General features: G+C 58.1%; 107 protein-coding genes and 2 pseudogenes (1 of these 109 running past the window's edge). 52 read left to right on the top strand and 57 right to left on the bottom strand.

The features are described from left to right. A protein-coding gene (locus tag AC0B60_RS03650) for a PEP-CTERM sorting domain-containing protein (RefSeq protein ID WP_465084107.1) crosses the window boundary here: on the top strand, window positions 1–206 show its 3' end. It extends 400 nt beyond the left edge of the window; only the last 206 of its 606 coding nucleotides appear in the window; the start codon falls outside the window, past its left edge; it ends in the stop codon at window positions 204–206. 71 nt (window positions 207–277) lie between these two features. On the opposite strand, the gene AC0B60_RS03645 is transcribed toward AC0B60_RS03650, so the two are convergent. Beyond that, complete coding sequence (locus AC0B60_RS03645) at window positions 278–1,726, bottom strand: succinylglutamate desuccinylase/aspartoacylase family protein (protein ID WP_465084105.1); 1,449 nt, start codon at window positions 1,724–1,726, stop codon at window positions 278–280. 221 nt (window positions 1,727–1,947) lie between these two features. Between AC0B60_RS03645 and AC0B60_RS03640 the strand changes: the two genes are divergently transcribed. After that, complete coding sequence (locus tag AC0B60_RS03640) at window positions 1,948–2,106, top strand: YqaE/Pmp3 family membrane protein (protein ID WP_007155136.1); 159 nt, start codon at window positions 1,948–1,950, stop codon at window positions 2,104–2,106. 43 nt (window positions 2,107–2,149) lie between these two features. On the opposite strand, the gene AC0B60_RS03635 is transcribed toward AC0B60_RS03640, so the two are convergent. Then, entirely contained in the window at window positions 2,150–3,787 is a 1,638-nt protein-coding gene (locus AC0B60_RS03635) for an MBL fold metallo-hydrolase (RefSeq protein ID WP_465084102.1), read from the bottom strand. Between the two features lie 288 nt (window positions 3,788–4,075). Between AC0B60_RS03635 and AC0B60_RS03630 the strand changes: the two genes are divergently transcribed. Continuing rightward, a complete protein-coding gene (locus AC0B60_RS03630) occupies window positions 4,076–4,504 on the top strand; it encodes a thioesterase family protein (RefSeq protein ID WP_465084100.1) in 429 nt (142 codons plus the stop codon). 3 nt (window positions 4,505–4,507) lie between these two features. On the opposite strand, the gene AC0B60_RS03625 is transcribed toward AC0B60_RS03630, so the two are convergent. The 4 genes from AC0B60_RS03625 to AC0B60_RS03610 all read right to left on the bottom strand — a co-directional run bounded on the left by AC0B60_RS03625 (window position 4,508) and on the right by AC0B60_RS03610 (window position 8,991). After that, a complete protein-coding gene (locus AC0B60_RS03625; protein ID WP_465084684.1) occupies window positions 4,508–5,782 on the bottom strand; it encodes an MATE family efflux transporter in 1,275 nt (424 codons plus the stop codon). Between the two features lie 268 nt (window positions 5,783–6,050). Beyond that, on the bottom strand, window positions 6,051–6,548 hold the full coding sequence (tpx, locus tag AC0B60_RS03620; protein WP_465084098.1) for a thiol peroxidase: 498 nt from the start codon (window positions 6,546–6,548) through the stop codon (window positions 6,051–6,053). Window positions 6,549–6,650: 102 nt separating this feature from the next. After that, the gene (locus AC0B60_RS03615; RefSeq protein ID WP_465084096.1) at window positions 6,651–7,856 is read right to left on the bottom strand and encodes a multidrug effflux MFS transporter; all 1,206 of its coding nucleotides are present in this window, start codon (window positions 7,854–7,856) and stop codon (window positions 6,651–6,653) included. Between the two features lie 223 nt (window positions 7,857–8,079). Next, on the bottom strand, window positions 8,080–8,991 hold the full coding sequence (locus tag AC0B60_RS03610; RefSeq protein WP_465084094.1) for a LysR family transcriptional regulator: 912 nt from the start codon (window positions 8,989–8,991) through the stop codon (window positions 8,080–8,082). 138 nt (window positions 8,992–9,129) lie between these two features. Between AC0B60_RS03610 and AC0B60_RS03605 the strand changes: the two genes are divergently transcribed. After that, window positions 9,130–9,801, top strand: a complete 672-nt coding sequence (locus AC0B60_RS03605; RefSeq protein WP_465084092.1) for a haloacid dehalogenase type II — start codon at window positions 9,130–9,132, stop codon at window positions 9,799–9,801. 149 nt (window positions 9,802–9,950) lie between these two features. On the opposite strand, the gene AC0B60_RS03600 is transcribed toward AC0B60_RS03605, so the two are convergent. Beyond that, complete coding sequence (locus AC0B60_RS03600) at window positions 9,951–11,102, bottom strand: alpha/beta fold hydrolase (RefSeq protein ID WP_465084682.1); 1,152 nt, start codon at window positions 11,100–11,102, stop codon at window positions 9,951–9,953. A 198-nt stretch (window positions 11,103–11,300) separates the two neighbouring features. Between AC0B60_RS03600 and AC0B60_RS03595 the strand changes: the two genes are divergently transcribed. After that, on the top strand, window positions 11,301–12,212 hold the full coding sequence (locus tag AC0B60_RS03595; RefSeq protein ID WP_465084090.1) for an acyltransferase: 912 nt from the start codon (window positions 11,301–11,303) through the stop codon (window positions 12,210–12,212). Here the strand turns inward: AC0B60_RS03595 and AC0B60_RS03590 are convergent. The 19 genes and pseudogenes from AC0B60_RS03590 to folE all read right to left on the bottom strand — a co-directional run bounded on the left by AC0B60_RS03590 (window position 12,209) and on the right by folE (window position 30,458). After that, window positions 12,209–12,391, bottom strand: a complete 183-nt coding sequence (locus tag AC0B60_RS03590) for a hypothetical protein (RefSeq protein WP_465084088.1) — start codon at window positions 12,389–12,391, stop codon at window positions 12,209–12,211. The two genes, AC0B60_RS03595 and AC0B60_RS03590, sit on opposite strands and share 4 nt — an antisense overlap. A gap of 34 nt (window positions 12,392–12,425) precedes the next feature. Then, entirely contained in the window at window positions 12,426–13,238 is an 813-nt protein-coding gene (locus AC0B60_RS03585) for a hypothetical protein (RefSeq protein WP_465084086.1), read from the bottom strand. Then, window positions 13,238–13,693 carry a YcfL family putative periplasmic lipoprotein gene (locus AC0B60_RS03580; protein ID WP_465084084.1) on the bottom strand — a complete coding sequence of 152 codons (456 nt, stop codon included), beginning with the start codon at window positions 13,691–13,693 and terminating at the stop codon, window positions 13,238–13,240. The genes AC0B60_RS03585 and AC0B60_RS03580 overlap by 1 nt, the downstream gene beginning before the upstream one ends. After that, window positions 13,690–14,934, bottom strand: coding sequence for a COG3014 family protein (locus tag AC0B60_RS03575; RefSeq protein WP_465084082.1), 1,245 nt, complete (start codon window positions 14,932–14,934; stop codon window positions 13,690–13,692). The genes AC0B60_RS03580 and AC0B60_RS03575 overlap by 4 nt, the downstream gene beginning before the upstream one ends. Further along, a complete protein-coding gene (locus tag AC0B60_RS03570; RefSeq protein ID WP_465084080.1) occupies window positions 14,918–15,556 on the bottom strand; it encodes a penicillin-binding protein activator LpoB in 639 nt (212 codons plus the stop codon). Before AC0B60_RS03570 ends, AC0B60_RS03575 begins: the two co-directional genes overlap by 17 nt. Window positions 15,557–15,574: 18 nt before the next feature. Beyond that, entirely contained in the window at window positions 15,575–16,810 is a 1,236-nt protein-coding gene (locus AC0B60_RS03565) for a carboxyl-terminal protease-like protein (protein ID WP_465084079.1), read from the bottom strand. A gap of 555 nt (window positions 16,811–17,365) precedes the next feature. Then, a complete protein-coding gene (locus AC0B60_RS03560) occupies window positions 17,366–17,563 on the bottom strand; it encodes a hypothetical protein (protein WP_465084077.1) in 198 nt (65 codons plus the stop codon). Between the two features lie 67 nt (window positions 17,564–17,630). Continuing rightward, the gene (locus tag AC0B60_RS03555) at window positions 17,631–19,619 is read right to left on the bottom strand and encodes a ribonuclease R family protein (protein WP_465084076.1); all 1,989 of its coding nucleotides are present in this window, start codon (window positions 19,617–19,619) and stop codon (window positions 17,631–17,633) included. A 75-nt stretch (window positions 19,620–19,694) separates the two neighbouring features. Then, window positions 19,695–21,415 (bottom strand): annotated as a pseudogene (locus AC0B60_RS03550) (sensor domain-containing diguanylate cyclase). Window positions 21,416–21,489: 74 nt separating this feature from the next. Beyond that, window positions 21,490–21,939, bottom strand: a complete 450-nt coding sequence (locus AC0B60_RS03545) for a DUF411 domain-containing protein (RefSeq protein ID WP_465084074.1) — start codon at window positions 21,937–21,939, stop codon at window positions 21,490–21,492. A gap of 125 nt (window positions 21,940–22,064) precedes the next feature. Continuing rightward, the gene (locus AC0B60_RS03540) at window positions 22,065–24,329 is read right to left on the bottom strand and encodes a heavy metal translocating P-type ATPase (protein ID WP_465084072.1); all 2,265 of its coding nucleotides are present in this window, start codon (window positions 24,327–24,329) and stop codon (window positions 22,065–22,067) included. Between the two features lie 6 nt (window positions 24,330–24,335). Beyond that, on the bottom strand, window positions 24,336–24,767 hold the full coding sequence (locus AC0B60_RS03535; RefSeq protein WP_465084680.1) for a MerR family transcriptional regulator: 432 nt from the start codon (window positions 24,765–24,767) through the stop codon (window positions 24,336–24,338). Between the two features lie 228 nt (window positions 24,768–24,995). Beyond that, the gene (locus AC0B60_RS03530) at window positions 24,996–25,316 is read right to left on the bottom strand and encodes a hypothetical protein (RefSeq protein ID WP_465084070.1); all 321 of its coding nucleotides are present in this window, start codon (window positions 25,314–25,316) and stop codon (window positions 24,996–24,998) included. 58 nt (window positions 25,317–25,374) lie between these two features. Beyond that, on the bottom strand, window positions 25,375–27,636 hold the full coding sequence (locus tag AC0B60_RS03525) for a bifunctional diguanylate cyclase/phosphodiesterase (protein ID WP_465084068.1): 2,262 nt from the start codon (window positions 27,634–27,636) through the stop codon (window positions 25,375–25,377). Between the two features lie 54 nt (window positions 27,637–27,690). Then, window positions 27,691–28,752: an HD-GYP domain-containing protein gene (locus AC0B60_RS03520; RefSeq protein WP_465084066.1), complete on the bottom strand. Its 1,062-nt coding sequence runs from the start codon at window positions 28,750–28,752 to the stop codon at window positions 27,691–27,693. After that, window positions 28,753–28,998: a DUF3391 domain-containing protein gene (locus tag AC0B60_RS03515; protein WP_465084064.1), complete on the bottom strand. Its 246-nt coding sequence runs from the start codon at window positions 28,996–28,998 to the stop codon at window positions 28,753–28,755. Between the two features lie 58 nt (window positions 28,999–29,056). Then, entirely contained in the window at window positions 29,057–29,470 is a 414-nt protein-coding gene (locus AC0B60_RS03510; RefSeq protein WP_465084062.1) for a CoA-binding protein, read from the bottom strand. A 14-nt stretch (window positions 29,471–29,484) separates the two neighbouring features. Beyond that, a complete protein-coding gene (gene folX, locus AC0B60_RS03505; RefSeq protein WP_465084060.1) occupies window positions 29,485–29,865 on the bottom strand; it encodes a dihydroneopterin triphosphate 2'-epimerase in 381 nt (126 codons plus the stop codon). 26 nt (window positions 29,866–29,891) lie between these two features. Next, window positions 29,892–30,458, bottom strand: a complete 567-nt coding sequence (gene folE / locus AC0B60_RS03500; protein ID WP_036211417.1) for a GTP cyclohydrolase I FolE — start codon at window positions 30,456–30,458, stop codon at window positions 29,892–29,894. A 194-nt stretch (window positions 30,459–30,652) separates the two neighbouring features. Between folE and AC0B60_RS03495 the strand changes: the two genes are divergently transcribed. After that, window positions 30,653–31,567, top strand: a complete 915-nt coding sequence (locus AC0B60_RS03495) for an alpha/beta fold hydrolase (RefSeq protein WP_465084058.1) — start codon at window positions 30,653–30,655, stop codon at window positions 31,565–31,567. Window positions 31,568–31,579: 12 nt separating this feature from the next. Here AC0B60_RS03495 and AC0B60_RS03490 read toward each other — a convergent pair whose 3' ends face one another. Then, entirely contained in the window at window positions 31,580–32,650 is a 1,071-nt protein-coding gene (locus AC0B60_RS03490) for a GGDEF domain-containing protein (protein ID WP_465084057.1), read from the bottom strand. Between the two features lie 175 nt (window positions 32,651–32,825). Here AC0B60_RS03490 and AC0B60_RS03485 point away from each other — a divergent pair, with 175 nt between their 5' ends. Both AC0B60_RS03485 and AC0B60_RS03480 read left to right on the top strand, forming a co-directional pair. Continuing rightward, window positions 32,826–33,920 (top strand): patatin-like phospholipase family protein, encoded by a 1,095-nt coding sequence (locus tag AC0B60_RS03485; RefSeq protein WP_465084055.1) that lies wholly within the window; start codon window positions 32,826–32,828, stop codon window positions 33,918–33,920. 69 nt (window positions 33,921–33,989) lie between these two features. Then, window positions 33,990–34,247, top strand: a complete 258-nt coding sequence (locus AC0B60_RS03480; protein WP_465084053.1) for a CDGSH iron-sulfur domain-containing protein — start codon at window positions 33,990–33,992, stop codon at window positions 34,245–34,247. Here AC0B60_RS03480 and AC0B60_RS03475 read toward each other — a convergent pair. From AC0B60_RS03475 to pilG, 12 genes are all read right to left on the bottom strand, one after another. Further along, the gene (locus AC0B60_RS03475; RefSeq protein ID WP_465084052.1) at window positions 34,235–35,233 is read right to left on the bottom strand and encodes a PAS domain-containing protein; all 999 of its coding nucleotides are present in this window, start codon (window positions 35,231–35,233) and stop codon (window positions 34,235–34,237) included. The genes AC0B60_RS03480 and AC0B60_RS03475 overlap by 13 nt on opposite strands. Before the next feature lie 138 nt (window positions 35,234–35,371). After that, complete coding sequence (locus tag AC0B60_RS03470; RefSeq protein WP_465084050.1) at window positions 35,372–36,184, bottom strand: metal ABC transporter permease; 813 nt, start codon at window positions 36,182–36,184, stop codon at window positions 35,372–35,374. Continuing rightward, entirely contained in the window at window positions 36,171–36,947 is a 777-nt protein-coding gene (gene znuC / locus AC0B60_RS03465; RefSeq protein ID WP_465084049.1) for a zinc ABC transporter ATP-binding protein ZnuC, read from the bottom strand. The genes AC0B60_RS03470 and znuC overlap by 14 nt, the downstream gene beginning before the upstream one ends. After that, the gene (locus AC0B60_RS03460; RefSeq protein WP_465084047.1) at window positions 36,940–37,431 is read right to left on the bottom strand and encodes a Fur family transcriptional regulator; all 492 of its coding nucleotides are present in this window, start codon (window positions 37,429–37,431) and stop codon (window positions 36,940–36,942) included. Before AC0B60_RS03460 ends, znuC begins: the two co-directional genes overlap by 8 nt. Window positions 37,432–37,520: 89 nt before the next feature. After that, a complete protein-coding gene (locus AC0B60_RS03455) occupies window positions 37,521–37,982 on the bottom strand; it encodes a chemotaxis protein CheW (RefSeq protein WP_465084046.1) in 462 nt (153 codons plus the stop codon). 11 nt (window positions 37,983–37,993) lie between these two features. Then, window positions 37,994–39,046 (bottom strand): chemotaxis protein CheB, encoded by a 1,053-nt coding sequence (locus tag AC0B60_RS03450; protein ID WP_465084045.1) that lies wholly within the window; start codon window positions 39,044–39,046, stop codon window positions 37,994–37,996. Beyond that, window positions 39,046–46,548, bottom strand: a complete 7,503-nt coding sequence (locus tag AC0B60_RS03445; RefSeq protein ID WP_465084043.1) for an Hpt domain-containing protein — start codon at window positions 46,546–46,548, stop codon at window positions 39,046–39,048. Before AC0B60_RS03445 ends, AC0B60_RS03450 begins: the two co-directional genes overlap by 1 nt. A gap of 11 nt (window positions 46,549–46,559) precedes the next feature. Further along, window positions 46,560–47,459 (bottom strand): CheR family methyltransferase, encoded by a 900-nt coding sequence (locus AC0B60_RS03440; RefSeq protein WP_465084041.1) that lies wholly within the window; start codon window positions 47,457–47,459, stop codon window positions 46,560–46,562. Between the two features lie 27 nt (window positions 47,460–47,486). Further along, entirely contained in the window at window positions 47,487–49,562 is a 2,076-nt protein-coding gene (locus tag AC0B60_RS03435; protein ID WP_465084039.1) for a methyl-accepting chemotaxis protein, read from the bottom strand. Between the two features lie 91 nt (window positions 49,563–49,653). After that, complete coding sequence (locus AC0B60_RS03430; protein WP_465084038.1) at window positions 49,654–50,199, bottom strand: chemotaxis protein CheW; 546 nt, start codon at window positions 50,197–50,199, stop codon at window positions 49,654–49,656. Between the two features lie 20 nt (window positions 50,200–50,219). Next, entirely contained in the window at window positions 50,220–50,582 is a 363-nt protein-coding gene (gene pilH / locus AC0B60_RS03425; protein WP_007154227.1) for a twitching motility response regulator PilH, read from the bottom strand. Window positions 50,583–50,614: 32 nt separating this feature from the next. Beyond that, window positions 50,615–51,007: a twitching motility response regulator PilG gene (pilG, locus tag AC0B60_RS03420; protein WP_007154228.1), complete on the bottom strand. Its 393-nt coding sequence runs from the start codon at window positions 51,005–51,007 to the stop codon at window positions 50,615–50,617. Window positions 51,008–51,302: 295 nt separating this feature from the next. Between pilG and gshB the strand changes: the two genes are divergently transcribed. The 8 genes from gshB (at window position 51,303) to AC0B60_RS03380 (ending at window position 58,252) form a co-directional block, all read left to right on the top strand. Then, window positions 51,303–52,250 carry a glutathione synthase gene (gshB, locus tag AC0B60_RS03415; RefSeq protein ID WP_465084037.1) on the top strand — a complete coding sequence of 316 codons (948 nt, stop codon included), beginning with the start codon at window positions 51,303–51,305 and terminating at the stop codon, window positions 52,248–52,250. 39 nt (window positions 52,251–52,289) lie between these two features. Beyond that, window positions 52,290–53,156: an energy transducer TonB gene (locus tag AC0B60_RS03410; RefSeq protein ID WP_465084036.1), complete on the top strand. Its 867-nt coding sequence runs from the start codon at window positions 52,290–52,292 to the stop codon at window positions 53,154–53,156. Further along, complete coding sequence (locus AC0B60_RS03405) at window positions 53,153–53,719, top strand: YqgE/AlgH family protein (protein ID WP_465084035.1); 567 nt, start codon at window positions 53,153–53,155, stop codon at window positions 53,717–53,719. Before AC0B60_RS03410 ends, AC0B60_RS03405 begins: the two co-directional genes overlap by 4 nt. Beyond that, entirely contained in the window at window positions 53,712–54,152 is a 441-nt protein-coding gene (gene ruvX, locus AC0B60_RS03400; protein WP_465084033.1) for a Holliday junction resolvase RuvX, read from the top strand. Before AC0B60_RS03405 ends, ruvX begins: the two co-directional genes overlap by 8 nt. 32 nt (window positions 54,153–54,184) lie before the next feature. After that, a complete protein-coding gene (gene pyrR / locus AC0B60_RS03395) occupies window positions 54,185–54,694 on the top strand; it encodes a bifunctional pyr operon transcriptional regulator/uracil phosphoribosyltransferase PyrR (RefSeq protein WP_465084032.1) in 510 nt (169 codons plus the stop codon). Window positions 54,695–54,725: 31 nt separating this feature from the next. Continuing rightward, window positions 54,726–55,739 carry an aspartate carbamoyltransferase catalytic subunit gene (locus AC0B60_RS03390; protein ID WP_465084030.1) on the top strand — a complete coding sequence of 338 codons (1,014 nt, stop codon included), beginning with the start codon at window positions 54,726–54,728 and terminating at the stop codon, window positions 55,737–55,739. Continuing rightward, a complete protein-coding gene (locus tag AC0B60_RS03385) occupies window positions 55,736–57,007 on the top strand; it encodes a dihydroorotase (protein ID WP_465084028.1) in 1,272 nt (423 codons plus the stop codon). The genes AC0B60_RS03390 and AC0B60_RS03385 overlap by 4 nt, the downstream gene beginning before the upstream one ends. Window positions 57,008–57,328: 321 nt before the next feature. Next, on the top strand, window positions 57,329–58,252 hold the full coding sequence (locus AC0B60_RS03380) for a putative solute-binding protein (protein ID WP_465084678.1): 924 nt from the start codon (window positions 57,329–57,331) through the stop codon (window positions 58,250–58,252). Window positions 58,253–58,293: 41 nt separating this feature from the next. On the opposite strand, the gene AC0B60_RS03375 is transcribed toward AC0B60_RS03380, so the two are convergent. Next, window positions 58,294–58,566 (bottom strand): HU family DNA-binding protein, encoded by a 273-nt coding sequence (locus tag AC0B60_RS03375; RefSeq protein ID WP_465084026.1) that lies wholly within the window; start codon window positions 58,564–58,566, stop codon window positions 58,294–58,296. A gap of 290 nt (window positions 58,567–58,856) precedes the next feature. Here AC0B60_RS03375 and AC0B60_RS03370 point away from each other — a divergent pair, with 290 nt between their 5' ends. Both AC0B60_RS03370 and AC0B60_RS03365 read left to right on the top strand, forming a co-directional pair. Continuing rightward, on the top strand, window positions 58,857–59,921 hold the full coding sequence (locus tag AC0B60_RS03370; protein WP_465084024.1) for a hypothetical protein: 1,065 nt from the start codon (window positions 58,857–58,859) through the stop codon (window positions 59,919–59,921). Between the two features lie 25 nt (window positions 59,922–59,946). Further along, a complete protein-coding gene (locus AC0B60_RS03365) occupies window positions 59,947–62,007 on the top strand; it encodes a TRAP transporter large permease subunit (RefSeq protein ID WP_465084022.1) in 2,061 nt (686 codons plus the stop codon). Window positions 62,008–62,017: 10 nt separating this feature from the next. Here AC0B60_RS03365 and AC0B60_RS03360 read toward each other — a convergent pair whose 3' ends face one another. Then, the gene (locus AC0B60_RS03360) at window positions 62,018–62,977 is read right to left on the bottom strand and encodes an AraC family transcriptional regulator (protein WP_465084020.1); all 960 of its coding nucleotides are present in this window, start codon (window positions 62,975–62,977) and stop codon (window positions 62,018–62,020) included. Window positions 62,978–63,287: 310 nt separating this feature from the next. On the opposite strand from AC0B60_RS03360, the gene AC0B60_RS03355 reads away from it, so the two are divergent. Genes AC0B60_RS03355 through AC0B60_RS03345 form a run of 3 tightly spaced genes read left to right on the top strand, consistent with a single transcriptional unit; the run spans window position 63,288 to window position 69,170 of the window. Further along, window positions 63,288–64,583, top strand: a complete 1,296-nt coding sequence (locus tag AC0B60_RS03355; protein WP_465084018.1) for an efflux RND transporter periplasmic adaptor subunit — start codon at window positions 63,288–63,290, stop codon at window positions 64,581–64,583. Beyond that, window positions 64,580–67,783, top strand: a complete 3,204-nt coding sequence (locus tag AC0B60_RS03350; RefSeq protein ID WP_465084016.1) for an efflux RND transporter permease subunit — start codon at window positions 64,580–64,582, stop codon at window positions 67,781–67,783. Before AC0B60_RS03355 ends, AC0B60_RS03350 begins: the two co-directional genes overlap by 4 nt. Beyond that, on the top strand, window positions 67,776–69,170 hold the full coding sequence (locus AC0B60_RS03345) for an efflux transporter outer membrane subunit (protein ID WP_465084014.1): 1,395 nt from the start codon (window positions 67,776–67,778) through the stop codon (window positions 69,168–69,170). The genes AC0B60_RS03350 and AC0B60_RS03345 overlap by 8 nt, the downstream gene beginning before the upstream one ends. Window positions 69,171–69,188: 18 nt before the next feature. Here AC0B60_RS03345 and nfsA read toward each other — a convergent pair whose 3' ends face one another. Together nfsA and AC0B60_RS03335 are read right to left on the bottom strand one after the other, a co-directional pair. Next, on the bottom strand, window positions 69,189–69,926 hold the full coding sequence (gene nfsA, locus AC0B60_RS03340) for an oxygen-insensitive NADPH nitroreductase (protein ID WP_465084012.1): 738 nt from the start codon (window positions 69,924–69,926) through the stop codon (window positions 69,189–69,191). A gap of 96 nt (window positions 69,927–70,022) precedes the next feature. Beyond that, window positions 70,023–70,691 carry a DNA-3-methyladenine glycosylase I gene (locus AC0B60_RS03335; protein WP_465084010.1) on the bottom strand — a complete coding sequence of 223 codons (669 nt, stop codon included), beginning with the start codon at window positions 70,689–70,691 and terminating at the stop codon, window positions 70,023–70,025. Between the two features lie 83 nt (window positions 70,692–70,774). Here AC0B60_RS03335 and AC0B60_RS03330 point away from each other — a divergent pair, with 83 nt between their 5' ends. Continuing rightward, complete coding sequence (locus AC0B60_RS03330) at window positions 70,775–70,951, top strand: DUF2897 family protein (RefSeq protein WP_465084008.1); 177 nt, start codon at window positions 70,775–70,777, stop codon at window positions 70,949–70,951. Window positions 70,952–70,979: 28 nt separating this feature from the next. On the opposite strand, the gene AC0B60_RS03325 is transcribed toward AC0B60_RS03330, so the two are convergent. The 4 genes from AC0B60_RS03325 to AC0B60_RS03310 all read right to left on the bottom strand — a co-directional run bounded on the left by AC0B60_RS03325 (window position 70,980) and on the right by AC0B60_RS03310 (window position 72,845). Next, the gene (locus AC0B60_RS03325) at window positions 70,980–71,624 is read right to left on the bottom strand and encodes a lipase family protein (protein ID WP_465084006.1); all 645 of its coding nucleotides are present in this window, start codon (window positions 71,622–71,624) and stop codon (window positions 70,980–70,982) included. Window positions 71,625–71,639: 15 nt separating this feature from the next. Next, window positions 71,640–72,125, bottom strand: a complete 486-nt coding sequence (locus AC0B60_RS03320) for a hypothetical protein (RefSeq protein ID WP_465084005.1) — start codon at window positions 72,123–72,125, stop codon at window positions 71,640–71,642. 100 nt (window positions 72,126–72,225) lie between these two features. Further along, a complete protein-coding gene (locus AC0B60_RS03315; protein WP_465084003.1) occupies window positions 72,226–72,423 on the bottom strand; it encodes a hypothetical protein in 198 nt (65 codons plus the stop codon). Window positions 72,424–72,467: 44 nt separating this feature from the next. Next, window positions 72,468–72,845 carry a nuclear transport factor 2-like protein gene (locus AC0B60_RS03310; protein WP_041333026.1) on the bottom strand — a complete coding sequence of 126 codons (378 nt, stop codon included), beginning with the start codon at window positions 72,843–72,845 and terminating at the stop codon, window positions 72,468–72,470. A 557-nt stretch (window positions 72,846–73,402) separates the two neighbouring features. Between AC0B60_RS03310 and AC0B60_RS03305 the strand changes: the two genes are divergently transcribed. From AC0B60_RS03305 to AC0B60_RS03290, 4 genes are all read left to right on the top strand, one after another. Then, on the top strand, window positions 73,403–74,221 hold the full coding sequence (locus AC0B60_RS03305) for a transporter substrate-binding domain-containing protein (protein WP_465084001.1): 819 nt from the start codon (window positions 73,403–73,405) through the stop codon (window positions 74,219–74,221). A 159-nt stretch (window positions 74,222–74,380) separates the two neighbouring features. Continuing rightward, window positions 74,381–75,046 carry an amino acid ABC transporter permease gene (locus AC0B60_RS03300; RefSeq protein WP_465083999.1) on the top strand — a complete coding sequence of 222 codons (666 nt, stop codon included), beginning with the start codon at window positions 74,381–74,383 and terminating at the stop codon, window positions 75,044–75,046. Beyond that, window positions 75,046–75,699, top strand: a complete 654-nt coding sequence (locus AC0B60_RS03295; RefSeq protein WP_465083997.1) for an amino acid ABC transporter permease — start codon at window positions 75,046–75,048, stop codon at window positions 75,697–75,699. The genes AC0B60_RS03300 and AC0B60_RS03295 overlap by 1 nt, the downstream gene beginning before the upstream one ends. Continuing rightward, entirely contained in the window at window positions 75,696–76,418 is a 723-nt protein-coding gene (locus AC0B60_RS03290) for an amino acid ABC transporter ATP-binding protein (RefSeq protein ID WP_465083995.1), read from the top strand. Before AC0B60_RS03295 ends, AC0B60_RS03290 begins: the two co-directional genes overlap by 4 nt. An 83-nt stretch (window positions 76,419–76,501) precedes the next feature. Here the strand turns inward: AC0B60_RS03290 and AC0B60_RS03285 are convergent, their stop codons facing one another. The 6 genes from AC0B60_RS03285 to mutM form a co-directional block, all read right to left on the bottom strand. Then, window positions 76,502–78,034: a phosphoenolpyruvate carboxykinase gene (locus AC0B60_RS03285; RefSeq protein ID WP_465083994.1), complete on the bottom strand. Its 1,533-nt coding sequence runs from the start codon at window positions 78,032–78,034 to the stop codon at window positions 76,502–76,504. Between the two features lie 175 nt (window positions 78,035–78,209). After that, window positions 78,210–79,064, bottom strand: coding sequence for an Hsp33 family molecular chaperone HslO (gene hslO / locus AC0B60_RS03280; protein WP_465083992.1), 855 nt, complete (start codon window positions 79,062–79,064; stop codon window positions 78,210–78,212). A gap of 61 nt (window positions 79,065–79,125) precedes the next feature. After that, window positions 79,126–79,533 carry a ribosome-associated heat shock protein Hsp15 gene (gene hslR / locus AC0B60_RS03275; protein ID WP_465083990.1) on the bottom strand — a complete coding sequence of 136 codons (408 nt, stop codon included), beginning with the start codon at window positions 79,531–79,533 and terminating at the stop codon, window positions 79,126–79,128. Window positions 79,534–79,574: 41 nt separating this feature from the next. Further along, complete coding sequence (yrfG, locus tag AC0B60_RS03270; RefSeq protein WP_036211304.1) at window positions 79,575–80,264, bottom strand: GMP/IMP nucleotidase; 690 nt, start codon at window positions 80,262–80,264, stop codon at window positions 79,575–79,577. Between the two features lie 77 nt (window positions 80,265–80,341). After that, window positions 80,342–80,674 carry a hypothetical protein gene (locus tag AC0B60_RS03265; RefSeq protein ID WP_465083988.1) on the bottom strand — a complete coding sequence of 111 codons (333 nt, stop codon included), beginning with the start codon at window positions 80,672–80,674 and terminating at the stop codon, window positions 80,342–80,344. A 189-nt stretch (window positions 80,675–80,863) separates the two neighbouring features. Next, entirely contained in the window at window positions 80,864–81,688 is an 825-nt protein-coding gene (gene mutM, locus AC0B60_RS03260; RefSeq protein ID WP_465083986.1) for a bifunctional DNA-formamidopyrimidine glycosylase/DNA-(apurinic or apyrimidinic site) lyase, read from the bottom strand. Between the two features lie 156 nt (window positions 81,689–81,844). Between mutM and AC0B60_RS03255 the strand changes: the two genes are divergently transcribed. After that, window positions 81,845–83,023, top strand: coding sequence for a DesA family fatty acid desaturase (locus AC0B60_RS03255; protein ID WP_465083984.1), 1,179 nt, complete (start codon window positions 81,845–81,847; stop codon window positions 83,021–83,023). On the opposite strand, the gene rsmD is transcribed toward AC0B60_RS03255, so the two are convergent. After that, on the bottom strand, window positions 83,020–83,622 hold the full coding sequence (gene rsmD / locus AC0B60_RS03250) for a 16S rRNA (guanine(966)-N(2))-methyltransferase RsmD (protein ID WP_465083982.1): 603 nt from the start codon (window positions 83,620–83,622) through the stop codon (window positions 83,020–83,022). The genes AC0B60_RS03255 and rsmD overlap by 4 nt on opposite strands. 165 nt (window positions 83,623–83,787) lie before the next feature. On the opposite strand from rsmD, the gene ftsY reads away from it, so the two are divergent. The 7 genes from ftsY to AC0B60_RS03215 all read left to right on the top strand — a co-directional run bounded on the left by ftsY (window position 83,788) and on the right by AC0B60_RS03215 (window position 91,225). Further along, a complete protein-coding gene (gene ftsY / locus AC0B60_RS03245; protein ID WP_465084676.1) occupies window positions 83,788–84,996 on the top strand; it encodes a signal recognition particle-docking protein FtsY in 1,209 nt (402 codons plus the stop codon). 6 nt (window positions 84,997–85,002) lie between these two features. Then, window positions 85,003–85,686, top strand: coding sequence for a cell division ATP-binding protein FtsE (gene ftsE / locus AC0B60_RS03240; protein ID WP_465083981.1), 684 nt, complete (start codon window positions 85,003–85,005; stop codon window positions 85,684–85,686). Then, entirely contained in the window at window positions 85,679–86,677 is a 999-nt protein-coding gene (gene ftsX, locus AC0B60_RS03235; RefSeq protein WP_465083980.1) for a permease-like cell division protein FtsX, read from the top strand. The genes ftsE and ftsX overlap by 8 nt, the downstream gene beginning before the upstream one ends. Window positions 86,678–86,872: 195 nt before the next feature. Next, window positions 86,873–87,742: an RNA polymerase sigma factor RpoH gene (gene rpoH / locus AC0B60_RS03230; protein ID WP_465083978.1), complete on the top strand. Its 870-nt coding sequence runs from the start codon at window positions 86,873–86,875 to the stop codon at window positions 87,740–87,742. Between the two features lie 136 nt (window positions 87,743–87,878). After that, the gene (locus AC0B60_RS03225) at window positions 87,879–88,793 is read left to right on the top strand and encodes an NAD(P)-dependent oxidoreductase (RefSeq protein WP_465083977.1); all 915 of its coding nucleotides are present in this window, start codon (window positions 87,879–87,881) and stop codon (window positions 88,791–88,793) included. Window positions 88,794–89,082: 289 nt separating this feature from the next. Then, window positions 89,083–89,763 carry a winged helix-turn-helix domain-containing protein gene (locus AC0B60_RS03220; protein WP_007155393.1) on the top strand — a complete coding sequence of 227 codons (681 nt, stop codon included), beginning with the start codon at window positions 89,083–89,085 and terminating at the stop codon, window positions 89,761–89,763. Then, entirely contained in the window at window positions 89,750–91,225 is a 1,476-nt protein-coding gene (locus AC0B60_RS03215) for a sensor histidine kinase (protein ID WP_465083975.1), read from the top strand. Before AC0B60_RS03220 ends, AC0B60_RS03215 begins: the two co-directional genes overlap by 14 nt. Here AC0B60_RS03215 and AC0B60_RS03210 read toward each other — a convergent pair whose 3' ends face one another. After that, window positions 91,226–91,480, bottom strand: coding sequence for a hypothetical protein (locus AC0B60_RS03210; protein ID WP_465083973.1), 255 nt, complete (start codon window positions 91,478–91,480; stop codon window positions 91,226–91,228). 254 nt (window positions 91,481–91,734) lie between these two features. On the opposite strand from AC0B60_RS03210, the gene greB reads away from it, so the two are divergent. After that, window positions 91,735–92,226: a transcription elongation factor GreB gene (gene greB, locus AC0B60_RS03205; protein ID WP_465083972.1), complete on the top strand. Its 492-nt coding sequence runs from the start codon at window positions 91,735–91,737 to the stop codon at window positions 92,224–92,226. Window positions 92,227–92,358: 132 nt separating this feature from the next. After that, window positions 92,359–92,802: a hypothetical protein gene (locus AC0B60_RS03200; protein WP_465083971.1), complete on the top strand. Its 444-nt coding sequence runs from the start codon at window positions 92,359–92,361 to the stop codon at window positions 92,800–92,802. Between the two features lie 18 nt (window positions 92,803–92,820). Here the strand turns inward: AC0B60_RS03200 and AC0B60_RS03195 are convergent, their stop codons facing one another. Both AC0B60_RS03195 and AC0B60_RS03190 read right to left on the bottom strand, forming a co-directional pair. Further along, complete coding sequence (locus tag AC0B60_RS03195; RefSeq protein WP_199447469.1) at window positions 92,821–93,132, bottom strand: site-specific integrase; 312 nt, start codon at window positions 93,130–93,132, stop codon at window positions 92,821–92,823. A gap of 145 nt (window positions 93,133–93,277) precedes the next feature. Further along, window positions 93,278–93,538, bottom strand: coding sequence for an acyl-CoA-binding protein (locus tag AC0B60_RS03190; RefSeq protein WP_465083970.1), 261 nt, complete (start codon window positions 93,536–93,538; stop codon window positions 93,278–93,280). A gap of 150 nt (window positions 93,539–93,688) precedes the next feature. Here AC0B60_RS03190 and AC0B60_RS03185 point away from each other — a divergent pair, with 150 nt between their 5' ends. The 16 genes and pseudogenes from AC0B60_RS03185 to AC0B60_RS03110 all read left to right on the top strand — a co-directional run. Continuing rightward, window positions 93,689–94,180 carry a DUF4442 domain-containing protein gene (locus AC0B60_RS03185; RefSeq protein WP_465083969.1) on the top strand — a complete coding sequence of 164 codons (492 nt, stop codon included), beginning with the start codon at window positions 93,689–93,691 and terminating at the stop codon, window positions 94,178–94,180. Window positions 94,181–94,392: 212 nt separating this feature from the next. After that, complete coding sequence (tssB, locus tag AC0B60_RS03180; RefSeq protein WP_007155406.1) at window positions 94,393–94,893, top strand: type VI secretion system contractile sheath small subunit; 501 nt, start codon at window positions 94,393–94,395, stop codon at window positions 94,891–94,893. Between the two features lie 77 nt (window positions 94,894–94,970). Next, window positions 94,971–96,452, top strand: a complete 1,482-nt coding sequence (tssC, locus tag AC0B60_RS03175; protein WP_465083967.1) for a type VI secretion system contractile sheath large subunit — start codon at window positions 94,971–94,973, stop codon at window positions 96,450–96,452. A 3-nt stretch (window positions 96,453–96,455) separates the two neighbouring features. Next, the gene (gene tssE / locus AC0B60_RS03170) at window positions 96,456–96,896 is read left to right on the top strand and encodes a type VI secretion system baseplate subunit TssE (protein ID WP_465083966.1); all 441 of its coding nucleotides are present in this window, start codon (window positions 96,456–96,458) and stop codon (window positions 96,894–96,896) included. A 268-nt stretch (window positions 96,897–97,164) separates the two neighbouring features. Beyond that, a complete protein-coding gene (tssF, locus tag AC0B60_RS03165) occupies window positions 97,165–98,937 on the top strand; it encodes a type VI secretion system baseplate subunit TssF (protein WP_465083964.1) in 1,773 nt (590 codons plus the stop codon). Continuing rightward, window positions 98,901–99,917 carry a type VI secretion system baseplate subunit TssG gene (gene tssG / locus AC0B60_RS03160; protein WP_465083963.1) on the top strand — a complete coding sequence of 339 codons (1,017 nt, stop codon included), beginning with the start codon at window positions 98,901–98,903 and terminating at the stop codon, window positions 99,915–99,917. The genes tssF and tssG overlap by 37 nt, the downstream gene beginning before the upstream one ends. 44 nt (window positions 99,918–99,961) lie before the next feature. Continuing rightward, window positions 99,962–101,296 (top strand): type VI secretion system-associated FHA domain protein TagH, encoded by a 1,335-nt coding sequence (gene tagH, locus AC0B60_RS03155; RefSeq protein WP_465083962.1) that lies wholly within the window; start codon window positions 99,962–99,964, stop codon window positions 101,294–101,296. Further along, window positions 101,293–101,826: a type VI secretion system lipoprotein TssJ gene (gene tssJ / locus AC0B60_RS03150; RefSeq protein WP_275708248.1), complete on the top strand. Its 534-nt coding sequence runs from the start codon at window positions 101,293–101,295 to the stop codon at window positions 101,824–101,826. The genes tagH and tssJ overlap by 4 nt, the downstream gene beginning before the upstream one ends. Beyond that, window positions 101,826–103,160 carry a type VI secretion system baseplate subunit TssK gene (gene tssK, locus AC0B60_RS03145; RefSeq protein WP_075195790.1) on the top strand — a complete coding sequence of 445 codons (1,335 nt, stop codon included), beginning with the start codon at window positions 101,826–101,828 and terminating at the stop codon, window positions 103,158–103,160. Before tssJ ends, tssK begins: the two co-directional genes overlap by 1 nt. Before the next feature lie 3 nt (window positions 103,161–103,163). Beyond that, window positions 103,164–103,991, top strand: a complete 828-nt coding sequence (gene icmH / locus AC0B60_RS03140) for a type IVB secretion system protein IcmH/DotU (RefSeq protein ID WP_465083960.1) — start codon at window positions 103,164–103,166, stop codon at window positions 103,989–103,991. Between the two features lie 10 nt (window positions 103,992–104,001). Beyond that, a complete protein-coding gene (tssH, locus tag AC0B60_RS03135) occupies window positions 104,002–106,644 on the top strand; it encodes a type VI secretion system ATPase TssH (protein ID WP_465083959.1) in 2,643 nt (880 codons plus the stop codon). Window positions 106,645–106,813: 169 nt separating this feature from the next. After that, on the top strand, window positions 106,814–108,379 hold the full coding sequence (locus tag AC0B60_RS03130) for a sigma-54-dependent Fis family transcriptional regulator (protein ID WP_465084674.1): 1,566 nt from the start codon (window positions 106,814–106,816) through the stop codon (window positions 108,377–108,379). Further along, window positions 108,376–109,029, top strand: coding sequence for a type VI secretion system-associated protein VasI (gene vasI, locus AC0B60_RS03125; RefSeq protein ID WP_465083957.1), 654 nt, complete (start codon window positions 108,376–108,378; stop codon window positions 109,027–109,029). Before AC0B60_RS03130 ends, vasI begins: the two co-directional genes overlap by 4 nt. A 50-nt stretch (window positions 109,030–109,079) precedes the next feature. Next, window positions 109,080–110,516, top strand: a complete 1,437-nt coding sequence (gene tssA, locus AC0B60_RS03120) for a type VI secretion system protein TssA (RefSeq protein ID WP_465083955.1) — start codon at window positions 109,080–109,082, stop codon at window positions 110,514–110,516. 34 nt (window positions 110,517–110,550) lie between these two features. After that, window positions 110,551–114,135, top strand: coding sequence for a type VI secretion system membrane subunit TssM (gene tssM / locus AC0B60_RS03115; RefSeq protein WP_465083953.1), 3,585 nt, complete (start codon window positions 110,551–110,553; stop codon window positions 114,133–114,135). Between the two features lie 80 nt (window positions 114,136–114,215). After that, window positions 114,216–114,335, top strand: a pseudogene (locus AC0B60_RS03110) (contractile injection system protein, VgrG/Pvc8 family); the annotation flags it as partial.

Genomic DNA, 114,335 nt, shown 5'->3' with positions numbered 1-114,335 from the left:
TTGGCGACGGTCTTCTTGAAGTTAGCCTTTTTGACGCTGAATTCAATGAAGGCTCGTTTTGGGGACTGGGCAATCACGGTGCCAAGGTGAAAGCCAAGATTGAACTGATCTCTGAAGCCAGCGAAGTACCCGAACCAAGCACTCTGGCTCTGCTGGGCTTGGGTCTGCTTGGTATGGGAATGCGAGCCCGTCGTCGTTCAGCTTGAACGGTAGCGCTTCGTAGTATCCCGAAAGTTGAAGAATGAAACGGGGTCAGAGCTTGCTCTGACCCCGTTTTTTATTCCCCGGGTACTTCCGCCTCGGTACCGACGTGGTAAGCCGCAAAACCAGCCATGACCACCTGATCCACCGCCATGCCGATAATCCGGCCGTTGCTACGGGCGCGAATGGGGTGTTGTGCGTTGGTGATGGGATCTGACACATAGCCGAGAATTTCCCCTTCGCTCACCTTGGCACCCAGTTTAATGTCGCTGAACAGTATGCCCCCGTGTTCGGCTCTTACCCACTCGGAATCGTAGTAGACGGGCTCAGGGTCTCCCCAGACAAACATCCTCGAGATCATGCCCTCCTTGTCCATCAGGCTGGTCAGGCTGTTCACCCCGGCCTTGATCTGGTGCTCCTGGATACGCAGTGATTCGCCGGCCTCCATGGTGACGGACCGGATGCCCGCTTCGACGGCGGCGTGTCGAAGCATGCCGGTAGTGCCTGTACTGTGGACCACCGCCATGCGATCAAAACCCCGGGTCAGTTCTGCCACTTCAGGGTCGTTCATGTCCGCACGCAGTTGGGGCAGGTTGGTGCGTTTGAGAGACCCGGTGTGGATATCCACCAACATGTCGCAATGACGGATCACGTTCTCGAACAGGGAGTGGGCGATCCGGTCTGCCAGACTGCCATCGGTGCTTCCGGGAAAGTGGCGATTGAGGTCACGGCGGTCGGGAAGATAGCGGCTGCCCTGCTGGAAACCCGGCAGATTGACGATGGGGATGCCGATCACCCGGCCCGAGAGTTTGTCCGGTTCCAGGTCATACATGGTGCGGCGGATGATTTCGATGCCGTTGAGCTCATCACCGTGAACGGCACCGGTCAGGCACAGGTTGGGGCCGGGTTTGGACCCATTCACCACCAGTACCGGCGTTGGTTGCGACAGGCCGGCAATCTGGATAGCGGGGGACCAGGCCAGGCGTGTGGAGGTGCCAGGCAGAACTTCGGCCCCCAGCATTTTCAGGCTGGTGGCCTTTTCGGGTTCCGCCACCTCAGCAGGTTTCTCTACTACGCTCTCATCGGCCCCTGTTGCAGCATCGGCTTCCTGGGTAGCAGGTTTGGTCTGCTCAGCCGTGTCTTCTGGCTTCGAAGGTTCCGGTTCGGCAGGCTCGGCGGGCTTTGGAGGCGGTGCCACCTCCTTTAAATCAACGTTGGGTGCCACTTCTTCCACGGTCGGCTCGGTGGTGGAAGCCGGTGTTTTATCCTGGGAGGTTGGTTCCTCATTGGATTTCTTCGTGGTGTCTGTTTTACCGCTATCATTTTTCGGTTCAGACGCGCGCAAGGGTTCCGAATGCTCGACATCCTCAACACTCTCGTCCTCGGCAAGCTCCGCAACGAGCATCTCCGTGTTGTCGGAGTCATCGGACTTGTTTGCGTGGACGGCAGGGATTGAGACCAGGCTGCCAGTCAGGGTAAAAATCAGGCCAGCGCGAAACAGATGTGTCAGCCAGCGATACAGCATAATTCCTCTCGGGTTCTCAGCCAGTGTGGGGCTTGTTGTCCGGTCTATGAAAGCGGTACAAGGATAGAGCCCCTGTTGATTCATGAATACGGCTGTGACAAAGGTTTAATGCCACTTTCATGAACTCGTTGTGTATTTCCGCAAAATGATCTATTCAAAGAGGTTACAGGATGCGGATTGTCGTTCTGTACCCGTTATACGTTCGATGGAGGATAAACTGTATGGATCTTTTGCGAGTTCTGGTTGCGATTTTGTTACCGCCGTTGGGCGTCTTCTTACAGGTGGGGATTGGCAAGCACTTCTGGATCAACATCCTGTTGACGATTCTCGGCTATATACCGGGCATCGTTCACGCGGTCTGGATCATTGCCAAGAAATAACCGGCCCCTGAAGAAGGGGCCGGAGTGGCAAGGCTTGCTGGGCTCAGGTATGTGATGTGGCGTGCCAGGTTTCGCCCTCCCGACGAGCCCGCTTCTCCACCTCAAGCTTCTGAAGGTGTGCGAGTGCTGAACGAGCTGCCAAGCCATGAATGGCTGCTGGAACATCATCATAAGCCTTTGCGGTCAGATCCTTCAGGTTGGCTGAGGCGAGATTTTCCAGAGCCCTGGCAACTTTATGTTCACGGGCCAGACGATGCGTGATGAGATAGTCGATCACCGATTCGGGGCGCGCCATCAGGAAACCATGGGCTGGGGCGATATAACGAACGGATTCGGCCAGCAGGTCGTACAGCGACTCCAGATAGGCTTTCATATCGCCGTCTGGCGGATTGATGACCACGGTGGAGCCCTGCATGATGTGGTCTCCAGAAAACAGCAGACCCTGTTCCAGAAGCAGATAGCAAAGATGGTTGGAGGCATGCCCTGGGGTGTGAAGAACTTTTAGCGTGCCAGCCTCGGTGACAATCAAGTCACTATTCACCGGCTCTACATCCGGGGCAAACGTCTGGTCCTGAGCTGGGCCTGCCGGAGCCCGCTGACCGTAAACACGACAGCCGGTTCTTGCTTTCAGTGCCACTGTTGCCGGCGAGTGGTCCTGATGGGTATGAGTGACCACCACCTGATCAATCGCGCCACCAGTGAGTTCCAGAATCCGCTCAATATGTGTTGCGTCGTCCGGGCCGGGGTCCAGCACCGTGAATCGTTCGTGGCCAAGCACATAGGTATTGGTGCCTGGGCCAGTCATCATTCCCGGGTTTGGTGCGGTCAGGCGAACCACACCGGCAGCCACCTCCACTGGTTCCCCGGGAACAATATCCGCGTGTGTGGAGCCTGCCCCCTCCGGGTCCAGCTTTACGGCTTCATCATAAGCCGGCGCTCCCGGCTCCAGCATCGTGGTCTTGTCTTTCTTGACCGCCGGCCACGGCTTGCTGGGATAGGGTTCCGGTGGATTAGCGTGGACATAGCGCATCAGTGCTTCAGTGGTGTCAAACTCTGCCAGTATCCGCAGCGTCCCAATGGTTGGTAACCCCAAAAGTCGACGACCACTGCGGTAATCTTCCAGAGCTTCCTCCGGGCTCAGCCAGACGTGGTCAATGGTCTCCTCACCGTCATGACTTGCTCGTTGCCCTTCCGGTGCCACCGCGATGAAAAACCGGGTATCGAAGCGCCGGGGCGGCCCCGGCGGTGTCACCCAGTGCCCGAGGTAGCCCAGACGGTCCAGGGGAATGGTGAGGTTATAGCGATGGCACAGTTCCGCCAGGGTTAACTCACCTTTAAACAGAGCTTCGCGGTCGCTGTGAACGGGATGGTACTGAGTCAGCTCAGCACCTTTTTCATCAACGGCTAACAGAATGCCTGCTTCCTCAAAACACTCCCGGACAGCCGCAAGCATGTAGTCGGAGCCACCTTCATCCATGGCCATTGTCTGGCTGATTTCGGTATCAGCCCGCCCGATTGCGTGGGCCCGCCCATTATTTTCCTGATCGTCGACAGAACCACCGGGAAAGACAAAATAGCCCGGCATGAATACTGCGTCCCAGGTTCGTTGCAGCAACAGTATTTTCGGACCTTCGTCGGTGTCTTTGGTCAAAACCAGCGTAGCAGCAGGGCGAATATCCATGGAGTGTCCGTTGTTTTCACATAGTGGTGCGCGCCAGATTCCTGGGCGGGGATCGGGATGGCCTTTTCAAAACTGTGCGGAGCCATGGATGGCGGAGCCCAAGCGTCACATGGATGTGCTTGAGCGTGTTTTGAAAAGGCCATCCCTATCCCTGCCACTCTAAAGCCAGACGCGCCGAAAATAACTCCCAAGATAACCAATGTGCGGTCTGCTGTCTTGGGGTGTAGGCATGGTTACAACCAAGTATCATTGGGTTCACAGAAAATTCCCCCACACAGGAACTCCGACTTGGCCCGAATCAAGCTTTCTTTCCCAGATGATGTTTTCTATTTTGAAACCAATATGCCGGTTCGGATCACCGATATCAATGGTGCCAACCACCTGGGTAATGATGCGTTGATTTCCATGCTGTCCGAAGCCAGGGCCCAATTCCTGGTGAACTATGGTGTCCAGGAGGCAGACAAAGACGGTGTGGGTATCATCGTGACCGACTTGGCTACGATGTACCAATCGGAGTCTTTCTTCCCGGAAATGCTCAGGTTTGAAGTGGGGCTAATGGACTTCAACAAATATGGCGGGGATTTCGTATTTCGGGTAACGAAGGCGGAGAGCGGGCAGCCCGTAGCACTGGCTAAGTACGGCTTCGTGTTCTTCAACTACCAGCGTAAATCCGTTGTGCCCATGCCAGAGCGTTTCCGGGCCCGATTTGGCGACTAAGAATCAGCCCTCGACGGCCAGCTTTCGGATGCCCTGCCGGTAGAATAGGTAAGCCATGATGCCAGCCATCAGGTTGCCAACTAGCGCACCACTCATCAGGCCGTTGATGCCCCCGATCTGAGCGCCGAGCCAAAGTAGCGGTAAAAAGCATAGGAACAAGCGCAAAACTGACACCAGCAGTGCCCGCATGGCCAACCCCAGTGCATTGCACACAGACACCATCAGCATGCAGATGCCCAGGCCGGTGTAGCTCAGCGGTACCCGTATCAGGTAGCTACCCAGTACCTCGCTGACCGCCCGGTCGCTGGTGAACAGCTCTGACACCAGCCCCGACGCCAATAGCCAGACCAATCCAATGGCCAGTTGCCACACCACCACGAAACGGACAGCCAGGCGTACGAGAACGCGAATCCTTGCAAGCTCCCCGGCCCCGAGCATGCGGCCAATCATGGGCGGCATCGACATAGTCAGCGCCAGCACCACTACGATGGAGAAGAACTCCAGGCGGGTTCCCAAGCCCCAGGCAGCGACGGCGGCGGAGCCAAAGCCCGCCACCAAGGCGGTGGCGAACATGGCTGAGGCTGGCGGCATCAGCTGGCTGACCATGGCCGGTGCCATGATGCCGTTCAATTGTTTGAGTGCCTGGCCCAGGGCCAGCTGCTTGAGGTCGAAGCGTATCCAGCCTGAGCGTAGCAGTTTGGGGTAGATAAACAGGCAGCCAATGCCGAAGGCGGTCACCGTTGCCAAGGCAGCACCCTGCAGGCCCCAGCCAAAGACGAAGATATACAGAGGGTCCAGGGCGATGTTTGCCAGACTGGTCGCGACCATCATGTAGCCGGGGAGCTTGGTGTCACCGTGGGAGCGGCACACGCTATAGCCGAAATAGAGCATGGCGCCGGTCCAGGCGGATAGCAGCCAGGGTATCCAGTAACTACGGATTAGCGGCAGCAAATTCTGTTCGGCACCCAGTCCCACCATGATTTGGGTCTGCAGCAGCCAGAGGGCGATGCACAGAATGATCACCAGAGTGGCGCCAACGGTGACAACGAGGCCGCCCAGGCGTTCAGCCCGGAGTTGGTCGCCTGCGCCAAGGGTTCGGGAAATGATGGCGGTGGTGGCGATGCCCAGGCCCACTTGCAGGCCGATGATGAGCTGTTGCATGGGCAGTGTGAAGCCCAGTGCCGCCAATGGGTCGCGGCCCAGTTGGCCGATAAAGGCGCTGTCGACCAGTTGGAAGGTCATCAGTGACAGCACGCCAAAGAGCATGGGCCAGGTCATGGTGAACAACTGGCGCGGCAGGCTGGCTTGTGGGGCGGCGTTCGTCACGTTGGTGGCTTGGATTCCTGATGGTTTGTTTGGGGGGCGATCTTAGCAGTTTTCGATTTGTGATTGGGTGCAAAGGCCGGGGTCCCTTCCCCAGACACGCCGTGAACCCATCCATGGGGGCTCGGCATTGCCATCCCTGGCAATGCACGGTCTGGGGAAGGGACCCCGGCCTTCGCACATCTATTATGGAGTCGCTTTCAGTGAATAGGAGTACTGGAAATTAGAGTACCGAAAGAGCAGCCTCGTAATTCGGTTCTTCCTTGATTTCACCCACCAATTCACTGTGCAAAACCTTGTTGTTTTCATCCAGAACCACCACCGCACGGGAGGTCAGGCCCGCAAGTGGTCCGTCCTGAATGGCAACGCCGTAATCCTGTTGGAAGCTGTAGTTGCGAAAGCTGGAAAGGGTAATGACGTTTTCCAGGCCTTCGGCGCCGCAGAATCGAGCGGCGGCAAACGGCAGGTCACCAGAGATTACAAGCACCACGGTGTTGTCCAGGCTGCTGGCTTTCTCGTTGAACTTGCGGGTGGAGGTGGCGCAGGTCGGGGTGTCTACGCTGGGCACGATGTTCAGGACTTTGCGCTTGCCAGCCCAGTTGTCGAGGGTGACGTCTTCCAGCCCCTGGGTGGTGAGGGTGAAGTCGGGGGCGGTGTCGCCGTTTTGTGGAAGGGCGCCGCTTACAGTAATCGGGTTGCCGCCGAGTGTGACATTGCTCATGTGGAACTCCCTGCTTCTAACTCAATGGATTTGTGTTTAACAGCTTACTCTGTGTAGCCCATTTTGGATGCTTTTTCATCCGGGAGTCGAGTTAAGTCGGTTTCAGGCGGGTTCAAATCCGGGAGCCGGATGGCGCTGGACCAGCAGCAGGTAGCTGCCCAGGGCACCAATGCCACAGGTGGCAATGATACCTGCCATAACCAGTGACGTACCATCGTGGAAATGCCCCACCAGTGCACCCACGGCTGCAGCAACCACCATCTGGGTGAAGCCGAACAACGCCGATGCGGAGCCGGCCATGCTGGGGAAGTTGGCCAGGGCTCCGGCCATGGTCTGGGGTAGAACCATGCCCACACCTACCATCAGCAGCGATTGGGGGAGAATGACGGCCCAGACGTTATAAATCTGGGCCGTTGCCAGCGCGGCCATTAAAGAACCACCGGCCACTGCCACAATCAGGCCACGGACCAGAATTTGATCAGGCGTCAAAGAGCGGCCCAGGCGGATGGCCGTGAGGTTGCCGCCAATGTAACCGGCTACGATGCAGGCGAAAAACAGACCGAAGTGTTGGGGTTCCACGCCCAGGAAATCAATCAGCACGAACGATGAGCCTGACAGGAAAGCGAACAGGCCAGCGAACGTCAGGGAATTGGTCAGGGTGTACCCCAGGAAGCTTATGTCCGAGGCAATTGCCCGGTAATTATTCCACAGGCTGCTGATGCGAAGGGATTGGCGGTTTTCCGGGCTCATCGGTTCGGGAATGCCCACCGCAACCACTACGGCCATGATCAGCGCGTAGCCACCCAGTGCCAGGAATATTGATGGCCATCCCAGTCCGACAACCATGAACCCACCCAGCGTGGGCGCAACAGCCGGTGCCAGGGCCATGATGCTGGCGAGTATAGCCATGATTTTCGCCGCGTCCCTTGGTGAGTAGATATCCCGCACCGCCGCGCGGCCAAGTACCGGACCGGCGGAGCCGCCCAGCGCTTGAAGGAAGCGGCAGAGGATCAAGGTTTCGATGTTTGTGGCGAGGGCGCATACCACACTGGCAACTGCAAACAGCAGGAAGCCGCCAATCATGATGGGTTTACGTCCGAAACGGTCAGCCAATGGACCGCAGATCAACTGGGCAATGGCGAACCCTGCCATGTAAATGCTCAGCGTAAGCTGTACCTGTCCTGTATTGGCCGAAAGCGCCTCTCCCATGGCGGGTAAGGCAGGCAGATACATATCAATCGCCAGTGGCCCGAGGGCGACTGCGGCTGCCAATAGTATCGTTGTCCAAACACTGGTAAGTGCGAGCATTACTAATCCCGGAATTTTTGGAGTACCGCACTGGGAGAGAGCCGGCCTTCTGAAACCGTGCGGAGCCATGGATGGCGGAGCCGAGCGTACAGGGATGTATTTACAGCGTGTTTCAGAAGGCCGGCTCTCTCCCAGCGCTCAATCTGATAGGAGAAGTTTACGCTTGTACTGTCCTGGGATAACGACCAGCTATTTCATACAACGTATGAACAAATCAGATGGATTAGGTGCCGAGGCCGTTGCTGGTCGCTGCTACGCCGTTGACGTGGTTCCGAATCCAGCGGTGAGCGGGGTCGTTCTGGTTGCGTTTGTGCCACAGCATCAGCAACGTGAATGGCTTGTAGTCAAACGGTAGGGGAGCCCATGAAAACTGTTGCAGTAAGTCCTCACTCATGCGTTTTGGCGCGGTGGCAAGCAGGTCGGTGCCGCGCAGGAAGCCTGGCAGGCCAGAGAAGTTGGAGACCGTCACGGCGGTTCTCCGGGTCAACCCCTGAGCGGCCAATGAGCCCTCGAACGCCGTTTTTTCACCCGTGCCGAATAAGATGGCGATATGGTCCGCCTTCAGGTAATCCGCCAGGGATTCCGGGGGTTGTCGGATGGCGGGATCGTAAAAAACCACCATCTGATCCGCCATCAGGCCCCGCTGCATGATGTCGGTGGTTTCCGGTGCGTGAGGGGAAATAATCAAGTCACACAGGTCTTTGCGTAGCATGTCGGCGGTCGGAATACCCGAAGGGATAACCTGCAGGCGGATGCCCGGAGCTTCCTGTCGTATCACTGACAACAGGCCGGGCAATAGTAGGTCACGTTGGTAGTCGTTGGCGGCGATGGTGAAGGTGAACTCGGCGGTGGCTGGTGTGAAGGGCGGGCCGGATGACAGGGAATGCAGGTCGTCCAGTATCTGGCGAATGTGTGGGCCGGCCTGGAGGGCATGCCGCGTGGGGACGATGCCCCGTCCTGATTTGACGAACAGGGCGTCGCCCAGGGCCTGACGCAGACGGTCTAGGGTGTGGCTGACGGCTGACTGGCTCACGCCCAAGCGTACAGCGGCCCTTGAAACGCTACCCTCGTCCAGCACCGCAATGAAGGTGCTGAGGGAGCGAATGTCGAGGTTGAATGTATCAATGGGGTTCATGAATGGCAGTGTACTCCAGGGATTGGAAGTTGCCCATTCCGATGTGTATGGCGCTACTGATTTGAATAAGCATTCAAAAAATGATGCTGATAGGTTTACGATGTAGCGACGATGATTGAATAAAGAGAGGAGCTACTGATGAAACCAATCCTGGCCTTCGATGTATACGGAACCCTGGTAGACCCTATGGGGATGGCGGACCTGTTGGCGCCGGATGCCGGTGAGGCGGCGGAATCCGTGAGTGCCCAGTGGCGGGAAAAGCAGTTGGAGTTTTCCTTTCGAAAGGGACTGATGCGAATGTACGAGGATTTCGGGGCCTGTACCCGGCAGGCGCTGAGGTATGCGATGGCCAGCCATGGGTTGAGCCTGAGTGGAGAGCGGGAAGATGAGTTGATGGGGGCTTATCTCTCACTGCCAGCGTTTGACGACTCGTTGCCGGCACTCGAATCCCTGAAGGGCGAGTATCGGATGTTTGCCTTTTCAAATGGCACCTATCCGGCGTTGGAGAAGGTACTGGGGCATAACCATTTGCTGGATCTGTTTGAGGGGCTGGTGTCGGTGGATGATATCAAGAGCTTCAAGCCGGACCCTGCGGTGTATGCCTATGCGCGGCGGGCGACCGGAGCCATGGATAAGCCTATGTGTCTGGTGTCCAGCAACTCATGGGACGTCATTGGCGCTCGCGCGGCTGGGTTGACGGCGATTTGGGTGCAGCGAGGCGCTGGGAAGGTTTTTGAAGACTGGGGGATTGAGCCTAACGCGGTGGTCCGGAGTCTTTCCGAATTGCCTGCTACCTTGAATAACCTCTAGATCTGACGGAAGCGAAGTGCGTCTATGGCTTTCCAAAACACGCTGTGAATACACCCATGTACGCTTGGGCTCCGCCATCCCTGGCTCCGCACAGTTTTGGAAAGCCATAGACGCACTCCGCCCAGAGTTGTGAGTTAGCGTGCCTTGGGTCAGTCCGATCTTTCAGCCAGCCACTCCGCCATTTCCAGCCAGCTCTCCTTCGGCGCTTTGCTACCGGCCAGAATCCCCATGTGACCCCCGGGCGTAACCCGGAAGGTAACGTCTTTTGAGCTGACGTGGTCTTCGATGCGTTTGACCGCGTCGGGTGTGGCCAGGGTGTCGGTGTCGCCAGCGATGGCGAGTAAGTTGGCGTTTACATTGTCCATTCTGGCGACGTCTTCGCCGATCTGGATCTGGCCTTTGGAGAGTTCGTTGTCGATCCACAGGCGGACGACAGCGTCCTGAACGATGCCGCCGGGGTAGGCGACCATGCGATCGAGGAAGGCGGAGGTAGTGGCGTGGCTGGCGACGAAATCGCGGTCACCAAGGCGGACGATAAGTTCCCAGTAGCCCATCACGCTGCCGATGGGGTTGGTAAGTTTGAAGCCGATGGTGTTGGCCCAGCCCGGGGAATGGAACCAATGAGGTTTCACGTCGTGCAGGCGGAAGCCGGTGCGTTTGCGGACGAAGTCGGCGACATCGGACACTCGCTGGTACATCAATCCCATCAGCCCTGATGCATGACTGTCTATGGGGGAGCCCAATACGATGGCATTGCGGATGTGCTGGTCGCGGCTGAGGGCGGAGTAGAACAGCGTGAACATGCCCCCCAGGCTCCAGCCGTGCAGAGACAGCTCCTGCTCCCCGCTGTGCTCCCTTACCCGGTTCAGGTACGCTGGTAGTAGCTCCGCCACGTAGGTGTGGAGGTTGTAGTGACTGTGCTGGCGCGTGGGTACGCCCCAGTCGATCAGGTACACCTCAAACCCCTTGGCCCGCAGGAAACGCACCAGACTGCGTTGGGGAAACAGGTCGTAGATCAGCATGTTCACCGCCAGTGGCGGCACGATCACGATCGGCGTCTTGTGGGGCGTGCGCTCCACATCAACCATCTCGCCGTCCAGCTCGATAAAGTCTTCCGCAAGCGGCGGGTAGTAACGCAAGCTCACTAATCCGTCGGTATAGAGCGTCTCGAAGGGTGTTTGCCCGGCTTGTACCAGGCTAGCGGCCCGGAACACGCGGTCGAACGCATTACCGGCATAAAGTGTAGTCTGTCGGGCCAGCCCCGAGGTTTTTTCGACAGCGTATTTCACCGGATTGGGGATAGAGTTGTCCATAGAATATGTGTCGCTTTCATATTTGCGCAGCTACCGAGGCCCAACCAGACTAGACTATCCATACAGGCCAGAACTATGGCAAGAACGTCCACCACCAATGGCAAACAGGTCACTTCAGGCCACTGCCCAAACCTGCCAACCATTGGTATCATTCAGCCATCTTAAAAAACCAACAACAGGACAACCATGCTCAGCTTCCTGCCAGCTCCCGTTATCGGCGTCATCAGTTCCATCCTCCTGGGGCTGAATACCCTGTTTTGGTGCCTGCTTCTCTACATCCCGGCGATATTGAAGCTGATTATTCCCCACACCGGTTTCCGGGTACTGTGCACCAAAGTCATCATCTGGATCGCCGAAGCCTGGGTTGCTTGCAACACTGGCTGGATGAAGCTCACTCAGGGCACGGAGTGGACTGTCCAAGGCGATGAAAAACTTAAGCGGGAAAGCTGGTATCTGGTGCTCAGCAACCACCAGAGCTGGGTCGATATCTTCGCCATGCAGCGGGTGTTCAACCACCGGGCACCGTTCCTTAAGTTCTTTCTCAAGCAACAACTGATCTGGGTGCCGGTGATTGGGCTGGCCTGGTGGGGGCTGGATTTCCCCTTTATGAAGCGCTACACCCGTGAGTACCTGATCAAGCATCCGGAAAAGCGTGGGGAAGACCTGAAAGCCACAAGGCAGGCGTGTGAACGATTCCGCTACACCCCGGTGAGCGTTATGAATTTCGTGGAAGGTACTCGTTTTACCCAGGCCAAGCACGACAAACAGAAATCAAAATACACCCACCTGTTGACGCCTAAGGCTGGTGGCGTGGCTTTTGTGCTGGATGCCATGGGTGATTCTATCGACACCCTGGTCGATGTCACTATCGGTTATCCGGGCGGCGCTCCGACCTTCTGGGATTTCATGTGCGGAAGGGTCCGGGAAGTGAAGATGGATATCGACACGCTTACCATTCCGGGTGAGCTCAAAGGTCGGGATTATGCAACCGATGCCGAGCATCGTAAGAACGTAAAAAACTGGTTGGCGGACCTGTGGCGTGACAAAGATGAGCGGCTGACGCGTATGCACTCCAGCCGCTCCACTGACAATACTTAATAGGCCGAGGCCAGCGCCGTCGCGAACTCGGGGTATATCTGACTGGTCGCTTTCATGACCTCGCTGAAGTTTGGTTCTGAGCCGTATTCTGTTTCGTCAATCGTGGCGCCGATCAGGCCGTCGCCGGGTTTGTCTACCTCAGGAACAGGGTAGGCTTCAGTTGGAACCTCATGGAACAACAGTCCTTCTCAGTTCAAGGTCAGGTATTGAGCGTTAGCGGGCAACGCTTGCCAGGGTCTGGAGTGCGAGTTCACCACCGATTTCATCCAGCGTGACGGCGTGCTCGATTTTCTGGAAGCCGTGATCGGTTGCTTTCCACTGGCGAGCCTTGTCCCTCTTGGGAGGGACACCGTTGGAACTCAACATGGCGCGAATCGAACCGTTGTGAACGTCCAGTACTTCGATTTCGAAGCGGTCATTCGCCAGTCGGCGAAACACCAGTAGCATGTCGGCGTGTTCACCCAGCGCGCGCATTTCGAGGCGGCGCTGGTCCGGTGACAAACGTGAGAAATCGCCGGTTTCCAGGGCGTTATCGGTGATGCGCATGATGGCATTCCGGTCCACTACGGTGACGCCGGCTTCCGCCAGTTGGCTGACCAGGCCACTCTGTAACTCAAAGGCGGGGCCTGCCGGGCCGGACGTTCGGTTCGAGCGATACTCTGCCTGCGCAGCAGCCTGGCTTTGTCCCTGCAGGTCGACATTACCGTCTGGAACCTTACCTTTCAGCGAGCCCCGGGCGGATAGCACGCCCCGTGTGTTGCTGCTCCAGTCACTGACCTGATCGTCAAACGCCCGGTTCCAGAAAACAGCCACCCTGGGCATGTTGCCGTCAAAAGCTGCACGAAAGCGGTTGAGTATCGCGTTCACACTTTCCTGTCGTTGCGGCGCGGAACGTTCATTCTGCAGGTCGTTATCGGTTAATGGTTTCTGGGCCGGTGCCATCATTGGTGCCGCTTCATGGTTCTGGCTCGCGGCCAGGCTGAGGCCTGGCACGAGCGCACAGAATACAATGGCGAGACGTTTCATCAGTTCAGCTCCCGGACTTCCACGCGGTACTGCAAAGGCTGCGCGGTGGTAGACAGTTCCCGGTACGTGGAGAGGCTGTTGGCGGGTACCGTGGTTCGTTGCCAGGTGGGCCTTACATCGGTCGGCACGCCATCCTGATCGAAGAATTGGGTGCGAGCTTCGACTTGGTAATCGTAGTCGGTGTGGTTGCGCAGCACCGCGTATACCTCGGTGGTGCCGGTCGCGGTTGCGCGCTGACCATGCTGTACCACGGACAAACGATAGCGTTCGCCGTCGCCGAACAGGCCACCGACCCAAGTGCGTTTCAGGTTGTAGTCGCTGAACACCACGGAGTTCATAGTGACTGGAGCTGTGCGCTCAGTCAGTTTGGTGCTGTCTGACGGCAGGCTAGCGCAGCCTGCCAGCAGGCCCAGTCCCATGGCCGCTGCGGTCAGTGTTTTAACGAGATGTTTCATTGAGTGTCTCCTGAATTCGGGCGCCGGGAGGTGGCAAAGGCCAGGCCCGCCCCGCGATCATCAAAGGTGAATGCGGTTGAATCGGTGAGTCCGGGGATTGGCTGGTCGTACTGATCGAGGAAGCGAACGACGACTGGCTCTCCCTCGGCAGCGGTCACCGGTATGACATGAATGGTGTCTGGCAGTCCGGCCCAATAGCGTATGTCGGCACGGGTATTGGCGGAGGCCGACAGACCATCTGCGGCCACGCTGATCAGGCTCACAGCAGCGAAACCGGCACCCAGTGCACCACCGGCCGCAGCACTGGCACCTGCCAGTATGCTGTCCTGACTGACTGTGCTAAGGGTCGAGCCGACGGCGCGGGTATTTTCCTTGAACTGGATCTGACCTTCCACGATACGGTCGATGGCGCGTCCACCCCGGGTTGAGGCCTGGAAGAAGACATCTTCCATAGGGTAAACCGACGACCACTCTTCGCCATTCCTGACTTCGGCGCCAACATCCCGGAAGTTCTTGCCCCGTCGATACACCAACTGATAGTGACCAACGCCGTCACCAAGTTTGCGGGGCGATTTACCGGTTTCGACAATCAGCAGAGCATTGTCGTTGGCCCCAGGAATGGGGGCATCTGGTCGGTAAAGCTTGAGCTCTTCAAAATGCTCTGCGGCCAGTTGGTCGCTGCCCATTTGCTGTGCGGACCAGCCAGCAAGGTATAACAGCAGTGCGAAATCCGTGCTGTTCTGTTCTTCCTCGGCGAAGGCATCCTGCAGCAGGCCGGCCAGAAAACTGGCGCGGGCGTTGCCATAGTCGCCGTCTTCCAGGTAGATCAGGCCGAGGTAAAAATACACCATGGCCCGTTCGTAGGGTTCGCCCTTGAAGTCTTTTTCAGCTTCCTCGTACCAGATGCTTCGTGCCTTTCTGGCGGCCTCGGAATCGGCGTAGACGTTCTCGATCTCAAGCCGGGCCTGGGTCAGCGTGTTCTTCGCCTCGTCCCGATAGCCGGCCCGGTAGGCTTTGACCCCGATTTCCATCAGGTTCAGCACCTTGTTGCGAGGGCCTTCTTCAAACAGGTTCTGGAAGTCAGCCCTCAGAGCCGCAGGCTTGCTGTTGATGAGGCTTTGTTCCGCAGGTGCGAGCGCAGCCCGGTCATAGACCTTGGGGCCAGACGCGCAGCCAGCGATGGCGCCGGCCAGAATCGTGGCCAGCGCAGGTGTTAACAGTCGCTTATCGATAGACCACATTGTCCTTGGCCGCCTTTCTCATTTCATAGAGTCCGCTCCACACGATGGTGCCCAGTTCAAGATCGACCATTTCGAAGCTGATCTGGCTGTAGCGGGATTGGGTACCGGTGTCGCGGTCGATGGCGTCCAGTGACGTGATACGGCCACCCATGCGGAAATCGGCACCGGCCTGCGCGGCAGTCTGGCGGATCGTACCGCCGTCGACGGCGCCGTCACGCTTCAGGTCGCGCTCTTTCTGGACCATGTCGGAGAAGTGGCGACCCACAAAGACCATACGGCCGTTGGCGGCTCGATTCAGTTCGATGCGCAGGCGGTCGGTGAGCATGTTGGTGTTGACCACCGAGGTGCTCTCGTTTCTGATGTACTCGTTGTCGATGATAATGCGAGGCGGTGTAGAGCGACCGGTCAGCATCGGGTTGGCCAGCATGTCCCGCATCATCTGGTCGGTGACGGCGACAACGTCCTGGCTTTCGATACCCACGCCGCCAACTCGCCCTGTGCTCGAAGCATCTTCGTAGACTGTGGGTTTGCCCTTAACGTTTTCGATGTTGCCGGCACAGCCAGACAAAACCAGAGTTGCCGTCGCCAGGGCGCAAGCCGTTGTCAGTGCAGTTTTAAGCATTCCATTCTCCATTTGATGTTAGCGGACTTGCGCGAGGGTCTCGGCCAGTTCGGGGTAGATCTGTCGGGTGGCATCCATAGCGTCAACAAAGTTGCCGGTATGGCCGTACTTTGCCTTCAGATAGCGAGCCATGGACGATATATCGTCAAAGCTGCGGTCGGACGAGCCGCGAATGGCTTCCCAGCCGCCGGACGCGCTGATAGCGGTTTCCCGGCCAATGCTCTTGCCGACTTCGGCGCCAACAGCACCGCCCAGGAAACCCCCAACAAACGGCACCTGTTCAAGAGCTTTCTCACCCAGATACGCGCCGGCTGCTGCACCGACGCCGGTGCCAACGGTTGAGCCGATGTTGGCGTTAATGGCGGAGTTGACCCACTCGGCCAGCACGTCGTCGCTGGTGTAGGGGCTCATGTATTTGCCTTGATTGTCCTTGCGCACCAGTTGTTCGAGAAGCTCTTCCTGAGTTGGAATCCGGATGTTGCCGTTTTCGTCACGGAGTTTACCGGTATTCGCCGCAGCCAATAGCTGGGCCGGTGGGGCCTCATTGGTCATGCGATCCACCAACCCCTCGGGGAGACCGGCGTCCTTGAGTACTTGATGGTGAGCCCGGGTCATTCCCGTGTAGTAGCCGGATTGAATGGGCTGATTTGGGTAGGCGTTGAGCATCTGCACCAGCAGTTGATCTGCGTCGACGCCCTGCGCCAATCGGGTCTCCAGATCGATGCCACGGAGGCTATCAGGGCCGATCATCCACGCTTGATAGCGAACCGGCAGGAGATCGGTGTAACCGGGTATATTGCTGTTGGCAGCATGGTAGGCGAGGGTGTCGGTTTCAGGGGCTTGATCGATCAGTTGCAGGATGGCAGAAGGCCGGTAAACGGAGTTTGCGCCGGTGCCGGTTAGGTAGGCTGCAATTTCTTCGGTGGTTTGGGGATTAAACCGCTCGAATTCGGTGCGCTGTTGATCGATAGTGGCCAGAACGTTGTCCCTGTGATAGTCAGTAACGTAGGCCTCGGCGACGGATTTCTCTTCTTCCTGATCGCCCAGTGTACCCAGAAACATCATTGGAGTCGGGAAGTAAACAGAGAAATAACCGTCGATAGTGTAGTTGACACGGCTTTCCAGCAGCGTTTCTCCCTGCCAGGTCAGAGAGAAGACGTCTGCATAGGGTGTTTCGTCCTTGATGGGGACCAGCGTCAGCGTAAAGATGTAGCCAAGAAAGCTCAAACCATTTAAATCGGGTGCTCCAGCCATTTCAGTTGTGCGTGTTACGACAACCTCAGGGACATCAGCGGATTCCGGAACCAGCCAATCAGGACGTTCGTCTCCAACAACGGTGAAGGGGACGGTCCCGGTGTTATAGGACGACGAGGTGGGGGCGCTCACACTGTTGGGATCGAATCTGTAGGTTTGGCAGCCCGTAAGCAGGGTTGCCAGAGACAGGCCAAGGAGTGATACGCCTGCCCGTTTAATCGAAGATCGTTTTACCTTTGAGATGGAACGAGAAGGACGTAATGTCATCCCTGATATCCCTTATGTGTTGATTTAAAGTGGGTGTCGATAACAGCGACACTTTGCTATCAGGGATACTGTATAAACAATTTTTAATGACTGTGTTAGGCCAGGAAGGGCGCAAGGGGGGAGATTCGGGTAAAAATTGCTCGGGGACAGCGAAGAGTCAGAAGCGTAATTTATTAAAATATAAGCCTCTTTTCGGGAAAGAGACTTGGAATGTGTGGAAATGCAAAAAATTGCAAACTAATGTTTGCCAAGCTGAAGGAGGATGACCGGGGCCGCTTCTAATCACCCTCAATCATCATTCTCGATGTCGTCGGGATGCTCTTTCTTGTAACGCTCCCACTCCTCCCAGTCATGAGGTGTCCCGGCGTGAGGACGCCTCAGGTGTTTGGCGTGCTCCATCGCATTGTGGCGCAGGCTGTGGTCGCGCTCCTCTTCTTCCTCTTCGAAGCCGTACTTCTTGAGGAACTCGGTTGGGCTGATAGGCATCCGGATTTACCTCCGTAACGAATAAGTGCCTGTCTACTCGTAAAGATGGTGTTCCGGAGCCCGATTTTCAAGCATCGTCGGTGGTTGCGCACTCGCTGCCTTCAGCCGGCGCCGCCATCAGATCGAACAGGATCTGCTTTCGTTCATCATCCACGCCTGAAAAGGTCACGGTCACGGGTTGTTCCAACTGGAACGTACGACCGTTCTTGTTGTGAACCAAGCGTAGAGTGACTGGATCAAAGCTGAACTTGCCTTCCAGTGTCTTGCAGCTCACGAACCCTTCCAGCCCGTTGGTATCCAGTCGGACAAAGAAACCAGCAGGTGTCGTGCGGCTGATCATGCCAGCCATCGCATCCTTGCCCAGGGTTTTCGCAAAATCACTCTTGAGCCAGTTCTCAAGGCCGTTGGCCGCCTGACGAGCGCGGATCTGAGTCTGTTGCAGTTCGGCCAGTTGGTCTTCGTTGAGCTCGTTCAGCGACTCCTGCCACAGGGTGGCCTTGATCAGTCGATGCACGTGGAAATCGCTGAACTTGCGAAGCGGCGACGTGAATGTGGTGTAGGCGGCCAGCCCCATGCCCTGATGGGGAGCCGGCGTAAACGACAGCTCGGCGCGGGCAAGCTGGCGGGAAATAATGGCTTTGACGGGGACCTCTGCTTCCAGCCCGTCGGTCTGCTTCATCAGGTCGCGAAAGCCTGCGGCGCTGGTGGCGTCGATATCAGCGAGCTGAGGGGCATAGCCTTCCAGCAAGGCACGGATATTATCGGCACGGTCGTCGCGCAGGCCCGGATGCTGGATAAACAGCCCTTTGCTCTGTTGCCCCAGGAAGTCGGCCGCGCAGCGATTGGCCGCAATCATGCACTCTTCCACCAGGCGATGGGCTTCGTTCTGAACGGAGGGTTCGATCAGCCGTATGCGGCGATTCTCGTCCAGGCGCAGCCGGAATTCGGGGCGGTCGCCGTTTACCAATGCGTGCTCATTGCGCCACTTGCGAAGAGCGGTGGCGATCTGGTGGAGCTGGTCGAGGCTGTTGGAGACGGTATCCGGCAACGCCTTGATATCGTCGTCCTCCCGGCCTTCAATCAGGTTGGAGACCAGTTCGTAGCTGAGTTTACCGTGGGAACGAATTGCTGCCTGGTGAAATTGATAGTCGCCGAGGCTGCCATCGTTGTTCACCTGAAGGTCGCAGACCAGGGCCAGGCGTTTAACGTCGGGCATCAGGGAACATAGTCGGGTGCTGAGAGTGTCCGGCAGCATAGGCAGCGGTTCGCCGGGAAAGTAGATAGCGGTGGCACGGCGGAAGGCCTCCTGCTCGGCAGGACTGCCCGGCTCGATAACCGCCGTCGGGTCAGCAATGGCAATGGACAGTTTCCAGCCGGTAGCGTTCGGCTCTGCCAGAAGGGCGTCATCCATGTCCTGGGTGCCAGGGCTGTCGATGGTCACGTAGGGCTGGTCGGTGCGATCCTCCCGGCCTTCGCTTTTTGCGTCGATTGCGGATTCGTCCAGCGCACTGGCCTGTTTCTGAACGGCGTCGGGCCAGGCGTCCGGTAGATGGTAGGTGGCAACGGTGAGCGCGCGTTCGATACCGGTATCACCGGCTTTGCCAATGACTTTCAGGACCTTTGCCTGGCCTTTGCCATCCTTGATGGGATGCTTGTGAATCTGGCAGTAGATGTAATCGTCGGGCTCGGCAGCCTGGCGCTCTTTCGGCGGTATGAATATCCAGCGGTTGATGCCGGGGGTTTCCGGCACCACAAAGTGGCCTTTCCCTTTCACCAGATAGCGACCAACGAACGTGTCCAGGCTTGTGTTCAGTAGTTCGTCGATCATGCCCTGGGTCTTGCCTTTGTCACCCTCTTCTTCGGTGATCTTGACGCGGTCGCCGGGCAAGACTTTCTGCATTTCCTCCGGCGGCAGGAACACATCCCGCCCCTCATCCAGCGCAACAAAGCCGAAACGCCCATTGGTGGCTTTGACGGTACCCGGAAAGACAACCTTGTTTTCCTCGATATCGGTTTTCAGCTGGCGCAACTGGCTGAGGGCGTCGGCATTGAGCATGAACAGAACCTGGCTGGATAAAATTTGAGTGTTGCTGCGGAGTATACCGGTTATGGCGGTATGAGTCAGACCATGTTACGCGGGGTTAATTTCCTGGCCCGATCCATCCGTGATAAGCACTTTATTCCGCCCCTGCTGCTTCACACGGTAAAGCGCCTGGTCGGCCTGTCGCAGAATGGTATCGACGTCGTCACCGGGCTGGCAGAGGTACCCGCCCACGCTGACGGTTACGGGCGTGCCGGTGCGAATGCTGTCCCTTTCGATGGTTTCACGTATCCGCGCGGCAATCTGGCACAGGGTGTCCTCATCGCAGGGGGAGAGAACCACCACGAATTCGTCGCCGCCCCAGCGGCCGGGGTGGTCGTAGGGCCGTACGCCGGCTTTGAGCCACAGTGCGACGCGGCAGAGAATGTCGTCACCGGTCTGATGGCCCAGCTCGTCGTTGATGGCCTTGAAGTGGTCAATGTCCAGCCAGATCAGACCAAAGCCCGTGTTCTGTCGTTTTGCCCGCTGTATTTCTTCATCCAGAGCCTCATCCAGACCACGGCGGTTCTTCAGGCCGGTGAGGGCGTCAATACGCGCCAGCCTGTTCAGTTCATCAGTACGTTGCGCTACCTTCCGTTCCAGTTCGCGGGTTGAGTGCTCGAGCGTGTCGGTCATAGTTTCGAAATGACTGGCAAGTCGGCCGATCTCGTTATCCGGTTTTTCCAGGTGCGGGAGCGCGAAGCTGCCGCCCCGAACCTTCTCAACCGCACTTTCAAGGCTGATGAGGGGTTTGAGGATGCGGGAACGGATAATCAGATGGAACAGGACCAGGGTAATCAGCAAACTGGTCAGGAACACCGCAACCAAGGGCCAGAGGTAACTGCGGGGCAGAAGCGTTTCAAGATCCAGCAGGGTGATTTCGAACCAGCCGATGGCCGGCAGGAAGGCCACGCCCGCCAGGTGCTTTCGGCCGTCCACGGTCACGAAGCTGCTCTCCACGGCACCGGTTGCGCCACCCCGGTTTTTGAGGATCTGCAGCATGCCCAACACCTTTTGCTTGTCTTCGGAGTTATCGAACAGCAGGTCGACGGTGCTTTTCTGGCCTTCGGGTTTGATGATACTGGCAAAGTCGATGTAGTTGCGGTCGCGGTAGAGCTGTATCGCGCCATTGTAGTCCACGAACAGGGTGGTGATGCCTTCCTGGTCAATATCCACGATGTCCTGCAGGAACGCGTCCAGGTCCAGACCGGTACCCACCATGCCGACGATGCGATCGTCTTCGTCCCGCATCAGCACGTCGATCCAGAGTTTGGTAACCCCCAGTTCGTCGTCGGGGTTTACGTTCAGATGAAAGTTGCGGCCTTCTTCAATCAGTTGGAAGAACCAGGCATGTTCGGGTTTGTCGGGGTCCAGGATGTAGCGGAACTGATCACCCGCAAATTCGTTGTCGGCGTTGTTGTAGTAGTAGCGGCGGGAATCACGGAGGGCGACGAAATAACTGTTGTCGCGGAAATTGCTCCGGAAGCTTTCCATTTCGTGGATGGCGTCGCGTTGTAACGCCTTATCTTCCGGTGAGGTGTAGCCCAGTTGACCAGTGTGGAGGAGTCGGCCATCTGGCGGGCGAGCCCGATTTCCCGTTCCAGGGATTGCAGCAGGCGGGCGCTGTCATAGCGCACCTGTATTTCGGCAACCTGCTGCCCCCAGCGCTCGATGATATCCTCGGAAAGTTCCCGATACGCGAGCCAGGAGGCGACTGAGGCGATGATCATCAGAGCCGCTGCCAGGCCCAGTAGTCGGGTTTTCAGGCTCAAAAGCTTTCCTTATGCACAGTCTGGATCTATCTGGAAGGTATGATAGAGCAGGCACGGCAAAGTGTGTAGGAAAACTAGTTGTGTTCTGCGAAGACTTTGGTCTGGCCGCTGTCGTTGAACATCAACACCTGATAGTGGTCCTTGCGATCCCCCACTTCCATGCCGGGTGAGCCAGCCGGCATGCCTGGCACCGACAGACCCTTCGCTTTCGGGGCCTGGGCGATCAACCGGTGAATATCATTGGCAGGTACATGACCTTCAATCACATAGTCGCCGACAAACGCGGTGTGGCAACTGGCGAGTGACGGTGTCAGGCCGGCGTCGATCTTTATCGGGTTCAGGTTATTGGTTTCAGTGACTTCCACCTTGAAGCCGTTTTCCTTCAGGTGGTCCACCCAATCCGTACAGCAGCCGCAGGTCGGGGACTTGTAGACATGGATGTCTTTCAGCCCGTCTTCGGCCTGTAGCTGGCCATTCAGGCCGAAGGTTGCAACAAGGCCAAGGGCCAACACGTGTCTTTTCATGATGTTACCTCAATGATGATGGCTGTGATCGTGGTTTGATTCGCTGCCGTCAGAGGGTGACAGCCAGAACCACCAGACGATGGCGGCCATCAGGATCAGTCCTCCGGCATTGACCAGAAGTGTGTTCATTGGTTCCTCTCCCTGCCTGCGTTGCTGGTGGTTTTGAACAGTCGCAGCCGGTTGGCGTTGGTGACGACCGTGACCGAGGACAGCGACATTGCGGCGCCAGCCAGTATCGGGCTCATCAGAATTCCCCAAAGTGGATAAAGCAGCCCAGCCGCGACGGGTATGCCCAACGAGTTGTAGACAAAGGCGCCGAACAGGTTCTGGTGGATATTGCGTACCGTGGCCCGGGATATCTCGATGGCATCGGCAACGCCGTGAAGAGAACCCCGCATCAGTGTGATACCGGCACTTTCAATGGCCACGTCGGTGCCGGTGCCGATAGCAAAACCAACATCCGCAGCGGCAAGGGCCGGAGCATCATTGATGCCATCACCGACCATCGCAACGGTGAAGCCCTTGCCCCGCATCTCGCTGACGATGCTCGCTTTGTCTTCCGGCAGCACTTCGGCCCGGTAGTCATCAATTCCGGTTTTCTGGGCAATGGCCCTGGCGGTTCCGTCGACATCACCGGTGACCATCATCACCCGTATACCGGCATCGTGCAGCCGGCGAATGGCGGCTTCCGAATCCGGTTTAACCGCATCGGCAACGCCGATCACCCCCAGGGCCTGATTGCTCATGGCCAGGAACAGCGGGGTTCCGGCCTCGGAGGTGATGGCATCTGCCTCGTCCTGCAGTCCGGCCAGGTCAATATTCTCGCTCTCCAGCCAGCGACGGTTACCCAGGCGTACGGTCTGACCGTCCAGCTCGCCCTGCACGCCTTTGCCGTTGAGGGCTTCGAAGTTGGTGATAGTGTCGGGGGTGGCACCTTGCTCCTTCGCTTTGGCCATGATTGCTTCTGCCAAAGGGTGCTCCGAGTGTTGTTCCAGGCCAGCGGCCAGGGCCAGCAATCTGTCGGTATCGTCGTCAGCTGCATGGAAACGGGTGACCGCCGGGTGGCCTTCGGTAATGGTGCCGGTCTTGTCCAGAATCACCAGATCCAGCTTGCCGGCTGTCTGCAGGGCATCCCCCTGGCGAATCAGCGCACCGTATTCCGCCGCCTTGCCGACGCCCACCATCACCGACATAGGCGTGGCCAGGCCCAGGGCACAGGGACAGGCAATGATCAGCACCGTTGTAGCGGCAACCATCATGTGAACCACCGCCGGCTCCGGCCCGACGTTGTACCAGACCAGTGCCGATATCACGGCAATCAGCATCACACTGGGTACGAATACCGAGGAAATTCTGTCCGCGAGGCGGCCGATGGCGGGCTTGGACCCCTGGGCCTTTTTCACCAGACGGATGATTTGCGCGAGGGCGGTTTCGCTGCCTACGCGGGTGGCTTTGTAGATAATGGAGCCGTGGGCATTGATGGTGCCGGCGGACACTTCGTCGCCTTCGCCCTTGCTGACAGGCATGGGCTCGCCGGTGAGCATGCTCTCGTCTACGCGCGTGCTGCCTTCGGTAATTTCCCCGTCGACCGGCAGCTTCTCACCCGGACGAACGCGGATATGATCACCAGCTCGAACCTGTTCAACCGGCAGGTCCTGCTCCTCGCCATCCCGAATAACCCGGGCTGTTTTTGCGCGGAGGTCCAGCAACCTGCGCACGGCCTCCGACGTCTTGCCCTTGGCGCGTAGCTCCAGTGCCTGGCCCAGATTGATCAGCCCGATAATCATCGCTGACGCTTCAAAATACACATGCCGCGCCATTTCCGGCAGCGCATCCGGGATACTGGCTACCGTCATGGAATAGACCCAGGCGGTGCCGGTCCCCAGAGCAATCAGCGTATCCATGTTCGCATTGTGGTGCCGGAACGCTTTCCACGCTCCGGAGAAAAAGTGACCACCGGTGACAGCCATGACGCCCAGGGTGACAACGCCAAGGGTCAGCCAGATCAGTTGGTTCTCGTTGGTCACCATCATGGTGCCAAAACCCATGCCCCATATCATCAGGCCGAGACCAAGGCCCAGACTGACAGCCATCTTCACCAGCAGGGTCTTGTACTGCTTACGATCCTCCTCCTGCTTGCGGTCGTCCGCCGCGTCAGGGTCTTCGATTTGGCTGGCTCCATAGCCGGAGCTTTCCACCGCCCTGATGAGAGCCTGAGGGTCAGCATGCCCGGTCGCCGTGGCAGTTCGGTCGGCCAGGTTCATGTGAGCGCCAGTGATGCCGTCCACCGACTTCAGCGCGCTCTCAATCGTATTCACGCAGGAGGCACAGTTGGCGCCGGTAACGGCCAGTTGAATCTGGCCGTCGTTCAAATCGGTTTTCTCATTCATCGAGCCTTACTCCTTCCAACCGTCGTCCGGCAGGGATTCATCCCAGTGTTCAATCAGCCTGCAGATCGTGTGTCCGTCCGGCGTACCGTCTGGCATGTTCTGCCAAGCGGATAGCGCGGCGGTCATACGACTACGCAGTTGCTGTAACTCGGCAATCTCACGTTCCACCTCCACCAGCCGCTGCTGGAACACGTCCCGCACCATCGGGCAGGGCGAATGATGATCGTCCGCCTGCTCCAGAATCTGTCGGATTTCCGGCAGTGAAAACCCGAGCTGCCGGGCTTTGCGGGCAAACCGAAGCCTGCGCAAATCCTCAGAATCGTACTGTTGGTAATTGTTGTCCGGATTTCTTGTAGGTTTCAGCAACCCTTCACGGGTATAGAAACGGACGGTATCCGGATTCACGCCAGCGCCTACCGCGATTTCTTTGACTTTCATAGTTACGACGGCCATTCCAATGTTCATCAAGTGAATGGAAGGTATCCGATTCAGAAACTGTGCGGAGCCATGGATGGCGGAGCCCAAGCGTCACATGGATGTGCCGAAGGAGCGTGTTTCGGAATCGGATACCTTCCATTCACGGACGGCACCCAATCTCGGGTGCCACCGGGCATTGCATTAGGAATAGACTAAAACCTGTGAGCAACTCACAGGTCAAAGGTTTTTTCAGGAAGAGGCGCTTTTAGCACGAAGGAAGGTGCCACAGGCCTTGCATTGGTCCGGTGCCATCAGCTTGGCCTGCCAGCCAATCTTCTGCCCACAGGCGGGACATGCAAGACGCAATTGCAGAATTATAATAGGGGTAATTAACGCAGCAATCAGAAGCCCCAGCGGCCCCCAGCTGTCACCACTGGACAGTCCAAGCTGGCTACTGAAGACCAGAACGACGACCAGCGAGAAGAACGCAAAAATAAAGTAACGCTTGTTCCAGGCCTTCCACCGTCGCAGACGACCATCCTGTTCCGAAGTCAGATATCTTGAAGTCATGAAACCGCACCTTGAAAACGAATACGGCAATAGTGGTGAATTGCGGCACTCATTTCAATCAGCTACCAACCGGCGTGTCTACATCCAGCAAACCAGCACTCAGCGCCCGCTCCAATTCACCTGCCGGAATCGGGCGGCTGATCAGGTAACCCTGAATCAGATCGCAGCGGTGATTTTTGAGGAAGGTCAGTTGCTCATGAGTTTCCACGCCCTCCGCCACCACCTGAATGCCCAGGTTATGAGCCAGATTGATCACTGCGCGGGTAATCACCGCGTCATCGTGGCGCTCGGTAACGTCGGTAATGAAGGAACGGTCAATCTTCAGCAGATCCACCGGGAAATCCCGCAGGTAACCCAGCGAAGAGTAACCCACGCCGAAGTCGTCAATGGCCAGTTGCACGCCCAGCTTGTGAAGCTTGGTCAGCTGATTCAGGTTGTGCTCGATATTCTGGATAAAGATCTCTTCGGTCAGCTCTACTTCCAGGCGGCTTGCAGGAACACCGTTGCTTTCCAGAGCCTCCTGAATATGGTCGACAATGCTTTCGTCATCCAGTTCACGGCCCGAGAGGTTTACCGCGATGCGCAGATGGGAGTAGGGACCTTTCTGCCATTTCGCCAGTTGTCGGCAGGCGGCCATGACCACCCAGCGACCGATGTCGGTAATGCGGCCGCTTTCCTCCGCCAGGGGAATAAAATCCACCGGCGGCAACAAGCCACGGCGAGGATGCTGCCAGCGTATCAGAGCCTCTACGCTGTTGATGGACGAATCGTTGAGATCCAGTTGAGGTTGGAAATAGAGCACGAACTCGTCGTTGGCCAGCGCGTGGTTAAGATCCTTGTCCAATTCCAGGCGCATGACCTCGCGGTCCTGCATGCCTTCGGTATAGAACTGGTAGGTGTTGCGACCCTGTTCCTTGGCCCGGTAGAGCGCCACATCGGCATTGCGCAGCAGGGTATCGGCATCCAGGCCGCTTTGGGGATAGACGGCTACCCCCATGGTGGCGGTGATGCTATGTTCGTCACCCTGTACCGCAAACGGCTCTTCGAAGCACTGCTTGATCTGGCCCAGCAGATTGATCACGTCATCAATATTTTCAACATGCTGTTGGCAAACCATGAACTCGTCGCCGCCGGAATAGGCCACCATGACTTTTTCGTCGCTGAGGGCATTGAGGCGTTCGGAGACTTTGATCAGCAGTTCGTCGCCAAATTGATGGCCGAGGGAATCGTTGAGCATCTGGAAGCGGTCCAGGTCGATCATCACCAGTGCTACCTGGCGCATCTGACGGTCGGCGATACTCAGAGTGTGCGCCAGGTCTTCCATGAAGAAACGGCGGTTAGCCAGGCCGGTCAGGGCATCCGTGGTTTCCAGGCGAGCGAGATCCTTTTGCACAGCCTGGCGTTGGCTGATTTCCGCATCCAGCTCCCGGCGGGTTTTAAGCAGTGCCCGGTTGCGTTTGAGAGTCAGCTGTACCAGAAGTGTGGTAAGGCTGGTCAGCAGGCCCATGAAAAGCATGACGATGAAGGTCACAAATGGCCAGCGGCTGCGTTGTTCCTCAACCCACGAAGTGGAAGGAGTTACCGCCAGTGTCCAGTCGAGTGTTGGCAGGTCGATATCCAGAGAACGGGAGAAGTTGGGGTCGGTTTCCATTGAATCGTTAAGCTTGTAGGCGGGTTCGCCTTTTTCTCGGATTTCGATGTGGAAGTAGGTCAGGGCCCGGTTGGAAAGCATGTAGCTGGCCAGGGCCTCCATTCGGAACACGCCGGCAATAAAGCCGTTGTTGGCCTCGCCAGTGAAAACAGGCGCATAGATGACCATGCCCTTACCGCCCTGCTTCAGATCAACAACGCCCGAGATGTCCAGATCACCTGTGGTCTGTGCTTTTTGAAGCGACGCACGACGCGTCGGGGAGAAAGCCACATTGAAACCAATGGCATCTTCGTTCCCTTCGAGCGGTACCATCCAGCGGATGATATAGTCGCGGTCAATCCACTCGATCGCCTGGTAGACACCGAAATCCGACAGATATTGGCGGGCGTCTTGCTCCCAGAACGCTTTTGGCGTGTCCGGCAAGGCTTCAAAACGTTTCGCCATGCGGCTGATGGAGTTGGCGTGGACACGGAATTCCCGCTCCAGCCGCTTAGCCATGGTATTGGCTTCGCTGTCGAGGTTGGACTGGATTTGGGTGTGGTCCTGCTTTTCGATGCCGTGCTGCAAAACCAGGGCGATTCCCAGGAACACCAGAAAAATCAGTGCTGGAAATGCCGGATTCAGCAGTCCCCTCACGAACAGGGTTAGCGCAGATGCAGGTTTGTCCACAAAATGCTCCGGTTGATGAGGTGAGTGACTAACATATCGGCCGTATTCATCCGATTATGAGGGATAAACGCGATGATCTGTTACCAATTGCTGAACTCTGCCCTTCAGTGATATGCCGAAAGCGCCATCCGGCAACGGATGGTTAATCACCTGCTGCTCATCGGTTGTCGGGTTTGCCAGGTCAACGATTCGGGGAGTGACCGGGTTCTTGTTGGCATCCATCAGTATCTCAATCCTGGGTTTGAGTTTTTTGCCCGGGTGCACCGTCACGATCAGGGCCACTTCCCCGCTATTGAGCTCCACCAGTGTTCCGGGTGGGTAAATGCCCACCATGCGAATAAAGGCTTCTACCATGTCAGCATCAAACTGCCGGCCGCGATTACGGTACAGCACCCGGATGGCGTCAGACGCCGGGATCCCGTCGCGGTAGCAGCGGTCACTGGTCATGGCATCGAATGCGTCAACAATGGAGACCAGCCTGGCAAAGCGGCTGATCTGCCACTCTTCCAGTTGCTGCGGATAGCCGCGGCCATCCAGGCGTTCATGGTGGTGACGGGTCACGTCCCGGACAATCGGATCCAGCTTCGGATCAGAGCTCAGTAACTCATAGCCGAACGTTGTGTGTTGTTGCATGATCGCATATTCGTCGGGGCTCAGAGCGCCTGGTTTATTAAGAATCTTGTCAGGAACCTTAAGCTTGCCCAGATCGTGAAGCAGTCCGCACATGCCGGCAATTTCCAGGTCCTCGTCTGGCAGGCCCAGAAAGCGTGCGAAGGCTACGGTGAAAATAGCTACCCGCAGGCAGTGTTCGGCGGTATAGGCATCTCGCGACTTGATGCGGCTCACCCAGAACATCGCACTGGCGTTGGCCTTGATGCTTTCCACGCATTCCCGGATAACGGGGCGGGCGTCCTGCAGGTTCAGTTCATTGCCCTGTTCAATGGCGAGGATGATCTGTTCCACGAACGCCTGGGTCTTGCTCCAAACCTGGTTGGCGCGGGGGATCTCTTCCGCCAGGGAACGGGTTTCGGGAAGTGGGGTGGCGGTGCGCTGTTTGTGGCTGGTGACCCGCGCCAGCGCTTCTGCCAGTAGCTGCTCGTCGCCCTCAACCAGCACTCATTCACAGTATTGGCGCAATATGCGGGCCTGACGCTCGTCCTCAAGGGCAAATCCCTGGAACAGCACCGGCACTTCGGTCCAGGGGCGGTCCAGTTTAACGATGCGCATACCACGGACGAGTAAATCGACCGGCAGACGTACGCGCTCAACTCTGGTTTGGGCATCAGGATTGAGCAACCCTGCCTGGGGGCGGGCGATCGGTTTTCGTGAAGGGCGTGGGCTGGTTTTACGTCGGAACCACATGGGTCTGCCAGTCTTCTGCTTCTGATTGTCTGACGCGATTATGGCAGAAGTATTCTCTTCAGAACAGGCGGGGGATTTCCTGCTTGGGGCACCTGTCCATGACCACCGTCATACCGGCGCTCTCCGCTCTGCGAGCCCCGGCCTCGTTGATAACACCGAGCTGCATCCAGATAATTGGGATGCCCTGTTCTATGGCGGCATCGATAATAGGGTCGGTGTGGTTTGGGGCGAGGAACAGGTCGGCCATGTCGACCTGCCCGGGAACAGACGCAAGATCGGGGTACACGGTTTCACGCAGTACCGTCTTGCCAGCCAGTCTTGGGTTTACAGGGATCACCCGGTAGCCACACTCCTGAAGGTAGGCCATTACTTCATGGCTAGGGCGATGGGGCTTGTCACTGGCGCCCACGAGCGCAATCGTGTGGACGGTGTCCAGAATTTCGCGCAGTTGGTCAGGGCTGTTACGAGGCATACGATATCAACTCTTCAGAAGTTCCGGTGTGCCTCAAGGCGAACGGACACCGATTCGGCGTAGCGCAGCGCATGGGGTTTGTCGATTTCCACGGCCGCCCAGTGAACCGCTTTGTGCTCCATCACAATATTGAGCACCTCGTGGGTCAGTCGTTCCAGCAGGGCAAAACGGTTGCCGTCAACGTGGCCGATGATCTGCTTGGTGATGGTGCGGTAGTTCAGTGCTGCACGAATATCATTCTCGTTGATGGCTGCCGCGGCATCGTAGGTCAGGCAGACGTTGATCAGCACATCCTGCTGGTTGTTGATCTCTTCTTCCTTGATGCCGATATACGCGCGCAGCAGCAAATCCTTGATGCGTACGGTTGCCTGGTGATTTCCGGTCACTGCGGTCATCTGGTCTCCTGGTCAACAATGGATGTTCAGCGATCCCGAATCAGGGTCAGGAACTCAGTCCGCGTCGCTTGTGACCTGCGGAACTGGCCCAGCATCATCGAGGTTTTCATGCGGGAATTCTGCTTTTCAACGCCACGCATCATCATGCACATATGTTGGGCTTCAATCACCACGGCCACGCCCTTGGCGCCGGTCACCGTCTCGATAGCCTCGGCGATCTCGCGAGTCAGGTTTTCCTGGATCTGTAACCGGCGAGCGTACATGTCGACGATACGGGCAAATTTGGACAGGCCGAGCACCTTGCCATTGGGCAGGTAGGCAATGTGACATTTTCCGATGAACGGCAACATATGATGCTCGCACATGCTGTACAGCTCGATGTCCTGAACCACGACCATTTCGTCCATGGCGGACTCGAAAACCGCGTTGTTGACCAACGTATCCAGGCTTTGTTTGTAACCCTGCGTCAGGAACTGCATGGCCTTGGCCGCCCGTATGGGTGTGTCCTGAAGTCCCTCGCGATCAGGGTTTTCGCCCAGGCCTGCAATGATTTGCTGAAAATGGCTGGCCAGGTCGTCGAGCTTGTTGGTCATAGTCGCTTCCGGTTAAATGAGTCAGTTCAAGGCGAAAGCTTAAGGGAATTTGTCCGCGCCCTCCAGATTTACGACCGCACAGGGCGAAAAGACCACCCCGGAACGCTCTGGTTCGCAAATTGTCGGACCAGATCTGGCGGGGGCGGTTGGTTTGATTTAGAGTTTCAGTTTCAGGCTGGTTTCAGGAAACCGCAATGGAACAGGTAATACCGGGAGTTCGGGGTGCCGCCCCCGGCGCAGGGAATGCGACACTGGAATGGTGGCAGCAGGAGGGGAAGTGGTTTTCCTACGGCGGCCACGCTGTCTTCAGCAGAATGGCGGGCCAGGGCGATCCCGTGGTATTGCTGCATGGCTTTCCCACGGCCAGTTGGGATTGGAGCCGGCTGTGGCCTATGCTGTTGCAACATCACACCTTATTCACCCTCGACATGTTGGGCTTCGGCTTTTCCGATAAGCCGACACTGTACGACTACAGCATCGAAGACCAGGCCGACATGTTTGAAGGCTGGATAGCCGGCCTGGGACTAAAGAACGTCAGCCTGTTCGCCCATGATTATGGCTGCAGTGTGGCCCAGGAACTGCTGGCCCGTGACCAGGAAGGGCTTTTGCCTTTCTCCATCGCCCGGGTCGGCTTCCTCAACGGCGCCCTGTTCCCAGAAGTTCACAGCCCGCTGTTGATCCAGAAAGTCCTGGGTAGCCCTCTCGGTGGCCTGATCAGTCGCGGCCTCACCCGTCGTACCTTCGAGCGCAACTTCCGGCGTCTGTTCGGTCCGGAGAACCCGCCGTCGCGGAAAGATATGGATGATTTCTGGTACCTGTTGACCTACAACAATGGCCGGGGAATTCTGCACAATCTGATCCATTTCATGGAAGAGCGCCGTTGCCATCGTAATCGCTGGGTGGGTGCCCTGCAGAAAGCAGAACAACCAATGAGGCTGATCTCGGGAGTTGCAGACCCGGTGTCCGGTTCCGCCATGGCCAGACGTTATCGGGAGCTGGTGCCGAACGCCGATGTGGTGAGCCTTCGCAATGTCGGTCACTATCCTCATTTTGAAGTCGCCGGAGAGGTGTATCGGGCGTGGCGGGACTTCTGCAAACAGTCGGAGTGAGACCTTAAGGTGTTACAGGTCGTTGGCCAACGCCTTGTTTTCAGTATCCTCGGGTGGCCCTTCGTGCAGCCTCCGGGCAGCGCTGACCACTTGGTTACGGCCTCTCGCCTTGGCCTCGTAGAGCGCCTGATCCGCCCGGTTCAGCCAGACCGACCAGGTTTCACCCTTGCCGACTTCCGCCACACTCGCGCTGGCCGTGATCTGTATCCCTTCTACAAATGGGCGGGCACTGATGCTCGTCAGCAGTTCTCGCGCGACTTTGTCGGCGTCCTTCTGGCGGGTTTCCGGTAATACCAGCATGAATTCCTCTCCGCCAATACGGAACAGGCGGTCGCTCTCTCTCAGCCTCCTGCCGATCCGCTGTGTCAGCTCCTGCAAAACCTTGTCACCGGCCAGGTGGCCCCAACGATCGTTGATCATCTTGAAGTAATCCAGGTCCAGTAATATGAGACTGGACACTCGTTCATACCGCTCACGCATCTGGATCTGACCGTTGAGGATGTCCGCCAATTGCGAGCGATTGAGGCAACCGGTCAGGGGATCGGTGGTGGCCAGGCGCGTCAGTTCGACCTGCAGGCGGCCCACTAGCCAAGCGAAGATCATTGCGAACAGGCAGGTCAGGCCTAAGGAAAAGGTAATGCGCCAGAAATCCGCTTCCGGAAACGTAATAAACGACACTACGGACATGCTGACTACAAACACGATATTACTGGCGGTGGCTACTTTCAGTGGAAGCAAAAAAAACAGCGCAGCGGCGGCGGGGTAAGCCCAGTAGAGCCCGGCGTGGCCATTGATCAGGGTAGAATACACGGCGCAGACCACTGCCAATGCTGGGAACAGCCACCCCTGGAGAAAATAGACACCACGGAACCGAAGGAAAGCAATAACGGCCACCGCGTTCAAACAGAACAGAACCAGAAGTAATGCCAACAGAACATTACCCTTTTGCCATTGCACCATCACCAACGGAGCGACGGCAATAAAAGCCCAGAAATGCAGGTGATAAACGATCTGACGCTTGAAACCAAGCACTGCAAGGGTAGGGTTGGTGGCCAGGTTGTCTGTAGTGGCAAGAGGATTCACAGCACACTCCCGCTGTTTATGGTGGGCCCGCACTCCTTGACCCGGGCTTTTTTGAAGTCTAGCACGACCTTCGCGGGAAGGTCGTTGGTTTTGCACCTTTCACCACGCGCTGGTCGCGCTCTGGCTGCAGGGGGCCCAGTTCGCTAAACTGGCGGGCTCGGAACAAGGAGCCGTTATGAGCGCAGTACATACCCGTTCTCCCGCATTGACCATCCGCGCCGGCCGCCGTGCTTTTGAACGGTTGCGGCAACAACCGTTTACGGCGGGCGACGTGCATGTCATCCCGGGTGCGGCGGGTGGCCCCAAGGCGTTGGGCATTTCCGGCCTGGATAAAGCCATCTTTGGGGACTTTCTGCCCAGTGCGCCACAGGAACGCTCGCTGATTGGTTCTTCCATTGGCAGTTGGCGATTTGCAGCGGTGGCCTCGACGGATGACCCCAAGGCGCAGCTGGCCCGGCTGGCGGACCTCTATACATCCCAGCGCTTCGCCAAAGGCGTCAGCATGGCGGAAGTCAGTCGCAAGAGTGTGTTGTTTCTGGAAGAACTGCTGGCGGGCCACGAAGACCACATTCTCAATCATCCCTGGTACCGCCTGAACGTGGTTGTGGTTCGCAGCCGCGGTATGCTGGAACACGACACCAGGGGGCGCCTCAGCCTGGGTCTGATGAATGCCATCAGTGCCAATATGGTCAGCCGTCGACATTTGGGCCGGTTTATGGAGCGGGGTATTATCCATGATGCGCGAGTGAAAGCGCCCTTGGCCAAGCTGGTGGATTTCTCCAGCCATGAGGTGCCATTGAGTCGCGACAACCTGATGCCAGCGCTGCTTGCGTCTGCGTCCATACCCATGGTGATGTCCGGCGTCCGCAATATTCCCGGCGCCCCTGATGGGCTGTATCGGGACGGCGGCCTGCTGGATTACCATCTTGACCTGCCGTACGAACAGCCCGGGGTGATCCTCTATCCTCACTTCACCGATAAGGTGGTTCCAGGCTGGTTCGACAAAACCCTACCCTGGCGTCGGGGCGATGCCACCCGGCTGCAGGATGTGCTGTTGGTGTCACCCTCCCCGGAATACCTGGAATCCCTGCCCGACCGGAAACTGCCGGATCGGAAGGACTTCGAGCGTTACATCGGAGACGACGCTGGCCGCGAGCGCGCATGGCGAAAGGCGGTTGCCGAAAGTGACCGGTTGGGTGATGAGTTTATGGAACTGGTGGATTCCGGCCGCCTGAAGGATGTCATTCGACCTCTGGATGGGAAGCGCTGAGCGCAGGCAATAAGCTCCACTTTGACTATACTGCCCCTGAATACAGAAGAACAAAGTAGGGGCTAACCAATGACTGATGAGACGCCGACAATACCCAGAACCACGCCGTGTTCAGTACTGGTCGAGGGCGGCAAGAACTATTTCTGGTGTGCCTGTGGCCGCAGTAACAGTCAGCCATTCTGTGACGGCTCCCACAAGGGTTCGGGCTTTACACCGGTGAAATACATCGCCGAAAAGAAAGAATGGGTGTGGTTCTGTGGCTGTAAGCACACTGGCAACCCGCCATTGTGCGATGGCAGCCACAAAACCCTGGATCAGGGCGCCTGAATACCGGGCTGGAGGCTTAGCCGGTAACCGCTGAAACCGTGTAGCGTATCCTGCAGTGCCAGTACTCGTAGCGTAACCGGTACTTGGTGATCTTCGGCATCCAGCAGCTTCAGGTCGATACGCTGTATTTGCCGCTCCTGGCGGGATGCCTGCAGGGTCCTGAGGAAGTTTTCCAGGTAGGCGGGGTCGACCAATTGCTCGAATGGGGTTCTGGCCAGGTCCGCCGGTGCCTTCTTCAGAAGCTCCACGACCTGGGGTGAGATGTATCCGGTGAGTGCCTTTTCATCCAGCTCACAGATCGTTGCGCCGGAAAGGGCGACCAGGTCCCGGCTGCGTTGTTCGCTGTCGTTCAGTGCCTGCCGCAAGATCGATTTTTCAACCTGCATGTTGTTCAGTTGCTGTTCGTACCCGTGGGATACTTTTTCGGCGTTCCGGTAGTGGCTTTGCCACCGGCGGATGCGCAGGCATAGGAAAACCACCACCACCGTGGCCAGTACTGTGATCACCAACCCCGCAAGCCAGATAAAACGGAAGGAGTGGTGGGAGGGGTGCTCCAGGAATCCGGAATCCGGCAGTGTGGTTACCAGCCAGCGATGCTCTCCGATTGCGACTTCAGTGCGCAGGGACCGGGAGCGGTCCGGACTTTCTGCGTGAATGGCCTGGAACAGTGGGATTTTGGTATGCCGCTCCAGGGTGTCCACGCGCAAATTGAGCATGCCGGGTACTGCATCCTTGAACACAGTGGAGAGCCATAACTCAGCGGGCGCTACGTTATTGATGGTTCTGGCTGGTGCGACTCCGTCTGTATAGAGCGGCGGAAGCTCGTCATACCCACGTAAGCGGGCGACAAGCGCATTGTGCTGCTTGCGGTATACCTGCTCGGCGAGTGAGCGCGATTGCTCCTCAAGTGCCTGCGCGGTCAGGCCGGTAACAACAAGGCCGGCGAATAATACCAGCAGGGGCGCCCACAGGTGTGGCAGCGCCATAGAATGTCCTGTCCCTGTCAATCGGGGGCTTTCCATAGGTTGATCCATAACCGGTGGCGAAAGTCGGGGTACTTCCTGCTTCTATACTTTAGACTACCGTTCCCACCCTGGGAAACTTTGCTCCGGAATCCACCGCTGTCAGGTCTGGACCTGCCGGGCCGAACCGTACACCAGCAGGAATACGGCAAAACCCGTCACCACCACCGAGGGGCCGGCCGGTGTGTCCAGGTGCCAGGACATCGTCAGCCCGCCACTGACGGCGATAAATCCGAACAGGATGGCCAGCCCCACCATATGTTCGGGGTTGCCGGCTAATCTTCTGGCGGTGGCGGCTGGAATAATCAGTAATGCGGTAATCAGCAGCACCCCGACTATCTTCATGGCCACGGCGATCACGATGGAAAACATCAGCATCAGCACCAGCCGCAGGCGTTCGATCGGTACACCCTCAACCCGCGCCAGTTCCTCGTGAATGGTGCTCATCAGAAGGCCACGCCAGAGCACAGTCAATAACGCCAGAATCAGGAATGCACCGCCGTATATCCACAGCAGGTCGTTTCGGCTCATGGCCAGCAGGTCCCCGAACAGCAGGCCGGTCAGGTCCACTCGAATGTCGGGCATGAAGCTGAGTGTGACCAGGCCGATGGCCAGGGCACTATGAGCAAGGATGCCCAGCAGGGTATCGGTGGCCAGTGTCTTGCTGCGGGAGAACAGCACCAGTGCGATGGCCAGAACCACGCAGGTCACGATAACCCCCACGTTGAGAGGTACGCTGATGAGGAAGCTCAGGGCGATGCCTAGCAACGCCGAGTGGGCCAGGGTGTCGCCGAAGTAGGCCATCCGTCGCCACACCACGAAGCAACCCAGCGGCCCGGCCACCAGCGCCACACCGAGACCGCCAATCAGCGCCCGCCAGAAAAAGTCGCCGAGCACGGCATCAATGATGGGCATGGGAACACTCCTTGTGGTCGCCGTGGTCGGCGGACACCACATCGCCATGCAGGTCGTGACTGTGGTTATGGTGGTGATGGTATACCGCGAGGCTTTCCGCCACCGGACGGCCGAAGGTTTCGATAAAGGCGGGGTCGTGGGAAATATCCGCCGGATAGCCGCTGCAGCAAACGTGTTGGTTCAGGCAGATAACCTTGTCGGTGGCGGCCATGACCAGATGCAGATCATGGGAGATCATGATTACACCGCAGTTCAGTTCGTCCCGTAGGTTACGGATTAGCTCATAGAGCGCGGCCTGGCCATTGATATCCACGCCCTGGGCAGGCTCGTCCAGCACCAGAAGGTCTGGCCTGCGAGCCAGTGCCCTCGCGAGAAGCAATCGCTGCTTCTCGCCACCCGACAGTCGATGGACCGACGCGTTGAGCAAGTGTTCCACTCCGGTCTTAGTCAGCGCTTCCACGCATTCCTGACGTGAGCGCCCACTGAGCAGCATGAACCGCTTCACGCTGAGTGGCAGCGTGGTCTCCAGTGTCAGGTGCTGGGGTACGTAACCGATGGTGAGCCCGGGGGCGATGTTCAGGGCGCCGCCCGAGACCGGCTGGATGCCCAGTATAGCCTTGATCAGTGTGGTCTTTCCGGCGCCATTGGGGCCGATAATGGTGATGATATCCCCGCGTTCGACCCGCAGGTCGACACGGTCCACCACGGGGCGGTCCTCGAAGTTGACGGTCAATCGGTGCAGTTCTACCAATGCATCAGTCATGGGCAGTGTCCGATGTACATCCGGGGCAAGTACCGGAGACCTCGATGGTCATAGTATCCGGCTGGAAAGCCTCGTCCGCCGCGGCGTTCTTGACGGCATCGGACACGCCGGGCGCTGTCAGTTCCAGCACGTTTCCGCAACAACGGCAGATCAGGAACAAACCATGGTGGGTTTTACCCGTGTGAGTGCAGCCAACGAATGCGTTCAGTGACGCAATCCGGTGAACGAGTCCGTACTGTTGCAGAAAATCCAGTGCACGGTAGACAGTGGGGGGCGCGGCGTTGTGACCATCCGCAGCCAGCACGGCGAGCACGTCGTAGGCGCCAAGTGGCTTGTGGGATTGCCAGATTAGTTCCAGCACTCGCTCACGGGTGGGTGTCAGGCGGGCGTTGTGCTGCTGACAGATGGTCCGAGCCTCTGTCAGCGCCTGAGCGACACAGGCGTCATGATTGTGCGGTCGATAGGGAAGAGCGCTGGGTGACATGGGCACTGTCCTGTAGAATTTGCAACATTATAACATTAGCAAAAAACAGTGCCACGTATCGATGGGTGTGCTCATCGCCGACAGGCGTTCTAGCGGGTAGCCTCCAGTGCCAACGATTCAAGATAGCCGAGATCGGGAATAAAGGCGGTTTCGCCCTCTACTTCAACCACCATCAGGTCGGCGGGGCCGGTGTCGCCATCAACCTTCGTTAACTGATCCTCGGTCAGACGCGTCTGGCTGGGAATGCCCTGGGTGACCAGCGCCATAAAGGGGACCGAGTTATGGTGATCACCGATGGTGTTCAGTATGACAATTCGGCCCCGATTGCCACCTGGCACGGCCAGATTGCCGCCATTCGCGGCATCGTAGGAGATCACCGGCAGGTTCAGGCCTCGCCAGTCAAGCTCGCCCACCAGCCACTCCGGCGAATGCGCAGCTGGGTCGGAGCTGGCGAAGTCCACCACTTCCGCAATCGACACGTTGGGCAGCAGCAATTGTTTCTCGCTCATCGGTATCATGACGCAGGGCAGGGTTTGGCTGTTATCGTTCATCACTCATTTCCTCAGGCGGAATCCCGTTTTTGCCGGCCCTTGAGCAGGCAGGATTCTTCAATCGTTTTGACGAGTTCGCGGGCGAGCTGTTCCGGTGTACCACAGTATACGGAACACCCGGTTGCTGCCACGGAATCCGGCATGGAACTGTTGCCGCAGCTGCTGCTCTTCTGGACCCATATGCGGCTACCATAGGCTTTCAGCAGTGGTGCAGCAATGGCACCATCGTTGCCCATACCGGAAAAGATGATGGCATGGCATCGGGCACCGTAGTGGTCGCCGATGTTCAGCAGCACCTGGTCAATGGAGGGGCCATAGGGGCCGGGCCAGGGTGTTTCCCTTTCCTTGAGCGCACCACTGTCGTCCAGAGTCCACTCGTGCTCCACCGGCATCAGCACAACATCGCCATTGTGAACGCGATACCCTGTTTCAGCCCTTTTGAGCTGGTAGTGGGCATGGCGGCCCAGCACGCGAGTCAGCACGTCGGTGAAATTGTTGTCGATGTGTTGGGCATAGACAAAGCCCACTGGCAAGCCGGGCGGCAGGTTGTCCAGAAAGCTCTTTACCGCCGCAGGGCCGCCCAGTGATGCCCCCAGGATCCAGACCTCTTCAGCCGGCAGGTCCGCTGAGGCCGGCTGGATCCAGTGAGGTAGTTTGGGAGAGGTCTCCGGTTGCGGTTGTTCAGTCGCCAGCTCTTCAATAGCGGCCGCGGAATCCAGTTTCTCCAAGTGCCCGAGGGACTGCTCCAACTTGTCCAGCAACCGGCGTTCCCAGCGGAAGTACTCAGTGGTGCCCGGTTTCGGGGCCGGGTCAAGACCAAACAGTACGGGTGCTTCGGTGTTCTCCAACAGGTGGTCAAACAGCACTGGGTGATCGGCTTCGTCTTCCAGGGTAATCAACCACAGGCTGGCTTCCGGGAATTCAGGGTAGCCCTGCAGGCGATCCGGGTCTCCGGAAAAGCAAACGTCCAGGCCGAACCTGGACGTGGCTTCCTGCAGGCGGTGGCGCTGCAGGACGATATCTGAGACGATGCCGACCGCTGGCCGTCCTGGCTGGCCGGTCATCACTGATTCCTGGTCAGCCGCGTGATGGTGTCAAGTAGATCGGTCTCCTGGAAAGGTTTGCCGAGGTATTCGTTGACACCAATGGCCAGCGCTCTCTCGCGGTGCTTTTCACCGGTACGGGAGGTAATCATGCAGATCGGCGTGTCCCGCAGGTTATCATCGTGGCGCACAAAGCTTGCAACCTCGAAGCCGTCCATCCGGGGCATTTCGATATCCAGCAGGATAATATCCGGCTTGTGGTCCTGCAGCTGGGCGACCGCATCCAGGCCGTCTTTGGCCGTGATCACCTCCATGCCATTACGCTCCAGCAGGCGAGACGTTACCTTGCGCACCGTTACCGAGTCATCCACCACCATCACCACAGTGGACTGCTCCTCACGGCGCGAGGCCTCTTTCGCCTTTTCGAGGTTCGCCAGGCGTTGGCGCTCGGATAGAATGTCGGAACGGATCATGGCCGGCAGGTCAAGGATCACCACCACGTTACCGTCACCCAGAATGGTGGCACCGGACACACCTCGAACGGTACTGAACTGCGGCCCAAGCGACTTAACCACGATCTCGCGGCTGCCCATCAGGCTGTCCACCTGCAGGGCCATGGGCTGTTCGGCGCCCCGCACCAGGATGACCGGCAACGGCAGGGCCTGACCCTGCAGCTTGGGATGGTGGTCACTGTTCAGCAGGCTACCGAGATACTGAAGACGGTACTGCTGGCCGGCGTATTCGTACATCGGTGCGTCGGGCTTGTAGTATTCCTCAAGCTCGTAGGTGCTGACCCGAACGATGCCCTCAATGGTGTTCAACGGAATGGCGTAGAAATCCTCGCCGGTGGACACCATCAGTGCCCGGTTGACCGATACCGTGAACGGCAGCCGAACGGTAAAGACGGTTCCCTTGCCCACGGTGGAGTCGATATCCAGGCTGCCGCCAAGTTGCTTGATCTCGCTGGCCACCACGTCCATGCCCACGCCACGGCCGGAAATCTGGGTAACGGCCTGGGCAGTGGAAAAACCGGGTTGCAGGATGAACTGCAGGATTTCCCGCTCGCTCAGGTCCTCGTCCTTGGCCATCATGCCCTGGCGAATGGCCTTGTCGCGAATGACCTGGGCGGGGATGCCCGCACCATCGTCGATCATCCGCAACACCACATCGCCACCTTCGCGGGTCAGCGACAGCGTCACTTCGCCGGTTTCTGGTTTACCGGCTTTCTTGCGGTCGGCTGGTTTTTCGATGCCGTGATCCAGCGCGTTGCGCAGCATGTGCTCCAGCGGTGCGATCATGCGCTCGAGAATGTTGCGGTCCATTTCCCCTTCGGGGTTGCGGACATCGAACTCGACTTTTTTACTCAGCTCGCCACTGATCTGGCGGACAATCCGGCGGAGTCTGGGCACCATGGAAGCAAACGGAATCATCCGGGTCTTCATCAGACCTTCCTGAAGTTCCGTGTTGATCCGCGATTGTTGCACCAGCAGGGTCTCGGTATCCCGTACCCGGTCGGACAGGGTTTCCCTCAGGTCCGCAAGGTCAGAAGAGGACTCCGTCAGGGCTCGCGACAGTTGCTGGATGGCGGAATAACGGTCCATCTCCAATGGGTCGAAGTCGTCGCCGTAATCCGGGCCGTGCTCTTTTTCAGCGCGGAACAGGATCTGGGTCTCGGTCTCGATTTCCATCCGGCGCAGCTGCTCGCGCAGACGCTCGATGGTGGCGGCCATTTCGTCCAGATTGTGGCTGAAATCGCTGGTTTGCTGCTCCAGCCGACCACGGGTAATACTGGTTTCACCGGCTAGGTTGACCATCTCGTCCAGCAATGGCGCGGAGACCCGGATGGTTTCCTGTGGCGCGCGCTGGACAGCGGCCGCTTTCGCTGGTGCCTTGGACGGAACTTTGTTGGGCTTGGGCGCTGGCGCGACCGGTTTTTCCGGTGCTTTCGCAGCCGGCTCCGGGGTTTTCGGCGCATCCTCTGTTTTCGCGTCTGGTTTGGCGGGCTCAGGAACAGCGCCTGTGTCTTCAAACCGCTTACGAATATCACCCACCAGCGCCACGATCACGTCGTGGTCATTGGTAATGGCCTGCCAGGCATCGTCGCCCGGGGTATTGCCGCCCAGATCGATCAGCCGCGTCTCCAGGGCGTGGGCCTTGTCGCCCAGTTCGGAAAGTTGCGATAACCGCGCGCCACCTTTAAGGGTGTGTAGGGCTCGCTGTGCTTCCTGGTTAAAGTGGTGGTTACCTGGGTCCTTGCGCCAGTCGTCCAACAATTGTTCCAGTTGGTCAAGAATCTCGCCGGCCTCTTCCAGGAAGATCTCCAGTACCTCGACATCGACCGAGTTCTCGCTTTCCGGGGTGTCGGATTCCGTTGCAGGTTCGAAAAGCTCGTCGCCGGAGGCCTTGTGGGCGTCGTTCAGGGCATCAACCAGAATGGTGTCCGCAGACGGTTTGGTGCCATCTTCCAGACTGGTCAGCATGTCCTGAAGGGTGCCGTGCGCTTTTTCACTGAGCTCCAGCAGGATCGACTGGTTACTGGAGCCAGCGATCAGAGGGTCCAGGGCGTCAGACCAGGCCTCGGCCAGATCGGCAATCGGGTCGACATCGGAGAGGCGAGCGCCACCTTTGAGTGTATGCAGCTCCTGCTGTAACTGGGCAACGCCAGCCAGTTCTTCGGGCTCGTCGCGCCACTGGGCCAGGCACTCACCGATGGCTTCATGAATCTCCAGGCCCTCGTCCAGGAAGATGCCAACCAGGTCATCGTCGGAGGCCTTTGCAATAGCGTCCGTGACGGATGCTGGCTGTTCGTCGGCTGTGGGCGCCTCGTCGACTGTTTCCGGTTCTTCCGCAGGTTCTTCAAATTCCGCGGATGGTAGTGGCTTGCCAGAGAGGATGGCTTCGACTTTGGCCACCAATTCCGTTGCCGGCGGGCAGGGTTTCTGGGTTGCAACCTGTTCAACCATTTGCGCCAACCGGTCGTGGCAGGCAAATAACAGGTCGTTCATGTCGTTGCTGGCGTTCAGCTGGCCTTCGGCGACTTTCTCGAACAAATCCTCAAGAACGTGGGTCAGGTCGCCAATGGCATCGACGCCGGCCATGCGGGCGCCGCCTTTGAGCGTGTGCACATCACGTTGCAGCTCGGCCGCTACGTCGCGGTTGTTAGGGTCCTCGCTCCAGGTATGCAATGCGCTACCTGTCGAGTTGATCAGGTCGTAGGCCTCTTCCAGGAAGATGCCAATCAGCTCCGGATCCAGGTGAGACAGGTCGGTGGCATGTTCCTCTTCAGGTTCCTCCGCCGTGGTTTCTGGCTCTTCGGTATCACTCTCTTCCAATTCTGCCAGCGGAATCTCGTCGTCTTCCGTCTCGGCGTCCTGCTGTCTGACATCAGTCACCGGCCTGGAGCCTGTGGCGCTGTCCATGTAGGCGTGGATTTCACTGATCAGGTCTGGCGCCGGGCGCGGCGGCTCCTGTTGCTCAAGGGCATCGACCATGCCTGCCAGGCGGTCATGGCAACGGAACAACAGGTCGGAAAGCTCACCGGTAACGGCAAGCCGTTGCTCGGTCAGTCCTTCAAACAGGTTCTCCAGCTCATGGGAAAGATCACCCACCGGTTGGATATCCGCCAGGCGAGCGCCGCCTTTGAGGGTATGCAGGTCCCGTTGTAAAAGGCGTAGAAGATCCAGGTTTTCGGTGTTGTCGCTCCAGCTCTGCAAGGCATCGGCTGTGCTGTCAATCAGGTCTTGGGCTTCCTCAAGGAAGATCTCCGCCAATTCCTGATCCATGTCTTCATCGGTTTCCGCCAACGGTGGCTGCTCGTCACTGGGTTCCGGGGCTTCTTCCGCCTCGGCTTCCAGGCTGCGATCGATCTCTTCCAGATCCCCGGTAAACTCCTGCTCAAACGCATCCGGCTCATTGTCTGCGGGCGTTGCAGGAGCCAGGGTTTCGAGGTTGGCAATCAGATCGACGTTGGCCTCAGTGGCCAGCCCGGCCGCGACCTGGTCCATCATGTTGATCAGGTGTTCATGGCCTGCGCGCACACGATCGAAGAAAGGCGAATCGGGAACGAAATCGGGGTTTGAGGCACGCTCGTAAACCTGTCTCAGAGCACCTGACAGTTCAGCAACATCGGCCAGCCCGGCGTCCTGGGCGCCTTCGGTGAGTAGGTGCAATTCCTTGCGCAGGGTTTCCAGAGCCGAGGTTGCTTCGGGATTTTCCGCCCACTCATCAAGAATCCGGTCGGCATCCAGCAGGATATCCAGACCTTCATTCAGGAACAGCTGAACCAGTTGCGGACGGGCGTTTTCCTGCGGTTCATCGGCTCGGGAGCCATCGCCATGCAGGGTGGCATTGCTGACCTGCTCCAGTTTTGCCAGGAAGGTTTCGGTGCCCGGCAGGTCTGCCTGGGGATTCTCCCGGATCTGGCCAAGGCCCTGGGTCAGGAAATGACAGGTGTCGCCAATCAGGCTTAGAACGTCGCGATCGGCGCGTTTGTTTTGTGCCCTGGCTTCCTTGACGAAGCGTTCCAGGGGCGTGATCACTGCAGCAATGGGCGATATACCAGCGGTGTGCGCACTGCCTTTGAGAGTGTGAAGTGCGCGTGACAGGTCATCGGTATAGGCTACGCTCGCTTTGTCGCCTGCGGCGTCAAGGAAGTTCTGCAAGGTTTGCAGGTGGGTTTCGGTTTCACTCTCGAAAATATCCAGCAGCACGGGATCGACTACGGCATCGTCTTCCTCTTCCGTTGCTGTCAATTCGGGCTCGGCTTCTCCGCTCACCGATTCTGACTGGAGCTCAGACGGGGGCATGGTGCTGGCATCGGGAATTTCGCCGTTTGCCAAGGCGTTGGCGCGTGCCTCCATGCTCGATGTGTCGAGGGAAGGGGGCTGGCGTTTCTCGAAATCGTCAACCAACTCCGGCAGGGCGGCAGTAACGTCATCTAGCAGCGCCGCAATGTCGTCGTTCATGAAAATGCTGCCGTCAATCACGCGGTTCAGCATGTTCTCGACAGACCAGGCCAGTTCGCCGATAACCAGCGCACCCACCATCCGTCCGCTTCCTTTCAAGGTATGGAAAGCACGCCGGACCTCCGAGAGCGCCGTGCGGTCATCGTGCTGACGCAGCAACATGGGAAGGTATTCGCGAATGGTGTCCAGCACCTCGCCGGCTTCTTCAATGAAAATCTCGAGGATTTCATCGTCGATCAGGTCATCCTCAAACTCAGCTTCCTCTGTGGACGATTGCCCGGTATTGACGGCTTCGCCGTCGTTGCCACTGTCGGTTACGGGTGGCTCTTCGCCCGCAGTAACGGCGTCTTCCGATGCGCTGTCGATGTCGGTTTTCCGCGTGGTAGACAGAGCTTCAGCGCGATCAATCAGCTCGCTAACCTCGCCATCCGCCTGGCCGTCACGGAAGTCGTTGATCAGCGAGGGAATTCGGCTGTTGGCGTCATCAATCAGGCTGAACATGTCATCGGTGGGCCGCAGCGTCTGGTCGATCACCCGGTTGAGTAGGTTTTCCACAGACCAGGCCAGCTCACCGATACTGGTGGCGCCCACGAGCCGGCCACTACCCTTGAGGGTGTGGAACGCGCGGCGGACTTCAGTCAGCGCGTCGCGATCATCGTGGTTCTGGCGCAGGCGAGGATAGAATTCGTTGATGGTCTCCAGAACTTCTTCGGCTTCTTCAATAAAGATGCCGAGGATTTCGTCATCCAGCAGTTCTTCATCGGAGCTCTTGGATTCGGCTTCCACTGACTCGACGGGTACTTCCGAGTCAACAACCGGCACTTCATCGGCTGTCGGATGTTTCCAGGTAGGCTCCTCTCCAACCGGGAAGCCCAGGGAGTTGAGGCTGGCCTCGGCAACCCCGAGTACGCTCTCGTTATCGCTGATGCCTTCGGCAAGCCGCTCCAGATAGTACTCAATACTGGTAATGGCGTCGGCCAGTGTGTCGAGCTGTTTCCAGTCGGGAACCTGCTTGCCCCCCAGCAGTACGTCGGTGATGTAACGCTCGGCAGAGGCGAGCATGTCGGCCACACGGTCAAGGGGAATCAGGCTAAGGCCACCACGGATACTGTGCAGGAGGCCGGGGACGTGTTCGATTTCACCGGTTTCCCATTGAGAAGCGATGAAATTGACGATGGCCGTTTTAACCTGCTCCAGCGTATTGCGGGATTCCCGAAGCAGAGCGCTGCTGGCTTCACCCAATTCGCGAGAGCCGAGGTTGATGGTTTGGGTGTCGTCACCGGTGACATCCGGTTCCGACTGTCGGTCACTGTCCAGGCCAGCCAGACTGGCTTCGACATAGAGCAGGGCGCCGGCAATATCCATCAGGGTGCCGTCGTCCACGGAGTCGGTCTGGTTGGCGAGTTTTTCCACCAGTTCGATCTGTTCGGTAATGACTTTGCGGGGTATACCCAGACCCAGTACGGCCAGGGTATTAGCGACCTGGCGAAGGCCCGGAAGCAGTTCTTCCAGTTCATCGTTCTGGCGTAGCTCTGAGCGCACAAACAGATCGAGCTGGTCTTTGAGTTTGGCGAGTTCTTCGTTGAGGGCGCTGACCACCGAATGGATTGCGTCACGGCCAGGGCCGGAAACCCGGCTCTTGGCGGCGTCCACATCATCGTCCGAAGGCAGTGCCTGATCAAGCCGGTAACTGTCGCGCAGCTCTTTTACGTAGGGCGTGTCGAGATCACGGGCACGAGCCACGTAGTAAAGCAGGTGTTTCAGCAACGCTTCTGGAACAGCCTGTTGCAGGATATCAATGTGTTCGTCAGTAAGGCGGCGGATTTCGGCATCCAGCTCGCGCAGCAGGGACTTCACTGCGGTATTGACCGGGTTCGCATGCTGCTGGAGAGTTTCCACGAATGCTCCGGCTGCTTTCCAGAGTTCGCCCCGGGGCGTCTTCTGGCACAGGCGGATCAGCCGCTGGATCACCTTCTGCATGTAGTCGAAATGGGCGTCCAGGTCGGCCTCGCGAATCACGCCAGCGAGGGCGAACTGATACATCTGGCGCAATTTGCGAATATGTCCAAGAACCTTCGGATCCTGAAGGCGCTGGGACACATTGGCTGCAGCCGCTGCCCGTGAGGGCGACAGGTCAGGCTTGAACAGCGATGTATCGGACAGCAGAGACTCGCCCCGTGCAGCACGGAGATCGTTCAGTAACGGCAGTAGCACCATCGGGAAATCGTCTTTGCTACTGGCCAGGTGCTCCAGGTACTGGGGCAACTGCAGGATGGCCTGCATCAGCACGTCGACGGCATCGTCCACACTGGCGACGGTTTCATTCAGGACCGCCTGGGTCAGTTTCTCCATTTCCTCGGTCAGCAGGGCCGCGCCGTAAAGCTCGACCATCTGCAGGGTACCGTGAACCTGGTGGAGATAGTTCAGGCAGAAGCGCAGGCGCGCGGTGTCGTCACGATTCTCGACATACGCTTCCAGTGCGTGCTGACCCTGGGTCAACGTATCCTGTATTTCGCCCCGAACCCAGTCCAGGGCGATGCTGTCATGGTGATTGCCCATAACCACTCCGGTTATTCTTCGTCAGTCTGGCGTTTGATCCACGCCAGCACATGTTCCGAGGGTACCCTCTGTAAGCCAGGGGGCTGCCAATCGGTCAACTCTCCCTGGCCCAGGACCAGCAACCCCCCGGGCGCCAGCCGCTCTGCAAGCCTTTTCACGATTTCCCGCCGGCGCCAGCGCCGGAAATAAATCAGCAGATTCTGGCAGAAGATAATGTTCATTCCGTGCATCGGAGCGTGTTTCAAATCCAGCACATTCAGCCTGGTGAAACACACCCGCTCGCGGATGCTTTCTACAATTTCGACGTTGTTCCGTTCCGCCGGCCGGAAATACCGGGCCTTCATGGCCTCATCCATTCCCATCAGCTTGCGGGCGCTGAACAGGCCAGCCTGGGCCTTGTCGATGGCCGGTTTGCTGATGTCAGAGCCGGTGACGCCGAACAATGGCTTTAGCAACAACCCTTCCATACTTTCGTTCAGCAGCATGGCCAGTGTGTAGGGCTCTTCGCCAGTCGAGCATCCCACACTCCAGGCCTCCAGAGGGCGTCGTTTCAGCGTCTCCCGGGGCCGGGTAAGCACATAGTCAGACACCAGCCTGAAGGCATCCGGATCCCGGAAGAACCGGGTTTCCTGAACCGTCAGCCGGTCCACCAGGGTGGACCACTCAACAACAGCGTTCGGGCCGGATACGATCTTTTCGTAGTAGGCCTGATAGCTGCTGCAACCAATCTCCCGCATGCGGATCCCGAGGTTGGTCTCGAGAAACGATTTGCGCCCGGAAGACAGGGTAATGCCGGTACGGTGCTCAAGCAGCGTCTGCCACTGGTTGAACTGCGCCTCGTCCATATCGGGAAGTCGGCGCAGTGACCAGATGCCTTCGGCGGGTGACAGATGGTTGCGTGTTTCAGCCATCAACTGTCAGCAGCCTCGGAGCGATTGTCAGCTCACCACCGGTACGTCGCTGTCTTCCTCTTCTTCCTGGTCGGCCGACTCTTCTTCGGGCAGTGTGAAGCCCGCAACAGAGGACCGCAGTTCAGACGCCATCTCTGCCAGGTTACCGATAGACTTCGCGGTCGCGTTGGTACCGGACGACGTCTGCGAGGTAATTTCCTGGATGACGTTCATGGTGTTGGAAATGTGCGCCGCAGAGGACGACTGCTGACGGGCGGCGTTGGAGATGTTCTGGATCAATTCCGCCAGAGACATGGATACGTTCTCGATTTCTTCGAGCGCGATACCCGCGTCCTGGGCCAGCCGTGCACCACGGACCACCTCGGCGGTGGTGTGTTCCATGGAGATAACCGCTTCGTTGGTGTCTGACTGGATCGTCTTAACCAGTGCCTCAATCTGCTTGGTCGCTGCAGAGGAACGTTCCGCCAGGCGCTGAACTTCGTCCGCAACTACCGCGAAGCCCCGGCCTGCGTCACCGGCCATGGAGGCCTGGATCGCTGCGTTCAGGGACAAGATGTTGGTCTGGTCGGCGATGTCGTTGATCAGAGATACGATGTCACCGATTTCCTGGGAAGATTCACCCAGTCGCTTGATCCGTTTGGATGTTTCCTGGATCTGCTCGCGGATGTTGTCCATGCCGCGGATGGTGTTCTGTACCACTTCCGCGCCTTTCTTCGCGATCGCAACCGACCGCTCCGCAACCGCCGAGGATTCAGCCGCGTTGGAGGATACCTGGTCGATGGACACAGCCATCTCGTTGACCGCTGCGGAGGCGCCGGCAATTTCCTGAGCCTGGTGCTCGGAAGCGTCCGCCAGGTGCATCGCTGTGGCCTGGGTTTCCTGGGAGGCTGAGGCCACCCGTACAGCGGTGCCACGAATTGACTGTACCAGCCCGCGCATCTGGTCGATCGCGTAGTTGATGGAGTCGGCGATGGCGCCGGTGAAGTCCTCGGTTACCGTCGCCTCTGTAGTCAGGTCACCATCCGCCAGGTCAGCCAGTTCGTCCAGCAGTCGCAGGATCGCGTTCTGGTTCTGTTCATTCTGTTCCTGGGTCGTTGCCAGACGTTCCTGAGCTTCGCGATAGAGCACCACGCCGATCATCACAACGATACCAACCATGGCGGCGAGGATGATGAATGCGAGGGTTGGGCTGACCAGACGGGTTCCGGCCTGTCCGGCAAACTTCTCGGAAAGAATCGACAGTTCGTCCAGCAGCACCTGGGAGTTCTGGAAGATATCACTGGCCGCAGTACGTACCTTGAAGAGGTCGGGAGAAGCTTCAAGGATGGCGTCTACGTTCTGGGATACGAACTCGAACAGCTCACCAACAGCCTCCAGACCGTAGATGGCGTCCTCGTCGTTTACCTGTGAGATGCCCATGGCCGGGTTGCCATTAACCTGGCCATCGAGAACGCGGCCAAACAGGCTGGCGTCACGGCCAAAGCGGTCGGCGGCGATAACCGCGTCCTCGTCACCTGAGAGTACGTTGTTAACCGAGCGAACAATCCGCTCCGCCAGCAGGGACTGACGCTGTGCCAATGCAATCTGTTCGGCGGGCGCGTCGTTATCCAGCAGGATCTGAACGATATCGTCGTATTCCACCTGCAACTGCGGAATGGTTTCGTTCAGGGTTCGTGCCACTTCGTGGAGGCCGAGTACCGCGTCCTGGGTGGACAGGATGCTGTCGGCGTTGTCACGAACCGATTCCCAGGTTGCCTGCACGTTGCTGTCTTGTGCAACCTCGCTTGGGGGCAGGCCGGTTTCCGGATTACCGTCAACTACATAACCCCACAGCCGTTCGAACTCGTCACGGGAACGTCGCAGTGCGTCGAACGCTGAGGCGGTGCCGCCGGCGGCTTCCGTCGCGTTCTTTGCAATCTCCTGTGACAGCACCCTCAGCTCGGCAGAGTGGGCGACGTATTCCTGATCGTTCTGGCTGTCCCTGTTAATGATGAACAGTACCGCAACGAGCAGGACGGTCAATGCGATCAGCGCGGCAATCAGGCCGGCAACCAGCTTGTTGCCTCCCTGTCCCATACTGAGTCTTCCGGCTCTATTTTTCATTTTCTGGCTCCCGGCCTCTTCGTAATAGTGGCAAGTTTGTTTCTGCGGGCGTTGGGCAGGCGGGAAGATGTTCCTGCCAATGTCACCACCCTTACCATTGCGCTACATCCAGGAAGCGTTCGTCGCCGAGAAGCTCGGCGGCGGAAAACACTTTCCAGACTTCCTCGTTACGCTCATAACCGCCATTCACAAACGGTTGAACGCTTGCAGGCACATCCTGTGGCGAGGCCACATAGCTGTCCACTGCGAAATACTGCATGCCTGAGACGCTGTCGACCACCAGGCCACTGAATACGTCGCCCTGTTCTACAACCAGTACCCTGCGCTCGCGGGTGCTGCGTGAAGAACGGGGAACTTCAAAGAAACCGGCAAGGTCGACCAGTGGCAGGAGGCGGCCACGCACGTTGGCAGCGCCCATCATAAACGGATGAACCCCCGGTATATGGGTATAGCGGGGAACATGGAGAATTTCAGTGACTTCACCCATGGGCGCTACGTAACGCTCACCCGCCAGAACAAAGCCGATGCCGTTCCAGAGTTCAACGGCTTCCTGTTGTTCCGGCAGACCGGCAGCCATGGCGCGGCTGCGTCGGGCGATATCCGTCAGAACGGCAAAAGGGGCGGCCTGGGCGGACATGCTTACTCCACGGTTGGGGATCAGGCAATCAGGCTATTGATTGTTTTGATCAGGTCGTCTTCAACGACGGGTTTTACAAGGTAACCCTTTGCACCCTGGCGTGTTCCCCATACGCGATCCGTTTCCTGATCCTTGGTGGTGACGATCACCACCGGGATGGAAGCGGTTTCCGGGGCACGGGTCAATTGACGGGTTGCCTGGAAGCCATTCAGGCCGGGCATGACGACGTCCATCAGGACCAGATCCGGTGTTTCGGCGCGTGCCTTGGCAACGCCGTCGGCTCCATTATCAGCAGTCAGCACTTCGTGCTTGTGCTTTTCCAGAATGGTCGAGATTTTCTTAACCTCGGTCGGGGAATCATCAACAATCAGAATGCGGGCCATGGTGTCCTCAATAGTTCTTTGCTTCAGCAGTTTTACTGTTCCGCCTGGGGAACATACTGGCGAATCGTGTTTAGAAGCTCGTCCTTGCTGAACGGTTTGGTCAGGTACTGGTCCGATCCGACAATCCGGCCTTTGGCCTTGTCGAACAGTCCGTCTTTGCTGGAGAGCATGATGACCGGCGTCTTTTTGAAAGAGGAATTGTTCTTGATCAGTGCGCAGGTCTGGTAGCCGTCCAGCCGGGGCATCATGATATCAACGAAAATGATATTGGGCTGGGAATCGGCAATTTTCGCCAGAGCGTCAAAGCCATCCGTTGCGGTAATGACTTCGCAACCGACTTTCTTAAGAAGGGTTTCGGCGGTGCGACGAATGGTCTTGCTGTCGTCGATCACCATAATCTTCAGATTCTCGAAGTTGTCATCCATTGTCCAACTGCCTTGCGCTCAGCGACTGTCGTTATTTTCAACCGGGGTTTTTAACACAAACATTAACGATGTTCTATAAATCCCGCTCATTTATAGAGTATTGGCGGCCGGATAAAAAGTATAACTTTGTGACCAAATGTACTTCTGCCCGGAAAGTCACGTAATTGATACGGGATTTCTCCGGATGCATTCGCGGCTCGGGTACAATACCATCTGTGATCACAGCATAGCACTTATTCCCGGCATCGCTCTGCAGACCGGTTCGTGTTTTCAACCTTTTATCTGACGAGGCATTATGACAGTCCGACTCGGCATCGTGATGGACCCCATCGAGAAGATCCATTTCAAGAAAGACAGCTCACTGGCGATGTTGCTGGCGGCGCAGAACCGGGGCTGGGAAATCGAGTATATGGAGCTGCCGGACCTGTACCTGAAAGGTGGGCAGGCGAGGGCGCGAACCCGTGACCTGACCGTACATCTGGACCCGGAAGACTGGTTCGGTTTCGGTGGCACCCAGGACCGGGCACTCGGTGATCTTGACGTCATCCTGATGCGACAGGACCCACCGGTGGATCGGGAGTTCCTGATGGCCACGTTCATTCTGGAAATCGCCGAGCAACAGGGCGCCCTGGTGGTCAATCCGGCTTCCACGCTACGGGATTGCAACGAAAAGCTGTTCGCCGCCCAGTTTGAGGACTGCACACCGCCGTTGATCGTTACCCGCTCGGCTGAGCGACTCAAGGAATTCTACGCCGAGCATGGTGATGTCATTATGAAACCGGTGGATGGCATGGGCGGGCGCTCTATCTTCCGGGTCAAGGAAAACGACGACAACCTTGGGGTTATTATTGAAACCCTGACCAACTATGGCGCTCACCAGGCCATGGCGCAGAAATACATACCCGAGATCAAGCAGGGCGATAAGCGCATTCTGCTGATCGATGGCGAGCCGGTTCCCTATGCGCTTGCGCGCATCCCCTCGCAGGGTGAAAATCGTGGAAACCTGGCCGCCGGAGGTCGGGGGGAAGGTCGTGAACTCACGGTCCGCGATCGGGAAATCTGTGACCGTGTGGCGCCAGTGCTCAAGGAAAAAGGGCTCATCTTTGTCGGCATCGACGTCATCGGTGACTACCTAACCGAAATCAATGTCACCAGTCCGACCTGCATCCGGGAACTGGATGCCGCCTACGGCATTGATATTTCCAGTCAGTTGCTGGATGCCATCGAGCGCCGTCTGAAATAATGACCTCCAGCCAGGTCTAACCGAGGGTAAATAGCAGGAATGGCAGTACAGGTCAGCGATTTCGATCGGTTTTCGTTCACACTCTTCATGGCGTTGGCGCTCCACGCTATCGTGGTGCTGGGTATTACCTTTGCGCCCGAGTCTCCGCGTTCCTCGGCTCAGACCATGGAAATTACCCTCTCCCAGTTTGATGATGAGACTGACCCGGAGGAAGCCGATTTCCTGGCCCAGACCAGCCAGAAAGGCAGCGGTACCGAGGAAGAACCGGTGGAAATGACGACGCCGCAGCCTTCTGAAGTCAGCCAACCGGAGGTCGCCGAGGTTCAGCCGGAACCTCCGTCCCGCGTTGAGCCCAGGCAGGATCAGGAACAGCCGGTGGTGCAGACACAGGCTCAGAATGAACGCCAGGTGTCGGAGCCCTCGGCGGCGGAACCAGAATCGGATGATCCGCTGCCGGTGAAGGAAAAGAAAAGCCTGATGGAGCGCAGCCTGGAGATTGCCAGTCTGGAGGCGCGGTTTGATCAGCAGCGCAGGGCCTACGCCAAGAAACCCCGGGTCATGCGTGTTACCGCAGCATCAACGTTGAAATCGACCAACGCCTGGTATGTGCAGAACTGGGTCAGTAAGGTAACCCGTGTTGGCAATATCAACTATCCTACTGAGGCCAGGCGAGCCGGAATTTATGGCACTCTGCGTATGCTGGTTTCGATGAAGAAGGATGGCACAATAAAGGAACTGGCTATACTCGAATCATCCGGCAGTAGCGTGCTTGATGATGCCGCAATACGCATCGTGAGAATGGCAGCGCCTTTTGCACCTTTCCCGGATGATATGCGCGAGAACGTTGATGAATTGGAAATTATCCGCACCTGGGTATTCGAACGGCGGGGGCTGACATCGGGATGACAGCATCAAAACACTCTCCACACAGTCTGCGGCACCAGTTCCTGGTGGCGTCTCCCTATCTGCAGGACCCACGCTTCCATGGTGCGGTGATCTATTTATGTGAGCACTCCGACGAAGGCGCCCTGGGGCTGACAGTGAACCACCCCCTGGACATCCACCTGGGGGAAATCCTCGAGCAACTGGATATGGAAGGTGGTGAACTGGACGTGCCGGTTTATGGGGGTGGCCCGGTACAGCCTGAGCGCGGTTTTGTACTGCACTCCCCGGATGCGGGCTGGCAGAATACCGCGGAGGTGGCTGACGATGTTCTGCTGACTACCTCCCGGGATGTGCTCTCAGACATAGGCATAGGCAGTGGCCCGAAAAGCTACCTGGTGTGCCTGGGTTATGCAGGTTGGAGTGAGGGACAGTTGGAAGACGAGCTCGCCAGCAACGCTTGGCTAACCTGCCCCGCTAGCGCCGATATCCTGTTCAGGACACCCTGGGAAGACCGTTACAAGGCCGTACTAAAGCATATTGGCATCGACATCAATCAGCTCAGCGAGTTCGTGGGCCATGCATGAGGCCGGAAACCGGCGGGTGATGGCGTTTGATTTCGGCACCCGCCGAATTGGTGTGGCCAGTGGTCAGGAAATGCTGGGCACTGGCAAGCCTCTGGCCATGCTGGCAGCCCGGGACGGGGTTCCCGACTGGGAACAGATTGGTCGGTTGCTGAAAGAATGGCAGCCTGACCGGGTTCTGGTCGGCCTGCCCCTGAACATGGACGACACTGAAAATGACATGTGCGCACGAGCGCGCAAGTTTGGCAAACGCCTGCACGGTCGCTTCCACGTTGAGGTGGAAATGGTCGACGAACGCCTCACCAGTTTTGAGGCCAAGGGTGATGTGATGGCGTCCGGTGGCAGCCGTGATTTCGGCCGCGATGGCGTCGATGACCGTGCCGCCGTACTGATTCTGGAAACCTGGTTTCATCAGCAGGAGTCTCGTTCGTCCTGACCGGGCCCAGGCTGCTGACTATGGGGATTTAAATGACTGCATTGCTTGAAATCGACCGGCTGCTGGATGACCTGGAAACTGGTCTGCGTAAGAAGCTGCAAGAGCGGGGAGTAACCTCCCCGGCGCTGATCGGCATCCGCACCGGTGGTGTCTGGTTGGCGGACGTCATGAGCAAGCGTCTGGGCTTGCAGGAACCCTGGGGGGAATTGGATATTTCCTTCTACCGCGATGACTTCAGCCGCATCGGCCTGAACCCGAGAGTGAAGCCGTCCAGCCTGCCATTCAGTACCGAAGACCGTGACATTATCCTGATCGATGACGTGATCATGAGTGGCCGTACCATTCGCGCGGCGATGAATGAGATTTTCGATTATGGCCGGCCGGCGAGTATCATCCTCGCCACGTTGGTGGATCTGGGGGCTCGGGAACTGCCTGTTCAGCCGGACGTGACCGGGCGGGTGCTTGCCCTGCAATCGCATCAGCGTGTCAAATTGCGCGGGCCGGACCCACTGCACATAGAGCTCCAGGAAACAGGCCACTAAACAGCGAACGCATAACACCAACAGGCGACCCATGACGGCAACCGATCCCTCACAAACCTCCCTGCAGCTGACCGCAGATGGCCAGTTACGCCATTTCCTGACCCTCGACGGTCTGAACCGCGCTCTGCTGACGGAAATCCTGGACACCGCGGATTCGTTTATTGAAGTGGGGGAGCGCAGCATCAAGAAGGTGCCATTGCTGCGGGGCCGCACCGTGGTCAACCTGTTTTTCGAATCCAGTACCCGCACCCGAAGTACCTTCGAGCTCGCCGCCAAACGGCTGTCGGCGGACGTGCTCAACCTGGACATCAATACGTCCGCCACGTCCAAGGGGGAATCGTTGTCGGACACGCTGCTGAACCTGGAAGCCATGGCCAGCGACATGTTCGTGGTGCGCCATTCCCAAAGCGGTGCGCCCCACTTTATTGCTGAGAGCGTGACGCCTGGGGTCGCTATTATCAATGCTGGTGACGGGCGCCACGCCCATCCAACTCAGGCCATGCTGGATATGCTCACCATTCGCCAGAACAAGGGTGGTTTCGATGGTCTGAAGGTGGCGATTGTCGGTGATGTACTGCACTCCCGGGTGGCCCGCTCCCAGATTCGAGCCCTGAACGAACTGGGCGCTGCGGAAGTACGCGTGATTGCGCCCGCCACACTGCTGCCACGGGATGTTGAGAGTTTGGGGTGCACCGTCGAGTACGATATGACCCGGGGCATGAAAGACCTGGATGTAGTGATCATGCTGCGCCTTCAGAAAGAGCGCATGGAGGGCGCATTGTTGCCCAGCGAACGGGAGTTTTACCGGCTCTATGGGCTCAATCAGGAGAAGTTGGCGCTGGCCCACCCCGAGTGCATCGTCATGCATCCGGGCCCTATTAACCGGGGCGTGGAAATCGAGTCTGCAGTGGCCGATGGGCCGCAATCTGTGATTCTCAATCAGGTCACCAACGGCATCGCCATTCGTATGGCGGTGATGTCCATGGCTATGGGCGGGCAGATGGCCGAGCGCAGTCGCAAACTGGCGGGGAGGGCCCAGGGATGACCAGCCTTAAAATTATCGGTGGCCGCCTGGCCGACACCAACGCCGAAACCGCGGTTCTGGTCCGCGACGGACGTATCGCCGCCCTTGGTGACGCGGCCAGAAACGAGTCCGCCGACCATGATTTTGACGCCACTGGTTGCCTCTTGGCTCCGGGCTTTGTGGATTTGTGCTGCAACCTGCGGGAGCCGGGTAACGGCCAGAAAGGCAACATTGCCTCGGAAAGCCTCGCCGCCGCTCATGGCGGCTTCACTACCCTGTGTGCCTCCCCGGACACCTCGCCGGTCAATGACTCCGGAGCGGTGACCAACCTGATCCTGGACGTGGCCGCGAAGCGCTCTTCTGTGCGGGTATTGCCGGTTGGAGCAATAACCCGTGGCCTTGAAGGCGAACTGCTCAGTGACATGGCGGGCCTGGCCGGTGCTGGCTGTATTGCCCTCGGCAACGGTGCCCGCCCGGTGAAAAACGCCAGGGTGTTGCGCCGTTGTATGGCTTACGCCCGGACGTTTGGCCTGACGGTGATGTTCAGTCCCGAGAACCAGGCGTTGGCGGCGGATGGCTATGCCCACGATGGCCTCGTGGCCTCGCGGCTGGGCTTGCTGGGCATCCCGGAGGTAGCGGAAACCGCCGCGGTCATGGAAATGCTGCTGCTGGCGGAGGAAACCGGGGTTCGACTGCACCTTGGCCAGCTTTCCTGTGCCCGTAGCGTGGAAATGCTGGCCGATGCCCGCAAGCGTGGCATTGCGGTGACCGCCGATGTGGCCATACACCAGTTGATGTTCACCGAGGACGCCCTGTCGGGATTCGATAGCCGCTATCATGTGCGACCGCCACTGCGGTCTGAAAAAGACCGCCAGGCGTTGCTGGGCGGGGTTCGGGACGGCGTGATCGACGCTATCACCAGCCAGCACCAGCCCCACGACTCCGCCGCCAAACAGGCGCCTCTGGCGGCCACGGAACCGGGGCTGTCCACCATCGAAAGTGCGCTGTCCATGGGGTTGCTGCTGGTCGAACGTGGCGAGCTGGACATGGCAAGCCTGATTCGCTCGCTGACCAGCGGTCCGGCTGAGGTGATTGGCCGTTCCGCCGAGCTTCGGCAGGATACGGTTGCAGACCTGTGTGTGTTTGATCCTGACGCCACCTGGGTTCCCGGCGATACCAGACTGAGCTCTGTTGGACGTCATGTGCCTCTGCCAGGAAAGGCCCTTCCAGGCGTGGTTCGCCTGACATTGTGTGAAGGGCGGCAAGCCTGGCCTCAATCTGACCTGTAGCTCCCGTCTTCATATCGCCTCATATCGGCAAAGTGTGGCAGAGGTTGCGAAACCTCTGTCGAGCCCGTCACAGATCCTCACCTTTTTGCTTCAGAGCCCTTGAAGACAGGCACCTGTGCCAACGTATTCTTACCATCGCCGGCATAGTCTCGGCGAAGGAATGTGGTGACCTGTGCACATACGGATGTGCCGTTGCCCAACAATAATAATTCAGGAGTCATCCCCGTGAAATCAGTCAACCTCCCGCGAAAGGCCACTGCGGTGGCAGCCCTGTGTGCCACTCTTGCGTTGTCGCTGTTCGTCCAGGCGGAATCAGACATCATGGAGCGAAGCTTCTGTGTGTTTGATCCTGTCGGTGCTAACGGCCCGCTGTTTGCCATAACCAAAACCTTCCAGCCGGTGGCCCTTAAGGAAGGTATCAGGCTGGATCTGCGAGCCTATACCGACGAGAAAGTCGCGGCCGAGGACTTCAAGGCCGGCCAATGTGACGCCGTGCTGCTGACCGGTACCCGTGCCCGCGAATTCAACAAGTTTACCGGCACCCTGGAAGCCATGGGGGCAGTGCCCGGTGAAGAGGAAATGCGGCTGCTGTACAACACCCTAAGCCAGGAAAAGGCGCGCCCGTTCCTGATTGATGGCGACTACGAAGTGGCTGGCGTATTTCCCGGTGGTGCGGTGTATCTCCACACCCGGAATCGGGCCATTGATTCAGTTGAAAAACTGCAGGGTAAGCGCATTGCCACGCTGGATTTCGATACCGCGTCCGTTCGCATGGTGCGCCACGTAGGAGCGTCCGTGGTGGGGTCCAACTCGGCCAACTTTGCCGGCAAATTCAACAACGGCAGTGTTGATCTGGCCTACGCTCCGGCGGTCGCTTATTCACCCCTGGAACTCTACAAGGGGGTGAATCCGAACGGCGGTGTATTCAAGTACGCCCTGGCCTACATGAACTTCCAGGTGATTATCCACCGCGATCGCTTCCCGGACGACGCCGGCCAGATGGTGCGGGATCAGGCCATCAAGCGCATTGACGAGGCCTATGAAATCATCGCCGAAGCCGAAGCCGGGATTCCCGACGACGTTTGGATGCATCCGCCGCAGGAAGACGTTGCCGAGTACGACAAGATGCTGCGTAAGGTGCGTTTGTCGTTGCTGGAGGATGGTGTCTACGACGAGCGTGCGATTAGCCTGATGAAAGCGATTCGCTGCCGGGTGGACGGTTCGCGTTCTGAGTGCGCTTCCTGAGCCGACAGTGAAAGGGGCCCGGGCGGGCCCCGGTTATCGCCTTAACGGATGGAGTCTTTCAGTGCCTTACCTGCCTTGAAGCCGACAGTTTTGCTGGCGGGTATCTTGATGGTTGCACCCGTTTGAGGATTACGGCCGTCCCGAGCCTCACGGCTGCGGATGTTGAAGGTGCCAAAGCCAATCAGGGTGGTATCTTCGCCACGGGCCGCGGCGGCGGAGATCTGGTCGGTAAAAGCGGTGATGACTTCGCTGGCTTTGTCCCGGGACAGTCCGGTTTTATCCGCAACGGCGGCGGCAAGTTCAGATTTGCGCATCAGGTACTCCTTTTTGTCATTTTTGGTCACTGGCCGGCGGATGCGACACCGTCGGCTGGTCAAAGCTATAGCGGTTTGCGGGCCAATGTGCAAACCGGTAAACAGAATGCATTTGAAACTCCGTTTCCATTTGCGGGATGGGTCTCATAAAAACAGGGAGTTGTCGGCGATAATGCCGATTCGGTTACAAACCGTAACAGATTGTGAGTGCGGCTTCGGTTTGGTGACACTCCGGTTCTGAACAAATGCTCCGAACAACAAAAACGCAGAACAGTAGAAGGTATTACGTTATGACGAGTTTTCAGAAACCTGCCAGTCAGACTCACCGAGGCAATACTCGTTTCCGTGGCGCAATGGTGGCCGTACTTGCCAGTGTGGTTTTAAGTGGTTGTGGTGTCGTTAACAACATGATCTATAAAACCACCGGTGATGTGATGCAGGGCTTTTCCCGCAACCACACCGTGCCCTATCTACTGGAAAGTGACGACCTCGCCATGGGTTGCGCCATGAGTGAGGCCACCGCGCCGCTGCTGATGTCTTTCGGTCGGGTCACCAGTGAGCCTGACCAGTTGGCGGTGATGCTGTATCTGTCGGCTGGTGGGTGCGCAGAGGAGCAGGCACGGGAGCATGAACTGGATAGTCTGGCCGCCTTGCGTGCGATGGATGCGGAAGAAGCTGAAGACGCCATGATCCGTCAGAAGCGCGCACTCTCCCTGGCCGCTAAACGCTATCACCGGGGCTGGAAACACCACAACGCCTTCTATGGCAAACCTGATGCGGGTGAATGTCCTGGTTTTGATGATGATCTGGGAGAGTTCATCTACATGGCAGGCTTGTTGTCTGGCCTGCAGGCCCTGAACGCTGAAATTCAGTCTACCTCGTCCATCGGCGTTCCCAAGAATATTGGCTCCACGGTTGCCCGCGCTACCAGTTGCCTGGAAAACGACAAATGGTGGGGCGCCCCCATGGCACTGCGTGCGACTGTCTGGGCAATGATTCCCGGCGCACTGCCAGAGGGCGAGGACCCTTTTGAGCGGCTGGACATTGCCGATGCGCAGGGCGAGAAAGTCGGTGTAAGAATCAGTCACGTGTTCCACGCCATCGCGGCGCAGAACAAAGGCGACAAGGAGCGGCTTCGCAATGTGATCCGCAGCCATGCGCAAGCCATTGAGGAGACGCCAGCGAACGAGGAGTGGGTTTTCGTCGATGCGATGGCCACCGACATGATTGTGGCGATCTCCGATCGCATGTGGATGGAGAACACCGGGCACCGGACGCCTATGGGGCAACTGGGAACCTTCTGGGATGACGAGAAGGAAGCGGTCGAAACCATGGATCTGGACGATCTGCTGTAAATCAACGTTCCCAGAGTGAGTTGTTATGTCCCAGGGTGGTTTTCGACGTAGTGGCCTGGAGTGGTTGTCTTCTCTGCCGGCCTGTCTGCTTCTGCTGTCGGTGGTGCTGTTTTCCACCAGTAGCGATATCCACAATCAGATGCTGCGCGGCGGCGAGCAATTGTGGAGCGGCTACTACAAGCTGAGGGTCGACCCGGTACAACCCACCTGTGACCCGAACGTGGACATCGACGCCGCCGTTGAGGAAGAGTTGGCGAAAGAGGGCTCCGACAATCCCATGGCGGCCCTGCTGGGAGAGTCGGAAAAAGACCCGGATGAGGTTCGTCTGGCCATTGAACGCTCGGTGACGGACTGCCGCCAGAGCTATCAGAGTTACGAGAACCTCAAGGACAAGCTCACCCCCGGCGTAAAAGCCTACCGGGCAGGGGAGCTGTTTGTGGCTGACCTGATCGCCTTTGGCCTGGAGTCCCAGCGCTACATACTGGTGATCCTGGTCATGCTGTGCGCGGTGACCGCCACCCTGACTCGCCACCATATTGCCATGCGGGCCATGGAAACCCGACTGGACTACACCGTTTCCCATACGCTGCAGACTGTCGCCAATGCCATGCTACTGGGGTCCAGCGTGATCTTCCGCCAATCCAGTTTTGGCGCCGACACCACCATGTCGTCCGATGAGTTGTTGCTCCATAACCTGTGGATTACCGGGTTTGCCGCGCTTACGCTCACCAGCCTATATCGGTTGATCAGGGTGCCGGATGACCTGAAGGAAGGCGGCGATCTGAACAAGGCCTTCCTTGCAGTGCCTCTCTATACCGTCATGTGTCTTATCTCGGGGACTTACTTTGCGTTGATTGGCCACGCCTCCGGTATCGGTATCTATCTGGGCAAGATGATGGAGTTGTCCGACATGTTCCTCAATGTCGGACTGTACGTGTGGGTAGGCATGATGCTGAAGCAGACGCGCCTGGCCACTCTGGTGTTCAACGTCTTCCGGCCCTGGCGTATGCCGCCTGAAATGCTCGCTGTGGTGGCCGTGCTTGTGGCTGCAGTACCCACCGCCTACACCGGCGCATCAGGGATCTTTGTTATTGCGGCCGGTGCGGTTATCTACAGCGAACTACGCGCTGCCGGTGCCCGCCGTCATCTGGCCCTGGCGGCAACCGCCATGTCCGGGTCTATGGGTGTGGTGCTGAGGCCCTGCCTGCTGGTGGTGATTATTGCCTACTTGAACCGGGAAGTTACCACGGACGAGTTGTTCGGCTGGGGCATCTGGGTATTCGTACTAACCGCGACTATGTTCACAGTGGTGGCCCTTACGGTGAACCGTCGGAGCAAGTTCAACCTGGCTCCGGCGTCAACGGCCTTTCCGCCCATGATGTCGGCGTTAAAGCATTTGATTCCCTATGCACTGGTGATTGCAGCGGTGGTGCTGTTGTACCGATTTGCCCTGGATGTGCAGATGGATGAATTCTCTGCCCCCCGGCTGTTACCGGTGATTATGTTGGCCATCCTGTTGTACGAACATGTCAGCCTGAAAAAGCGCAAGGGTCGGGCCAGTGGCGAGATCAATCATCAGGGCCTGGAACGCAGTTTGCGCTCGGCCACCAACGACACCACGGCGGAAATCGGTGCGTTGTTACTGCTGTTGGGCCTGTCGGTGAGTATTGGCGGGGTGATCGAACGCTCCCACATTATGGAAACCTTCCCTCAGGCATTCGACAGTGCCTGGTCTGCCATGCTTCTGATGGTTCTGATCCTGGTGGTGTTGGGCATGATCATGGACGCCTTCGGCGCCGTTATCCTGGTGACCGCCACCGTGGCCACCATCGCCTACAGTAGCGGCATACATCCGATTCACTTCTGGATGGTAACCCTGGTCGCCTTCGAGCTGGGTTATCTAAGCCCGCCGGTGGCGCTGAACCACCTGCTGACGCGGCAGGTGGTCGGGGAAGCGGAAGTGCTGGCAGCACAGCAGGAAGAGGGCACCTTCTACCAGCGCCACGAGCGCATCATAATGCCGCTGATTGCCATGGGCATTTCACTGGTGCTGGTGGCGTTCGTGCCGTTGCTGTTCTACGCCTGAGTTTGAACGGTCAAACTGGCTCTGCAGCCCTGTGCTCGCCACGCAGAAGCGTAACGTCGGCCCTGGGCGGCGCACCAAACAGGCGGCTGTATTCGCGGCTGAAATGGGAAGGGCTTTCGTAACCTACCCGATAGCTGGCGGTAGCGGCCTCTAGCCCCTCTGTCAGCATCAGGCGCCGGGCCTCATGCAGACGCAGTTTCTTCTGGAACTGCAGTGGCGACATCCGGGTCACCTGCTTGAAGCTGTGGTACAGGGTAGACTCGCTCATGTTGGCGGCTTCCGCCAACTCACTGATGCGTAGTGGTTCGGCGTAGTGGTCCTTCAACGTCGAGATAACCGTGGAAATACGGTGTGCCTGGGAATCAGCGGCGGCAAACTTGCGCATCCGTGACCCCATCTCGCCAATCAGTGCGCGATAGATGATTTCCCGCCGAGCCAGGGGCGCCAGAATAGGAATATCACCGGGCAAATCCAGCAGGCTGAGCAGCCGGTAGAGCGCGCTCTGCATCCGTTCATCCATCGACGACATACACAGGCCGCATTGCACCTCCGGGCAGGATTCGGTCGGGTGCAGCGGGGGTGCCTTGTCACCCAGTTCGAGCACCAGCTCCGCCACTTCCTGAGGGTCTACCTTGAGCTTTACCGCCAGATAGGGGTGTTCCTCCGAGGCATCAACAATTCGCCCCAGTACAGGCAGGTGGACTGAACTGGCCAGATAGGACAGGGGCTGGTAGGTGATCTCGCGGTCACCCAATTGGATGGTCTTGGTGCCCTGAATCACGAAACACAGTGAAGGTTCATAGACACTGGAACCACAGCTGGACGGTTCGTTGCAGCGTATCAATTCCAGGCCATCAATGGCGGAACCCTGAATGCCCTGGTGTGTTGTCCATTGACTGGCGACACGGGCGAGTTGTTGCTGCAGGTTGAGCGTGAGATTTCCGGAAATCTCAGGAACGTTGGCAGTCATCGGTGGGTCTCCCTTTGGCGGCAGTATAATCCTTCATAACCTGAACTGTACGGGTTCTCATGCACTTTTTGCAGGATCAGGCAATGACCACGCAGAAATTGGCAACCCGGCCTCTCCGGCATAAACCATGCCGGCAGAATCGGGCAAGCTTCCCGCAGTAACCCGATACCGCTTTATGCCTTCCACTGGATATTGTTGTGCTCCCGTTGGGTAAACATTACCCGATCCGATTAACCGGCGCTATGTCACCCATAGCCAGCATCTCGATTCAAGGTTATTGACCTCAAGTTAACTTGAGGAAATAAGCTTCGTGTCGAATTCGTTGTACCCCAAGCGACTTAACAAGCGATCCAACCGATTACTTGGCAAAAACGGGAACGCCCACAAGGTGAACCCGATAGCGGAGCGAGAAACCATGGAAAGTCTGACTGCAAAACCGTTCAGAGGGTCTGGCCGTTTACTGGGCCTGGCTGTAGCGATCACTGTTTTATTGACCGGCTGCGAGGCGCAAAGCGATGAAGCTGCAAGCATGCCGCCTCCGCCGGAGGTGGATGTGGCGGAAGTGGTCGTGGAACCGGTCACTCTCTGGGAATCATTCACTGGCCGTGTGGCATCCCCGGAAACGGTGGACCTGCGGCCCCGTGTCAGTGGCTACATCGACAAGGTGGCCTTTGAGGAAGGCGAACTGGTGCAGGCCGGCGAGCTGTTGTTCCAGATAGATCCACGTCCCTACGAAGCCCAAAAGCAGGCGGCCAGTGCCGAATTGGCGCTGGCGAACAGCCAGCTCGATCTGGCCAGAAGTGAAGCCGGCCGAGCCAAGACGCTGCTGGAAAGCCGGGCAATATCCCGTGAGGAATACGATCAGCGCAATACCGCGTTGATGAGCGCCCGGGCCCGTGTGCAGGCGGCCCAAGCCGCCCTGGATACCGCCGAGTTGAACCTGCGGTACACCCGTGTAACCGCACCCGTCAGTGGCCGTACCGGCCGGGCTCTGGTGACCCAGGGCAACCTGGCGAACGCCGACCAGAGCCTGCTCACCACGGTGGTCTCGGTGGACCCGGTGCACGTGTATTTCGAGGCGGATGAACAATCCGCGTTCAGTAGCCAGCAACTGCTTGCCAATGGCCAGCCCAGGGATGTGCGCATTTCACTGGGTGGTGAGGATGGCCGTCAGTACCAGGGCGAGCTGGACTTCGTCGACAACCACCTGAATCCGGGCACCGGTACCCTACAGTACCGTGCCGTGCTCAATAACCCGGACGGCCTGATCAAACCCGGCCAGTTTGCCCGTGTCGAAATGCCCGTGGCCGAGCTGGAGCGAGCACTGCTGGTCAGCCGAAAAGCGGTAATGACCGACCAGGACCGCCGCTTCGTCTACGTGGTGGACGAGCAGAATCGGGTCGCGCCCTGGCAGGTCACTACTGGCCGTCAGGTGGATGATCTTCAGGTGATCCGTGAAGGACTCAAACATGGCGATATTGTGATCATTAATGGTGTGCAGAAGGTGTTTGGCGCCGGTATGCAAGTCAAGCCGCAGCTGGTTGCCATGAAAGAATCCGCCCGGGGAGAAGGCGCCGTTGCCGTCGCCCAGGAGCTGGCGCGATGAATATCTCCCGATTCTTTGTCGACCGGCCGATATTTGCGGCGGTACTGTCCATCATCATCTTTGCCATTGGGTTGATTTCCATTCCCAACCTGCCGGTCAGTGAGTACCCGGAAGTGGTGCCTCCGTCGGTGGTCGTGCGCACCGTTTACCCCGGTGCCAACCCCAAGGAAATTGCCGAAACCGTGGCCACACCGCTGGAAGAGGCCATCAGTGGTGTTGAAGACATGATGTACTTCAAGTCCGTGGCGGGCTCGGACGGCGTTCTTCAGATGACCGTCACCTTCCGCCCAGGCACCGATGCCGAGGAGGCCACCGTTCGGGTGCAAAACCGTGTCAGCCAGGCCCAGGCCCGGCTGCCGGAGGAGGTTCGGCGCCAGGGAGTGACCACCCAGAAGCAGTCGCCCACGTTCCTGATGGTGGTGCACCTGACATCACCGAACGGCACCTACGATACGCTCTACCTGCGTAATTACGCGCGGTTGCATGTGCGCGACCGACTGGCCCGGATCCAGGGCGTCGGCGACGCGCAGATATTCGGTGGCGGTGATTATGCCATGCGCGCCTGGCTGGACCCGGATCGTATTGCGGCTCGCGGCCTGACCGCCAGTGATGTGGTTCGTGCCATGCGCGAGCAGAACGTGCAGGTCTCCGCCGGCCAGATTGGCGCGGAGCCGGTACCGGACAGCGACTTCCTGACACTGATCAACGCCCGCGGACGGCTGGAGACGGTGGAAGAGTTCGGTGACATTGTGCTCAAGCGTGGCGACAACGGCGAGATTCTGCGCCTGGAAGACGTAGCCCGGTTGGAAATGGGGGCCGGTGACTACACCCTGCGCTCGCAGCTGGATGGTAAGGATGCGGTAGCCCTGGGTGTCTTCCAGGCGCCGGGCGCCAACGCCCTGGAGATTCGCGAGGAAGTGATCGCAACCATGGATGAACTGGCTTCCCGCTTCCCGCAAGGGGTTGAATATGAAGCGGTTTACGACACCACGATCTTCGTCAGCGATTCCATTAAGGCGGTAATTGCCACCCTGCTGGAAGCGGTGTTGCTGGTAGTACTGGTAGTCACTCTGTTCCTGCAGACCTGGCGAGCGTCGATTATCCCGCTGCTGGCCGTGCCGGTGTCGGTCATTGGCACCTTCGGCGCGCTATACCTGTTGGGCTACTCCATCAATACCCTGACCCTATTTGGGCTGGTGCTCGCCATTGGCATCGTGGTGGACGACGCCATCGTGGTGGTGGAGAACGTCGAGCGTAACATCGAGGAAGGCCTGAAACCGCTGGCGGCAGCCCATCAGGCCATGAAAGAAGTGTCCGGCCCCATCATCGCAATCGGTCTGGTGCTGTGCGCCGTGTTTATTCCCATGGCGTTCCTCTCCGGGGTCACTGGCCAGTTCTACCGGCAGTTCGCGGTGACGATCGCCATTTCCACGGTGATTTCCACCATCAACTCGCTGACACTCTCCCCGGCTCTGGCGGCGATGTTGCTAAAGCCCCACAGCGCGCCCAAAGATCGATTGCAGAGAGTGATCGACGCGTTGTTTGGTTGGCTGTTCCGGCCCTTTAACCGCTTCTTCAACGCCAGCGCCGAGAAGTATCAGGGTGGCGTGTCCAGCTCCCTGCGCCGGCGCGGTGCGGTGTTTGTGGTCTATGCGCTGTTGCTGACAGGTACCGGGCTGATGTTCAAGGCGGTGCCGCCGGGCTTCATCCCCATCCAGGACAAGCTCTACCTGATGGCGGGCGTGAAACTGCCGGAAGGCGCCTCTCTGGAGCGTACCGATCAATTGCTCCAGAAAGTCACCGACATCGCCATGGAAACCGAAGGTGTGGCCAACGCCGTGGCATTTCCCGGCCTGAACGCGCTGCAGTTCACCAACACCTCCAACACCGGTGTGGTGTTCTTTCCCCTGAAACCGTTTGACGAGCGCAGCCTCAGTGCCGGGGAGATCAACGCCCAGATCAACCCGAGAATCAGCGGGCTGAAAGAAGGCTTTGCCTTCTCCTTCATGCCACCGCCGATCCTGGGTTTGGGCAATGGTTCCGGCTATCAGCTATTCATCGAGGACCGCGGAAATCTTGGCTACGGGGCCCTGCAGAACGCGGTGAACCAGTTCCAGGGTGCTATCAGCCAGACACCGGGCATGGGGTATCCCATCACCAGTTACCAGGCCAATGTGCCGCAACTGGATGCCGAAGTGGACCGGCTCAAGGCCAAGGCTCAGGGTGTGCCCCTGACGGAACTGTTCGACACCCTGCAGACCTATTTGGGTTCAACCTACGTCAATGACTTCAACCGGTTTGGCCGCACCTGGCAGGTCATCGCCCAGGCAGACGCCCCCTACCGCGACAGCGTAGAGGACATTGCCCGCCTGCGTACCCGCAACGACCAGGGCGAGATGGTACCGATCGGTTCCATGGTGAACATCCGCCAGAGCTTTGGGCCGGACCCGGTATTGCGGTACAACGGCTATCCCGCAGCGGATATTGCCGGGGAGGCGGACCCAAGGGTGCTGTCATCGGCCCAGGCCATGGATACGCTGACAGCACTGGCGGACAAAGTGCTGCCTGCCGGGATGGCGTTTGAGTGGACCGACCTGAGCTACCAGCAGGCCACCCAAGGCAACGCCGCGCTGGTGGTGTTCCCGCTGGCCATTCTACTGGTGTTCCTGGTGTTGGCGGCGCTGTACGAGAGCTGGACGTTGCCGCTGGCCGTCATCCTCATTGTGCCGATGTGTATGCTCTCGGCGCTCATTGGTGTGTGGTTCAGCGACGGGGACAACAACATCTTCGTTCAGGTGGGTCTGGTGGTACTGATTGGCCTGGCCTGTAAGAACGCTATCCTGATAGTGGAGTTCGCCCGCGAGTTGGAGCTACAGGGGCGGAGCATTGTGGAGGCGGCGCTGGAAGCCTGCCGGTTGCGGCTGCGGCCCATCATTATGACTTCCATCACCTTCACGGCAGCGGTTGTTCCCCTGGTGCTGGCCACCGGCGCGGGCGCCGAGGTACGTGAGGCCCTGGGCACGGCCGTGTTTGCCGGCATGATCGGGGTCACCCTGTTTGGCCTGTTCCTGACGCCGGTGTTCTACGTGGCGCTGCGCAAGCTCTCCGGAAGCCATCCGTTAAAGAGCCATCACACATCCACACTGTCTTCCGATGACGGCGATAGCGAAGACGCGTTGCCAGGAGGTAGCCATGCTTAAAGTCATCACCATGACGGGGGCTCTGGCCCTGTTAACAGGCTGCGCCGTGGGCCCGGATTACCAGGCCCCGACGACACCGGAACCGAAAGCGTTTTCGGAAGGGCGAACCATGGTTGCCGGTGGAACCGACCAGCAGCGTTTCTGGCAGGGATTTGATGATCCTCTGCTGGCACGTTTGATTGATGATGCCTTGGCAGCCAATCTCACCCTGGAAGGCGCCGCGGCTCGCTATGAGCGCGCGGCCGCCCTACTGTATGGCGTCGAGCGGGATCAATGGCCCAGCGTCACGGCCAGCGCCTCCGCCGCCGAACAGTATCTGGCGGATATTGAACAGTCGCCCCCAGGTGCCGGGCCGGAGCGAGTGCAGCGTTACCAGGCTGGCGTAGCCGCCAGTTGGGAGCTGGATCTGCTTGGGCGCCTTCGTCGTGCTACCGAGGCCCAAAGGGCTGAACTGGCGGCGGCCGGTGCGGATCTCGGTGCCGTGCAGGTGGCTATCGCGGGGCAGTTGGCCAGCAGCTATTTTGAGCTGCGAGGCCTTCAGGAACAGTATCAGGTCGCCCTGCAGAGTGTGGCATTGCAGCAGCAGTCACTGGATATCGTAGAAGCCCGAGTAGACGCCGGGCGTGGCACCGAGTTTGATCAGGTGCGTGCCCGTGCCCAACTGGAACGGACCCGGGCCGAGTTGCCCACCCTGCAGGCCGGGATACGTGGGGCCATGCACCGCATCGCTGTGCTGACTGGTCAGCCGCCGATGGCGCTTGTCGAAACCCTGTCGCCTCGTGGGGCACTGCCGGAAACACTACCGACGATTCCCGTGGATAGCCCTGGGGAGGTGCTGCGCCGCCGCCCGGACATCGCCGCCGCTGAGCGACGGCTGGCGGCCTCCACCGCCCGCATCGGGGTGGCCACCGCTGACCTGTTCCCTCGCTTTACCCTGAGCGGGCTAATCGGTTCCGTGGCCGGCGACACCAGCGATCTGTTCACTGGTCCAGCGGAAACCCGCCGTGTTGCCCTCGGTATCGACTGGACCTTCCTTGACCACGACAGGGTCAAAGCCCGGATCGAGGCGGCAGGTGCCGATAGCCGCGCGGCCTTGGCCAGCTATCAGCAAACGGTGCTGGAGGCCCTGGAAGAGGCAGAAACGCGACTGGTGCGTTACCAGCGAGCGCAACAGCGGGAAGAGCGGCTGGAACAGGCGATGAACAATGCCGAGCAAGCCGTGGAACTGGCCCGGGCTCGCTATGAAGAAGGGTTTATCGGCTATTTCGAGGTGCTGACGGCGGAACAGGAGTTCACCGCCACCCGGGATGCGGCCGTGCGTAGCCGTACAGCGGTCACCCTCGCGATGGTGGATGTATACCGTTCGCTGGTAGGTGCGCCGGGGTAAGTATCCCGGCGATCATCATTACTTCATCTCGAAGCCCTTGCCACGCAGGAAATCCCTCATGTGGGGGCGCAACTTGGATGTAAACAGTGGTTTCAGCTGGTGCGACCAGTTGGTGTCCTTGGTGCCCCCGGTGCGGGCCTGGTAATAGGTGTTCATGGTGGTGTCGAACTCTGCCACCAGCTCCGCATCGCGTTCGCTCTGGTAGTAATCCTCTTTGAGGATGGACGCCAGTGGCAGTCGCGGTTTCACCTCCGGAGCCTGGTCCGGATACCCTAGGCACATGCCGAATACCGGATACACATGCTCCGGCAGGCGCAGCAATTCGCTCACCTCGGCCGGGTTGTTGCGAATGCCGCCAATGTAACACAGGCCCAAACCTTCCGATTCTGCTGCCGTCGCAACATTCTGGGCCACCAGGGCGGTATCGATACTGGCCACCAGCAACTGCTCGGTCATCCCGCGGACTACCTCGGCACCGGCCCGTTCCGCGGCATCCGTGGCCCGTTTCATGTCCGCGCAGAACACCAGGAAATCCGAACTTTCCGCCACATAGCGTTGGCCGCCACTCAACTCGGCCAGGGCCTCTCGGTTCTTTGGATCGACCACATGGATAATGGAGTAGGCCTGAACATGGCTGGACGTAGCGGCACTCTGGCCGGCCCGGATCAGTTCCTCGAAGAGCTCGCGGGGAATCCTGCGGTTCTGGAACTTGCGGATCGAACGGTGTGATTTAAGAAGTTCAATGGTGGGATTCATAGCGCCCTTCAGCATGACAACGGAAAGCGCTTATCCTGCCATTGGCGGGCAATGATAGCAAAAGGCTCCCTGGCTAAAGAGGTAGGGCCTAAGCGGTCAGTTTCCCACCGAGTAGGATAGAATTCGTGACAAGTGGCTGTAGGGCAGGCCGGTTTCCTGGTGCCAGTCGTTGAAGGCCTGCTGTGCCTGCACCAAGGCCTTCTTGCTACCGGGGCTGGCATCCAGCCGTTCTTCCCGGTGCAGCCCGGCGGCGACGTCCGACGACAGGATAAAACCATCCCATCCTATTCGGCGCAGAAAGTACTGGGCGGTGTTGCCGCCGAGGCGGGCACCGTGATGTTTGAACCACATCAGTAGTCCGACCTGATCGTGTGAAGGCCAATGGCTCAGGAAGGCCCCGAAGCCCCCATGCTCACGGGCGCCATCCACAATCATCCGGGCGTTGTCCGGCACCGTGCGGATTTTCTGCATGTTTCGCACAATGCGCTCATCCTGTGCCAGTTCTTCCAGCACTTCCGGTGGCACCTGCTGCCAGTACAGCGGTACGAACCCCTTGAAGGCATCTTCAAATCCCGGCCACTTGTTCTCAATCACCCGCCACACGAAACCTGCCTTGAATACGCAGCGGGTGACTTCCGACAGGTAGCGGTCATCACCGATGGCTTCGAGTTCAGCGGGCTCCGCGATTCGGGGCAGCATGGCGCGTAGCGCGACTTCGCCTCCCTTGCGGGCTGCCGCCTGGTTATAAATTCTGGAGAAGGACATGGAGTAATTTCCGGAATCCGGTTGTCGGGTTGACGGCGTGTGGTCCACTATAAGGTAAACGGGTTCATTGAAGGAGCCAAGCCATGCCTCTTATCGGATGGGTTATTGTCCTAGTTGCTTTCGCCCTGATAGTCGGCAGTCTAATGGTGCTGCGCGACAACGCCAACAGTATGAAGATTTCTGACGAAAAGATGAAAAAGATCCAGGAGCGCAAGGCCGAAGTTGAGGCCGAGGAAAGCGCGGAAGATCGGGAGCAGTGATAATCCCGTTCATATCTTTTTGGGACTTTTAGCGATGGATGGCAAAGGCAAGTTCATTTTCCAGCCGGTCCAGCAACTGCGCCCTGACGGTAGGGTGGACTCGTGACTCCGGGTAACAGATAACCAATCGAACGTGTGATATGTTTTCGTCCTTCGGGAAGACAATATTCTCAACGTCTTGGCCTGAGTGGCTGGCTTCCACCAGATTGCGCTCAGGCTTTTGATCGGACCCAAGCCGGTCGCCCTCGGAGAAAAAATTCAGGCACCTGGAAACGTTGGCCGGTACCTTGCGAGGATTGAACCCCCATTGGGCCGGCAGCGTTCGGCCCAAGCCACCCGCCGCGATGGTCACAACCAGGTCGACCATGATGTCACGCCGGGCAAGTTCACCCGCCACCTTGATCGCCTCGAACCCGCCCTGACTATAGCCGACGATGGCTATCTTGCGGTTAGCGTCAGCCGCTTCGATTAAATCGTCCGCAATTGCTTTCGTGGGATGCAAATGGCTGTACATCGTTGTGTCGCGGTAACCGGACTCCCTCATCATGCGAAGCAGGTGTTTCCGCATTAGGTCATGGCCCAAAAGGCCGTGAATCGCCGCCACCTTTGGCCCATCAAAACCCGATTCGACCGCTGGGTAGTCTGGTGCCTGGGGGAAAGGAGTGCGTATCATCGATTGCTTTTCTCTCTATTGGGAGGCGCTTTGATCCACCAGCCGAAGCGCAACACCGATATGTTTCGCCCCGGCTTCAGTGTGGAGGCTGGATCCGAGAAAACTTACCCATTGGCCTGCTTCCAGTACCAGTGTCCCCTGGCCTGAGAGGCCGCCATTACGGGTTGTGTATTCACTGGCATAGGTGAGCTGGAATGAACCAGAGGGCTTTTCCACAGGGCTGATCTCATATCCCATGGAGAGCGCCCGCGAAGCAACAAAGTTGGTGTGTTCGGTTGTGACTGCTCCCACCCGTAGAACCCTCGACTCTTCCAGAAACTCCGGCAATACATCGCCTGGGGCGCCACCAGGTTTGGTGGCGGGGCACTCACAGTAGCGGATTTCCAGAAGCAAAGGCTTGCTGTCGAGGTAGTCTGCCGATGTGGGCTGGCCGGCTAGAGTCAGGGCAGGGAAGGCGGAAAGCGCTAGCAAGCTGATATTGTGAAATGTCTTCCTTGGCATTTTTGGCTCCTAAAGACGGTTTACACCACTGGCTCAGACCAAGCGGCATACTCATTGCCATTGGAGTCCGAGAAATGAAAACAGCGACCGCCCGAGGACGTTACTTTTCCTGGGTGGCTTTCCGTTCCCTCTCGTACTCATCGTACGATTTGTTGGAGCGCGACATACACTCCTCGTATTGAGCCGGCGGAACCGTATTGCATTCCTGACGGTTGTTGTGCTGAATGTTGTCGTAAACGGCCTTGTTGCTGCATCCAGCGATTGAAACAACGAAACACGCCATCAGAACTTTGTGCATGGGTTTACCATCCCTAGAAGGTAGCTCCGGTGCAGTTACCATTTTCAGTTGGCCGAAGGCAGGTTGCCTCCCAGCATGTTTTCAACCACCGCTGCATTATAGAAGGCTTCGACCGTCTGGATCTTATCGTTCCGCACGCGGAACCAAACGGCCAGCCGCACATCACCAATCGGTTCAAAGTGGGTCTGGTAATCCAGAATCGCAAATACGTGCTCCCCGTCAGCACTGAGCTGGCGGAGGACAAGGTCTTTCTGTATGGCAGCCATGCCGAATTGATAGGACAACATGTCATCCGGACTGAGGAAGTGCATGTTCGGCCCCACATACTCAAAGCCATCGGCAACCAGCCACGCTTTTGCTTCATCAAAGCGATGAGCACGGGTGTCGGCGATGAACTGCTCTACGACGTCTTTTGGCTGCATGTACAGACTCCATTCCAAAACAGGACGATTTGAATGCCTGAATCTGCGTAGATTGCATTGTTCTGTCACACAGATCAAAGCATAACGATCATTGTTATCGCCGTGGAGTACTCAGCCTTATTGGATCCCGGGCATTCCGGTGTATCCGGGCAGCGACTTGATGCGTTCGATCCATGCCTGAATGGCCGGGTAGGGTTTGAGGGCCACTCCCCCTTCCCGGCCCTTAGCGATGCAGAGGAACAGGACACAACGATGTTTAGTTGGTTAACCCGTCTCAGAATAACCTCGCCCTATTTTGTGGATTGAATTCAAAAAAGTTTTTAATTCAAAGAATTGGAGCAGTATTTCAAGGCTGGAATGGGGCTTTTTGGCTAAATTATCATAAATTTCATCTATAATTCACTGTATGACAAAAAAATATAGGTCAACTATCCTGCCCAATCGTGAATTTCAATAACTTTCACTAAAAAATTTAGGCTACCCTTGTATACGTATTTTTACGGATACGCTCCTATATCGTAACTTTTGATCCAAAAGAAGAATCAGAGAGACAAACTATGATAAAGAATCTAGCAGCAGTCTTACTCGCTTGTGTTGCATTCGTGCCGGTGAGTGCAACCGCCGATCAGCTCGATGAAGTTATCAAACGTGGCACACTGAATTGCGGTGTGGTTCTGGATTTCCCTCCGATGGGCTATTTTGACAAAAACAACGAGCCTGCCGGTTTTGACGTCGATTACTGTAACGACCTGGCCGAAGTGCTTGGCGTAGACGCCAATATTCTCAACCTTACCTGGGGTGATCGAATCCCATCCCTGATTTCCGGCAAGACCGACGTCGTTATCGGCTCGACTTCTGACACTCTGGAACGCGCCAAGTCCGTTGGCTTCACCTACCCGTACTTTGTATTCAAGTTCCAGGTTATCGCCCCGAAGGATAAGAGCATCGAATCGTTTGATGACCTGAAAGATATGAAAGTGGGCGCCGCCCTGGGTACCACTTACGAAACAGAATACCTTGCCTATGCTGAAAAACAGGGTTGGGGTAAAGACAACTACACGTCTTTCAAGTCTGAAAACGACGCATATCTCGGCCTTTACCAGGGTAAGGTGGATGCCATTATTTCTACCAACACCAACATCGCGACCAAGCTCCAGAGCGAGGAATTCGCTGACTTTGAAGCAGGCCCGTTCGTTCCTAATTACGACGACGTCGTAGGCATCATTGCCAAAAGAAGCGAAGTTGCCTGGATCAACTACCTAAACCTGTTCCTGGTGCACCAGATTCGCGATGGCAACATGAATGAAGCGTATAACAAGTACTTCGGATCTGATGCACCTGCCGATCTGATCCAGTCCCTGAGAGACAACAAGTAGCCTCTGGTTCGGTGGCCGCCAGAAGGCGGCCGCTCTATTGTTGTCTATTTTAAGCTTCAAGCCAGTCGCAAATTCCTTTGCGTTCCGGCTTCGAACCCTGGCCAGTGCTTTGTAGCGCATTGGTCAGGCGTCCCTCCAACCACATAAAGTGGCCAAGGTATGGATTATGAATTTCACTGGAACATTGTGTTCCAGAAAATGCCTGAGTTGCTGAACGGTGCCTTTGTTACCCTGCACGTGTCAGTACTCGCCATGCTCCTGGGTATAGTGATCGCGATATTCTTGGCCATCGCCAAGATGAACAACAGCAAACCCTTTTGTCATATCGCGACGGTATGGGTAGAGGTCGCGCGTAATACGCCGGCACTTTTCCAGATCTACATGGCGTATTTCGGGCTGGGGGCGTTTGGTATCCACCTAAGCCCCTATGTTGCAGTATTGAGTGCCCTGGTATTTATCAATGCCGGTTACCTGACCGAGACGTTTCGGGGTGGCTTCCAGTCCATTCCCAGTACCCAGTACAGCGCGTCCAAATCCCTGGGCATGACCAGCATTCAGGTGTATCGCTACATCATCCTGCCGCAAATGCTCCGGCGCATCTATCATCCGATGACCAACCAGTTTGTCTGGTCCATCCTGATGAGCTCGCTGGGCATTCTGGTGGGTATGAGCGAGCTCTCTGGCACAACTCAGAGGCTACAGTCACTGTCCTTCCGGACGCTTGAGTTCTTCATTGTGGCGGCGGTTATGTATTTCATCATTACCAAACTGGTGCTGTTTGGTTCGTCACTGCTTTCCCGCAGGCTCTTCAGGGGGGAAATCTGATGAACTCCTTATTTACGCCCCTGTCCTGGAGCGATACCGGTTATATCCTGACGGGTGTATGGAACACCATCACCATATCCGTTGTCGCCATTGTGGCGGGTACCCTGTTGGGGCTGATCGTCGGTTTTGCGCGTGCTGAAAGCAACAAGGTTGTCAACGTCATATTCGGCAGTGTGCTGGACATACTCAGAAGTGTTCCCCTGATTATCCAGCTCATCCTGTTTTCAACCCTTGTGGGTGCGATTGGGCACCCGCTAGACCCATTTGTGGCCGGCTCTATCGTGCTGACGCTGTACACCATGGCCTTCATGGGTGAAGTGTTTCGCAGTGGCTTCGAAAGCGTGAATCAATCCATGCAGACAGCCGCCCGCTCATTGGGCATGACTTACTGGCAGACCATCTACTACATCCGGTTACCCATCGGTTTGCGAGCCGTTTTCCCTTCCTGGCTGGGTGTTTCGCTCAGTGTCATCAAGGATTCGGCTCTGGTGTCTGTCATTGGTTACATGGAATTGCTGCGCACCTCTGAACAGCTCATCTCACGAACCCAGCAACCGCTCGAGATTCTGATTGGTGTTGGTATCTTTTATTTCATTATTTCATACCCGCTGTCGCATTACGGCCGATATGTTGAGAGGAAAATGGCAATATGATTAGTGTCCAGAATGTCCATAAATCCTTCGGTGATCTAGAGGTTCTGAAAGGCGTCAGTCTGGATGTTGCCAATGGCGAGGTTGTCAGTGTTATTGGTGGCTCTGGTAGTGGCAAGTCCACCCTGCTGTATTGCATCAATGCCATCGAACCGATCAACTCCGGCAAAATTCTCGTCGACGACGTTGATGTTCACAGCAAGGAGACGAACAAGGATAAGCTGCGCCAGAAACTGGGCATGGTTTTCCAACAGTGGAACTCCTTCCCGCACATGACCGTGCTCGAAAATGCGGCGCTGGCCCCCAGAATCGTCAAAAAGATGAGCAAGGAAGAGGCGATGGAAATCGCCAAGAAGGAACTCGAGCACGTTGGCTTGGGTGATAAGTTTGACGTGTACCCAACTAAAATGTCCGGGGGGCAGCAACAGCGCCTGGCGATTGCTCGCGCACTGGCCATGAAGCCCGATTTCATGCTGCTTGACGAGGTGACATCCGCCCTGGACCCGGAACTGGTGGGCGAGGTACTCGATACTTTGCGCCTGTTGGCGGAAGAAGGGATGACCATGATCTGCGTGACCCACGAAATGGGCTTCGCACGTGATGTGTCAGACCGTGTCGCATACTTCCATGAAGGCGTGATTGCCGAAATCGGTGAGGCCAAACAGGTCATTACCGAGCCGCAAAATTCGCTGACCCAGAAGTTCCTTTCGAAGGTGCGTTGACCAGCCGTTGCTGATTTAAATCTGTCAGCCACAAAAAAGGCGCCGTACTCATAGAGTAGGGCGCCTTTTCGATAAAGGCGGGCTTAGACTTTCGGCCCGGCCTCCACAATGGCGTCGGAAACATCAAACTTCTTGAAGTTTTCCACGAACTGACCAATCAATTCAGCGGCCTTGGCGTCGTACTCTTCCTTGCTGGCCCAGGTGTTGCGCGGGTTCAGCAGGTTGTTGTCCACGCCCGGTACGTCTACCGGCACGTCCACATTCAGGGTGGGCAGGTGCTCGGTTTCGGCGTCGTCCAGGTCGCCATTCTGGATGGCAGCGATGATGCCACGGGTGGTGGGGATGCTAAAGCGCTCGCCCACGCCGTAGGGGCCACCGGTCCAGCCGGTGTTGACCAGGAAGACCTTGCTGCCAAACTCGTCCATGCGCTTCATCAGCAGCTCGGCGTAGACGCCGGCCGGGCGCGGAAAGAAGGGCGCGCCGAAGCAGGTGGAGAAGGTGGCTTTCAGCTTGGAAGAGGAGCCCATTTCGGTGGAGCCCACCAACGCGGTGTAGCCACTCAGGAAATGATAGGCTGCGGCTTCTTTGCTGAGGACGGACACGGGCGGCAGTACGCCAGTCATGTCGCAGGTCAGGAAGACGATGTGTGATGGCTCGCCGGCGCGGTTTTCAATCACGCGCTTCTCAACATGCTCCAGCGGGTAGGCGCAGCGGGAGTTCTCGGTGAGGGAGACATCGGTGTAATCCGGCTCGCGGGTTTCCGGGTCGATGGTAACGTTTTCAACGATGGCACCGAAGCGGATGGCGTCCCAGATGATGGGTTCGTTCTTCTGGCTCAGGTCGATGCACTTGGCGTAGCAGCCGCCTTCGATGTTGAATACGGTGCCGGGCCCCCAGCCGTGCTCGTCGTCGCCGATCAGGAAACGATCGGGGTCGGCGGAAAGGGTGGTTTTTCCGGTGCCGGAAAGACCAAAGAACAGGCAGGTTTCGCCGTCTTCGCCGACGTTGGCGGAGCAGTGCATGGGCAGTACGTCTTTCTCGGGCAGCAGGAAATTCTGCACGGAGAACATGGCTTTTTTCATTTCGCCTGCGTAGTGCATGCCTGCCAGCAGTACCTTGCGCTTGGCAAAGTTAATGATCACGCAGCCGTTGCTGTTGGTGCCATCACGTTCAGGCACACATTCGAAGTTGGCGGCGTTGAGGATCTGCCACTCCTGCTTGTCGGCCGGATTGAAGCTGTCCGGGCGAATGAACAGGTTCTGACCGAACAGGTTCTGCCAGGCAGTTTCGGTGGTCATGCGTACTGGCAGGTAGTGTTCCGGATCGGAGCCAACGTGTACCTGGCTTACAAAGCTGTCTTTCTCGGCGATGTAGGCTTCAACGCGGTCCCAGAGGGCGTCAAACTTGTCCGCGTCGAAGGGGCGGTTTATAGGGCCCCAGTGGATGTCGTCGGAGGTGCTGGGCTCCTCGATAATGTAGCGGTCCTTTGGGGACCGGCCGGTGCGTTCGCCGGTCTTAACCACCAGGGAACCGTTTGCGGCCAGTTGGCCTTCGCGTCTTTCCAGTGCCAGCTCAACCAGTTGCGCTGCACTCAGATCATTATAAGTGTTGCTCACTTCGACCTCGCCCTCGGGATGTGATCGTGATTACTCAGGCCGTCCCCCCTAAAAATTGACGGAAATCTGAGCAATCGGGTCAGTTCAGGCGCGCTATTATGCCAGAGACGCCGGTAAAAAACGACTGCCCCGAAACCCGCTCTACGACTGGCTTTCGGGCCGTTCAGTCGGGTGTTCAGTGTAACGTATGACCGGTGAAAAGGTGATCAATATCATTTCTATCGAAACGATAGTGTTGATGACAGAACTGACAGTCCATTTCGATAGAGTCTTGTTCGTCCAGGATGCTGTAGCACTCCTCCTTGCCGATCCCCTCCAGTGCTCCCAGAGTTCGCTCTCGTGAGCAGCTGCATCGGAAGGCGACGGGTTCGGCGTCGAACAGGCGCACGGTTTCTTCGTGGAACAGGCGATGGAGCAGGGTTTCGCTGTCCAGGGTCAGCAGTTCCTCGGCTTCCACGGTGCTGGCCAGGTGGTTGAGGCGGTCCCACAGGTCGGAATCCTGTTCGGTGTCGCCAGGAAGTTTCTGCAGCATCAGGCCGGCACTGCAGTTTTCGTCGGCAAACATGAAGAAGCTGGTTGGGATCTGTTCGGAGCGCTCGAAGTATTCTTCCAGGCAGCCGGCCAGGTCTTCCTCTTCCCGGGGGACCACACCCTGATAGCGTTGGCCCTTGTCTGGAGAAATGGTAATGGCCATGCGGCCCTCGCCGAGCAGGGCGTCCAGGGATTCTTCGGTCACGGCATGTTCGTCGTAACGGGCCAGGCCGCGGATGAAGCGGTCATGGCTGCATTCGGCCATCAGGGTGCGCAGTGGGCCGTCTCCCTGTGCCTGCAGTGAGAGAGTGCCTTCAAACTTGAGGGTGCTGCTCATCAGTACGCTGGCCACCAGGGATTCCCCCAACATGCGCCGCACGGAGGCAGGATAAGGAGCCTGGCCGCCGATTTCACTGTAGCTGTCGTTCAGTTTCACCCAGGCTCCCCGGACCTGGCTGTCTTCAAAAATAAATCGCTGGAACTGGTCCCGGGATGCCATTGGTATTTCTCCTGAGAGTTAAAGTCGGAATCGGTGATCATTGGGGCGGGAAACAGGAATGCTAGAGCCCGTTTTGTTCCCGGAAGCGCTGTATGTCCCGGCGGTCTTTCTTAGAAGGCCGTCGGGCCGGGGGTAGCTGCGCTGCCTGCATGGTTCTGCGCTGCCACGAAAGTTCTTCCCGCCGTTTTACGCTGTCGTCGGTTTCGTGATAGAGCTTCTGGGCTTCGGGGGCGCCCCGGCGCCGGTCACTGATGTCGTCCACCACCACGATGCGTTCCTGCCAGCCCAGCCGCAGGGTAACTTTGGCGCCGGGCTCCACCACTTTTCCGGGTTTGGTTCGCTGGCTGTTGTAGTGAACCTTGCCCCCTTCGATGGCCTGCTTGGCGAGGTTGCGGGTTTTGTAGAAGCGTGCTGCCCACAGCCATTTGTCGAGTCTTACGCGAGTGTCGTCAGTGGTGGTTGCCGTCATGTCTCCTCACCTGATGAGCGTATACGCATAGTATAGCTGGCTCACTGGCCGGATGGCAGGGGTTGGCGCTGACGCAGTGCCGGCAGGATTTCATCAAAATGATGAATCGAGGGGATGTCGGGGTGCCGGTCGCGGGCGGGCTGCCTGCTGTCCGGCGCCAGAATGGCAAGACACTGGGCGATACCGGCAGTACGGGCACTTTCAAGTACCGGGAAGCTGTCGTCCACCATCAATGTTGCGGCGGCCTGATAGGCTTCCAGCCCGGCGAGGTCCTGCCAGAAGGCGGGGTCTTCCTTGGGTTTGCCCAACTGGTGGCTCGAGATGATGTTGTCCACCCGGCTGTCCAGGCCGGTGCGCTGAAGTTTGAGGCTGAGCGGGTCCGGATGGCAGTTGGTGACAATCACCGAGCGCAAGCCGGTATCACGGACGGCATCGAGAAAATCCGTCACATGGGGGCGGTAGCCAATGCGTTCGCCCACTTCGGCCTTGAGCCCGGTGATGTCCATGTCCAGCCGGTCGCTCCAGTAGTCGGTGCAATACCAGTTGAGGGAACCACGTTCGGCCATGATCATCGGGATGATGGTGTCACGGGCCTCTTCCGGGCTGAGATTGTTGTACTCGGCGTAACGCCTGGGCAGGTGCTCGAGCCAGAAATGGTTGTCGAAATGCAGGTCGAGCAGTGTTCCGTCCATATCAAGGAACACTGTCTCGAGGGAATGCCAGTTCACCATATACAAAAACAGCCTGAAGTTGGTAGAACGTCAGGCTGCCGAAGTATGCGCAAATTGGCAAGACGGGTTTTTACGGATCAGTTACTGTCCTGCTCAATGGTTTCGGGTTTTCTGCCGGTACGGGTGCAACCCAGGCAACGTACGAAGGTGGCTTTGGCAGGCCCGACAACCAGTACTTCACCGGCTTCAGCGGCGTTGCCGCCCAGTGCTGAGAAGGGCAGGGATACCAGGTAAACCACGCTTCCCACGATGGTGGTGGCAAACAGGGCCGGGCGGACAAACAGGGCGTCGCCGGTCATGGCCAGCGCTGTAGGCTCTTCGTCAATGGCTTGGGCGTGGCCGACGGAGGAAAAAGCCAGCAGGCAAACCGCTACGGCTGTAATAACGATGTGGGAAATCTTACCGGTCATTTCTTGTTTCTCCTGAGCTTACCTTAGCTTGTCGGCATTCTGATCTAGCCGATGGTCGCCCTGCCTGGGATGGCTGACGATACATACACCGCACATTGTAGCTTACGATTATGGATACTCTGTTAACTATGAATCATATTTGCGTATTTTCAAACGATTTTTCTGTTTCATTAGTTGTCTGGCCGCCGTTCAGCGCTGGCACTTTCCACAGTAAACCGTCGAGCGCTGGTTCATTCGGATTTCCTTCAGCGGCTGGCCGCATTCGCGGCAGAACTCACCATTGCGGCCATACACCAGTAGCGACTGGGCAAAATAGCCCGGTTTGCCGTCGCTGTTCACAAAGTCCCGTAGGGTGGTTCCACCCATGAGAATGGCAGCACTGAGGGTTTCGCGGATGGCTTCCACCAGGCGGTTGTAGCGGTCCAGGCTGATGCGGCCAGCAGCGCGACGGGGGTGGATGCCGGCCTTGAACAGGGCTTCGTTCGCGTAGATGTTCCCCACACCCACCACCACATGATTGTCCATGATGAAGGACTTCACCGGAGTCTTCTTGCTCCGTGAGAGCGTATAGAGCAGGCGCCCATTGAATTCCGGTGCCAGGGGTTCTGGCCCCAGGCTGGCGATCAGTGGATGCTGGTCCGGTGTTTCAGACCACAGCCAGCAACCGAAGCGGCGCGGGTCGTTGAAGCGCAGGCGGATGCCGTTGTCGAGTGCCAGTTCCACGTGGTCATGAAGCAGGGGTTCGCTCTGATCGGTGATCACCCGCAGGCTACCGGACATGCCCAGGTGCACGATTAATGTTCCAGCAACGGTGGCCGAGCTTACGCTAATCAGCAGGTATTTGGCCCGGCGATCCACGGTGTGGATGACCGAGCCTTCGATCAGTTCCGCGAGATTGCCCGGTACGGGCCAGCGTAGGCGGCCGTCGCGCACGGTTACCCGAGTGATGGTCCGGTTTTCGCAATGGGGGGCGATGCCGCGTCGGGTGGTTTCTACTTCGGGCAATTCGGGCAAGGGGGCTACTCCAGCGGCACGGTCGGTAACCGATAAGTGTAATCGGTAACAAATTCGCATCCAAATGCGGTTGTTCCGGCTAACAACTGTACGCTAAAGTGGCTCAGTACGGTTGTTGGGCAGTGCCGGATCCTGATTTCGAACGAGGAAAACTCTATGTGGTACAACGGTCTTCTGGACCTTTCGGTGATGCAGCTGATTCTGGTTGCGCTGGGGCTTACCCACATCACAATTATCAGCGTTACGCTATATCTGCATCGTCATTCTGCCCACAACTCACTGGATCTGCATCCGGTGCTGGCGCACTTTTTTCGTTTCTGGCTGTGGCTGACCACGGCCCAGAATACCAAGCAGTGGACGGCTATTCACCGGAAACATCACGCCAAGTGTGAAACCGAGGAAGACCCCCACAGTCCGGTGGTGCTAGGGGTTCGCAAGGTGTTGCTTGAAGGCGCCGAGCTCTACGACGAGGCCGGAACGCCGGAAACCCTGGAACGCTACGGTCAGCGCACTCCGGAAGACTGGGTCGAGAACAATGTGTACAGCCGCTACAAGCTGCTGGGCATTCAACTGATGGCGGTGATCGACCTGCTGTTGTTCGGTGTTCATGGTATCTGGATCTGGGCGGTGCAGATGATGTGGATTCCCGTATGGGCGGCCGGCGTGGTTAACGGCATTGGGCACTTCATGGGCTATCGTAATTTCGAGTGCAGCGACAATGCCCGCAACATTTCGCCCTGGGGTATTCTGATTGGTGGCGAAGAGCTGCATAACAACCACCACACATATCCCAATTCCTCCAAGCTGTCACGCCGTTGGTATGAGGTGGATATCGGCTGGGGTTATATCCGTCTGTTTCAGTTCTTCCGGCTGGCGAAGCCTAAGGGCTTCAAGCCGATTGCGCATTATGTGCCCGGCAAGCAGGAAGTCGATGTGGAGACCGTTCAGGCAATTACCAATAGCCGCTTTGACATCATGCGTCAGTACCGTAAGCGAGTAATGGAGCCGGTGTTACGGCAGCAGAAGGCGATGATGGATGAGGAAATTCGTCCTCGTTACCGCAGCCTGAAACGATTGCTTTCCCGTGAGGTGACGCTGATCAAGCCGAAGGAGAAGGAGCACTTGGAAAGTGCTTTGGCGAGCAATGCGGTGCTGCGGCAGATTTACGAGAAGAGCAATGAGTTGCAGGAGTTGTGGCGTCGCCGTGGGTTGAAGCCGCAGGAGAAATTGCATGCGCTGATGGAGTGGTGCCGGGAGGCGGAGGCCAGTGGCATTCGTTACCTCGAGGACTTTGCGGCGCATTTGCGGGCTTATTCTTTGCGGCCTTCGCCCTAGTTTTTTGCCTCCTCCACTCGGAACAAACAGTAGGTCACTTGACCTGCTGTTTTTTGTCTGTGCAGGGTCCAGTTGGCTGGCGCTGAGGGCGTGGGCGTGTCGCTTTCGTGTTCTGCGTAGATCCACCCCCCGGGTTTTACCCAGCCATTGTCCGTGATCATCGGGAACAGTTTTTCCAGCCAGCCTTGGCGGAACGGTGGGTCCATGAACAGGATGTCGAAGGGCTTGGCCGGTGGTAGGGCCAGGTAGGTGTCGATGTTCTGGCAGGCGACTTCTCCGTTTTCTGATTTCAATAGGCGCAGGTTGCTTCTCAGGGCCTGGGCAAGTGCGGGCGTGTGATCGACGAAGGTGGTTGTGCCAGCGCCTCGGGAGAGAGCTTCGAGACCCAGTGCGCCGGAGCCGGCGAAGAGGTCGAGGCAGCGGCTGCCGGCGAGTTGGTGCGTCAACCAGTTGAACAGGGTTTCGCGGGTGCGTGCGGGTGTGGGGCGTACGCCGCCGGCGTCGGGGAAGCGGAGTTTGCGGCTGCGCCAGTCGCCGCCGATGATGCGGAGTTCGCCGCCGCCGCTGCTGGCTGGCCTGGGTTTCTGGGTACGCGCCATGAAGAACGAGCCTCTTGAGCATGTTTTGATGCGCCTGACGGTGCAGGTTGCGTCATGTTACGAAGGTTTATCGGGGGAGTCACCTGCAGCCATCACTTACGGCAGTCAGTCTGCTAGAATACCGCCTTTCTTGTATCCCGCGAATCGACGACCAATGGTATGACTATGACGGCAGAGTGGATTGCTATCGGCCTTCTGGCCCTTCTTGTCTTTGTGTTTGTTCTGGATGTGGCGGCAAACCGTCAGCGTGTGCCTCGGCCAAAGCCGGTGCCCCAGAAAAAGCCGGAGGCTCTGGAGGGTGCTACCCCGAAATCCGGGACAGAGGAGAAGGCGGAGCCTGATAGCGCGCCTGTCGCGGAAGCCCCTGAAAAGCCCGTTGTCGAGGAGGCGCCCGCTGAAACCCCAGCAGCGCCGGAGCCTGAACCCGAGCCGGAAGCGTCCCAGGCCAGTGTTTTCGAGCGTATCCGCAAGGGGTTGGGTAAAACCCGAGCCAATCTGACCGGCGGTTTTGCGGACCTGTTTTCCATCGGCAAGAAAGTGGACGAGGATCTGCTCGAGGAAATCGAAACCACGCTGCTGATGGCGGATGTGGGTGTGACGGCCACCTCGGAAATCATTGAGTCGTTGACCGACAAGCTGGAACGCAATCAACTCAAGGACGGCGAGGCCCTGCGCAAGGCCCTTCGGGATGAGCTCCACGGGCTTCTGGAAGATGTTACCAAGCCTCTGGAAATCGATGCGAGCAAGAAGCCCTACGTAATCCTGATGGTAGGTGTGAATGGTGTTGGTAAAACCACCACGATCGGCAAGCTCACCAAGCTCTTTCAGCGGGACGGAAAGTCGGTAATGCTGGCTGCGGGGGATACCTTTCGTGCCGCGGCGGTTGAGCAGCTGCAGGTGTGGGGCGAGCGCAACAGCGTCCCCGTCGTGGCCCAGCATACTGGTGCCGACAGCGCATCCGTGATCTTTGATGCCGTTCAGTCTGCACAGTCCCGTGACGTGGATGTGGTGATTGCGGACACCGCCGGCCGTCTTCAGAACAAAGACAACCTGATGAGCGAATTGGAGAAGGTTGTGCGGGTCATGAAAAAGCTGGATGACTCCGCACCTCACGAAGTCATGCTGGTTCTGGATGCCGGTACTGGTCAGAATGCTTTGAGTCAGGCCCAGGTGTTCCAGCAGGCAGTGGGGGTCAGCGGCATTACTCTGACCAAGCTGGATGGCACGGCCAAGGGTGGTATTGTGTTCGCCATCGCCCGGCAGTTGCAGCTACCCATACGTTACATTGGTGTGGGAGAGCAGGTGGATGACCTGCGCAGCTTCGATGCCCGCACCTTTGTGGAAGCGCTGTTTGATGAAAGCTCGGACAAGTAACCTTCAATGATCGAATTCCGCCAGGTCACCAAACGTTATGACAGCGACCATACTGCGCTGCGTCAGGTTAATTTTGGTCTGGAGCGTGGTGAGTTGGCGTTTCTCACGGGGCATTCCGGCGCTGGAAAAAGTACCCTGCTGAAGCTGATTATGGTGATGGAGCGCCCCAGTGCCGGCGAGGTGATTGTGGGCGGGCAGGTGCTCAATACCCTGCCGCGCCGTCAGGTGCCTTACATCCGCCGCCACATTGGTGTGGTGTTCCAGAATCACCAGTTATTGTTTGATCGCACCGTGTTCGACAACGTCGCCATGCCTCTGGAAGTGATGGGTGCCCCCGCCCGGGATATTGGTCGCCGCGTGCGGGCGGCCCTGGACAAGGTCGGGCTGTTGAGCAAGGAAAAGATGAACCCGATGCAGCTGTCCGGGGGTGAGCAGCAGCGGGTGGGCATCGCCCGTGCCGTGGTGAACAAGCCCCCGGTGCTGCTGGCAGATGAGCCCACCGGTAACCTGGACCCGGAATTGTCTGCCGATATCATGCGGCTGTTTGCGGAATTCAGTCAGGTCGGGGTCACGGTGTTGATTGCTACCCACGACATTGCATTGATCAACGAACTCGGCCGCCGTACGTTGACTCTCGACCATGGTCGGCTGGTGACAGGTGTTGGCGCAAACGGGGGGTTCCATGGCTAACGATCCCCGACGGCAGTCTGCCCGGGGCGCTAAAAGTGCCCGTTCACCCTGGCGCCAGCAGGCCGAAAGTTACTTGAACCATCATCGCAAGGTGGCCCGGGACAGCGCGCAGCGCCTTTGGCACTCACCAGTGGCCAGCATGATGACCTGGACGGTGATGGGCGTGGCGCTGGCGTTGCCAGTAGCGCTCATGCTGTTGCTGGCCAGCCTGGAAGGCGTCAGCGCCGGCTGGGAAAGCTCGGCAAGGGTGACGGCCTATCTGAGTGACTCTGTTTCCATAGAAGATGCCCGGTCATTGAAAGCCGAAGTGGCTGATGACAGTCGCGTGGCAGAAGTCGAGCTGATCGACCGGGAGGCCGCTCTGAAGGAGTTTCGTACCTCTTCCGGCCTTGACGACGCTCTGGATTATCTGGATGAAAACCCGCTTCCCCATACTCTACTGGTCACACCGAGTGAAAGTTCCCGCACCGCTGATGGCGTGGAAATGTTGCTGAAGGTCATTGAAGGGCTGGACGGTGTTGACCGGGTACAGGTGGATCTCGGCTGGTTGCAGCGTCTGAACGCCATGACCGATCTGTTGGGGCGTGCCGTCTGGGCGCTGGCACTGTTGCTGGCGGCAGCCGTGGTGCTGGTGATTGGCAATACCGTTCGCCTTGCGATTGAAAACCGTCGCGATGAGATCCTTGTGGCAAAGCTGGTGGGTGGTACCGACGCTTTCGTACGTCGGCCGTTCCTTTATACAGGGGCCTGGTTTGGTCTGGGCGGTGGTGTTGTGGCTTTTATCCTGCTCCAGGTGTCGCTCTGGTGGCTCAGTGGCCCAGTGGAGCGGCTAGCCGGGTTGTACCGCAGTGAGTTTTCCCTGAGCGGGCTGAGCGTGGATGGCGCGCTGGCGTTGATAATTGCAGCCATGCTGTTAGGCTGGTTGGGCGCTTGGGTTGCCGTCAAGCGCCATCTGGATGACATTGAACCTGGAGAAATTGCCGGCGGGTGATCCCCGATCTCGGAAATACCTTATTGAAGCCAATATCGGTTCCGGCGTAGGTTAAAGACAGAATTCGAAGGCAGCAAAATTTCCAGTTTGTTGATTTTAAAGAATTTGGATGGAAATTTTGGTTATTTGCAGAGTACTTGGCGGGCTGAATTAGAGTTGCTATATTTATCGGTCGTCATGTTCGGAGGATAAGACATGGGTACGAGTTTACAGATCATCGACAGACTGGTTCCGGGTGCCAACCTTGAGTCCTATATCCAGGCGGCCAGCCGCATTCCGGTGTTGTCTGTCGAGGAAGAGCGCAAGCTTGCCGAGCGCCTGCATTACGACGGTGATGTCGATGCAGCCCGTGAGCTGGTTCTTTCGCATCTGCGCTTCGTAATCCACATTGCCCGTAGCTATGCGGGTTATGGACTGTCCCAGGCGGATCTGATCCAGGAAGGTAATGTGGGCCTGATGAAGGCGGTCAAGCGTTTCAATCCTGAATATGGAGTACGCCTGGTGTCCTTTGCAGTGCATTGGATCAAGGCTGAGATTCACGAGTTTATTCTGCGCAACTGGCGCATTGTGAAAGTGGCGACCACCAAGGCGCAGCGTAAGTTGTTCTTTAACCTGCGCAGCCAGAAGAAGCGTCTGGCGTGGTTGAGTCATGATGAGGTTAATGCCGTGGCCAGTGACCTCGGGGTTGAGCCCAAGGTTGTGCGGGAGATGGAAGGCCGTCTGGCTTCCCACGATACGGCGTTCGATGGCCCCCAGGACGATGACGACGATAACGCCTATCAGGCGCCGGCGTATTACCTGGAAGACAAGCGCAGCAATCCGGCCGCGCAGTTGGAGCAATCAGACTGGACGGATGATTCCAATGGTCGTCTGATGGCGGCGTTGGGGCAGTTGGATGAGCGTAGCCAGGATATTTTGCGTGAGCGCTGGTTGTCCGATAGCAAGTCGACGCTGCATGAGTTGGCTGACCGATATGGCGTTTCCGCTGAGCGTATTCGTCAGTTGGAAAAGAACGCCATGAAGAAGATCCGTATGCAGATGACAACGGAAGAAGAGGCTGCTTAACCCTGAATTAACTTAGGGTTTGTCAGAACGCCACCACCCTTTGCGGGGCTGGTGGCGTTTTTGTTTGTATACTCTTTTAAAACAAACCTTCGGGTGCCCACTCGCTTCTCCAGCTTCGGAGTAAGGATAAGAAAAAATGACTGAAAATCGGTTTCATATAGCCTTCCTTGGTGTTGGCCTCATGGGTGTGCCCATGGTTCGGAATTTGTTGGATGCGGGTTATCCAATGACGTTGTGGAATCGGACGAGGAGTAAGTGCGAGCCTTTTGCCGATGAAGCTACCATTGCCGGTACACCGGAAGACGCGGTTCGAGATGCCGATATCGTCATCACCATGCTGGAGAATGGCGATGTGGTGGATGACGTGATGGTGGCGCAACGGGGTATCGCGGCGCTCAAGGCCGGGGCGGTCTATATTGATATGAGTTCGGTTCAGCCTTCGCTGGCGCGACGGCATGCGACTCTGGCTCAGGAGCAGGGGGCCGGTTATGTGGATGCGCCTGTGTCCGGTGGTACTGTCGGCGCTGAGCAGGCAACGCTGAGCATTATGGCTGGCGGCTCGAACGCAGACGTCGAGCGGGTGCGGCCGGTTTTTGAAGCGTTGGGAAAGTGTACGCCCATTGGTCCTGTAGGGGCGGGGCAGCTGGCGAAGCTGGCCAATCAGGCGATTGTGGGGATCACCATTGGCGCGGTGTCGGAGGCGTTGTTGCTGGCTGCGAAGGGCGGGGCTGATCCTGCCGCGGTTCGGGAGGCGCTGATGGGCGGTTTTGCGGGCAGTCGGATTCTGGAGTTGCACGGGCAGCGGATGATCGATCGGAACTTTTCACCTGGTGCACCGGCGCGGATTCAGTTGAAGGACCTGCGGATGATTCTGGATGAAGCCCGTTCCGAGGGGCTGACCCTGCCGCTCTCGCAGCAGGTACATAATGAGTATCAAAGCCTGATTGCCAACGGACACAGCGATGTCGATCACAGTGGTTTGCTGCTGGAATTGGAGCATCTCAACGGGGCACTGTTGGGCTCTTCGTCGGCGATCAAGCGCAAGAGGTAGGCTCACTACGAAGTTCTCCGTGCTGTTTGCTTAGGCGGAATGCATGAGCAGGGAGCGGGCGAGATTAACTTTCGGAATGTTTTCGCAGCGCTTGGCTGTCTGGACTATGGTGGTTGGGTGAGCGCGGAATATCGCCTTGCGGGCGATGCGGTGTCGAGACTAGGCTGGTTCGAGGGTATGTCGTGACCGTCGCCATTGGCGACACCCTCTTACAAGATCGTAACTGGCCGGCAACGGATGTTCTTCGTACCCTAGCTGTTAATGTAATCCGCTATCGGGAGGAAAACCGGTGAAAGCACTGGTAATTGAAGACGATCAGGACGTGGCAAACTACCTTGTTAAAGGACTGAAAGAGTCTGATTTTGTCGTGGACCACGCGGCGGATGGCAAGGAAGGCATGATGATGGCCGCCAGCGAAGACTACGACATCATGATTGTGGATCGCATGTTGCCAGGTATGGACGGCCTGTCGATCATCAAAACGGTGCGTGCCACTGGCAATCAGGTACCTGTGTTGATCCTCAGTGCCCTGGGTGATGTGGACGACCGGGTGGAAGGTCTTCGCGGTGGTGGTGATGACTACCTGACCAAGCCGTTCTCTTTCACCGAACTGCTTGCCCGTATTGAATCCCTGGTGCGTCGTAATCGCCAGTCGGCCGAAACCGAGACCGTGCTACGGGTGGCGGATCTGGAGATGGACCTGCTCGCCAGGACCGTCAAGCGGGCCGGGCACAATATCGACGTTCAGCCGCGGGAGTTCCGTCTGCTGGAATATCTCATGCGCAATGCCGGGCAGGTGGTTACTCGTACCATGTTGCTTGAGAAGGTATGGGACTATCATTTCGACCCCCAGACCAACGTCATTGACGTACACATCAGCCGTCTGAGGGCGAAGATCGATAAGGAATTCGAGACCCCTTTGCTGCAGACCATACGGGGTGCAGGGTACATGTTGCGTGAAACTGCTTAGCCAGCTCAGAACCTCATCGTTCCAGTTAGCCCTGCTGTACATGGTGGTGTTTGCCACCTCGGTTTTTCTGCTGCTGGCGTTTATCTACTGGCGCACGGCAGGGTTCATGACTGCGCAGACCGATGAGACCATCGAGGCCGAGATCGCCGGCCTCGCGGAGCAATACCGTGGCAGCGGTATCAATGGCCTTATTTCTATCATCCGCGAGCGTGTCGCCCGCGACCCCAACGCCAAATCCATCTATCTGTTGACGACGGACGACTTCGTCAAGCTTGCCGGTAACATTGAAAGCTGGCCCAAGGGCTCACGCTCCGACAGTGGCTGGATCAATTTCACTCTGAATCCGTCGGTGGGCTGGAACGGCCCGGAGCGACTCGCACGGGCGCGCATTTTTGAAGTGCAGGGCGGCCTGCGCCTTTTGGTGGGTCGCGATGTGGACGAGCTCACCAACCTGAAGCGAGTGATAGAAACCGCCATAAACTGGGGCATGGGAATTACCCTGGGGCTGGCCTTGCTGGGCGGCTTTTTGATGAGCCGAAGCACTACCCGGCGCATTGAGGTCATCAATAACACCTCCCGGCGCATCATGAATGGGCACCTGTCCCTGCGTATACCCACACGCGGCACCGACGACGACTTCGACCAGTTGGCGGAAAACCTGAACCAGATGCTGGATCGCATTGTGTACCTGATGGAAGGTATCCGGCACGTGTCCGATAGCATCGCCCACGATTTGAGAACCCCGCTGACCCGGCTGCGTAATCAGCTGGAAAACACCCTCATGTCGGTGGACAACGACGAGGCGCGCGACCAGGCCGGCAAAGCCGTGGCAGAAGCGGACCAGCTGTTGGCCACCTTCAATGCCCTGTTGCGGATCGCGCGGTTGGAAACCCGTGGCAATACAGCGGACATGCAGCAGGTGCCCCTGAGGGAACTGGTCAGCGATGCGTGTGAGCTGTATGAAGCGTTGGCGGAAGACAAGGAGCAGCGGTTTCAGCAGTCGCTGGAGGATCATGTGGTGATCGAGGGCGACCGGGACCTGCTGTTCCAGATGGTCAGTAACCTGATCGATAACGCCATCAAGTACACCCCGGAACAGGGAGAGATTCGGGTGAACGTGCGCAAGGAGGGCACCGACGCGATTTTCGAGGTGGGGGACAGCGGCATCGGTATTCCCGATGACGAAAAAGACCAAGTGTTCCAGCGCTTCTACCGCGTTGGCAAGAGCCGGTCATTGCCCGGCAATGGTCTTGGTCTCAGTCTTGTCAGTGCGGTGGCGGAGATCCACCAGGGTGTTATTTCACTGAGCGATCATCACCCCGGAGAAGACTACCCGGGGCTGATGGTCACCGTTCGATTGCCTGCATACTCCCCGAACCGGAAACGCCTGAAAGACACCCAGAGCATTTCCGCTTCGGAAGCCGGAGAGCAGGCGTCCCCAGGGGAACTCAAGAGCGTTTGATCAGCTGCCGGACACGCCGCGGAATTGATTCACGCGGCTGATCACCGGCTTCATCAACGTATCCACTTGTGAACGACGGCGATCAAATTTGGCCTGAATGCTGTCCCACTCACCTTCCAGATGTTTCTGTTCCAGCATGATAAACGCCGCCAGATTGTGACGGTTCAGCTTTCCGGTGATGCCGTACTGGTCCAGCCGATAGCCAATACTGTCGAGACCACTGAGGGCCGTGTTGAGAAGTTTTTTGGTGTTCATTCTGGTATCCCTGCTTGGACGATAAATCGAAAATTCAGCTAATTTAACGCTAACGCCTGTATCTAGAGTGCGCAACCTAATCCGGCTCTGACCAAAACGTAATTCGGCCGCCACCATTGTGTAACCTGTTCTGTGGAAAATAGAGGGTGTAGCTAAGGAAGTCGGCGGAAGCTCCGCTTGCTTCTCCCTCCAGCACAGCGCTAGCCTTACCCCGTTTTTACGGGGTTTTTTTATGTCTACACGGTGGTTTTTCTATGGCCAGAACCCGCTACATAACCGCGGAGGGCGAGCAGGCTCTTCGTGAGGAATTGCGTTACCTCTGGAAAGAGAAGCGTCCGGAAGTGACGCAGGCGGTGCGTGAAGCAGCCGCTCAGGGCGATCGCTCAGAGAACGCCGAGTACATCTATGGCAAGAAGCAGCTGCGTGAAATCGACCGTCGTGTGCGTTTTCTGAGCAAGCGGCTTGACGAGCTGACGGTGGTGGATCGCTTGCCCGATGACCGGGGCAAGGTGTTTTTCGGCGCCTGGGTGACCATTGAAAGCGAAGAGGGCGACGAAAGCATCTACCGGCTGGTTGGGCCGGATGAGTTCGATCTGCCTCGCGGCTACCTGAGCATCGACTCCCCCATGGCACGTGCGCTTTTGGGCAAACGTATTGACGACGAGGTTGGCGTGCGCACGCCCGATGGCTGGAATCATGTTGTGATCACCAATATCCATTATGAGCCACTCACGCCCGACAAGTGAGGAGTGTCACAAAACTGGCGACGAGTCCGGTTTTTTGTCGTTTTTGGCGATAGACTGATCAAAAATTGTCATCCTGAGCTGATTTTGTTCAAGTATTGATCAGGCACGACATGGAATAAAAAGGCAGTCGTTATGGACGGATTCGATTCGAAAAAGACAATAGTTGGCGTGGCTGCCCTGGTGACGACACTGTCGCCATTGGTGTGGGCGCAAACCGGGGAAAGGCCTGTGGAGGGCGGGGCATTCAACTATGAAGAGCGCTCGACCATCGAAACCATCCCCTTCCGTTCAATGGAAGAAGAGTCCCTGGCGAATACCGTCATAGAGGGTGGGCTGGAAGCGCCGGCGGCCGGAGTGCCCGTGCAACCTCGAACGGACGAGGATTTCTACCTGGACCCCCTCGCTCTTCAGCCCCGAGACCCCCGAACCGATCTCGGGCGCAGCGAAATTCCCGTGGAGTTCCGCTTTAGTAACCCCAAGTCCATTCCTGGGCAGACCCACGGTGATAACTACATTATCCGCCCGCCGACCAATCGGAACTACGGCGCGTTCAACACCACAACGACGGAACGGTAGATCGCTAGCTGCGCTGGGTTAGGCGGCAACAATGCCCTCGGGTTCAGTTCTGCCCAACACATCTTCGTAGAAGAACGTCAGTGCCTGTTTGGCTTGATTGAGGCGTGCCCGTGACACTTCCAGGCGTTCGCTCAGATAAGCCAGGAACAATTGTCGGTCGCCGGGCTGCAGCGTCTCCGGATTTTTCAGATCATGGAAAAGCACGAACCGGGAAATCCAGTGGAGATAGGTCTGCTCTGCGCGGTGGTTAAGTTGGTGTTTGCGGATGGCGCCAGTCACTCGACTGACAAGGCCGGGCTGCGACTGTTCCAGCGCCTCGGTGATATCCATGATGCGTCTTCCGTATGAATTGTTGTTCTTATGTTGCGCGCATCTTATGACAATCGTTTGACCGTCGCAAAACTTTTGCGAGGGAAGTTGAGCGGGAGCAAAACCGCCGGTGCGGCGGTTACCCCCGATCAAGCCGGAGTCCGGTTTACTTCAGGGATTCCAGTTTATCGATGTACTTCTGCATGGCTTCCTCGGATGACGTGCCCTTGACCTTTTCCCAGGCGTCGTACTTGGCGCGGCCGACAAAATCCATCATACCCGGGCGCTTGCCGCTTGCATCACCTTCGGTTGCCTGTTTGTAGAGGGCATAGAACTCCAGCTTCAGTTCGTTGGAGGGTTTGAAGTCGCCTTCGGCATTCTGAATATAGTTCACGGCTTCGTCGAAGCGGGTTTTCAGGTCACTCATAGAGGGTTCCTTATTTGGGTGTAAATCCGGCACTCACAGTAGCAAGGAGTATATCGGGAGACAGTGTGGCCGTCATTGGCCGATCGTTCCAATCCTTCGACGAATGGGGTATTGTCCGCATCCTTCTTTTAAGATAAGCGGAGATGCCCTGTGGCCGCCACTAACAAACTGGCTAGCATTGTTGCCAAGATCAATCAGTTGCCGGAATTTGCCCGGCCAAAGGCCCTGTCGCTGTTTTTCGGCAAGGCGGTTCCGTTCACCGGTACCACCGGCATTCGCATTGAAGCTCTGGACCAGGAACGTTGCGTGATTTCCCTGAAGAATAAGCGCAGGGTCCAGAACCACATCAAAGGTGTGCACGCCGTGGCCTCCCTGCTACTGGCGGAATCCGCCACAGGCTTTCTGGTCGGCCTGAACGTGCCAGACGATAAGATTCCGGTGATCAAAACCGCCCATGCTGAATACACTCGCCGTGCCAAAGGCGATATGAAGGTGGAGGCGTACCTGACTGCTGAGCAACGTGAACGTATGCTGACCGAAGAGAAGGGCGAAACCTCGGTGCCCGTGACCATCCATGACAGCGAAGGCCAGCAGCCGATTGAAATTGAAATGATCTGGGCCTGGACGCCAAAGCGTCGCTAGTTGCGCCAGGTTATTGTTGTGAAAGGCTCCGGGATGTCGAATGGTTGGCAATTCCTTGCCCGGGGCCTAAATTTTGCCAAAAGCTGGCCAATTTTTGCTTGAGTACCCGATTTATCCTGTGTAAAGTTCTGCCTGTAGCGTGCCAGGAAGGTGCGCACAATGGACTGTAACACCGCAACTGAGTTTGCACATGGACCACAGGGAGCAAGCGCATGTCTTCAAAAGACGGTTCCGTCGCGCCGAAAGAGCGCATCAATATCAAGTATGTCCCCGCCACCGGTGATCAGCAGGCTGAAACAGAACTGCCGCTGAAGATGTTTGTCGTTGGTGACTTCAAGGGGCAGGCCGAAGAAACTCCGATCGAAGACCGTAAGGCAATTTCCGTTGATAAGAACAACTTCCGTTCTGTCATGTCGGAAGCCGGTCTCACCCTCTCCACCACGGTCACCAACAAGCTGGACGAAGAAGCCGAAGAATTGCCGGTTAACCTCGACTTCCAGACGTTGGACGACTTTTCCCCGGATAGCATTTCCCGCCAGGTACCCGAGCTGAAGAAGCTGATTGAGCTTCGTGAAGCGTTGGTTGCCCTCAAGGGGCCGCTGGGTAACGTGCCATCGTTCCGCTCCAAGCTGCAGGAAATGCTGGACAACGACGAAGCCCGCAACAAGCTTCTTGAAGAGCTAGAGCTGGCCACGGACGAAAACGGCGAATAATCCGGATTCGTGATCCGAATTCTGCCAGTGCTGGCAGATCTCAATCTTGTGTTTAAAACGTACTGAAGGGATGTGGTATGTCTGATACTGCTGAGCAGCAATCCGCTGCTTCCGAAGCTGTCGCGGAAGGATCATTGTTGGACCAGGTCATGGCCAACAGTCGCATGGCTCCCGCCGATGAAGGATACGATGTGGCACGCCGAGGCGTGGCAACGTTTATCTCCAACCTGCTGAAAAGCGACGAAAAAGGCCAGCCGGTCAACAAGGCATTGGTTGACCAGATGGTGGTCGAGCTGGATCGAAAGATCAGCGCCCAGATGGATGAAATTCTGCACGCGCCCAAGCTGCAGGAGCTGGAATCCTCCTGGCGCGGCCTGAAGCTGATGGTGGATCGCACGGATTTCCGCGAGAACATCAAGGTGGATATTTTGCACGCCACCAAGACGGAACTGCTGGAAGATTTCGAGTTTGCGCCTGATGTGACCCAGACGGGTTTCTACAAGCACATTTACTCTACTGAGTACGGCCAGTTTGGCGGTGAGCCCGTGGGTGCGGTCGTCGGCAATTATGCCTTTACCCCGTCCACCCCGGACATGAAGCTGCTGCAGTACGTGTCTTCTGTCGGAGCGATGGCCCACGCGCCGTTCCTGTCATCCGTTGCGCCAACGTTCTTCGGTGTCGACAGCTATCAGGAACTGCCGGCCATCAAGGAACTGAAAGCCGTCTTCGAAGGCCCCAAATACGCCAAGTGGCGCTCCCTGCGTGAGTCGGAAGACGCCCGCTACCTGGGCCTCACATCGCCACGCTTCCTGCTGCGGGTGCCCTATGACCCCACCGAAAACCCGGTGCGCAGCTTCAACTACAAGGAAGACGTGTCTGGCGACCACGAGCATTACCTGTGGGGCAACACTGCCTACCTGCTGGCCACGCGCCTGACCGAAAGCTTCGCGAAGTACCGCTGGTGCCCGAACATCATCGGCCCGCAAAGCGGTGGTTCGGTGGAAGATCTGCCGGTTCACACCTTCGAATCCTTCGGCCAGCTGGAAGCCAAGATTCCGACCGAGGTGCTGATCACCGACCGTCGCGAATACGAAATGGCCGACGAAGGCTTCATCGCCCTGACCATGCGTAAGGGCAGTGATAACGCAGCGTTCTTCTCCGCCAACTCGGTGCAGAAGCCCAAGCAGTTCCCGAACACCAAGGAAGGCAAGGAAGCGGAAACCAACTACAAGCTGGGTACGCAACTGCCTTACATGATGATCGTGAATCGCCTGGCGCACTACATCAAGGTGCTGCAGCGTGAGCAGATCGGTTCCTGGAAAGAACGTCAGGATCTGGAGCGGGAACTGAACACCTGGATTCGCCAGTACGTGGCTGACCAGGAAAACCCGCCGGCGGATGTTCGCAGCCGTCGTCCGCTGCGCGCAGCACAGGTGACTGTTTCCGATGTGGAAGGCGATCCGGGCTGGTACTCGGTGTCTCTGGCGGTTCGTCCGCACTTCAAGTACATGGGTGCGAACTTCGAGCTGTCACTCGTCGGCCGTCTGGACAAGGACTAAGCCGTGTTCAGGAACACCGGTGCTGACGGTGTTCAGGCTTCGGGCGGCAGCCTGTTCGAGCGTTTGGAACAGGCTGCTGAACCCGCCGGGCAGAGCATGGGGGAAGTGACCCATGTGGTGGACTCCATCAAGCGCCACCTGGTTCGCCTGCTGAATGCCCATCCGGGCAACAGCGAGAGCGTTCCGGACTTGGGGTTGGTGGATTTCAACGACGCCACGCTCGGTACCCATGATCTGAGCATTCGTATTCGCAGCGCCATACGGCAGTGTATTGAGAAGTTCGAACCCAGGGTGAGCCGGGTGGATGTGATGGCAATGCCCCAGGGGCCTGACCCATTGCAGCTGCGGTTCCAGGTGACGGTCTACCTGAAGGTGGGTTCGGATGACGATAAAACGACCATTGATTTGTTATTGGATGACAAGCGCTACTACAGAGTGATTTAACGTCAGTCAAAGTAGCTTGAAGACACGGATGAGAGTGGGGGTGTAGTCAGGCTTCCAAAAGTGTGCGGAGCCATGGATGGCGGAGCCCAAGCGCCCATGGATGGGCTTGCAGCGTCTTTTGGAAGCCTGACTACACCCCCGCTCGGAGTCAGAGGGGAACGGCGATACCTTTTCTTCTGGGAAAAAGAACTCGCTTCGCTCAGACACCTTTTTCCCTGCAGAAAAGGCATCCCCATCCCCCTCGATCGAACTTTGGTGTAGTGGTTCTATGAAGTTGAATCGGTTTTACAGGGACGAGCTTAGCTTTCTGCGACTGCAGGGGCGGGAATTTGCGGATGCACATCCGCAGCTGACCCGCTTCCTGTCGGAGCAGAGCACCGACCCAGACGTCGAACGGCTGCTGGAAGGCTTTGCCTTTTTGACTGGGAAGCTCCGTGAGAAGGTCGAGGACGAGTTTCCCGAGTTGACGCATTCGCTGCTGAACATGCTGTGGCCGAACTATCTCCGGCCGGTGCCCAGTTGCACCATTATGCGGTTTGATCCGCAACTGCATGCGATCAGTGAGCGCCAGCGGGTTGATCGGCATACCGAAATCAAGAGCCGGCCACTCGGCGATGCCACGCGCCAGACCCAGTGTCGGTTCCGGACCTGTCGGGCGGTAGATGTTTTTCCGGTGAGTGTGGCGGACGCCCATGCTGAACATTCACGGGAAGTGTCGTCGGTGACCGTGGACCTGGCGTTGCACACCGACCAGCCACTGTCGTCCCTGGGTCTCGATAACCTGCGTTTTTACCTGGGTGGAGAGAACCATATTTCCGAAACCCTGTACCTGTGGCTGAACCATTATCTGCAGCGTATGGAACTGGTGGTAGGCGATTCGGTGTTTTCGATCCCCTCAAGTCAGTTAAAGCCGGTCGGGTTTGCCAACGATGAGGCATTGCTGCCATATCCCAAGAACGCGTATCCGGGGTATCGGATTCTGCAGGAGTTCCTGAGTTTCCCTGAAGCGTTCCGCTTTGTGGATATCCAGGGGCTGAAGTCGCGTTTGCCGGCGGTGCAGGCGGATGAGATCAGCCTGCGGTTCCATTTCAGCCGCATTCTGCCGCCGGATGCGAAGATTCGCGCGGAGAATTTCCAGCTTTACTGCACGCCGGCCATCAATCTGTTCACCCATGAGGCCGATCCTGTGGACCTGAACGGTCGCCAGACGGAGTACCGAATTGCGCCGTCCAGCCGTTCGCCGGAGCACTACGAAGTATTCAGCATCGAACAGGTGGAAGGTTGGCTGGAAGGCCGGTCCGGGCGTGGGGAGCCGCGGCTGTACACGGCATTTGAGAGTTTTCAGCATGAAGTGGAGCGGGATCGTGGCCGTACCGCCCTGTACTACCGGGTGAAGGCCCGGGAAAGCGTTCGCGGGGACGGCTTTGACCACTACATTTCCTTCGTGCGTGGCGACGAGTCCGAATGCCTGAACCGGCAGGAAGCGGTGTCGCTGACACTGACGTGCACCAACCGGCAGCTGCCACATCAGTTGGCCGTCGGCGAGATCTGCATGGCGACGGAGACCACGCCGGCGTTTGCGTCGTTCAGCAATATTACCCGGCCTACGCACACCCTGCGGCCGACGCTGGATGGCAGCCTGTTGTGGACATTGATTTCCAATCTGTCGCTGAACTATCTGTCGTTGCTGGATGTGGACGCATTGCGCACGGTGCTGCGGGTGTATGACTTCCGCGCCCTCGTGGATCGCCAGGCGGAGCGGGTGTCCCAGAAGCGCCTGGCAGGCATCCTTGATATTGAAACCACGCCGGTTGACCGGATGGTGCGGGGCCTGCCGGTGAGGGGAATTCGCTCAGTGATGCGGCTGGACCAGCAGTCGTTCGCCTCGGAAGGCGACCTTTACCTGTTCGGCACGGTACTCAGCCAGTTTTTTGCACTTTACGCCAGCATTAACGCCTTTCACCAATTGGAAGTGGTGAATACAGACAATCAGGAACGGTACACATGGACGTTACAGCAAGGGCAGCAGCCTCTGATGTAGCCGAGCTGCAACCCGTTCTGGGCAATGCACGGCGCTACAGTTTTTTCCAACTGGTGGACCTGATCCATCGTCACCACGGTGATGATCTGGAACGATCCCAGGACGAGCAGCCACAGCGGGAGCGTATCCGCTTCTCGGCGTCGGCCGGGCTGGGCTTCCCCGGTAGTGATGTGGTGTCGGCAGCATCGCCGGAACACGAGCACGCGCCCTATCAGCTGGAAGTGAGTTTTCTGGGCTTGCACGGTTCCCAGTCGCCGCTACCGGGCTATTACCTGGAAGACCTGGCCTGGGAAGCAGGGCAGAACCTGGGCATTCGCCGTCACTTCCTGGATTTTTTCAATCATCGGCTGGTGACCCTGTTTCACCGGGCGTGGCGCAAGTATCGCTATTACGTGCGATTTCAGCCGGAGGCATCAGACGGTTTCTCCGAGCATATATTCTCGCTGGTGGGTCTGGGAGATCCGCAAGTCAGGGCGGCAACACCGGTCAACTGGTCCAAGATGCTGGCCTACGCCGGAATGATGGCGGGTCGCAGTCGTTCACCGGAAGTGGTCAGCGGCATCATCGGCCACTGCTTTGATCTGGACGATGTAGGTATTGAGCAATGGGTGTTGCGTCGGGTGGAAATACCCAAAGACCAGCAAACACGCCTGGGGCAGGCCAACGCCGCGCTTGGTGAGGATACGCTGGTGGGCGCGGGCATTCGCGACCGCAGTGGCAAGTTCATCCTGCGCATTCGCAACCTGGACCGACAGCGGTTTGCGGACTTCCTGCCCAATGGGGAAGACCATGACCGACTGGTGAAGCTGGTGGAGTTTGTCACCCGGGAACAGTTGGCTTACGACCTGGAGCTGCAAATGCGACCCAGGGATGTGAAGCCGATGCAATTGGGTGCGGACGTAAGGCTGGGCTGGAACTCGTTTGTGACGCCGGAAAAAGCCAGGACGCTGCCAGCGGTGCGTCTGCAGATCCGCCGCTGATCTCTATTGCTTGAGTGAATGGATTGCGTAAAAGGAAACCGGATATGGAACATCAACAAAGCCACAGTCTGAAGCTGGTGGTCAGTAATCCTACTCAGGTTGCCAGTGGAATGAGCCGGGAGCATGTGTTTGGTGCCAGGGGCGGCTCCATTGGCAGTGCCGGCAGCGACACCTGGCAGTTGTCCTCACACCGCACCGGTGCTGTCGGCGGCCACGCGGAAGTTCGGTTTATGGACGGCGTGTTCTGCCTAATCGACCGCAGCGGCCGCACCTACATCAATAGTGGTACCCAGCCGGTCGGCCGTGGTCGCCGTGCGCGCCTGAAGAGTGGCGATACCATCACCATCGGTCGCTATCAGCTCAAGGCAGAGGTACTTAATGGGCAGCGCCAGGACGGCACCCTTCAGGAAGAGGCGGAAGATGCCACCCTGGTCAATGTTGAGGAAGGTGAACTGATGCGTGCGGAAGAGCGCGAACTGGAGACCGTTGGCGATGAGCCGTTGCATGGTTTGCAGCCGGCGCCCGGTGAGATATTCAGTGACGACCCGCTTCAGGCCTGGGCAGATACCAGTAAAGACAGACAGGGCGATGACGAGGCTATCAGCCATGAACAGGATTCCCTGCTGGCCGATAAGTCGGAGTGGTACGCCAACGATGGTGCCGTCACCGACGAGTACCGTGAAAATCGCGACGTAGCCATGGGGCTGCCCATGCGACAAGGAGAGCGTGACAGGATGTCCGAAACCACCAAACCGGCACGCCGCCGGGAGACCAATGACCAGAGCCGTCAGCACATCAGTGGTGCGCCGTTATTGCGTGGCATGGAAACCGACCTGGGCTTTGCCGACAGCGATGAGATGCGTCTGTTCCTGGAAGAGGCCGGTCAGACCCTGAAAGCGACAGTGGAAGGCCTGCTGACTCTGCACCAGGGGGAGGATAGCCGTCACCAGGCCTTGCGCACTCGCCTGCAACCCATTGAAGACAACCCGTTGCGCCTGGGCGAAGACTACAACGAGACCGTCCAAACCCTTTTTGCCAGCCAGCGCAGCCCGGTTCACCTGTCCGCCCCGGCGGCGGTCAGCGAAAGCCTGCAGAGCCTCCACCATCATCAGGTGGCCACGCAGACCGCCATCCGCGAAGGGCTGGACGCGATTCTTCACGCTTTCTCACCGGAAGCGTTGCTGCGCCGATTCCACGGTTATCGCCGCGGGCTGAAAACCGACGAAGACGAAAGCAACTGGGCATGGGAGATGTATCAACACTATTACCGGGAACTGAGTTCCAGTCGTCAGCAGGGTTTTGAGCGCCTTTTTCAGGAGGTGTTTGAACAGGCTTACGATCAACAACTGCGTCAATTACAGAGGGAGAACCTGTCGTGAAGTACTGCAAATGGAGTTTGCTGGTCGCCATTCTCGTTTTGGTGGGGTGCAGCACCCCCTACAACGCCGTTACCAAAACCGCCAAGGTGATGTGGGATCCGGATATCCCCGTGGGTTATCCGGAAGACCTGCCCAGCCGGGTGGACCTGACCATGCTGGCGGAGCCGGACGTGAACCCCAACGAATCCCTGGCGCCGACACCCATCGCGTTCCAGATCATCCAGATGCGGGACAGTTCGCGGCTGATGGCGGCGGATTTTGACCAATTGCTGGGCGAACTGGAGCCGTCCCTGGGCCGCAACTACGTGGACCACAGCGATTACACCCTGGTGCCCGGGCAGTTCAAGTTCATCGAGCCGTTCGAAATTGCCGAAGACACCCGTTTTATCGGCGTGATCGCCTTCTACGCTTACCCCAATCTGTCCCAGTGGAAGAAGGTGGTGAAGGTTGACCCTATCGGTGGTCGTTATCACCTGCTGGTCAACCTGCGCGAGCGTGAAGTCAAACTCAGAAGGTCGGATGAGTCCTGATGTCTGCAACGAATCGAGTCGTCTGGAGTGACGGGCTGTTTATCAAACCCCAGCACTTCCAGCAGCAACAACGTTACCTGGAACACCAGATCAACGAGCGGGCTCTGGCCATTTCTGATTACCTGTACGGTTTCAGTGATCTGGAGCTCAACGCGGAATACCTGAGCTTTGGCCGGGTGGGCCTGGTGAGAGCCAGCGGCCTGTTCCCGGATGGCACCCGTTTCTGCCTGCCCCAGGACGACGTGATGCCGGAGCCACTGGAAATTACCGATGCCTCCGTGGCCAATCAGGTGGTGTACCTGGCCCTGCCGCTGGGCAGCGAGAGCCTGGCGGAAGTGGAATGGCCGGAAGCCGCCATCGCCGGCCGTTTCCGGGCCCAGAGCGAGGAAGTCCGGGACCTGCATTCCATCGACGGGGATTCCCACACCATCGACGTGGCCAGAGTGGCCCCGAAGCTGATGCTGGAACGGGACGATCGCAGTGCCTACGCGGCCCTGGCCATTGGCCGGATCCTGGAAAAGCGCCCCGATGGCAGCCTAGTGATGGACCCCAACTTCATCCCCACCATGCTCAGCGTACGGGCAGCACCCCGGCTGCAGCGTTTCGTCGGGGAAATGGCCGGGCTGATGCGCGAGCGGGCCAAGAACATCGCCGAGCGCGTGGGTGCGCCGGGGCAGGGTGGTGTCGCAGATGTGGCGGATTTCATGCTGTTGCAGATGCTTAATCGCGCTCATCCCCGTTTCCTGCATCTGGCGCGTTTGCGTCAGCTACACCCGGAGCGGCTCTACGAGGCGTTGCTGGAGTTGTGCGGCGAACTGGTGACCTTCACCGATGAAAACCGCCTGCCCCAGGAGTACACCGCCTACGATCACGACCTGCCGGAGGATTCCTTCACGCCACTGATGCAGGTGCTGAGGCAATCACTGAGCACGGTGCTGGAGCCGCGCGCGCTGGCTATCCAGTTGCAGCAGCGCCAGTACGGCCTTACGGTGGCGCCGGTCCAGGATGCCCAGCTGATCGGCCAGGCCGAGTTCATCCTGGCGGTGAAAGCGGATATGCCGCTGGACGACTTGCGCAAGCAGTTCACCCAGCAGTGCAAGGTGGCGTCGGTGGAGAAAATTCGCGATCTCATCAGTCTGCAATTGCCGGGGATTCCGCTGTCGGCACTGCCGGTGGCGCCCCGCCAGTTGCCGTATCACGCCGGGTTCGTGTACTTCCGGTTGGACGACCAGAGCCAGGCCTGGCAGATGCTCGACAACGCCAGCGGCTTTGCGTTCCACGTGGCCGGCAGTTTCCCGGGAATGGAAATGCAGTTCTGGGCAATCAGGAGCTAGACCATGGCAGATGCACCGGTGATGGATTCACCCAATGGCAACACGGAAGCAGGTGGCAGTGCGTTTGATGACCTGATGTTTGCGGATGGTAACCGCGATGGTCGCGTGGGCGACCAGGGCTTCGGCAACGACCAGTTCCAGCTGCGGGGCCTGGAGGATAACCGGCTGATTGATGCCGCCACGCCCCTGCTGGGGCTGGTTATTCGGGTGCGCAGGCTGGCGGATTTCCACGGAGTGGAAAACCTGTACCAGCAGGTGGTGGACGAAGTGGCAGCCATCGACCGGGAACTGGTGGAGCAGGGTTACGAGCGGCCGACCGTGGTGGCCTATCGCTACGTACTCTGTGCCTTTATCGACGAGGCCGTACTGGGAACCGACTGGGGCGCCCATAGCGTGTGGTCCCAACATTCGCTGCTGTCCCGCTTCCACAACGAAACCTGGGGTGGTGAGAAGGTGTTCGCCATCACCGCCCGCATGGAGCAGGAACCCGAGCGTTACCGCGACATGCTGGAATTCATCTACTTGTCTCTGTGCCTGGGATTTGAGGGCCGATACAAGGTGATGGCCAACGGCCGTGATGAATACGAGCAGATTGTTCGCGGGCTGTACGAACAGATTCGCGGGCTGCGCCGCGACGAGGAACCGCAGCCGTTATCCAGCGCGCTGGATAACGTAACCCCGGCTCGCAACCGGCTGCGGACAGGCCTACCCCTTTGGGGGATTGGTGGCCTGTTTGTGGCCGCTATGGCCGGGGTATACACGCTTTACAACATAGCGCTGAACGAACGCATCAGGGATGTGCTCAGCGTACTGGAACAACTCCCGAAATAAGGAGATCACTGTGATTCGGGTAGAACTGCCGGCGCTGATTGGGCGCCTCAACGAGATTTGTCGTCAGGGTCTGGAAGGCTCGGCGGCGTTGTGTATCAGCCGCCAGGGAGCGGAAATCACTCCGGCCCACCTGCTGTTCAAGCTGCTGGAAACACCGTTTACCGATGTGCGCCAGATTCTGGAGAGCACCGGCATTGATCATCTCAACCTGCAACCGGTTGTCGGCGACAGCCTTAACGGCGAGCGTCAGTCGGCGGAGCCGTATCCGTCGTTCTCGCCTCTACTGATAGAATTGCTGCAGGATGCTTGGCTGTTTGCGTCCACAGAGCTGGGCCATACCGAACTGCGTTCAGGTGCCATTATGCTGGCGCTGCTGATGAATGCGGATCGTTATCTAATGCCTCAGGTCAGCCAACGGCTGCAGGACATTAACCGGGAACAACTTCGGCGCCAGTTCAATTCCATGACACGGGGCTCAATAGAGCAACCCCGCGCGGAGGATGGCCCCTCTGCAGCCGACAAAGCTCAGGTGGACATGGACCCGCTCAAGCGCTACGCCACCGACTTCACCAAACTGGCCCGGGATAAAAAGCTGGATCCGGTGGTCTGTCGTGACGCGGAAATCGACCAGATGATCGACATCCTCTGCCGTCGTCGCAAAAACAACCCCATCGTGGTGGGCGATGCCGGCGTTGGCAAAAGCGCCGTTGTCGAGGGCCTGGCCCTGCGTATTGTTAACGGCGATGTGCCCGAACGCCTGGGCAACGTAGAGCTTTGGACCCTGGACATGGGCGCGTTGCAGGCCGGTGCTTCGGTTAAGGGCGAGTTCGAGAAGCGTCTAAAAGGCGTGATCGAAGCGGTTAAAAGCTCCGCCACGCCTATCATCCTGTTCATCGATGAAGCCCATACTCTGATCGGCGCCGGCAACAGCGAAGGCGGCTCCGACGCTGCCAACCTGCTCAAGCCGGCCCTGGCCCGTGGCGAACTGCGTACCATTGCCGCGACCACCTGGCGTGAGTACAAAAAGTATTTCGAGAAAGACCCGGCCCTGAGCCGTCGTTTCCAGCCGGTGGCTCTGGACGAACCCACCCCGGCCGAGGCGGTTCATATTCTCCGTGGCCTGCGCACGGTTTATGAAAAAGCCCATCAGGTGCTCGTCGCGGACAGCGCCCTGAAAGCCGCCGCCGACATGTCTGCCCGTTACCTGGCAGGGCGCCAGCTGCCGGACAAGGCCATCGACGTGCTTGATACAGCCTGTGCCCGCGTCAGCCTCAACCTCAGCACATCACCACGCCGCCTCAGCCACGTTCGCAGCGAACTGCATCAGCTGGGAATGGAACAGGAAATGATGACCCGCGAGCAGACCCTAGGGCAGGCCATCGACCACCAGCGTGAAAAAGAACTGGTGGAGCGCCTGGAAACCCTGCGCGAGGAAGCAGAAGAACTGGAACAGCGCTGGAACGACCAGCGGGAACTGGTGGCGCGTCTCGTCGACATTCGCGAGCAACTGTTGAGCGAGGACACTGCCGAGACTGACGCGGACGTATCAGCGGAAGACGCCACGCCGGAAACCAACGAAGAACGTCCGGACCTGAAAAGCGAGGCTGCGGCCATCGAACAGGAATTGGCGGAACTGCAGGCCGACGAGCCTCTGGTGCATGCGAGAGTCGACGCCCGCCAGGTGGCCGAAGTCATCGCCGACTGGACCGGTATTCCGGTCAACCGCATGACCGCCGACGAGCTGGAAAAGATCACCCGCCTGCCGGAGTATCTGCAATCGCACATCAAAGGCCAGGACACCGCCATCGGCGCGCTGCACCAGCACCTTTTGACCGCACGTGCCGACCTACGTCGCCCCGGCCGCCCCATGGGCGCCTTCCTGCTGGCCGGCCCCAGCGGTGTGGGTAAAACCGAAACCGTGGTGCAACTGGCCGAACTGCTCTACGGCGGCCGCCAGTTCCTCACCACCATCAACATGTCCGAATACCAGGAGAAACACACCGTCTCCCGCCTGATCGGTTCACCGCCGGGCTACGTGGGCTTCGGCGAAGGCGGCATCCTCACCGAGGCCATCCGCCAGAAGCCCTATTCGGTCGTGCTGCTCGACGAAGTCGAAAAAGCCCACCCGGAAGTGCTCAACCTGTTCTACCAGGCCTTCGATAAAGGCGAATTGGCCGACGGCGAAGGCCGCCTGATCGACTGCAAGAACGTGGTGTTCTTCCTCACCTCAAACCTGGGCTACCAGACCATCGTCAAACACGCGGACGAGCCTGAAAAAATCGAGGAAGCGCTGTACCCGGAACTGGCGGACTTCTTCAAACCGGCATTGCTGGCACGTATGGAAGTCGTGCCCTACCTGCCGCTGGGCGAAGAAACCCTCAACCGCATCGTTGGCGACAAACTCGACCGCCTGGCCACCCAGATCGGCGACCGTTACCACACCAACGTGGAACTGGAAGACGGCCTGGTGGAAGCCATCCGCAGCCGTGCGACACGAAGTGAAAATGGCGCGAGGATGCTGGAGTCGATTATTGAAGGTGAACTATTGCCGCCGGTATCGCTGGCGTTGCTGGAGAAGCTGGCAGCGAGAGAGCCAGTCACAAAGGTGACACTCGGCGTCGAAGACAACAAGTTCACAGGTACCGTTGCCTAAGCCAACTGCAAAGTAGCGGGCCGTGCGGATTCACTTTCCGAAACCGTGCGGAGCCATGGATGGCGGAGCCGAGCGTACAGGGATGTATTCACAGCGTGTTTCGGAAAGTGAATTCGCACGGTTCGCGGTCCTTAGGGGACAAGGAAAAGGGATAAAAAGAATGGGACGGATGCAGACGGAGTTGCACACCGGCATAGATCTGGCGGTTGAACTGCTCCGGCAGGACAACCTGCCAACCCTGCTAAAAGTCGCCTCACGGCAACTCGAAAACACCTTCGGCCTCACCCGCTGCTGGTCATTGGAACTCGACCTCAGCGGCCGCACCCTACATTGCGCGGCACTGGGCGAGCAGGGCGAATTCGACTGCGGCGACTTCAGCCACCCCTTTGCCCACCTGCTGCAACAGGGCAAACCCAGGGAACTGTCACGGGCCGCCAGCTACCGCCTTGATCATCCGGGCTTTCAGGCCCTGGTCGACGCCAGCAACCGCCCCCGCTCATTCTGGCTGGAACCCATCAAAGGCGAAGACGGCCGCACCCTCGGCATCCTGGTACTTTGCAATGAAGAACCCGAGTGGGAAGGCATCACCGCCCAGCCACTGTACCGTGGCCTGCTGACCCTGCTGTCCCACCAATGGGTCAGCCAGCTCAAAACCAGTGACCAGGTATGGCAAAGGCGCATGCTCAAACGCTCACTCGACCATCTTCACGACGCCGAAGCCGTGCGCCAGCGCTGTGAAGAATTGGCGAACACTCTGGTTGGCAATTCCAAGACCATGACCGACCTGCGTGCCCAGATTGTGCGGGCCGCCGGTAGCCAGCTGTCAGTATTGGTGCAGGGTGAAACCGGCTGCGGCAAGGACCTTGTGGCCCAGGGCATCCATCGTTTTTCAGATCGCGCCGAAGGCCCCTTGGTGGTGGTCAATTGCGCGGCCATCCCGGACTCATTGCTGGAAAGCGAACTCTTTGGTCATACCAAGGGCGCTTTCTCAGGAGCTGATCGGGCAAAGGAGGGCCTGCTTGCCCAGGCAGATGGTGGCACGCTGTTCCTGGACGAAATTGGCGATATGCCCATGGCGCTGCAGTCCAAATTGTTACGGGTGCTGGAGGGCCGTCGCTTCCGCCCACTCGGTGCTCAGCAGGAACAACACTCCGATTTCCGCCTCGTGGCGGCCACCCATCAACCTTTGAGCGACTGTATCGAAGAGGGCCGGTTTCGCCGTGACCTGTTCTACCGGCTCAGCCAGTTCCCGTTACGGGTCAAGCCGTTGCGGGAACGCCCGGAAGACCTGGAGCCCCTGTGCCGGCATTTTATCCGCGAATATACCGCCCGAGAGGGGGCCGGCCCGCTGGGTATCAGCAGTCATGCCCTGGGTATGCTGGCGGGATATAACTTTCCCGGTAATGCCCGGGAACTGAAGAACATTGTCGAGTTTGCCTGCCTGCAAACCCCGGTGGGTGACGATATTCAGCCGGAAGTGCTGCGCCTGGACGATCTGTTTCCAAACCAGGAAACCTGTATTGCCAGCGACTTTCAGGCTACTGCCGTCCCCGGGCTGCCACAGGCGGATGAAGTGGACGACCTCCGGGCCGCGGCCCAGGCGTTCGAGGCAGCCATCATCCGTGAGCGTTTGCGCCAATACGGTGGCAACCGCGCCCAGGCGGCAGAAAGCCTGGGGCTGCCCAAACGCACCCTGGCCCATAAATGTCTGAAGTATCAGGTGACAGAAGCGTGAACCCAAGTATTCGAAGTAATAGCCTCCTTGCCACTGTGCTCTGCGCCCTTGGTATTACGATGTCCCAGGCCGCCAATTCACAGGGCAATCCCCAGGTGGCCGAGGCCATGGCGTGTACCGAAGAGAGCCAGCGCCTTGAACGGTTGGCGTGTTTTGACGAAGTGTTCGGCACCCCGTTTTCAGTGGCGGTTGAGGACGCCATCGTCGGTAACCAGCCAGAACGCTGGCGTCAGGCCTTCGCACAGGAACAGCGCCGTCGCCCGGGTGACGGTCCGTTATACCGCAACACCTCGGAGCTTGCGGGGCATCTGCTGACGCTCAGTGCCCTTGGGGTCAAACCGCCGCGGCCTCTGCTGGCGGTGCAGTGTCACAACAACATCACCGAACTGACGTTGATGATGCCGAAGGCAGTGAAAGAGGAACGGGTCACCGTCGATTTTGGCCAGGGCCGTCAGATCTGGCGGGTCCGGGACGACGGTTTCGTGATCAGTGGTGGTCGGGGCCTGCCCGCGATTCGAACCGTGCGGAGCATGGCCGCCGCACCTGGCGTGACCGTGGCCTCGTCCAGCGGCGTCGTCGACGGATTGATGTTCGACCTGACCGGGTTTCGGGACACCCTTGAGCCACTGCGGGAAGCGTGTGGCTGGTAGTGATCTTTATCAAGAATTTGTAGTGCCATTTGCAAAGACAGGGATTGGACATGCAGGCAGTAGAACAGCATCCATACGTTGAACAGGTGTTGAATAGGCTTTCCGGTGAGAGCGCCACGGGTGAGACCCTGATGGACGACCCCACCATGGAATACCTCGAAAACGAGATTATGAAAGTGGGCTCGCTGGCCCACACCGGTGTTGAATGGGGCAAGGTGGAAAGCGAGTCGCTTCGTCTGCTGTCGGACACCAGCAAGGACCTCAAGGTGCTGGGGTTTCTTATGCTGTGCCTGCAGCGTGGTGGCAACGGTGAACGGTTTGCCCTGTCGCTGTACCTGTTGCACCGGGTACTGGACACCTGGTGGCACGATGCCTGGCCTTATCCTGGCGACAAGGGCAAACGCGCCCGCAAGATGCTGATGTCCCAGATTCTGCAACGGGCTCTCAAGGAAGTGTCGGCACTGAGCTTCGACGGCGGCGTAGGTGATGGCCGGGAATTCTGCCTGACCACGCTCGGCAGGCTGCTGGAACAGGCGAGCGCTCTGGAGTTGCCGGATGACGGCCTGGTCGACTTGCGTCGGGCCGTGGAAAAACTGCCATCGCCTTCCGATGCGCCCAGGCCGTCGGAAGCCACCGACAATACCGAAAGCGCGGGTACGTCATCGGCTGGCTCATCCCTGTCACAAGCCAGCAGCACTTCTTCCGCTTCTCTGGGCAGTCTGACCCTGGACCCCGCCAACGAGCGCGCTACCCGTCAGAGTCTGCTTAAAGTGGCGGATATGCTGACTGAAACCACCCCCGCCGACGCGTTGGGCTATCAACTCCGTCGCTACGCTATCTGGCAGAGCATCACCTCGGTTCCACCAGCACGCGACGGTATTAAGAGCGACCTCGCTGCGGTGAGTGCCGATCGCGTGGCCGACTACCGCGAAAGCCTGTCCAAGTCCCCGGACGGGGCCCTGTGGCAGCGCATTGAACAAAGCCTGTCGGTCAGCCCGTTCTGGCTGGAAGGCCACTGGCTGAGTGCGCAGGTGGCGTCTGCATTGGGGCATGAGACCTGTGCCGAAGCTATCCGCACGGCGGTCAAAGCCTTCGTTGAACGGTTGCCAGAATTGGCGGACATGACCTTTAACGACGGCACTCCTTTTTTACCCAAAGCGGTAGCTGACTGGATGCTCAGTGGCCCGGCGAAGGGTGGCTCCGCTGGCGGCGCAAGTTCCTGGGAGCAGGCTTACGACGATGCCCGCGGAATTATGGATAAGAAAGGCCTGGCTCCGGCCATGAAGCTCCTGGAAGAAGGCCTGGACTCCGCCCGCGAGCCCCGTGATCGATTCTACTGGCGGCTGATGAGCAGCCAGTTGATGAAAGACAGCGGCATGAAAAGCCTGGCGAAACAACAGCTGCAGGATCTGCGTGAGCAGACCCGCGGGATGAATCTTGAAGACTGGGAGCCAGGCCTGGTGGCCCGGCTGGACAGACTTGCCTAACAACTGACGGATCAAATTGACAGGAATGGACACCATGTGGAGACAAGCCCTACTCATTGGACGACGGATACTGCCCTATGTGCGAAGTGCGGCGCCGATTACCCTGGCGCTGGGTGTGGTGGTACTGCTGGCCGCAACCTGGTGGTTGGGGCCGCGCCTGGAAATCGGCGGTGAATACCCGTTGGCGGCCTGGCAGATGCGTGCCCTGGTGACCCTGGTGGTGGTACTGCTGGTGGCCATGGTCTGGGGCATGATGCTGGCGCGCAAGCTGCGCAAAGTGAACGTCGCCAAGGCGGAAGAACAGAAGGAAGAGGAAGACCCCATCCTGCCGTTGGAACGACGCCAACAGCGCCTACTTGATCGCCGCCTGACGGAACTCAAGAGCAACCTGTCGGGCCGAAAGGGTGTCTATCGTTTACCCTGGTACCTGGTGATGGGCCTGGAAGATGCCGGTAAAACCAGTCTCATCCAGCGCTCGGGGCAGACCTACACCCTCACCAACGTTACCCGCAATCCCCGCACCGAGCGTAACCCGTTCGGTTTTGAATGGTGGGTGGGCGATAACGGCGTACTGATTGATCCGGATGGCGAACTGCTGAGCCAGAACGACGGCGAGGGCGCCACCAGCGATATCCAGCAGCGGCTGTGGACTCATTTTATCACCTGGCTGGAAAAGAACCGGCCCCAGCGCCCCTTGAACGGTGTTGTGCTGGCGGTTGACCTTGCCCGCCTGAGTACCGGCAATGAAAAGCAGCGCCAGGCCCAAGCCATACTGTTGCGCACCCGGCTGAGGGAGTTGATGGAACAGCTAGGTTCCCAACTGCCGGTGTACATCAGCTTTACCAAAATGGATCTGCTCTACGGCTTTGCTCCGTTTGCCCGTACCCTCTCCAAAGCCGAGCGTGAACAACCGTTGGGATTTACCTTTCAGTTGGACGGCCAACTGGACGCCGACGACTGGCTGGGCGAGTTTGATCAAAGCTTCAGCAAACTTGCGGAACAACTCGGTGAGCGTCTTCCAGACGTGTTGTCTGCAACGCGGGACGCCGAAGAGCGTGCAGCTGCATACTCCTTTACCCGCCAGTTGGCCGGCCTGAAGCCGGTGCTTGAACAGTTTCTGGCTGATCTGCTTTCTGCGGATGCTTTTTCAACCCCGGCCCTGGTACGAGGCACCTACTTTACTTCCGTGGTTCAGGAAGGTGTACCGGAAGATGCGTTTGTCTCCGCGGCTGCCGCGAACTATGGGCTGGCTGGCCCGATACAGCCGGCGCAGCGTGGTGGGCAGTCTTCAAGCCTGTTCACTGAAAAACTCTTTCCCAACATCATCTATCGCGAAGCGGGCTTGGCTGGTGACAACCAGAAAGTGGTCGGCAGCCGGCGTCGCCGCATTGCGGTCGCGGCTGTAGTAGCCGTTGCCGCTGGCCTGGGTATGACCGCCGGGTGGCAACACTACTTCATTGAGAACGCCCAGGCTGCCGCCGCAGTCGAGGAGCGGGTGCGCAGCTTTATCGATAACTGGCGCCCTATTGGTTACGAGCCCGACACTACCGGCCGCAACCTGCTGGAACCGCTGGACCAGTTGCAGGAGGCCACGCTGGCGTTCGGAGATTACCGAGCGGAGCCTGCCGTTGTCTCAGACATGGGCCTGTACAAGGGGCACAAGGTTGGCCCGGAAGTGGAAGAATCCTACCTGGACATGCTGGCCTACCAGTTTTTGCCGGCACTGATGTTGGGCGTGATGGAAGAAATGAGCGATGCCCCGGACACCAGTTCCGAGCGCCTCGATCACTTGCGCGTGTTGCGGATGCTTTACGATGCCAGCGGTCGCCGCCGGGACATTGTCCACAGCTACATGAGCGATTATTGGCAACGGGCTTACCCGGCGCAGCGGGACCTGCAACACCGGCTGCTCAGTCACCTGGACTACGCCATGCTACACACGGACCTGAACCAGCGGGTGGACGCGGGTGACAAGACCGCCGACATGGCCCTGGCGCCATTTCGCAGCAGTGTCCAATGGGCCCAGCATGAACTCGGACGCATTGCGACTCCGGACCGGGTTTATCGGGATCTGGAGAAAGAAGCAGAGCAGAACTTCCGCTCACCGCTGGATCTGGCCCGGGAGTCCGGACCGGCTTTCAGCACCGTGTTCATGCGTCTGGATGAATTCGGTGAGCCTTTTGACGAGGAGAGCATCGAACAGGAAGATCCCATCGTGATTCCATCCTTGCTCACTCGTGAGGGTCTGGATTCTTGGTTCCTGCGCAAGTCCGGGTCGGTCACGGAACTGGCACTGGTGGACGCCTGGGTACTGGGCCGCCGCGATGATGTGAATTTCAGCAAGGCGGATGAGGCGAGGCTGCAGGCACAACTGCAATCCCTGTACGCGGAAAACTATGTGGCGAGTTGGCGTCGAGCCCTGAGCCGGCTGGATATCCAGAGCTTCAGCGACCTTAACCATGGTGTACGTGTTCTGGAGAGCCTGACCAGCGGCCACGAACCGCTGAACCAGTTGCTGGCACAGGTAACCGCTAATACCCGCCTGATTCCCGGTGGCAGCGAAGAAGCCGAGGCGGCTCGCAAAGTAATGGAGCAGTCCGCCCACTTCCAGATGGTTCAGGAGATCGAGCGGCAGTTTATCGACCTGAACGCATTGATGGACAAGCAGGGTGATGACTCCAGCGATATGGAACAAGTGATGGAGGTCGTTCAAAACCTGCACACCTATCTGCGCGGCATTCAGGAAGCCCCGGATCGCGGCAAGGCGGCACTTTCCGCCGCCCGTGCCCGGATGGGGTTGCAAGGCGCAGACCCGATTTTCACCCTGCAACGGGTAGCCTCGAATCAGCCGGCACCGCTGGACCGCATGCTTGAGAAGCTGGCTTCGGAAAGCTGGCGCGTGGTTCTGGATCAGGCCGTGGCGCAGCTTGAACGCCAGTGGTACCAGGAAGTCTATCAACCGTTCCAGCAGAGCCTGGCCAGGCACTACCCGTTCAACCCGGGAGCGGGCCGCGACGCTGCGCTGCAGGATTTTGAGCGCTTCTTCGCCCCGGACGGTGTGTTGGATCAGTTCTACAAAGAGAACCTGAAACTGTTCCTGGAAGACCACCCGGAACATATTGCCGGCTCCAAACGCGCCAGCCTGGTTCGCCGCGATGTGCTGGCCTCGCTGGAGAAAGCCGAGAATATCCGCCGCGCCTTCTTCACCCGCAGCGGCTCACTGGATGTTGAGTTTGCCCTGGAGCCGTTGCACCTGTCGTCCAACAAACGCCGCAGCGTGATGAACGTGGACGGACAATTGGTTGAATTCAGCCATGGCCCAAGCCAGAGCATTCCGCTGGTCTGGCCCAATACGCTGAGGGATTCGGTTGAGAGCAGGGTGACCCTGGTGCCCACGGAAGTGAACCGGTCACCGCGCAGTGTTTCTGAAAATGGCCCCTGGGCGCTGTTCCGCCTGCTGGACGAGGCAGATATCACCGGAGTGAGCAGCAGCGCCGTGGATGTGCGGTTTGCGCTGGACGACGGCGAAATGCGGTATCGCCTGCATGCGGGCAGCAATACCAACCCGTTCACACAGGAATTGTTGGCGGGGTACCAGATACCACGCAGTCTGTATTAGACTATGCACCAGAGCCAATACGGAAACAGGATGTTTTCCGTATTGGCGGTTCAGGATTTTCTGCTTCAAGGATCGAAGACATGCCCCAGGCAACCGGACTGCAGTTCACGGCCACCCTTGGCCAACTCCCCAAAGACCTGTTCGTGGTCGCCCGCTTTGAACTGACCGAGTACCTTTCCAGGCTCTGCTACTGCAAGCTG

Source organism: Marinobacter sp. V34 (genome assembly GCF_055524115.1).
The sequence above is the reverse complement of the archived record's forward strand: the minus strand, read 5'-3'. Positions and strand labels throughout refer to the sequence as shown.

Excerpts from the sequence above, each read along its gene's own strand:
- ruvX (WP_465084033.1), top strand. The coding sequence starts at position 53,712 with ATGCATGAGGCCGGAAACCGGCGGGTGATGGCGTTTGATTTCGGCACC.
- AC0B60_RS03335 (WP_465084010.1), bottom strand. The coding sequence starts at position 70,691 with ATGTCCTTCTCCAGAATTTATAACCAGGCGGCAGCCCGCAAGGGAGGC.
- AC0B60_RS03375 (WP_465084026.1), bottom strand. The coding sequence starts at position 58,566 with ATGCGCAAATCTGAACTTGCCGCCGCCGTTGCGGATAAAACCGGACTG.
- ftsY (WP_465084676.1), top strand. The coding sequence starts at position 83,788 with ATGACGGCAGAGTGGATTGCTATCGGCCTTCTGGCCCTTCTTGTCTTT.
- AC0B60_RS03455 (WP_465084046.1), bottom strand. The coding sequence starts at position 37,982 with ATGAACGATAACAGCCAAACCCTGCCCTGCGTCATGATACCGATGAGC.
- AC0B60_RS03515 (WP_465084064.1), bottom strand. The coding sequence starts at position 28,998 with ATGTGGTTCCGACGTAAAACCAGCCCACGCCCTTCACGAAAACCGATC.
- AC0B60_RS03265 (WP_465083988.1), bottom strand. The coding sequence starts at position 80,674 with ATGACCGGTAAGATTTCCCACATCGTTATTACAGCCGTAGCGGTTTGC.
- AC0B60_RS03535 (WP_465084680.1), bottom strand. The coding sequence starts at position 24,767 with ATGAAAGTCAAAGAAATCGCGGTAGGCGCTGGCGTGAATCCGGATACC.
- AC0B60_RS03255 (WP_465083984.1), top strand. The coding sequence starts at position 81,845 with ATGTGGTACAACGGTCTTCTGGACCTTTCGGTGATGCAGCTGATTCTG.
- AC0B60_RS03635 (WP_465084102.1), bottom strand. The coding sequence starts at position 3,787 with ATGGATATTCGCCCTGCTGCTACGCTGGTTTTGACCAAAGACACCGAC.
- tssK (WP_075195790.1), top strand. The coding sequence starts at position 101,826 with ATGTCTGCAACGAATCGAGTCGTCTGGAGTGACGGGCTGTTTATCAAA.
- AC0B60_RS03225 (WP_465083977.1), top strand. The coding sequence starts at position 87,879 with ATGACTGAAAATCGGTTTCATATAGCCTTCCTTGGTGTTGGCCTCATG.
- AC0B60_RS03485 (WP_465084055.1), top strand. The coding sequence starts at position 32,826 with ATGAGCGCAGTACATACCCGTTCTCCCGCATTGACCATCCGCGCCGGC.
- AC0B60_RS03435 (WP_465084039.1), bottom strand. The coding sequence starts at position 49,562 with ATGAAAAATAGAGCCGGAAGACTCAGTATGGGACAGGGAGGCAACAAG.
- AC0B60_RS03495 (WP_465084058.1), top strand. The coding sequence starts at position 30,653 with ATGGAACAGGTAATACCGGGAGTTCGGGGTGCCGCCCCCGGCGCAGGG.
- AC0B60_RS03195 (WP_199447469.1), bottom strand. The coding sequence starts at position 93,132 with ATGGATATCACCGAGGCGCTGGAACAGTCGCAGCCCGGCCTTGTCAGT.
- AC0B60_RS03190 (WP_465083970.1), bottom strand. The coding sequence starts at position 93,538 with ATGAGTGACCTGAAAACCCGCTTCGACGAAGCCGTGAACTATATTCAG.
- AC0B60_RS03350 (WP_465084016.1), top strand. The coding sequence starts at position 64,580 with ATGAATATCTCCCGATTCTTTGTCGACCGGCCGATATTTGCGGCGGTA.
- AC0B60_RS03445 (WP_465084043.1), bottom strand. The coding sequence starts at position 46,548 with ATGGGCAATCACCATGACAGCATCGCCCTGGACTGGGTTCGGGGCGAA.
- AC0B60_RS03325 (WP_465084006.1), bottom strand. The coding sequence starts at position 71,624 with ATGATACGCACTCCTTTCCCCCAGGCACCAGACTACCCAGCGGTCGAA.
- AC0B60_RS03625 (WP_465084684.1), bottom strand. The coding sequence starts at position 5,782 with ATGACCTGGCCCATGCTCTTTGGCGTGCTGTCACTGATGACCTTCCAA.
- AC0B60_RS03595 (WP_465084090.1), top strand. The coding sequence starts at position 11,301 with ATGCTCAGCTTCCTGCCAGCTCCCGTTATCGGCGTCATCAGTTCCATC.
- ftsE (WP_465083981.1), top strand. The coding sequence starts at position 85,003 with ATGATCGAATTCCGCCAGGTCACCAAACGTTATGACAGCGACCATACT.
- pilH (WP_007154227.1), bottom strand. The coding sequence starts at position 50,582 with ATGGCCCGCATTCTGATTGTTGATGATTCCCCGACCGAGGTTAAGAAA.
- AC0B60_RS03470 (WP_465084050.1), bottom strand. The coding sequence starts at position 36,184 with ATGCCCATCATTGATGCCGTGCTCGGCGACTTTTTCTGGCGGGCGCTG.
- yrfG (WP_036211304.1), bottom strand. The coding sequence starts at position 80,264 with ATGGTGAACTGGCATTCCCTCGAGACAGTGTTCCTTGATATGGACGGA.
- AC0B60_RS03410 (WP_465084036.1), top strand. The coding sequence starts at position 52,290 with ATGGCAGTACAGGTCAGCGATTTCGATCGGTTTTCGTTCACACTCTTC.
- AC0B60_RS03540 (WP_465084072.1), bottom strand. The coding sequence starts at position 24,329 with ATGAATGAGAAAACCGATTTGAACGACGGCCAGATTCAACTGGCCGTT.
- AC0B60_RS03510 (WP_465084062.1), bottom strand. The coding sequence starts at position 29,470 with ATGCCTCGTAACAGCCCTGACCAACTGCGCGAAATTCTGGACACCGTC.
- pyrR (WP_465084032.1), top strand. The coding sequence starts at position 54,185 with ATGACTGCATTGCTTGAAATCGACCGGCTGCTGGATGACCTGGAAACT.
- AC0B60_RS03330 (WP_465084008.1), top strand. The coding sequence starts at position 70,775 with ATGCCTCTTATCGGATGGGTTATTGTCCTAGTTGCTTTCGCCCTGATA.
- AC0B60_RS03290 (WP_465083995.1), top strand. The coding sequence starts at position 75,696 with ATGATTAGTGTCCAGAATGTCCATAAATCCTTCGGTGATCTAGAGGTT.
- pilG (WP_007154228.1), bottom strand. The coding sequence starts at position 51,007 with ATGGATGACAACTTCGAGAATCTGAAGATTATGGTGATCGACGACAGC.
- AC0B60_RS03310 (WP_041333026.1), bottom strand. The coding sequence starts at position 72,845 with ATGCAGCCAAAAGACGTCGTAGAGCAGTTCATCGCCGACACCCGTGCT.
- AC0B60_RS03430 (WP_465084038.1), bottom strand. The coding sequence starts at position 50,199 with ATGTCCGCCCAGGCCGCCCCTTTTGCCGTTCTGACGGATATCGCCCGA.
- tssB (WP_007155406.1), top strand. The coding sequence starts at position 94,393 with ATGTCTTCAAAAGACGGTTCCGTCGCGCCGAAAGAGCGCATCAATATC.
- hslR (WP_465083990.1), bottom strand. The coding sequence starts at position 79,533 with ATGACGGCAACCACCACTGACGACACTCGCGTAAGACTCGACAAATGG.
- AC0B60_RS03405 (WP_465084035.1), top strand. The coding sequence starts at position 53,153 with ATGACAGCATCAAAACACTCTCCACACAGTCTGCGGCACCAGTTCCTG.
- AC0B60_RS03610 (WP_465084094.1), bottom strand. The coding sequence starts at position 8,991 with ATGAACCCCATTGATACATTCAACCTCGACATTCGCTCCCTCAGCACC.
- ftsX (WP_465083980.1), top strand. The coding sequence starts at position 85,679 with ATGGCTAACGATCCCCGACGGCAGTCTGCCCGGGGCGCTAAAAGTGCC.
- AC0B60_RS03570 (WP_465084080.1), bottom strand. The coding sequence starts at position 15,556 with ATGCTTAAAACTGCACTGACAACGGCTTGCGCCCTGGCGACGGCAACT.
- AC0B60_RS03475 (WP_465084052.1), bottom strand. The coding sequence starts at position 35,233 with ATGGCGCTGCCACACCTGTGGGCGCCCCTGCTGGTATTATTCGCCGGC.
- AC0B60_RS03320 (WP_465084005.1), bottom strand. The coding sequence starts at position 72,125 with ATGCCAAGGAAGACATTTCACAATATCAGCTTGCTAGCGCTTTCCGCC.
- AC0B60_RS03580 (WP_465084084.1), bottom strand. The coding sequence starts at position 13,693 with ATGAAACATCTCGTTAAAACACTGACCGCAGCGGCCATGGGACTGGGC.
- AC0B60_RS03365 (WP_465084022.1), top strand. The coding sequence starts at position 59,947 with ATGTCCCAGGGTGGTTTTCGACGTAGTGGCCTGGAGTGGTTGTCTTCT.
- tssM (WP_465083953.1), top strand. The coding sequence starts at position 110,551 with ATGTGGAGACAAGCCCTACTCATTGGACGACGGATACTGCCCTATGTG.
- AC0B60_RS03545 (WP_465084074.1), bottom strand. The coding sequence starts at position 21,939 with ATGAAAAGACACGTGTTGGCCCTTGGCCTTGTTGCAACCTTCGGCCTG.
- AC0B60_RS03300 (WP_465083999.1), top strand. The coding sequence starts at position 74,381 with ATGGATTATGAATTTCACTGGAACATTGTGTTCCAGAAAATGCCTGAG.
- znuC (WP_465084049.1), bottom strand. The coding sequence starts at position 36,947 with ATGACTGATGCATTGGTAGAACTGCACCGATTGACCGTCAACTTCGAG.
- hslO (WP_465083992.1), bottom strand. The coding sequence starts at position 79,064 with ATGGCATCCCGGGACCAGTTCCAGCGATTTATTTTTGAAGACAGCCAG.
- icmH (WP_465083960.1), top strand. The coding sequence starts at position 103,164 with ATGGCAGATGCACCGGTGATGGATTCACCCAATGGCAACACGGAAGCA.
- tagH (WP_465083962.1), top strand. The coding sequence starts at position 99,962 with ATGGAACATCAACAAAGCCACAGTCTGAAGCTGGTGGTCAGTAATCCT.
- AC0B60_RS03130 (WP_465084674.1), top strand. The coding sequence starts at position 106,814 with ATGCAGACGGAGTTGCACACCGGCATAGATCTGGCGGTTGAACTGCTC.
- AC0B60_RS03450 (WP_465084045.1), bottom strand. The coding sequence starts at position 39,046 with ATGACCGGCCAGCCAGGACGGCCAGCGGTCGGCATCGTCTCAGATATC.
- AC0B60_RS03440 (WP_465084041.1), bottom strand. The coding sequence starts at position 47,459 with ATGGCTGAAACACGCAACCATCTGTCACCCGCCGAAGGCATCTGGTCA.
- AC0B60_RS03575 (WP_465084082.1), bottom strand. The coding sequence starts at position 14,934 with ATGTGGTCTATCGATAAGCGACTGTTAACACCTGCGCTGGCCACGATT.
- rpoH (WP_465083978.1), top strand. The coding sequence starts at position 86,873 with ATGGGTACGAGTTTACAGATCATCGACAGACTGGTTCCGGGTGCCAAC.
- tssG (WP_465083963.1), top strand. The coding sequence starts at position 98,901 with ATGGACGTTACAGCAAGGGCAGCAGCCTCTGATGTAGCCGAGCTGCAA.
- AC0B60_RS03615 (WP_465084096.1), bottom strand. The coding sequence starts at position 7,856 with ATGCTCGCACTTACCAGTGTTTGGACAACGATACTATTGGCAGCCGCA.
- AC0B60_RS03585 (WP_465084086.1), bottom strand. The coding sequence starts at position 13,238 with ATGAAACGTCTCGCCATTGTATTCTGTGCGCTCGTGCCAGGCCTCAGC.
- tssA (WP_465083955.1), top strand. The coding sequence starts at position 109,080 with ATGCAGGCAGTAGAACAGCATCCATACGTTGAACAGGTGTTGAATAGG.
- folE (WP_036211417.1), bottom strand. The coding sequence starts at position 30,458 with ATGACCAACAAGCTCGACGACCTGGCCAGCCATTTTCAGCAAATCATT.
- tssC (WP_465083967.1), top strand. The coding sequence starts at position 94,971 with ATGTCTGATACTGCTGAGCAGCAATCCGCTGCTTCCGAAGCTGTCGCG.
- AC0B60_RS03385 (WP_465084028.1), top strand. The coding sequence starts at position 55,736 with ATGACCAGCCTTAAAATTATCGGTGGCCGCCTGGCCGACACCAACGCC.
- AC0B60_RS03315 (WP_465084003.1), bottom strand. The coding sequence starts at position 72,423 with ATGCACAAAGTTCTGATGGCGTGTTTCGTTGTTTCAATCGCTGGATGC.
- AC0B60_RS03460 (WP_465084047.1), bottom strand. The coding sequence starts at position 37,431 with ATGTCACCCAGCGCTCTTCCCTATCGACCGCACAATCATGACGCCTGT.
- tpx (WP_465084098.1), bottom strand. The coding sequence starts at position 6,548 with ATGAGCAATGTCACACTCGGCGGCAACCCGATTACTGTAAGCGGCGCC.
- AC0B60_RS03370 (WP_465084024.1), top strand. The coding sequence starts at position 58,857 with ATGACGAGTTTTCAGAAACCTGCCAGTCAGACTCACCGAGGCAATACT.
- AC0B60_RS03380 (WP_465084678.1), top strand. The coding sequence starts at position 57,329 with ATGGAGCGAAGCTTCTGTGTGTTTGATCCTGTCGGTGCTAACGGCCCG.
- greB (WP_465083972.1), top strand. The coding sequence starts at position 91,735 with ATGGCCAGAACCCGCTACATAACCGCGGAGGGCGAGCAGGCTCTTCGT.
- AC0B60_RS03360 (WP_465084020.1), bottom strand. The coding sequence starts at position 62,977 with ATGACTGCCAACGTTCCTGAGATTTCCGGAAATCTCACGCTCAACCTG.
- AC0B60_RS03480 (WP_465084053.1), top strand. The coding sequence starts at position 33,990 with ATGACTGATGAGACGCCGACAATACCCAGAACCACGCCGTGTTCAGTA.
- AC0B60_RS03605 (WP_465084092.1), top strand. The coding sequence starts at position 9,130 with ATGAAACCAATCCTGGCCTTCGATGTATACGGAACCCTGGTAGACCCT.
- nfsA (WP_465084012.1), bottom strand. The coding sequence starts at position 69,926 with ATGAATCCCACCATTGAACTTCTTAAATCACACCGTTCGATCCGCAAG.
- AC0B60_RS03640 (WP_007155136.1), top strand. The coding sequence starts at position 1,948 with ATGGATCTTTTGCGAGTTCTGGTTGCGATTTTGTTACCGCCGTTGGGC.
- AC0B60_RS03210 (WP_465083973.1), bottom strand. The coding sequence starts at position 91,480 with ATGAACACCAAAAAACTTCTCAACACGGCCCTCAGTGGTCTCGACAGT.
- AC0B60_RS03345 (WP_465084014.1), top strand. The coding sequence starts at position 67,776 with ATGCTTAAAGTCATCACCATGACGGGGGCTCTGGCCCTGTTAACAGGC.
- AC0B60_RS03390 (WP_465084030.1), top strand. The coding sequence starts at position 54,726 with ATGACGGCAACCGATCCCTCACAAACCTCCCTGCAGCTGACCGCAGAT.
- AC0B60_RS03560 (WP_465084077.1), bottom strand. The coding sequence starts at position 17,563 with ATGCCTATCAGCCCAACCGAGTTCCTCAAGAAGTACGGCTTCGAAGAG.
- AC0B60_RS03295 (WP_465083997.1), top strand. The coding sequence starts at position 75,046 with ATGAACTCCTTATTTACGCCCCTGTCCTGGAGCGATACCGGTTATATC.
- AC0B60_RS03645 (WP_465084105.1), bottom strand. The coding sequence starts at position 1,726 with ATGCTGTATCGCTGGCTGACACATCTGTTTCGCGCTGGCCTGATTTTT.
- AC0B60_RS03555 (WP_465084076.1), bottom strand. The coding sequence starts at position 19,619 with ATGCTCAATGCCGACGCCCTCAGCCAGTTGCGCCAGCTGAAAACCGAT.
- AC0B60_RS03565 (WP_465084079.1), bottom strand. The coding sequence starts at position 16,810 with ATGGCTGGAGCACCCGATTTAAATGGTTTGAGCTTTCTTGGCTACATC.
- folX (WP_465084060.1), bottom strand. The coding sequence starts at position 29,865 with ATGACCGCAGTGACCGGAAATCACCAGGCAACCGTACGCATCAAGGAT.
- tssF (WP_465083964.1), top strand. The coding sequence starts at position 97,165 with ATGAAGTTGAATCGGTTTTACAGGGACGAGCTTAGCTTTCTGCGACTG.
- AC0B60_RS03200 (WP_465083971.1), top strand. The coding sequence starts at position 92,359 with ATGGACGGATTCGATTCGAAAAAGACAATAGTTGGCGTGGCTGCCCTG.
- gshB (WP_465084037.1), top strand. The coding sequence starts at position 51,303 with ATGACAGTCCGACTCGGCATCGTGATGGACCCCATCGAGAAGATCCAT.
- AC0B60_RS03530 (WP_465084070.1), bottom strand. The coding sequence starts at position 25,316 with ATGACTTCAAGATATCTGACTTCGGAACAGGATGGTCGTCTGCGACGG.
- rsmD (WP_465083982.1), bottom strand. The coding sequence starts at position 83,622 with ATGGCGCGTACCCAGAAACCCAGGCCAGCCAGCAGCGGCGGCGGCGAA.
- AC0B60_RS03305 (WP_465084001.1), top strand. The coding sequence starts at position 73,403 with ATGATAAAGAATCTAGCAGCAGTCTTACTCGCTTGTGTTGCATTCGTG.